Here is an 84,123-nt window from a genome sequence, read left to right on the forward strand (position 1 = left end):
GTCGCGCCGCGATCGCCGCGTCGAAGTAGTCGAGCACTGGTCGCGCCTCGGGGTGGCGGCGCACGTGCTGACGGACGGCTTCTCCGCTGCCGGTGCATGGCCGCGTCAGGCGCACATCGTGGTCGCCGAAGCTCGGCACGTCCAGGGCGGCGCGGCGGAACCGCACGTCCCAGGGAAGGGCCATCGCCCCTATCCCGCCGCCGAAGCTTCCGCCACTGAAGTCGAGCGCTCCGGTGACGGTGGGCACCATGTCGAGGAGGACGGTCGCCGCGCGCCAGATGTCCGCCGCGCTGAAGCGGTGCGCGTAGGTGTCGCGGTGCGCGATGCCGGCGAGCACGTGCTCGTCGGGGAGAGCGGGGAATCGGCTGCGGGTGCCCGCATGAGTACCGGGCGCGACCGGGAAGATCGCGGCGGTGTCGGCCGGCACGCGGTCGAGGTCTGGGCCGGTGCGGCCGCCATAGCCGTGCCCGACCACGAGGCCCCGACGGGCATCCGCGATCGAGTGCGGCACCATCGCGTAGGCGACAGCCTGCTCCTCGGCGGAGGAATGGAAGCGGATCTCGGCGATGCGATGCGTCTGGGTGGGGGCGATGTCCTGAGTGAACTCCCACGCGACGGGACCGACGCCGAACTCCTGGAATGTGGACTGCCAGAAATCGTCGAAGTCGTCGGGCTCGGTCGGTGGCGCCGGCGGGGTCATCAGAGCGCTCAATGAGTACTCCGTCAGCTCCTCGGGAGCGTGCTGTGTCACCGCGGTCTTCCTTTCTGAAAGGGTCTGCCCGTCGACGCTACCGGCGCAGCGCGGGGGAGCGGCGTCGGGGGCCGGTGAGGCGGATCCATTGACATGATCGCATATGAATTGCAGTATGTGGATCATGGATTCAATAGCTGGCAATGGAGCCGAAGAGAACCCCCTGCTGTGGAGCCGCCGCTCCGTGCTGCGCATGCTGGTGATCGCCGGGGTGCTTCCCCCGGTGCTCGGATCGCAATCCGGGCTCGCTCCTGCCGCGGCTACGGAGCTCACGACGACCGGTGGCGCCTATGCGGATGCGCTCCGTCGCCTGGACAAGCCCAACCTGGCCTTCACTCAGGTCGCCCAACTGGTCGGACAGAACCATCGGATGACGTTCTTCCAGGCGACCTGGGACGGCGGCGCGAGCATCGTGCGCGACCTGGAGGTCAAGCACAACGGCGGCTGGCTGCAGATCACCGACGCCGCCCACCGCTTCGACGAGCAGTGGCTCGTGCTGGAGGGGACGCTGCCGGCGGGGAGTGCGCCCGAGCTCTACGGCCCGTTGACTCCGAGCTGGCTCGGATTCACGTCCTATCAGCTGCTCGGTCCGCAGGCGATCGAGCTGACCACGAGTACGGACGATTTCGACCTCGTCGTGCGGTGGCGGCTGGAAGGGGCCAACCCGGAGGCGCACTACGTGCTCACGGCGAAGACCGCCGGCGACTACATCGTCGGCTATCAGAGCCAGGACGCCAGATCGATCGACGATCTCGACGAGGTGCTGTGCGGCTCGTATCAGCATGCGCTCTCGGTGCTCGACGGCTCGGCGCCCCTGGGTGCGTGGGAGCTCTTCGCGCCGATGGCGCTGACCCAGTACTCCGTGGGAGATGTCGCCGTGACCTCGGGGGTCTACCTGCCGGCCGAGGTGGCCGAGTTCGTGCACGAGCGACAGCTGATGTCGGACCGGCAGCCCTACGGGATGAGCTTGCGCAACGACAGCCTCGACATCGTGCCGTCGATGTACTCGCCGCAGCCGGGGTTGCGCACGGCGATGGCGGTCGGCGAGCAGCGCGGCTTCGCGTTCGGGATCGCGTCCCGCGCCGACACCCTGTACGGCACCTACACGCAGTTGTGCCGGAACGAGTACGGCCTGACCGCCTACCGCCACAACGTCTACGACCGCTCGCTGACGGATGCCGTGCACGCGATGACGGCGCTGATCGCCGTGGAGCCGAGCGGAGACGACTCGGTCGACTACATCCCGTCCTACTCGGGGTGGTGGAACCGCGCCAAGGGCTTCGTCGACGTGGAGAACGAGGATGCCGTCCGTGCCGCAGCCAGTGGTGTGGTGCTCGCGGCGCACTACCTGACCGGTACTGCCGACAGCACCCTCTACGACCGCCGTGCGCGGCCGCTCGTGGAGTATCAGCTCTCCCGCAAGGGGATCGGGCACTCCCCGATGATCGGCAGCCCGGTCTACAACGACACGACGCAGTACCGGATCGGGAGGATCCCCACCGATGCCGTGAACCTCGCATCGCTGTACCAGCTCACCCACGGCCGCAACGCCGGCATCCAGCGGCTCGCGGTGCAGGCGACCAAGGCCGGTGTCGTCGGCCAGAGCAGGGCGCCGTTCTCGAACGCGCTGGCGACCTATCGCGTCACCGGGGATCCGGCCTATCTCGCGGAGGCAACGCTGATCGCCCGGCGCTACTCGCAGGAGCAGATCCTCACCCCGTATCGCAGCAACGGGCAGCCGCCCGGCGGATTCGCCTACAGCTTCTCGAAGTACTGGGTCGACCTGTTGGAGATGTTCGAGGCGACGGGCGAGGCCGAGTTCCTCGACGGGGCCTACCGCGAGGTGCAGCGCTTCATCACGCAGACCGCGGTGCGTCCGGTCCCCGACACGAACGTCACCGTGCCTGTCGGGTCCGTGATCAAGCAGCAGTACGACTGGGAGTCGCGCTCCTCGCTTCCGTCGTACCCGACGACGAACGTCCCCGCCGAGACGGTTCCGGCGTGGTACGTCTCACCCTCCGGCTTGACGTTCGAGGCGCTGTCGTCGTTCAAGCTCGGCACCAGCACGCTCACGAATCCCGGCGGCGGGTACGTGTTCAACCCGTGCTGGGCGGGGGCCCTGCTGCGGCTGGCTCATCACACCGGAGACGAACTGCTCGCCGACATCGCGCACAACATGGTGATCGGCCGCTTCACGACCTACCCCGGCTACTACGGACGTCAGTTCCAGGTCGCGCACATGAAGCCCGACTTCGCGACGAGTGGTCCGGTGGGGATCACCGGGTACTACTTCCATCACGCGCCGGCCCAGCTCGGCCTCGCGATGGACTACCTGATCAGCGAGAGCTTCTATCGAAGCGGCGGCGCCATCGAGTTCCCGCACGTGTTCGAGGCGGACTTCGCGTACTTCAAGTTCTTCGCCTACGGGCACGCGCCAGGAACCTTCTTCGGCGAGGCCGGCGTGTGGCCGTATCTCCCGGAGGGGCTGGTCACGCTCGACAACCCGCTGATCAACTGGATCGGCGGCGTCGGCAACGGGGCCCTGTACCTGAGTCTCACCAACTCCGCCGGTACTGCGCAGCAGGTGGTCGTCGATCTCGCCACAGATCTGACCGGGCTGCCCCGCAGCTCCTCGACCGCGGTCGAGCTGGTCGCCTCGAACGGCGCACGTTCGACAACGGCTGCCCAGAGCGGCCGGGTCACTGTCACGGTGCCAGCCCGCGGACTGATGGCCCTCGTCGTGCGCAACGTCGAGGTACAGCGGCCGGGGCTGCCGCTCGACGACATCGCCGACCACGGTCGCGACAGCTTCCACGAGATCGACTCCGATCCTGCGACCGAGTACGGCGTCGCGCGGGGAATGCTCCTCGTGCGTCCAGACCGGCAGGGGTACGACGCCTATGTGCAGATCGACACGGAGCAGCAGGCCACGCTGTCGTACCGCATCGGCACACAGTCCGTGCAGCAGGCTCCGCAGAAGGCGTATCCGTTCGAGTGGACGATCCCGGTCGACGACCTCACCAAGACCTTCAGATACACGATCACCTCGGGAGGATCGACGACGCCCGAGGTCACGCTGCAGCTTCCCGGACGGATCAGCGGCGCGAACCCGGGGCTCGCGGGCGACGTCATCGCACAGGCGACCGGAACCGCGGGCGACCGCGTCCCGCTGATCATCGAGGTGCGCAACGCGACCGACGACCCGATCACCGGAACCGTGGCGGTGACCCTGCCGTCGGGCTGGCAGCTGGAGGGCACCGTCCCTTCGATCTCCGTGCCGGCACAGGGTTCGGCGCGGGTCGAGTCCGCGGTCGTGATCGCGGCAGCAGCAGCGCTCGGCGAGGTCGAGGTCAAGGCGAAGCTGTCGATCGCGGGAGAGGACCCTGTGACGCTGCGGCCCGCCGCGATCGAGGTGATCGACCGGCGCCGGCTGGTGTCGCTGACATCCGACGTCGAGATCGTCAGCGGGCCAGGAGCGGTCGCCAAGCTGACCGCTCTGGTCATCAACACCGGGGTGACCCCACTGCAGGGAACCCTCGCGCTCTACGGGCTCACCGGGTGGAGCGTCGGGCAGCAGAGCACCACCATCACGGTGCCGCCGAGGTCGGACCTGACCCACACCTGGACGGTGACCGCCGGATCGGGCGTCGCGCCAGGCACTTCGACTCGGTTCGAGGCGCGGTTGGATCAGACCCTGCGTCGCGGAGTGCTCGTGCGGATCGCTGATGAAGGTGTGATCGCGCACACCCAGTCTCCGTGGCCCGGCTACCTCGAGGCCGGCAACTGGTACCCCAGCGGGTTGTCCGGATGGAACGGCACGCGCACCCGCTACAGCGACTCCGACTCGGTGGGCAGCACGGTGACCTGGAACGCGCACCTGCCGCAGGCGGGGCTGTATCGCGTCTCGGTCTGGTATCCGACGAACGCCACCACGACGACCTCTGCTGCGTACATCGTCGGGCATCAGAGCGGCAGCACAGAGGTGATCGTGAACCAGACGGAGGGGGCCGCGGCCTGGCGCTCGCTCGGTACCTTCCGCTACGGCGCCGATGCCACCGGAACCGTGCGGCTCGAGGTGCGCAACACGAGCATCCACCGTGTCAGCGCCGCGCAGTTCGTCCGCGTCGGCGACTGACACGACCCGCGACACCGACGACGAACGGGTGGGGGGAACCGGAAGGAATCCGGTCCCACCCACCCGTTCGTGGTCGAGACGAGAGGAGGCGTCAGTGCCGGACGTACTCCTTGATCGCGTCCTCGTCGACCGTGACGCCGAGCCCGGGTCCGGTCGGGACGATGAACCCGCCGTCGGCACGCACCTCGAGCGGTGTCGTGAGCAGGCGGTTGGCGACCGGGAGAGTGAACGGCTGGTACTCGAACGCGAGGAGCGAGGCGGCGCTCGCCGCGACGTGCACGCCGGCAGCCATCGCGATGCCGAAGGCTGCCGAGTGGTGAGGGGCGACCTGCACGTGGAATGCGTCGGCGACCGCCGCGATCGCGAGGCCCTCGGTGATGCCGGTGCGGCCGATGTCGGGCTGCGTGAGTCCGACAGCGCGACGGGTGAGCCAGTCGGTGAACTCGAAGCGGCTGCGCATCGCCTCGCCCACCGCGATCGGGGTGGCGAGCGCGGTCGCGAGGTCACGGTGCCCCTCGACGTCTTCGGGAGCCAGCGGCGCCTCGAAGAACCACGCCTTCCGTTCGTCGAGCTCGCGGCCGAGAGTGCGTGCCTCGCCGAGCTGGTAGGTCCAATGCGCGTCGAGCGCGACGTCGAGGTCGGGGTGCACTCCCCGGACCGCGTCGTAGGTGGCGAGGTCGGTGCGGATGTCGACGCCGAGGTGCAGCTTGATGCGGCGCACACCGCCTTCGACGAGCTCGGCTGTCTTCTCGGCGCGCTCGACGTCATCCACGCCGCGGATCCCCGAGACGTAGGTCGGCAGCACCTCGTGGAAGCGTCCGCCGGCGAGCTCGGAGACCGAGAGGCCGGTGGCGTGACCCCAGAGGTCCCACAGGGCGATGTCGACGGCCGCCATGGCGTCGGCCTGGTGGCCGGTGAGGTGTCCGCGCTCACGCATCGACTCGGTCATGCGGTGCCAGAGCGTGCGCACCGAGCGCGGATCCTCGCCGATGATGAGCGGGGTGAGCAGGTTGTCGACGATCGCGGCGGCAACGACCGGCGCGACCGGAGCGAGGGCTTCGCCCCAGCCGACGAGGCCCTCATCGGTCTCGATCTTCACGAGCAGCGTCTCGTAGCCGGGGGAGTACAGGCTCCGCCACGGCGGTCGGATCACGTATCCGCGGTGGTCGACCGCGGTGTCGCCTGCATAGGAGTTGTTCGCCTCCTCCTTCGAGAGGTACAGCGGGAAGGTCTGGACGCGCGTGATCTTCACAGGGGTCTCCAAAGACATCGATGGTCGAGCGGCCGGCGGCGGGGTGCCGCGGTCAGGGGGTCAGAGGGTCGCGAGGCGTCGCGGCGGGGATCAGAGCGCCGCGAACGCCGATGCGGTGCGGGAGGGGCTGTACCCGAGGGCGACGGAGATCTCGTCGGCGGCCTCGATCAGCTGCAGGGCGAGTTCCTGGTGAGAGGCGTGCAGATCCAGCACCGAGAGAGGCCCGCTGGCCGAGAGGCCGGCGACGATCTCTCCCGCGCGATTGCGGATGGGGGCGGCGATGCACGCACGGCCGAATGCGAGCTCCTCGATCTCGGTCGCATAGCCGCGGCTGCGCGACTCGTCGAGGGCGATCTGCATCGCGGCGCGGTCGACGATCGTGTGCGGGGTGAAGCGCTGGGGCGTCTGCGCGAAGTACTCGTCCACCTGCTCGTCGGTCATACCGGAGAGCAGTGCCTTGCCGATCCCGGTCGCATGCAGCGGACCGGTGCGCCCTGCCATCGCGAACGACTTGGGCGCGAGCGCACCCTCGAAGTTGCAGAGGTAGGTGAAGGTGAAGCCGCTGAGCTCGGCGACGTTCACGCCGATCTCGATCTTGCGGGCGAGGTTCTGCGCGATCTGCCGCGAGGCGCGGAAGATGGGCGAGCCGTTGAGGGCGATCGTGCCGAGCGCCACGGCAGCGGGGCCGAGGCGGTAGAGCCCGGTGCGGGCGTCCTGCACCACGAACCTCATGCGGTCGAGCGCCGACATCATGCGCGAGACGGTGGACTGGCCGAGCCCGGTGAGGGTGCAGAGTTCGGAGACCCTGAGCTCACCCGCCTCTTCGGTGAAGCATGCGAGCAACGACATCGCTCGTTCGACGGTCTGGGTGCCGCCCACCGATTCCGATGCCATGGTCACTCCTCCTCAGTACTGCCGCCGCGGATGCGACGCTGCGGCTGGTCGCCGCTGCCAGTCATCCTATTCAGTGAAATGGCTTCGAGCAACACAAATGTGGGTGTCTTATGCATTTTGTGGATTTCGCATCCGCATTGTGGTTGAATAGCCCCACGTCGACGTCGACGACTGTGACGACGATGCGCAGGGCCCCACGCGGGGTCGTCTCTACGGGAAAGTGACTGCAATGCAACAAGCCATACTCGAGCGGCCCGCCGAGAGCGAGCAGAAGGCCGTCGAGCCACGCTCAGGGCGACGCTCCACGCTCGGCGCGAAGGATCGCACCTTCGGATTCATGATCGCACTTCCCGCGGTCCTCCTGTTCCTCGTGATCGCGATCTTCCCCCTCGTGTCGAGCATCTTCACGAGCCTCTTCGATCAGTCGCTGCTACGCCCGGAGCGCACCTTCGTCGGCCTCGACAACTATGCGGCCGTCTGGGAGGAGTTCTTCGCCCGACTCGGCACGACTCTCGTGTTCGCCTCGCTCGCGACGGTCTTCCCCCTCGTGCTCGGTGTGGCACTCGCGTTGCTGCTGAACGCCCGCATGCGTGGTCGCAACATCCTGCGCGGTGCTCTGATGCTCCCGTGGCTGCTGCCCGGCGTCGTCGTCTCCTTCCTCTGGGCGTGGATCTTCAATGACAGCTACGGCGTCGTCAACCACGTCCTCACAACGTTCGGACTGCCCGAGATCAGCATGCTCGGCACCCCCACCGGTGCCATGGCGGCCGTCGTCATCGCCAAGACCTGGCACTCGTTCCCGTGGATCATGGTCGTCGCCCTCGCCGTGCTCCAGACGCTGCCGAGCGAGCAGATCGAGGCCGCCACGATCGACGGAGCAACCCGCGCGCAGCGGTTCCGTCACATCTCGCTGCCGCACATCGCCGGCCCGGTCACCCTCGTCGCGGTGCTGGAGTTCATCTACAACTTCGGCAACTTCGACACGATCTTCGTGATGACCGGCGGCGGGCCGGGCAACTCGACGACGACGCTCGCGGTCAGCCTCTACGATCTCGCGTTCGGCAGCTACGAACTCGGCAAGGCTTCCGCGATGGGTGCCCTCTGGCTCGTCCTGCTCGCGATCATCACGAGCGGATACCTGTTCCTCAACCGTCGGCTGGAGAAGTGATGCGCCGTAGTCGTGATGTCGGGGAGTCGATCATCCGCCCCCACCTGTCCATCCCGGGACGCGTCCTGCTCCTGCTGCTGGCCCTGTTCGGCCTGCTGCCGGTCTACTGGCTCACGGCGACCGCGTTCACGAGGAAGGAAGACGTCTTCTCCGCGGATCGTCCGTTCTTCCCGGTCAATCCGACGATCGAGAACTTCGTCGGCTTCTTCCAGAACGACCTGCTGCTGAAGAACCTCCTGAACAGCATCATCGTCTCCACCGGCACCGCCCTGCTCGCGGTCCTGGTCGGCGGTCTGATGGCGTACTCGCTCTCGAAGTTCCGCTACCGCGGACGCAACGCCATCATGTTCATGTTCCTCATCGGACAGCTGATCCCCGGTGCCCTGCTGCTCATCTCGCTGTACCTGATGCTGAGCTCCGCCGGACTGCTCTACACCTACACGGCGCTGATCATCTCGTTCACGACTTTCACGCTGCCGCTCGCAGTGTTCCTGCTGAAGGGCATCATCGACGCCCTGCCCGATGACATCCTCGAGGCTGCGAAGGTGGACGGACTCTCGCGCACCGGGACGATCTTCCGCATCGTGTTCCCGCTCGTGGTCCCCGGTCTCATCACCGCGGGCATGTTCGCCTTCATGCGCGGCTGGAGCGATCTCCTCTTCGCGCTCACGCTCGCCGGCCCCGACAAGCAGACGCTTCCGGCGGGACTGACCCAGGCGTTCATCCGAGAAGGCACGGCCGACTGGCCGGCGCTGATGGCGGCATCGCTCATCACCTCCCTCCCGCTCGTCATCATCTTCGTCCTCCTGCAGCGCTACTTCGTCTCCGGCCTCGCGGCCGGAGCGGTCAAGGGGTAGTCATGCGTCCCGAACAGCTCGTCCCCCTCATCCCGAAGGAGCACTCCTCATGAACATCTCGAACTCGCAGCTGAGCCGCCGAGCCTTCCTCGGAGGCGGTACTGTCCTCGCCGCGTTCGGAGCGCTCGCGCTCGCCGGCTGTGCGACGCCCGCTGCCCCCGGCACCGGCGCCGGTGCCACGGCAGCAGCCGCGACCAAGGCCAAGACCATCAACTTCTACGGCAACTCGCTCGGCGAGGAGGCCCTGAAGTCGGCGTGGCAGGGGATCCTCGACGGCTTCTCGAAGCAGGAGGGCGTCAAGGTCGCCCCGGTCATCTACCCGTACGACCAGGCAGCCACGCAGCTGGCCCTGACCGGACGCTCCGGCAACCTCATGGGTGTCGGTCAGTCCGGCGGGTGGCAGGTGCTCACCCCGATGAACGTGCTCGCAGACCTCACCGACCTCGCCAAGGGGCTGGGCATCCCGCAGGGTGTGCTCGACTCCTACACGATGGACGGCAAGCTGCTCGTGCTGCCGCTGACGGCTGCCGGCATCGGCATCATCACCAACGGCGAGATCGCGAAGAGCGTCGGCATCAAGTCGGGCATGACCGTGGAGCAGTTCGCCACCGCGCTCGAGAAGATCAAGAAGCAGGACTCCTCGCTGATCCCGTACGCGGCGGTCACCAAGAACCCGGACCTCAAGGACGCCGTGCCGTGGATGTGGGGCTTCGGCAGCGAGGTCGTCACCGACGACCTGAAGTGCACACTGGGAGACGCCGAGAGCGTCAAGGCCGTCACCTGGTACAAGTCGCTGCAGGATGCCGGCCTCACGCAGACGAACGTGGCGCGCAGCGATGCCCGCATCCTGTTCGCGAGTGGCAGGGCAGCCCTGTACGACGACGCACCGCTCGCGTCGACCTTCGTCAAGACGAACGGCGCGGCGCAGGACATCATCGACAACATCGGTGCCATCTCGCGCCCGACCGCCGGTGGCAAGGAATCGTTCAACCGGGCCTGGGGCAGCGGTGTCTTCGCGACGGCTGGCGAGGGCGAGCTCACGAGCCGTGACTTCATCCTCTACGCGGCGACCAACGTCGAGGCGGCGACCGCGCTGTACGAGAACTCGGCGGTCGCTCCTGCCGCCAAGACCGTGGCCGACAAGATCCCCGCTCTCGCGGCCGACAAGTTCCAGGGCGCGTTCCGCACCGAGGTCTCCGAGCACGCTCGCGGGGCCGCATGGGACCGCGTCGCCGTCACGGCCCAGATCGACGCCGCCATCGGCGCTGGTGTCGCGACGATCCTCGCCGGTCAGGTCGAGGCGCAGGCCGGCCTCAACGCCCTGAAGAAGGAAGTGCAGGGGCTGCTCGACGCCAACTCCTGACCTGTCGCCTGCTTCGAATCGCGTGAATGGCCGTGTTCCCTCCGGGGATGCGGCCATTCACGCGCTTCGTACGTCTGCGGTGAGGTACAAGAACCACGACGAAGGCCGCGTCCCGACAAGGGGACGCGGCCTTCATCGTGCGAACCGGCGGTTCAGAGCCAGCGGTCGCGCAGTACGGGCTTCAGCCAGGCGGCGGGGGATGAGATCGACAGGCCGCCGTCGACGGGGATCGACGCTCCGGTGATGAAGGACGCGGCGTCGGAGGCGAGGAACGCGACGACTGAGGCCACTTCCTCCGGCCGGCCGATGCGTCCGAGGGGGTAGCCCTCGCTCTCGCCGGTGTCGATCGCTGAGATGCTTCCCGGCTGCACGGCGTTGACGCGGATGCCCTGGGGGCCGTAGTCGAGGGCCAGCTGTCGTACGAGGCCGTCGACGCCCGCCTTGGCGGCCGCGTAGGCCGGCAGGGCGGGGGCTGCGAGCGACGAGTTGACCGACGTCACGGCGACGATCGACGAGCCCCGCGTGAGGCGCGAGAGTGCCGCCCTCGCCACGAAGAACGCCGAGTCGAGAGTGGCGCCCAGCGCGCCGCGCCAGTCCTCGTCGCTCGTGGCTTCCGCGCGCGCGATCGGCATGCGGCCGGCCGCGAGCACGACGACGTCGAGTCGACCCAGCGCCTGCTCCGCATCGGCGACGGCGCGGTCGGCCGCCTCGGGCCTGCTGCAGTCCGCGACGAGGTACCGCTCGAAGACCGGATCCGACGACTCCTCGAGCCCCACTCCGACGACGGCATCGCCGCCATCGGTGAAGGCGCGGGCGATCGCGAGACCGATGTCGGAGTTGCCGCCGATCAGCAGCACGCCGCGGCGGGTCACACGCGCACCGTGGCGGGGATCGGCGGAAGGGCGAGCTCGTCGATCACGAGCTTGACCGATGCGCGGCTTCCGGCGTCCAGCCGCGAGGCCGGATAGCGCACGGTCGCGTGGTCGATGATGCCGCGCGCGACGAGAATCTCCTTGTGCACCGCCCACGCGATGCCGCCTTGCAGACCGATGAGCACGAGAGGGAGCATACGACGGAACTCGGCGCGCGCCTCGTCGACGCGCCCCTCCACGAACTGCGCGAGCACCGGACCGAGCAGGTCGGGGAACTCGCAGGCCGGCATCGTGCCGACGGCGCCCCTGGCGTACTCCTCCAGGCAGAACTGCGCGTTCTGTCCGCCGAGCACCGCGAAGTCCGGGTCGTCGATCGCCGAGACGACGGCGCCGACCTTGGGGGCGGTCGGCGGCGCTTCGACCTTGACGGAGTCGACGCCCTCCAGGCGGGCGATCTCGGCGATCAGCGACGGCGCCATCGCGACACCGGTGACGCCGGGGGCATCCTGCACCATGACCGAGAGGGAGGTGGCGTCGGCGACGTCGCCGTAGAAGTCCACGAGCGTCCCTGCCGGCGGCTTCACCATGAACGGCGGCAGCACCATGAGCGCGTTCGCGCCGCCCTCTTCCGCGAGGAGTGCCTGCTCGATCGAGGTCGCCGTGGAGGTGCCGTTGACGCCGGCGATCACGGGGATCCGGCCGTCGACCACGCGGACGACGTCGTCCAGGATCGTGCGCCGCTCCTCGGTGGTGAGGGCGAAGCCCTCGCTCGCCATGCCGAAGACGGCGACGCCGTCGACCCCGGATGCGAGCTGGAACTCGACCAGTCGACGCAGGCTTTCGCGGTCGAGGGCGCCCGACTCGTCGAAAGGAGTTGCCAGGATGGGCATCAAGCCGTGGAGTGTCGGAGCCATCAGCTGTTTCCCCGCTTCATCATCGTGTATCCACATTTCTCGCAAGTGTTATGCATATTGTGAGATAGTCTGCCACATAACGGTTACGAGCTACCAGCGAAGGATGACCCGGATGTCGCACACCCAGACCGCCCGAACCGTCGAGATCCTCTCCGACGCCCGATATGTCCAGGCCGAGTCGCCGCGTTGGGACGGTCGCGACGGGAGCCTCGCCTGGATCGACATGGCCACCGGGTCTCTGCACCGCGGTCGGTTCGAGCAGGGGAAGCTCGTTCCCGTGGACGCAGTGGTCGTCGGTGCGCAGATCGGCGCTCCGGTCCCGCTCGCGCAGCCGGGGGCGGGCTGGCTCGTCGGCGTCGATCGCCGCGTGGTGCACGTGAGTGACGACGGGGTCGTCACCCCGGTCACGGATGACATCGCGGGGCCGGGCGACTACATGAACGACGGCGGCGGTGACCCGTCCGGGCGCTTCTGGGTGGGCAGTCAGTCGATGCCCCGTGACCCGCACTGCACGCTGTGGAGCATCGGCCCAGACGCGGAGCCGATCGCGCGCCTCGACGGGGTGACCGTCTCCAACGGCCTCTCCTTCGATCGCACCGGCTCGACGCTGTATTACATCGACACGCTTCCGCACCGCAGCATCGAGGCGTTCGACGTGGCACCCGACGGTGAGCTCTCGAACCGCCGCACCGTGTGCCGGGTCGAGGGCGGCAACCCCGACGGCATGGCGATCGACCTCGACGGCATGCTCTGGGTCGCGGTGTGGGATGCCTCCGAGGTGCGTCGCTACTCGCCCGCGGGCGAGCTCGTCGAGACGATCGTCCTGCCGGCGAAGCGGCCCACCGCCGTGGCACTCGTCGACCGACTGCTCGTGATCACGACGGCCAGCATCGGGCTGACGGATCCCACCGACGCCGACGGCGCACTGCTCGGCGTGCAGGTCGATGTCGGCGGTGCGCCCGCTTTCCCGTGGGGCGGCAGGGCGCCGATCGTCGACGGCGAAGAGGCGGCAGCGCTGTGAGCACCGTCGACAACGCGCAGCTGCAGGAGCGGCTGCGCAGCACGCGGCTCGTCGCGATCCTCCGCGGGACCGACGTCGACGCCACGATCGCTGCAGCACGGACGCTTCTGGAGACGGGGGTGCTCACCCTCGAGATCGCACTCACCCTGCAGGACGCGGAGGAGGCGATCGCCCAGGTGGTGCAGGATGCTCCGCCCGGGGCGCTGATCGGCGCCGGCACGGTGCTCGACGAGGCAGACGTCGATCGGGCGGTCGCCGCCGGAGCGCAGTTCATGGTGACGCCCGCCCTCAGCGCCTCCGTCCCCTATGCGGTCAGCCAGGGCATCGGCGTGCTTCCGGGCGTCTACACGCCCACCGAGATCCAGCGGGGCCACGACCTCGGCAGCGCGGCCGTGAAGCTGTTCCCGGCATCGGCGCTCGGCTCCGGCTTCATCCGCGCCGTACGAGATCCCTTCCCACAGGCGCGGATCATCCCCGTGGGAGGAGTGAGCGTCGACACCGTGGGCGAGTTCCTCTCCGCAGGCGCCTTCGGCATCGGAGTGGGAGGGCCCCTCGTCGGCGATGCCGCGACCCCCGGCGGCGACCTCGAGGCTCTCGCCATCCGCGCCAGGGCGTTCGTGCAGGCCGTGCAGACGGGTTGACCGGCCAACTCCATAGGTCTCTCATCACCGGTCCCTCGATCTCGCATATGCGCGATTCCTAACGTCGATCTCGCCCCGCGATGGCCGCGGCGGAAGGAGAGAGATGTACGGAACATATCTGCGGCGCGAACTCGCCGGCCGCAAGAAGCAGACGGTGATCGTCGCGATCGGGCTGGCGATCGCGATCGCCCTCGTGATCGTCGTCAACGCCCTCACCGCAGGAGTGCGCGATGCGCAGGCGCAGGCCCTCGCCTCCGTCTACGGGGTCGGCACCGATCTCACCGTGACGGGCGCGGCCGCCGAGCCCGGCCAGGGTGAGGGGCCGCGCTTCGACTTCGACGCGGATGCGGGCGAGAGCGACGGCGAGACCACCACGCTCGCACAGTCCACGCTGCGGACCGACTTCCTGCGCGGCACTCTCGACTCGTCGGTACTCGACACCGTCGCCGCCACGGACGGCGTAGCGGCAGCATCCGGGGCATTGAGTCTCACGAATTCCACATTCTCCGGCGAGGTGCCCAGCGGCGGATTCGCGCAGCAGGACGGCGAGCAGCCGGCCGCTCCCGAGGAAGGACAGTCGCCACCGGAGGGCGGACAGGGCGGCGGCGGAGGCTCCTTCGGAGTCGACTCCTTCTCGGTGCTCGGGATCGATCCCGCAGCAACCTCGGTCGGTCCGCTCGCGTCGGCCGAGGTGACGGACGGCCGCGGATTCGATGCTGATGACGCCGAAGCACTCGTCGCCCTCGTCGACAGCACCTACGCCGGTACGAACGAGATCGCGGTGGGAGACACGATCGATGTCGCCGGCTCCGATGTCGAGGTCGTCGGCATCCTCGGCTCGACCTCGGACAGTGCGGACACAGCCGCGAACGTCTATCTGCCGCTGAGTACCGCGCAGACGCTCGCCGGAGTGGACGACGTCATCTCCACCGTCTACGTGCAGGCTGATTCGGCCGAATCCATCGACGCGGTGCAGTCCGCGCTGGCCGACGAGCTCCCCGACGCGACGGTGACCTCGCAGTCCGAGCTCGCCTCGACCGTCTCGGGTTCCCTCTCCAGCGCGACCACGCTGATCACGAACCTCGGCACGTGGCTCTCGATCATCGTGCTCGCCGTCGCTGTGCTGCTCTCGGTGCTGCTCACGCTGTCCGGCGTCGGGCGTCGCACGAGGGAGTTCGGAACGCTCAAGGCGATCGGCTGGTCGAATGGCCGGGTCGTGCGTCAGGTCGCGGGCGAGTCGATGGTGCAGGGACTCATCGGGGGAGCGGTCGGCCTCGTCCTCGGCATCGCCGGCATCGTGCTGATCAATGTCCTGAGGCCCACTGTCGCCGCGAGCGGCGCAGGTCAGGGCGTAGGCCCCGGCGGTATGGGCGGCGGCCCCACCGGCGGTGGCGCGATGTTCCAGAGCCAGCAGGCCGCAGACATCGTCCTGCAGGCGCCGTTCACACCCTGGGTTCTGGTGGCGGCCGTCGGCCTCGCGGTGCTCGGTGGTCTGGTCGCCGGTGCGTTCGGCGGCTGGCGTGCTGCGCGCCTGAGCCCGGCGGAAGCACTGCGCTCGGTCGCATGAGCGCTGCCCGCACGAGCAGAACCGACTGAACCCGACATTCCACGAGAAGGAGAAGCACATGACCATGGCAGACCTCGACCAGACGGCGCCGCGGACCGAGAACGAGCAGCCGCTCTATCGTGTCGCGGGCGTCACCAGGACCTACGCCCAGAAGGGGCGCATCGTGAAGGCGCTGATGGGCGTGGACCTCGACATCATGCCCGGCGAGTTCGTCACGATCCAGGGCCCGACCGGAGGAGGGAAGTCGACCCTGCTGCAGTTGCTCGGTGCACTCGACACCCCGTCGACCGGGTCGCTCCTGCTGGACGGCAGAGAGCTCGCATCGGCGTCGGCGAAGGAGCTCGGCCGCATCAGGGCGGAGGAGATCGGGTTCGTGTTCCAGGGGTTCAACCTGATCCCCACGCTCACCGCGACGCAGAACGTCGACATGGCGCTCGAGCCGCTCGGAGTCGACAAGGCGCAGCGCCGCACCAGGGTCGCCGAAGCTCTCGCCCACGTCGGCCTCGATGACAGAGGCGACCATCTGCCCACCGAACTCTCCGGAGGCCAGCAGCAGCGCGTCGCGATCGCACGAGCCATCGTCAAGAAGCCTCGCGTGCTCCTCGCCGATGAGCCGACCGGAAATCTCGACGAGAGCATGCGCGACGAGATCCTGACGCTGCTCGAATCGCTGTGCGCCGAGGGGATCACCATCATCGTGGTGACGCATGACTCCGCGGTGGCGCAACGTGCGACACGTCGACTGCGCCTCACCAAGGGCGTGGTGCAGGACATCACGAAGTAGGGGAGCACGACCATCGTCGTGTGACGCACGAAGGGCCGGGCACCTCGCGGTACCCGGCCCTTCGACGGCAAGTCGTCAGTGCGTGTCTTCGGCCTCGATCTCGGTGCGGTCGCCCGACCACAGCGTGTGGAAGGTGCCCGGCTTGTCGATGCGCTTGTAGGTGTGCGCACCGAAGAAGTCGCGCTGTCCCTGCACGAGGGCGGCGGGGAGACGGTCGGCGCGGATGCCGTCGTAGTACGACAGCGACGAAGAGAACGCCGGAGCCGGGATACCCGCCTGTGCGGCGGTCACGACGACGCGGCGCCACGAGGCCTGGCCACGGGTGAGCGCCTCGGCGAAGTACGGGGCGGTCATCAGCACGGGCAGGTCGGGGGTCGCGGCGTAGGCGTCGGCGATGCGGTTGAGGAACTGGGCGCGGATGATGCAGCCGCCGCGCCAGATCTTCGAGATCGCACCGAGGTCGATGTTCCAGCCGTACTCGGCCGCACCCGCGCGGATCTCGTCGAAGCCCTGCGAGTAGGCGACGATCTTCGACGCGTAGAGAGCCAGGCGCACGTCCTCGATGAACTGATCGGTGTCGGAGGCCGAGACCGTGAACTCCTCGTCGGGCCCGGGAAGGGCGCCGGCGACGGCACGCTGCTCGGGGTGCGAGGAGAGCGAGCGGGCGAAGGTCGCCTCGGCGATGCCGGAGACGGGGACGCCGAGCGACAGTGCGGTCTGCACGGTCCAGGCCCCGGTGCCCTTGGCGCCCGCCTGGTCGAGGATCACGTCGACGAGCGGCTTGCCGGTCTCGGCATCCACCTGGCGGAGCACCTCGGCGGTGATCTCGATCAGGTACGACTCGAGTTCGCCCTTGTTCCACTCGGCGAAGATCTCGGCGATCTCCGCGGGCGACTTGCCGGTGCCGCGGCGGATGAGGTCGTAGGCCTCGGCGATGAGCTGCATGTCGGCGTACTCGATGCCGTTGTGCACCATCTTGACGAAGTGGCCCGCGCCGTCGTGGCCGACGTGCGTGACGCACGGCTCGCCCTCGGCGATCGCGGCGATCGAACGCAGGATCGGTCCGAGCGTGATCCACGACTCGTCCGAACCGCCGGGCATGATCGACGGGCCGAGCAGTGCGCCCTCTTCGCCGCCCGAGATGCCGGCGCCGACGAAGTTGATGCCGGTCTCGCGGACCGCCTTCTCCCGGCGGATGGTGTCGGGGAAGTACGCGTTGCCGCCGTCGACGATGATGTCGCCCGGCTCGAACACCTCGACCAGCGAGTTGATCACGGCGTCGGTCGGGCCGCCGGCCTTGACCATGATGATCGCGGTCCGCGGCTTCTGCAGCGAGTCCGCGAACTCCTGGTAGGTGTGGGCGGGGACGAATCCGGCCTCGGGGTGCTCGTCGAGGAGAGTCTGGGTCTTCTCGTAGCTGCGGTTGAAGATCGCCACCGTGTTTCCCTCGCGGCTGGCGAGGTTGCGGGCGAGATTCGATCCCATGACGGCGAGTCCGACGACTCCGATGTTCGCTGATGCTTCGGGCACAGAAGGCTCCTCGATCGTGAAGAAGGGGTGGTTTCAGCGTATCGCTGTACGGGAGGTCAGTGGCCACCTGTGTCACGAGAGGCGATGAAGCGTCGCGACACGGCGATGTCGCGGTCGCCGAGCCCGGCGGCGACCAGCTCGTCGAAGGCCGCCCGCAGAGTGGGCAGCAGTACGGGGGACGTTCCGGTGGCGTCGGCGATGTCGGCCGCGAAGCCGAGGTCCTTCACCATGTACTGCGCGATGCCGCTGGGGGAGTCGTCGCCGGTGACGAGCTTCTCGCGGCGACTGTCGAGCAGCCGCGATCCGGCGTATCCACCCGACAGGAGCGACCACAGCGCGTCGAGGTCGAGGCCGGATCGCTCGGCGAGCACGGTGGCCTCGCCGAGCGCCATGATCGTCGCGGAGACCACGAGCTGGTTGCAGGCCTTGGCGACTTCTCCTGCCCCGAGCGGGCCGAGAAGGACGGGGGTGCCGCACGGAGCGAGTACTCCCGCCGCGACGGCAGCATCATCCGGATCGCCGCCGAGCATGATCGAGAGGGTTCCGGCGATCGCTCCGTCTTCGCCACCCGAGACCGGGCAGTCCACGAACCTGACGCGTCCGCCCGTCTGTGCCCCCACCCGCTCCGCGAGAGTGCGGACGGCAGGTGCAGACGATGTCGAGCCGATGAGGACGAGCAGGTCGCCGGCGTCGGAGAGCAGGCCGTCGGGGCCGTCGAGCATGGCTTCGAACGGAGGGAGGTCCGGCAGCATCATGAGCAGGACGTCTACTCTGGAGGCGAGCTCGCGTGGTGTCTCCGCCCAGGAGGCCCCGGCGGCCAGCAGCTCCGGCTGGGGGCGGCGTGCGTGGATGACGAGACGGCCGTGTGCGGCGAGCAGGTGGTCGGCCATGGGGCGGCCCATCGCGCCCAGACCCACTGCGCCGACGGTGACGGATGAGTTGTCCATGCGCACACGGTAGCAATAATCCAACAGATAGAACAGTGTCCAGCGGAATGGATCTGGGCTAAGGTGAGGCATCCAAGACTTCCCGAGGAAGGGATCAGTATGACGGGGACCGAGAAGAAGCTGCGCGCCGTCGTGGCGGTACCACTGCCGGAAGATCTGTGTCGACTGATCGAGGAGCTCGAGCCTCGGGTCGAGGTGCTCCGCGATCACTCGCTCATGCCCCCGATGCGCGGCCCCGCAGACTGGTCCGGCGACCCGGAGTACGCCCGCACCCCGAGCCAGCAGCAGGCGTTCGACGATCTGGTCGACTCCGCCGACGTGCTGTTCGGGATCCCCGATGTGGATGCCGCGGCACTGGCTCGCACCGTGTCAGCGAACCCGCGTCTGCGTTGGGTCATGACGACTGCTGCGGGCGGCGGATCCTCGGTGAAGGCGGCCGGTCTCGATCGCGAAGACCTCGATCGCATCGTGTTCACCACGAGTGCTGGTGTGCACGGCGGTCCGCTCGCGGAGTTCGCGGTGTTCGGGGTCATGGCGGGCGCGAAGAACTTCCCACGCCTCATCGCCGATCAGAGCACTCGCACCTGGCCCGACCGCTGGGAGATGCGTCAGCTCGATGAGATGACCGTGCTGGTCGTCGGCCTCGGCGGCATCGGCGGGGAATGCGCTCGGCGCTTCCATGCGCTCGGCGCCAGGGTCTGGGGCACGACCCGCTCGGGAGAGCCGGTGGCGGGCGTCGACCGCCTGGTGCCGCTGGATGAGCTGACCGAGGCGGTGGCCCACGTCGATGCGATCGTGGTCACGCTTCCCGGCACGGCGCAGACCCACCATCTGATCGGCGCCGACGTGTTCGACGCTGTGAAGCCGGGCGCGATCATCACCAACGTGGGTCGCGGCACCGTGATCGACGAGAGCGCCCTTCTCGGTGCGCTCGACGACGGCCGCGTGGCCTTCGCCGCCCTCGACGTGTTCGAGCAGGAGCCGCTCGACGACGCCTCGCCTCTGTGGACGCACCCGAACGTGCTCGTCAGCCCGCACACCGCGGCGCTGAGCTCGAAGGAGGAGGAGCGGATCGCCCGCCGCTTCGCCGAGAACGCGGCGCGCCTGCTCGATGGCCAGCCGCTGACCGCCGTGGTCGATACGGTCGAGTTCTACTGATCGTCGCGCAGGCGGTTACTGCCTGCGCGACTCCCCGATGGCGGAAGGCTCGGCCATGGATGACGACACCCGCGAAGGGCGCGACCCTGCGCCGGCCGTGACCCGGAGCATCCGCCTGCTCGGCATCCTCGCCGAGGCGGGCGGTCCGCGCACCCTCACCGAGCTCGCGGGAGATCTGGGGCTGGCGAAGTCGTCGACCGCGAACCTGTGCCTCGCGCTCGAAGCGGGCGGCATGGTCGATCGCACCGCGCAGGGCTATCGCCTCGGAGTGCGCACGGCGGAACTGGGCGGCGCGTTCGCTGCACAGTTCAACCAGGTGCGCGAGTTCTACAGCGTCTGCGAGGCCTCGCCGCAGCTGGCGTCCGAGCTCGTCCAGGTCGCGATGCTCGACGGCTCGGATGCGCTGTACCTCGCCAGGCACGAGGGTTCGCGCTCGCTGCGCCTGGGCACCCCGTTGGGCTCGCGGCTTCCCGCGCCGCTGTCGGCGACGGGGCGCGCGCTCCTCGCCGCGATGAGCGATGCGGAGGTCGTGGAGCTCCTCGGCGAGGATGCTGTCTTCCCGCAGTTGACCGAGCGCAGCGCGACGACGATGTCCGGGCTCCTCGAGGTTCTGGCCACGGCTCGTCGCCGCGGCTGGGCGCTCGATGCGGAGGAGTCCTTCCGCGGCATCGTCGGCGTAGCGGTACCCCTGGAAGGCTGGGCCCCGACCGATCCGCCGCTCGCCCTCGGCGTCGCCATCCGTGCTGCCGAGGCCGACTACGAGCGCATCGAGCGCGTCGGCGAGGCGCTGCGCGAAGCCGCCGCCGCGCTGACGAATCCCTTCAGCTCCGCCGTTCGGCGCTGACTCCTCTCGTCCGTCCGCCCGCCGCCCCTCGAGGGGAGGGGGCGGTTTCCTGTGCGCACCTGAGACGCGTTGAAAAGTGTCCAAAGGGTTGAACGCAATCCAGCGGGCTGGTAATGTCGGGGTCGCGCCGCAGGCGAAGCCGATCGAAGGAGATGGCAGTGACCGACCCCCGCACCTCAGCCCGTGCAGTGTCCGATGACCCGGAATACGCGGCGAATCTGCGCCGCGCGACACTCGCGTCGAGCATCGGCAGCGCACTGGAGTACTTCGACTTCGCGCTCTACGGCCTCTCGACGGCGCTGATCTTCAACGTCCTCTTCTTCCCGCAGGACGACCCGGCCATGGCCACGGTCGCCGCATTCGCGACCTTCGGCGTCGGCTTCCTCGCGCGCCCGTTCGGCGGTCTCTTCTTCGGAGTGCTCGGCGACAAGCTCGGTCGCAAGTGGGTCCTGGTCGCGACCATCGTGCTGATGGGCGGTGCCTCGACAGCGATCGGCCTCCTGCCCACCTACGCCGCGATCGGCGTCTGGGCACCGATCCTGCTGGTGCTGATGCGTCTCCTGCAGGGCTTCGGCGCAGGTGCCGAGCAGGCGGGGGCGACGGTACTGATGGCCGAGTATGCACCGGTCAAGCGCCGCGGCTTCTTCTCCGCTCTGCCGTTCGTCGGCATCCAGGCGGGCACGCTGCTCGCGGCCGTCGTCTTCGGCCTGATCACGCTGCTCCCCGAGGATCAGCTACTGAGCTGGGGCTGGCGCGTGCCGTTCCTCGCTTCGTTCGCACTCATCCTCCTCGCCCTGTTCATCCGGATGCGGCTGCGTGAGACGCCGACGTTCGTCGAGCTCGAGAAGCACGAGCAGGTGGCCGACCGCCCGATCAAGGAGATCTTCACGCACGGGCTGCCCGGCGTGATCGTCGGTGTGGGGCTGCGGATGGCCGAGAACGGCGGGTCGTACATGTTCCAGACGCTGGGACTGGCGTTCTTCGTCACGGTCGTCGGCGAGAGCGCCGACAAGAGCCTGCTCACGTGGGGCGTCACCCTCGGGTCGCTGATCGGCGTCTTCTCGGTGCCGTTCACCGGACACCTCTCCGACCGCTTCGGACGCCGCACGGTGTACCGCTTCGGGGCGGTCTTCATGCTCGTCTACACATTCCCCGCCTGGTGGCTTCTCTCGCTCGGCAACTACGCCATCGCCATCGGCGTCATCGCGATCGGAATCGGGGTCGCCGTGAACAGCATGCTCGGCCCGCAGTGCGCCATGCTCCCCGAGCTCTTCGGCAACCGTCACCGCTATCTCGGGGTGGCGATGGCTCGCGAGATCTCCGCTGTGCTCGCCGGCGGTCTCGCCGGTGTCCTCGGCGCATATCTGATCGCGGTGAGCGGCGGCAACTGGGTGCTCCTGGCCATCTACATGGCCGTGCTCGCCCTCATCACGGTCGCCTCGACGTTCCTGGCCCCCGAGACCCTTCGCCGTGACCTCACCCGCGTCGACGACGCGATCAAGGTCTCTCGCGCCGAGGGCGGCGACGATGTGTTCGCCACCACCGTGTCGATCAAGGCCGTCGGTCGATGACCGCGCTGCCGGCGGGGCTGGCCGCCTTCGACCTGACGGGGCGCACGGCGCTCGTGACCGGATCGGGCCAGGGCATCGGCAGGACGCTCGCGGAAGGCCTCGCCGGCGCCGGCGCGACCGTGATCGTGCACGGGCGGGATGCGGCGAAGGCGCACGCAGCGGCGACCGAGATCGCTCAGACCACCGGCGCCACCGTCCGCAGCGTCGTCTTCGACGTCACCGACTCCGCGGCGGTCGACACCGGGATGGGTGAGGTCGAGGCTCTGGTCGGCACACCGGACATCCTCGTGAACAACGCGGGAGTCCAGCGCCGGGCGCCGATCGCGGAGTTCACCGACGAAGACTGGGATGTGCTCGTACAGACGAACCTCGCCAGCGTCTTCCGGCTGTCCCGCCGGATCGCCGCGGGCATGATCGCCCGGGGCTCGGGCAAGATCATCCAGATCGGCAGCGTGCAGTCGCAGCTCGCCCGCCCCTCGATCGCTGCCTACTCGGCCACCAAGGGCGCGATCGTGATGTTCACGAAGGGGCTGTGCGCCGACCTCGCCCCGCACGGCATCCAGGCGAACGCGATCGCTCCCGGCTACTTCGCGACCGAGCTCACGCAGGCCCTCGTCGCCGACGAGGAGTTCTCGGCGTGGGTCCGCGGGCGCACCCCGGCCGGCCGATGGGGAGACACTCGGGATCTGGTCGGTGCGCTGCTGTTCCTCGCCAGCGGCGCGAGCGATTTCGTGAACGGGCAGACCCTGTTCGTCGACGGCGGCATGACGGCGGTCGTCTGATGCGGCTCGGGCGCATCGCCTCGGACGACGGTCCTCGCTGGGTCCGTCAGGCAGCTGGCGGGCCGGTCCCGATCTCCGACCCCTTCGTCGCCTTCGCTCAAGGGCAGGCCCCGCACGATGTGGGGGAGGTCATCGAGGGCGCGGCCATCGCGCCGGTCGACCCCGTCGTCATCGTCGGCATCGCCCAGAACGGGCCGGGGCACGCCTCGCCTGTGCAGGCCTGGCTCAAGAGCCCTCGGACCGTGATCGGCAGCGGCGCGGAGGTCCTCCTGCGTCGCGACGCCGGCGGACAGGTCGCCGAGGGGGAGATCGCGGTCGTGATCGGACGCCCCACCCACGGGCTGACGGCATCGAACGCGCACGAGTACGTGCTCGGCGTCACTGCCGTGAACGATCTCTCGAGCCCGGAGCGCGCCGAATTCGATCCGCGCAACTTCGAGTCGAAATCGGGGGAGGGCTACACTCCGCTCGGCCCCTGGATCGACACCGCGGCAGGAATCGACGACGTGAGCCTCGAGGTGGAGGTCGATGGGCATCTCGTCGCCGAGACCGGAAGCCGCGAGTTGCCGATGCCGATCAGGGAGTGCCTGGCGTACGTCGCCGGGTGGTCCCCGCTCGGTCCGGGAGACGTCGTCATGACCGGTGCCCCGCACTCGCAGGCACCGGTGCGGCCGGGGCAGCGCGTGACGATCAGGGTGGCCGGAATCGAGCTGGTCACCGCTTTCGTGTGACCGAGGAAGGAGCGCGGTGAACAACCTCGCCGTGGTGGCGCATGCCGCCGAGGATCTGCGGATCGAAGACATCGGCGCCCCGGTGCCCCGAACCGACGAGGCCGTCGTGGCCATCGCCTACGGCGGCATCTGCGGGTCCGACCTGCACTACTGGCGGCACGGGGCCGCGGGCGCCTCGGTGCTGCGCGAGCCGATGATCCTCGGTCATGAGGTCTCGGGTGTCGTCGCCGTCGCGGCCGCAGACGGGTCCGGCCCTGACGTAGGCACCCCCGTGGCCGTGCATCCCCTCACGGCGCACGGCGATGGTCGCACGCCGTGGCCCGAGGGGCATCCGAACCTCGCTCCCGCCTCCACCTACCTCGGTTCCGCGATGCATCTGCCCCACACCCAGGGAGCTTTCGCGCGTCGAGTCGCGCTGCCATCGCGTCTGCTGCATCCGCTTCCCGCCGGACTCGACTTGAAGACCGCGGCGCTCGCCGAGCCGGCAGCCGTCGCGTGGCATGCTCTGCAGCGTGCCGGCGAAGTGAAGGGACGAAGCGTCGTCGTCATCGGCGCAGGTCCCATCGGCCAGCTCGTCGCTGCCGTCGCGCAACGCGGCGGCGCGACTTCCGTGACCGTCACCGATCTGCAGCAGCGGCCGCGCGACATCGCCGCAGCACGCGGTATCCGAGCGATCGATGCACGGGCTGAGTTGGAGATCTCCGACCTGCACGCCGATGTCGTCATCGAATCGAGTGGGACAGCGCCCGGCCTCGTGGCCGCGGTCTCGGCGGCGGTGCGAGGCGGCACGGTCGTACTGCTCGGTCTCCAGCGCGGGGGAGAGGTGCCCGCTCCCATGGCCACCGCCATCACCCGCGAGCTCACGCTGCGGGGGTCGTTCCGCTTCGGCGCGGAGTTCGACGACGTGATCGCCGCCCTCGCCGATGGCAGCCTCGACGTCAGAGGTATCATCAGCCAGGTGCTGCCGGTGGATGATGCGCTCGACGCCTTCGCCCTGGCCGCCGACCCTGCGAGTTCCTGCAAGGTGCTCATCGACTTCGGCCTGGAGGAGTGAGTGTGCGCATCGTCGTGATGGGCCCGAGCGGCTCAGGGAAGTCGACGGTGGGCGCGTTCCTCGCCGACACCCTCGGCGCCCGATTCGTCGACGGCGATGATCTGCATCCTGCCGCGAACGTGCGCAAGATGGCGGCCGGAATCCCCCTGGACGACACGGATCGGCAGCCCTGGCTCCGTCTCGTCGGGAAGTCGTTGCAGGAGGAGGAGCGAATCGTCATCGCATGCTCGGCGCTCCGGCGCAGCTATCGCGACCTCATCAGGACCGAGGCACCCGAGACGTTCTTCGCAGAGCTCGCGATCGGGCGGGCGGTGCTCGAGGAACGGATGCGGGTGCGCGCCGATCACTTCATGCCCGCAGCGCTCTTGGACTCCCAGCTGCAGACACTCGAGTCGCTCGAAGCCGACGAATACGGGATCCGCGTCGACGAGTCGGCGGATGTGCAGACGGCCTCAGCCGTCATCGTCACGGCGGCGCGATTACCGCGCTGAGCCGTGGAAAGCGGACGTCAGTCCTTGCGGTAGCCCGAGCGGCCCATGGAGAAGAGAGCGCCGAGGCTGCCGACGACGGCGCACACCGACATGGCACCGATCAGCCAGAGGAGTGCGTGCGAGAGGAAGGCGCCGTCGAGCATGGGGGTTCTCCGTGTTCTGCAGAAAAGGACCGGTGTCCTCAGCCTACCGGGTCATCCGGTACCATTGAGGCTGTACCTCGGCGAGGGATGCTTCTGCGCGTGCGCGAACATCCGTAATCGACGCGGCGAAGCAAGCCCGGTGGCTTTCCTCACGCGTCAGCGAGTTCGAAAATTCCAAGACCACCGCGCGGCCCATTCGCTGCGTGCCCCGAAGGAGAACCCCATGTCTGAAGACACCAAGGTCCAGGCCGAGCTCCGCGAGAGCTTCGGCAAGGGCTTCGCCCGCCGCCTCCGCGCTGCCGGCAAGATCCCCGCCGTCATCTACGGCCACGGCACCGAGCCGGTGCACGTCGCACTGCCGGGTCACCAGGTCTCGCTCATCATCCGTCGCGCCAACGCGCTGCTGGAGCTCGACATCGAGGGCAAGGGCCAGCTCGCCCTCGTCAAGGACGTCCAGCGTGACCCGGTGCACCAGATCATCGAGCACATCGACCTGCTCGTGGTGAAGAAGGGTGAGAAGGTCGCCATCGACGTCCCGATCATCGTCACCGGCGAGTCCGCCTCCGGCACCATCGTGAACCTCGACGCGACCACGCTGTCGATCGAGGCCGAGGCCACGCACATCCCGCAGAACATCGAGGTCTCCGTCGAGGGACTCGAAGAGGGCGCGCACATCACCGCCGCCGACGTCGTGCTCCCCAAGGGCTCCACGCTGCTCTCCGACCCCGAGGTGCTCGTCGTCGCGGTGTCCGTCCCGGCAGCACCCACCGAGGATGACGCTGAGGCCGCGACCGAGGCAGTCGAAGAGGCCGCCGCGGAGTGATCTCCGACTGATTCATCACAGAGGGGACGCGATCCGATCGCGTCCCCTCTGTCGTATCCTGACCGAGTCCCTGCGCCCGGGCAGTGAGAGGACGACGACATGGCATCGACTTGGCTCGTGGTGGGGCTCGGAAACCCCGGCCCGCGGTACGAGGCCACGCGGCACAACATCGGCCAGATGGTGGTCGACGAGATCGCGGGGCGGCGGGGCGAGGCGTTCCGCGAGCACAAGGGTGGTGCGCGCGTGGTCGAGACCTGGCTGCGTCCCGGTGCGGACAAGCTGGTGCTGGCCAAGCCGAACACGTTCATGAACGTGTCGGGCACGCCGGTAGCAGCGCTCGCACGGTTCTATTCGGTGCCCGCCGAGCAGGTCGTCGTCGTGCACGACGAGCTCGACATCCCGTTCGACACGGTCAAGCTCAAGACGGGCGGCGGACACGGCGGACACAATGGTGTCCGCGATGTCGCTCGCGCCCTGGGCACGGCCGACTTCCCGCGTGTGCGGGTGGGCATCGGGCGTCCCGTCGGGCGTCAGGATCCCGCGGACTGGGTGCTCGCGCCGTTCGGCAAGGATGAGCGGCCGAATCTGCCGATCCTCATCGCCGATGCCGCCGACGCGGTCGAGCTTCTCGTCGGTGAAGGTCTGCTCGCAGCTCAGCAGAAGCACCACGCGCCGCGTTGATGCGGGCGTTGACGCTCTGACTGATCGCCTCGATCAGGCTGTGTAGCCTGCGAAACCGGCGGCGCTCCCGGCGCCCAGGGCGATGACGAGGACCACGAAGAAGATCACGACGGCGAGCACGGCCACCACGAGGGCGGCGATACCGGCGCCGCGACCCTGCTTCTTGCGGATCGCGATGATGCCGATCACGATCGCCGCGATGCCGAGGATCGTCCCCGTCCAGAAGGAGAGCTCCGCCCACAGCACCTGATCGCGTGCGGGGGAGAGGATGCTGAGATCGCTGGTGCTGGTCGTGATCCCCTGCGGGAGGAGACGCCCGATCGCGAAGGCGCTGATCCCCGCGATGATCGGGGTCACGACTGCGGCGATGAGCGCGAGGATCAACGCGAGTGTTCCCAGGAAGCCGGATCGCCGTGTCGTGGTGTCGGGAACCGCATAGGCGCCGGTAGGGGCGGCGTAGCCGCCGACGGGAACCTGGTAGGCCCCGGGAGGCGCTGCCTGATACCCGGAGGCGGGAGCCGCTGCCGGATACCCCGGTGCTGTCGGATATGCCGGTGCCACCGGATACGTAGGCGCTGCAGGGTGCATGGGCGCTGCAGGAAGCGTCTGACCTGTCGGGGGGACCGGTGCGACCGACGGTGCCGGGAAGGTCGGTGGAGCCGGGAAAGACTGCGGCGCAGGGAATGCCGGGGGAGGCGGAACAGCGCCGGACGGCGTCGCGGGCGCTGACGGCGCCGATGTCGCGGGTGGCACCGGTGCTTCGGGTGTCACGTCGCCGGACGGGGGAGGCAGCTGCGGATCAGTCACGACCCCCATCCTAAGGCGAGGCTCAGACGCGGCGGAGCAGGCCCACGCGGTCGTACACGTTCGACAGGGTCGCGTCGGCGACGGCATCGGCGCGACCGGCGTTCTCGGCCAGGATGCGGTCGAGTTCGGCGGGATCGTCGAGCAGCTCGAGCGCACGCGTCCGCACCGGCTCGAACTCGTCCACGACGACCTCGGCGAGACCCTTCTTGAAGTCGCCGTATCCTCGACCCGCGTACTCGTCCTCGATCGAGGCGACCTGACGCCCGGTGAGGGCCGCGTAGATCGTGAGCAGGTTCGAGACGCCGGGCTTGTTCTCCCGGTCGAAGCGCACCGAGCCCTCGTTGTCTGTGACTGCTCGCATGACCTTCTTCGCGGACTTCGCCGGATCGTCGAGCATCCACAGCACGCCGGCGTCGCTCTCTGACGACTTCGACATCTTGGCGGTCGGGTTCTGCAGGTCGTAGATGCGAGCGGTCGCCTTCTGGATGACCGGCATCGGCACGGTGAAGGTCTCTCCGAACCGCGAGTTGAAGCGCTCGGCGAGGTCTCGTGTGAGCTCGACGTGCTGCTTCTGGTCGTCGCCCACCGGCACGACGTCGGTCTGGTAGAGCAGGATGTCGGCGGCCATGAGCACCGGGTAGGTGAACAGTCCGACGCTCGTCGCATCGGCCCCGTAACGGGTCGACTTGTCCTTGAACTGCGTCATCCGGCTGGCCTCGCCGAAGCCGGTGATGGTGCTGAGGATCCAGGCGAGCTCGGCATGTGCGCGCACGTGCGACTGCACGTACAGCGTGGACAGCGAGGGCTCGATGCCGGCGGCGATGTACTGCGCTGCCGTGCGGCGCGTCTTCTCGCGAAGCTCTGCCGGGTCCTGGGAAACCGTGATGGCGTGCAGGTCGACGACCGAGAAGTAGGCATCGTAGGAGCTCTGCAGGTCCCGCCACTGGAGCAGCGCGCCGATGTAGTTGCCGATCTGGAGGGAGTCGGCGGATGGCTGCATTCCGGAGTAAAGGCGAGGTTTCGTCACGGGATCAATCCTATGGGGTGAGTGCGGTGCCCCTACGATGGGCGCATGCCCTCCCCTTCCCCTCGCCCACGGACGCGAGGGGATCGGGCCCTCTACGTCGAGATCCTTATCAGGGCGCCCCTCGACGAGGTGTGGCGGCTCACCCAGGACCCGGCTTCGCACGCGCGCTGGGATGCGCGCTTCAGCGACATCGTGCCGCAGCGCACCAGAGCAGACGGCGCGCAGGATTTCCGCTACGAGCTCGATCTGGTCGTGCACACTATCCGCGGAACCGGTGTCTCGCTCGCCACGAAGGAGAGCAGCACGGGGGAGCGCACCTCTGCGCTGCTCTTCGACACGGACGACGCGCTCTCGCCGCTGGGCACGGGGCGCGGCTATTGGCGCTACGTGCCGACGCCCGACGGCGTACGGTTCCTCACTGGTTACGACTACACCCCAGGATGGGGATGGCTCGGGCGGGTGGTCGATCCGCTGATCACCCGACGCTTCATCTGGTGGCTCACGGCGCGAAGCTTCGACCGTCTGCGGTTGTGGGCCGAGGAGGGGATCGTGCCGGAGGACACCAGCGGGTGGCGGTCGTTGCGCCGAGGGTACCGGCCCCGCGCCAGGAACTGCCTCTCCCGACCGCCCGATCATGGAGAGCGCACCGAAATCGCTCGAAGGGATCGCATGACGACGGGGAGCGGCATCTTCGAGCGTGCGCTCGGAGACGACTTCGCACGGCTCCATCCGCAGCTGCAGCGCCGCTTCGGGGTCGGCGTGGACGCCGGGTACGGATGCATCGGTCGCGGGGTGATGACGCAGGTGCGCCGGGGGCCGTGGTGGACCCTGCCGTTCCTGCTGATCGGGACGTTTCGCAACATCCTGTTCCCCGAGCGCGGGCAGGATGTGCCGTTCCGGATCGACAACCACGCCTATGTCGACGACTTCGGTCGCGAGACCGTGACGTTCGTGCGGACGATGGACGTGCGCCCCGGTCGCCGCCGACGTTTCGACGCGACGATGATCTACAGCGATGCACGCCGGCGGGTTGTCGATTACCTGGGCACCCACCAGCACCTCGCCGTCGACCTCGACCTCGCCGTCACCGACGACGGGGGACTCCTGCTCACCTCGGGCGCTCAGCGCTTCTACGAGGGGCGGATCGCCTTCCGTTTCCCGATGGTGTTCAGCGGACGCGCGCGGCTCATCGAGCGCTACGACGACGAGCAGGAGCGGTATCTGATCGACCTCGAGATCCACAACGACATCTTCGGGTTCCTGTTCGGCTATCGGGGCGCGTTCACCTGCGAGTTCGTCGACGGGCCGGCACCGGCGACCGTGAAGCCGTATCGCGAGGAGCTCCGGGAGTGACCGTGCGCGGAGCGGCGTTCCTCGAGGCGCTGGGGGAGGAAGCGGTGAGGCTTCACCCGGAGATCCTCGCCCAGATGCGCGTCGAGGCGGAGCGCGACAGCGCAGACGGCGTGTTCGCGGTCGCGGGCAGCAGGTTCGGGCGCCTCGCAGGACTGGCGTCGCCGGTGGTCGGCCCAGGGCTGCTTGTGACGAGGTTCGCACGGGACGTGCCGTTCCGGATCGACACCGTGTCCGGCAGATCGCGGTCGGGACGGGCGACGCTCGTCACGCTTCGCGAGTTCCGTTTCCCGGGCGGAACCCAGCACGTCACCGATCGACTTTTCGCGACCGGGCGTCCCGGCGTCGTCCAGAACTCACTGGGTGCCCGTGGTCGGGTGCAGATGCTCGAGGAGTGCACGGTGACCGACGAGGGTGCGATGCGGATGCGCACCCTCGCCGTCGCGCTGCGTGTGGGCCGGCGGCGGATCGTACTTCGCGGCATCCTTCGCCTCGACGTCGAGCTCGTCGACGGCTGGGATGAGGCCCGTCATCGACGCACCGTCGAGATGCGCGCGACGAGCCCCGTTCTCGGGACGGTCCTGGAGTATCGCGGGTGGTACCGCTATCCGGACGGCCCCGACTCAGGCGTAACTGCTGCTGACGCGGGTGACGCCAGCTCTGATCAGTACCGGTAGTCGACGACCACGGGGGCGTGGTCGCTCCAGCGCTGGTCGTAGGCCGCTGCACGGGCGACATGATAGGTCTCGACGCGCTCGGCGAGTGCGGGGGTCGCGAGGTGGTAGTCGATGCGCCATCCGGAGTCGTTGTCGAACGCCTGCCCCCGCATGGACCACCAGGTGTACGGGCCATCGATCTCGCCGTGGAACTTCCGGCCCACGTCGACCCAGCCGAGGCCGGTGCCCACGGTGCCGTCGACACCGGAGACCTCTGCCCCCTCTTCGCCGAGGAACCGATCGAAGTAGGCCCGCTCGCGGGGGAGGAAGCCGGCCTTCTTGCGGTTGCCTCGCCAGTTCTTGATGTCGAGCTCGCGGTGTCCGACGTTGAGGTCGCCGGTCACGAGCGCGAGTGCGCCATCGGCACGGAGTTCTCGCAATCTCGTCCCGAAGGCGTCGAGGAACTTCCACTTCTCGTCCTGCTTCGGGGTGTCGGCCTCGCCCGAGTGCACGTACGCACTCACGACGGTGAGCGGGCGGTCGCCGATCAGGTAGTCGGCCTCGATCCAGCGACCCTTGGAATCGAAGTCCTCTGGGCCGAAGTCGGTGCGTGAAGCCAGCGCCGGCGTGCGGCTCGCGATGGCGACTCCGGCACGGCCTTTCGCTGTGGCCTCGTCGTGCACGAACGACCAGCCGGGGAGTGCGGCCTCGAGGTGCTCGTCCTGCCCCCGGACCTCCTGGAGGGTGAGGATGTCGACGCCGGCGTCATCCAGCCAGGAGCTCATCCCGTTGCGAGCCGCCGCTCGGATTCCGTTGACATTGACCGTGGCGATACGCAGATGGGGCATGCCCACAAGCCTAACGAGCGCCGCCGACATCCCGTCCCGGTCGGTGCAGTTCCGTGAGCAGACGCTGAGCGAGCGGAGTGCTCGGATCGGCAGGTGGGGGAGGCGATGACTCGAGGTCGGCGAGCTCCTCCTCCGCGTCTCGCACGGCCCGTCCTGCAGCCCAGGCGCGGTACCAGGGCGCGCTCTCGCGCGCAGCATGGGCCTCGCGCACACGGATGCGTGCCGCGGTCAGCAGGGTCTGATACTCGGCGATCCGCCGTTCGGCCTCGGTCTGCTGCAGCAGGGGCAGATCGCGGTCCTTCGCCGCGACGGCGATCCACGACGAGGCCACCAGCATCACGACGCCGTTGAGGCGGAACCAGAGCAGCAGACCGATGAAGATCGCGAAGGTGGCGAGCAGCGGGTTGGAGGGGGTGTAGCTCAGCAGGAATCCTGCGCCGAACTGCAGGATGGTCATCGCGCCACCACCGAGGAGGGCGCCGGGCCAGATGGTGCGCCACCGCAGCGACGTTCCCGTGAGGAACCGGACCATGGCGGCGAGGGCCGCCGACATGATCGCGAACGAGACCAGGACGGTGCCGATGTGGATGCTGATGTTCACTCCGCTGGAATCGGACTCCCAGCCGAGCAGACTGAGGGCCCAGCTCAGCACCCCGGCGCTCGCGGAGCTGAGGATCGAACCCACGATGAGGGAGACGCCGAAGATCAAGGCGGCGAGCAGATCGCGGGCCTTCAGGATCACGTAGCTGCGTCGGTCGGGCGGCAGCCCGAAGATGTCCCTGACCGCACGGCGCGAGAACGTGACCCAGCCGATCGCGGTCCAGATCACGGTGCCGAGGGCGATCAGGCCGGTGACGCTCAGAACCCCGGTGGTGCTCGCGGCGATGTCCTGTACCTGCTCAGGCGTGACGACTCCGCCGCTCTCCTGGATCAGATTGGGGATGTAGCTGTTGATGACGGCGATCAGCCCGTTGACGGCCTCTTCGCTGCCGCCGAGCCAGAGGCCCGCGATGGCGAAGGCGAGGTAGATCGCCGCGAAGATGGCGAAGAGCGCCTGATAGCTCACCCCTGCAGCGAGGAGGAAGCCGTTGTGCTGCAGGAAGTGACGCCAGACGCGGACGGGGAACAGCCCGAGCGTGCGCTGCGTCAGCGCCGTCGCGCGTTCGACGGCCGCATCGAGGCGACCGGACTCGGTCGCGGAGCCATCGGGATCAGCCACGTCCCTACCCTATCCAAGCGATGGAGCGGGCGAGAGCAGGCGCACACACGAGAACAGGCGGTCCCCGGAAGGGAACCGCCTGTTCTCATACGAATGCCTGAGCCGGGCGTCAGGGACGGCCGCGCAGGATCGCCTGCTTGACCTCGGCGATCGCCTTGGTCACCTCGATGCCGCGAGGGCAGGCCTCGGAGCAGTTGAAGGTGGTGCGGCAGCGCCACACGCCTTCCTTGTCGTTGAGGATGTCGAGACGGACCGCCGCGTTGTCGTCGCGCGAGTCGAAGATGAAGCGGTGCGCGTTGACGATCGCCGCCGGGCCGAAGTACTGGCCGTCGGTCCAGAACACGGGGCACGACGAGGTGCACGCGGCGCAGAGGATGCACTTGGTGGTGTCGTCGAAGATCTCGCGGTCGGCGATGGTCTGGACGCGCTCCTTGCCCTTCTCCGGCACGGAGCTGGCGACGAGGAACGGCTGCACCTCGCGGAAGGAGGCGAAGAACGGCTCCATGTCGACGACGAGGTCCTTCTCGAGCGGCAGACCCTTGATCGCCTCGACGTAGATCGGCTTCGAGATGTCGAGGTCCTTGATCAGCGTCTTGCAGGCGAGGCGGTTGCGGCCGTTGATGCGCATGGCGTCGGAGCCGCAGATGCCGTGCGCACAGGAGCGGCGGAAGGTCAGCGAGCCGTCGACCTCCCACTTGATCTTGTGCAGGGCGTCGAGCACACGGTCGGTGGAGTAGAGCTCCACGTCGTAGTCGACCCAGTGCGGCTCGGAGTCGACCTCCGGGTTGAACCGGCGGATGTTGAAGGTGACGATGAAGGACTGGATCGCAGTCTCTTCGGTCGTGTCGGCAGGTGACTCTGCGATGGCGGTGGACATGCTCAGTACTTCCTCTCCATCGGCGGGTAGTTCAACTCGCCCTGCTCGTTCTTCGTGAACACCACCGGCTTCCAACCGAGCTTGATGTGGTCGCCCGGGTCGGAGGAGTGGGCGTCACCGGTCAGGTAGGCCATGGTGTGCTGCATGTAGTTCTCGTCGTCGCGCTTGGGGAAGTCGTCGCGCATGTGGCCACCGCGGCTCTCCTCACGGTTCTGCGCGGCGTAGACGACGACCTCGGCGATGTCGAGCAGGAAGCCCAGCTCCACGGCCTCGAGCAGGTCGGTGTTGAAGCGCTGACCCTTGTCGTCGACGTGGATGTTCTTGTAGCGCTCGCGCAGTTCGGCGATGACACCGAGAACGTGCTGGAGGGAGTCGTGCGTGCGGAAGACCTGCGCGCCCTTGTCCATCTCGTCCTGCAGCGTCTTGCGCAGCACGGCGATGCGCTCGGTGCCCTGGTTGTTGCGCAGGCCCTCGAGCATGTCGGACACGAACGCGGCGGGGTTCTCGGGAAGCGGGACGAACTCGGCCGTCTTGACGTACTCCACGGCGTTGCGGCCGCTGCGCTTTCCGAACACGTTGATGTCGAGCAGCGAGTTGGTGCCGAGGCGGTTGGCGCCGTGCACCGAGACGCACGCGCACTCGCCGGCGGCGTAGAGGCCGGGGACGATCGTGTCGTTGTCTGCGAGCACCTCGCCGTTGTTGTTGGTCGGGATGCCGCCCATCGCGTAGTGGGCGGTCGGCATCACCGGAACGGGCTCGACGACCGGGTCGACGCCCAGATACGTGCGTGCGAACTCGGTGATGTCGGGGAGCTTGGTCTCGAGGACCTCTGCGCCCAGGTGCGTGCAGTCCAGCAGCACGTAGTCCTTGTGCGGGCCCGCACCACGGCCCTCGGCGACCTCTTGCACCATGCAGCGCGCGACGATGTCACGGGGGGCGAGGTCCTTGATGGTGGGGGCGTAGCGCTCCATGAAGCGCTCACCGGAGGCGTTGCGCAGGATCGCGCCCTCGCCTCGTGCTCCTTCGGTGAGGAGGATGCCGAGGCCGGCGAGCCCGGTCGGGTGGAACTGGAAGAACTCCAGGTCTTCGAGGGGGAGGCCCTTGCGCCAGACGATGCCGACGCCGTCACCCGTGAGGGTGTGCGCGTTCGAGGTGGTCTTGAAGATCTTGCCGAAGCCGCCGGTCGCGAAGATCACGGCCTTGGCCTGGAACACGTGCAGTTCGCCGGTCGACAGGTCGTAGGCGACGACGCCGGACACCTGAGTCTTGCCGTCGGCATCCTTCACCGTCAGCAGGTCGAGCACGTAGAACTCGTTGAAGAAGTTGATGCCGAGCTTGACGCAGTTCTGGAACAGCGTCTGCAGGATCATGTGGCCGGTGCGGTCGGCGGCGTAGCAGGCGCGACGGACCGGGGTCTTGCCGTGCTCTGCCGTGTGCCCGCCGAAGCGACGCTGGTCGATCTTCCCCTCGGGCGTGCGGTTGAACGGGAGCCCCATGTTCTCGAGGTCGATGACCGCTTCGATGGCCTCCTTCGCGAGGATCTCGGCCGCGTCCTGGTCGACGAGGTAGTCGCCGCCCTTGACGGTGTCGAAGGTGTGCCACTCCCAGCTGTCTTCCTCGACGTTCGCAAGCGCCGCCGCCATGCCGCCCTGGGCAGCACCCGTGTGGGAGCGCGTGGGGTACAGCTTGGAGATCACGGCGGTCTTCGCGCCGGGGCCGGCTTCGATCGCGGCGCGCATGCCGGCACCGCCGGCACCCACGATCACGATGTCGAACTGGTGGTAGTGCACGCCGTCACGGACGACGGAATCCTGCGTCTCGGTAGTCACTTCTCGTATGCCTTCTTCTAGTTCCCGACGATCGCGGCGCATTCGGACCACAGGACGCTGTCCGGGGTCACACCCAGGCACGGGTCGAACGTGAAGACGACGAGCGTGCCGAGGATGATGAGCAGGCCGGCGGCCAGCCCGAGCGCCCAGACCAGCGCCTTGCGCGCCGTCCTGTTCGTCACGTAGTCGTTCACGATGGTGCGCATGCCGTTCGCGCCGTGGATGAGTGCGAGCCACAGCATCAGCACGTCCCACCACTGCCAGAACGGCGTGGCGAACTTGCCGGCGATGAATGCGAAGTCGAGGGCGTGGATGCCTTCGCCGACCATCAGATTCACGAAGAGGTGGCCGAAGATCAGCACGACGAGCACGACGCCCGAGACGCGCATGAAGATCCAGCCCCACTTCTCGAGGTTGACTCCGCGGCGGCGGCGTACGGGGGCGGCGGCGATGGTCTGCGCGGACATCAGTGTCCCCCTCCGAATCCGGCGAACGCGAGCATCAGGTGGCGGGGCACGAAGCCGGCCATGATGATGCCCCACACCAGCAGGACGCCCCAGAACAGCTGACGCTGGTACTTGGCACCCTTCGACCAGAAGTCGACGGCGATGATGCGCAGGCCGTTCATCGCGTGGAACACGATGCCGGCCACGAGCACGACCTCACCGAGGGCCATGATCGGATTCTTGTACGTGCCGATGACGGCGTTGTACGCCTCCGGCGACACCCTGATCAGTGCCGTGTCGAGCACGTGCACCAACAGGAAGAAGAAGATGGCGACTCCGGTGATGCGGTGAAGCACCCACGACCACATGCCTTCGCGACCCCGATAGAGGGTGCCGCGGGGGGTCTTGGACGTGGTTTCCGAAATCGACGGTGTCAAGCGGGCGCTTGTGGACACGGTCGTCCTCCCTGGATCGATGTGACTCGGTCGCGTGCGCTGCGCTTGTCAGGCACGCCCGATCGCTGTCCATCCTATTCCTGTCAGATCACTGGGAGCGACGAAGGGGAGCCTAACTATCTCGATGTCGAGACGTTCCGTGCGGCTACCCTGGCAGGGTGAGCGCACCCATCAAAGATTTCTACGCAGTGATTCCCGCAGGCGGCATCGGCAGCAGGTTGTGGCCGCTCTCGCGTGCCGATGCACCGAAGTTCCTGCACGATCTGACCGGATCGGGGCATTCGCTGCTGCGTGACACCTGGGACCGCCTCGTACCGCTTGCGGGCCCTGATCGAATCGCAGTGGTCACCGGGCGCGCCCATCGTGCCGCGGTCGAGGGGGAGCTTCCCGGTATCGCCGATCTGAACGTGTTCCTCGAGTCGGAGCCGCGCGAGTCCGCGGCCGCGATCGGACTCGCCGCCGCGATCCTGCACCGGCGCGACCCTGATGTGATCATCGGTTCGTTCAGCGCCGACCACGTGATCCGCAGCACGCGGGTCTTCGAGTTCGCGGTGCGCGACGCAGTGGAGGTGGCGCGCGAGGGATACATCTGCACGATCGGCATCACACCGACAGAACCTGCGATCGGCTTCGGCTATATAAAGATGGGTCCCGAGCTCGTGGTCGACGGCGCGCGCGAGGCCGCCCTCGTCGAGACCTTCGTCGAGAAGCCCGACCTGGAGACGGCGACGGAGTACATCGCCGATCGCGGGTACCTCTGGAACGCGGGCATGTTCATCGCAAAGGCGAGCGTGCTGCTGGAGGAGTTGGCAGCGAACGAGCCCGACCTGCACGCCGGGCTGCTCGAGCTGGCCGAGGCCTGGGATGATCGCGAGCGGCGTGGGCCGGCAGTCGACCGGATCTGGCCGCGCCTGAAGAAGATCGCGATCGACTACGCGGTCGCAGAGCCCGCCGCCCGTCGGGGACGCCTCGCCGTGGTGCCCGGTCATTTCGACTGGGACGATGTGGGCGACTTCGCGTCGCTGACCAAGCTCATCAACAACGGCCGCAAGAACGACCTGGCCGTGCTCGGTCCGAACGCGCGGGTCCTCACGGACGGCGCGAGCGGGATCCTCGTCAGTCAGACCTCCCGCGTCATCAGCCTGGTGGGGGTGAAGGACATCGTCGTGGTCGACACTCCCGACGCCCTGCTGGTCACCACGGTGGAGCACGCGCAGAGGGTGAAGGGCGTCGTGGAGTCGCTCAAGCTGTCCGGTCGCGGGGACGTGCTCTGAGGCGTGCGCCGATGAGCACGGTCTCACGCTCATCGGCTGACTTGATTTCAGCTTGGTAACCATTGGCCAGCACGTACGGCACGGGCGTGCACAAAAGCCGAAACAGTAGGTAACTTTGATCGATCCGCGATGGCCGCGGTTTCGTTGAGGGAGGCATCAGTTGACCATCTCCACCACCAAGAAGCTGCTCGGCGTCACCGTCGCCGCTGGCGTCATCTTCGCACTCGCCGGCTGCGGCCAGGCGCCGACAGACAAGCCCGCCGGCTCCGGCGAGCCGGTCGCCTCCGACTTCCTCCCGTGCCTCGTCTCCGACGCCGGCGGTTGGAACGACAAGTCGTTCAACCAGTCCGCCAAGGAGGGCATGGACAGCGCCGCCAAGGAGCTGGACATCAAGCCGCTCGAGTTCGAGTCGGCGAATGACAACGACTACGCGCCCAACCTCGAGACCGCGGTCTCCGAGGGCTGCTCGCTCATCGTCTCGGTCGGCTTCAAGCTGTCCGCCGCCACGGTCGAGTCGGCTCTCGCGAACCCCGACATCGACTACGCGATCATCGATGACTGGGCTGACAACGACTTCGACGGCAACGTCGATGCTCCGAACATCAAGCCGCTGGTCTTCGACACGGCTCAGGCCGCCTACCTCGGTGGCTACGCTGCTGCGTCATGGTCCGCTCAGAGCGGTGTCAACAAGGTCGGCACGTTCGGCGGAATGCAGATCCCGTCGGTCGCCGTGTTCATGGACGGCTACCAGCTCGGCGTCGAGAAGTACAACGAGGACAAGTCCGCAGCGGTCGAGGTCTTCGGCTGGGACGAGGCCACGCAGAAGGGCTCCTTCACGGGCGGCTTCGACGCGAACGACACCGCCAAGCAGACCGCGCAGGGCGTGCTCGACCAGGGCGTCGACGTGATCCTCCCGGTCGGCGGACCCGTCTACCAGAGTGCGGCTGCGGCGATCGCCGACAGCGGCAAGGACACCCTGATGCTCGGCGTCGACAGCGACCTCGCCGTCGCAGACCCGAGTGTGGCGGGCATCACCCTCGTCTCGATCATGAAGGCGATCGACGTTGCAGTGAAGGACGCGACCGTCGCCGCCGCCAAGGGCGAGTTCGACCCGGCTCCGTACGTGGGCACGCTCGAGAACGAGGGCGTCAAGCTCTCCGGCTTCGGTGACTTCGAGTCCCAGCTCCCCGACGGTCTGCTCGACGAGCTCAAGGCCCTCCAGGAGAAGATCATCTCCGGCGACATCAAGGTGGAGTCCCCGAACTCCCCGTAACACGTCGCAGGTCCAGCACGGGGCGAGTGGTGAGCAGGCTGCCACTCGCCCCGTGCCGTGGCCGGACGATGATTTTCCCGGATGACTCTTCTGGATAACTCTTCTGGATAAGGTGCAGATATGAAGCTCGAACTTCGCGGCATCACCAAACGCTTCGGTACCCTCGTTGCCAACGACCACATCGATCTGGTGGTCCAACCGGGTGAGATCCACGCGCTGCTCGGTGAGAACGGCGCAGGCAAGTCCACCCTCATGAATGTCCTGTACGGCCTGTATCAGGCCGACGAGGGCGAGATCCTCCTCGATGACGAGGTGCAGCGCTTCCGCGGTCCCGGTGACGCGATGGCTGCGGGGATCGGCATGGTCCACCAGCACTTCATGCTCGTCCCGGTGTTCACCGTGGCGGAGAACGTGATGCTCGGGCACGAGCAGACCAAGGCCCTCGGCAGGCTCGACATCGCGAAGGCGCGAGAGCACGTGCGGTCGGTCGCGGCCCGCTTCGGTTTCGACATCGACCCCGACGCGCTCGTCGGCGATCTTCCCGTCGGCGTGCAGCAGCGCGTCGAGATCATCAAGGCGCTGTCACGCGACGCGAAGGTGCTCGTGTTCGATGAGCCCACCGCTGTGCTCACCCCGCAGGAGACCGACGAGCTGATGAGCATCATGCGTCAGCTGCGCGACGAGGGCACGGCGATCGTGTTCATCACGCACAAGCTGCGTGAGGTCCGCGAGGTCGCCGACAAGATCACCATCGTCCGCCTCGGCCGCGTTGTCGGCGAGGCATCGCCGACCGCGACCAACGCCGAACTCGCCTCGCTCATGGTCGGCCGGGCTGTCGAGTTGACGGTGCACAAGGACGCCCCCCGCCTCGGCGAAGGCGGTTTCGAGGTCAAGGGACTGCGCGTGCTGACCCCCACCGGCGCGATCGTCGTCGATGACGTCGACTTCGCCGTCCGACCGGGAGAGGTGCTCGCGATCGCGGGCGTCCAGGGCAACGGTCAGACCGAGCTGGTGGAGGCCATCGTCGGTCTCGCCGCTCGTGTGGAGGGAAGCATCACACTCGACGGCAAGGAGCTCGTCGGCAAGAGCGTGCGCGCCATCCTCGACGCCGGCGTCGGCTTCGTCCCGGAGGACCGCACGGAAGACGGCTTGGTCGCCGGCTTCTCCGTCGCGGAGAACCTGATCCTCGATCGTTCGGACGATCCCGCGTTCAGCCGCGCCGGTACGCTCCGGCGTGGGGCGCTCGACGAGTTCGCCCGTGCTCGCATCACCGAGTACGACATCCGTACCCAGGGTCCGGAGACCGCTGCGGGCACGCTGTCCGGCGGAAACCAGCAGAAGGTCGTCATCGCCAGGGAGATGAGCCGCGATCTGCGCCTTCTCGTCGCGGCACAGCCGACCCGTGGTGTGGACGTCGGATCGATCGAGTTCATCCACAAGCGGATCATCGAGACACGCGACTCGGGCGTCCCCGTGATCGTCGTCTCCACTGAGCTCGACGAGGTCGCAGCTCTCGCCGATCGGATCGCGGTCATGTACCGCGGCACGATCGTCGGCATCGTCCCCGGCGACACGCCTCGGGAGACGCTCGGACTCATGATGGCCGGAGCGGCCGAAGGGGAGGTGGCCGCGTGAGCGGAGCGACACCCGGCGCAGGAGATGTGACCAAGGGGATCCCACCGCAGGAGCTCGCGACGAGCACCGGCACGGTCCCGCGCGACCCGTCGGACGTGCCGCCGCCCCCGCGCGGCAACGTCATCCTCAAGGAGATCCTCCGCGGCAATGCGGTCACCACGATCCTCGCGATCGTTCTGGCGCTCATCGTCGGCGGCATCCTGATCGCCTTCACGAACGAAGACGTGCAGGCGGCATCCGTCTACTTCTTCGCGCAGCCCGGTGACACGTTCGTCGCCGCCTGGAACGCCGTCTACAACGGCTATGAGGCGCTGTTCCGCGGAGCGATCTTCAACGCCCGCGGAGCGGACTTCGCGGCCCAGATCCGTCCGCTGACGAACACCCTCGGCTTCGCGGCTCCTCTGATCGCCGCCGGCCTCGGCGTCGCCCTGGCCTTCCGCGTCGGCCTGTTCAACATCGGTGCCCGCGGCCAGATGCTCATCGGCGTCGCGGTCGCGGCGCTGCTGACCTTCTCGCTCGACCTGCCGATCTGGCTGCACATCCCGGTCACGCTCATCGCGGGTATCGCGGGCGGTGCGCTCTGGGGCGCGATCGCCGGACTCATCAAGGCGCGCACGGGTGCGCACGAGGTGATCCTCACGATCATGCTCAACTACATCGCGTACTACCTGCTGCTGTGGATGATCCGCACGCCTGGCCTGCTGCAGAAGCCGGGCACCAACCAGGCGCTCGGATCGGCCACGCCGCAGAGCGCGCAGTTCCCGACGCTGCTCGGCCCGCAGTTCCCGCTGCTCGACCTCGGCTTCGTGATCGTCATCGTGGCGACCCTGTTCGTGTGGTGGCTCATCGAGCGGTCCTCGCTCGGCATGCGCATGCGCGCCGTGGGTGAGAACCCGCACGCCGCACGCGCCGCCGGCATCAGCGTGCAGCGCATCTACGTCTACGCGATGCTGTTCGCCGGTGGTCTTGCGGGCCTCGCCGGCATGAACCAGATCCAGGGCGCGGTCACCACCGGTGTCACCGAGACCATCGACGCCGGCATCGGCTTCGACGCGATCACCGTCGCCCTCCTCGGGCGCAGCCGCGCCTGGGGGACGTTCGCCGCCGGCATCCTGTTCGGCGCGCTCAAGGCAGGATCGTTCTCGATGCAGGCGCAGGACATCCCGGTCGACATCGTTCTCGTCGTGCAGTCGCTCGTGGTGCTGTTCATCGCCGCGCCGCCGCTGCTGCGCACGGTGTTCTTCCTCCCGAAGACCGATATCGAGAAGGCTGCCAGGCTGAGAGCCAAGGCCTCGAAGAAGGCGGTGGCGGCATGATGTCCCTCGTGCAGACCCAGGCCGCTGACGGCACGGTGCAGCTTGCGACCGTGAAGGAGCGGCACCTCAAGGCGCCGATCGTCCTGGCGGGCGCCACCGTGCTCCTCGCGCTGTTGTTCCTGTTCGTGCCGCGTGACGGCATCAGCACCTTCCGGCTCTCCGACCAGTCGTCTGCGCTCGCGCTGCCCGATGTCGCACTGCCCACGGCCTCGACGTTCTGGGTCGTCCTCGGAATCCTCGTGGTCCTGACGGTCGGAGCGTTCCTCCGCGCGTGGACCTACCGCACGCCTTCGCTGTGGCTGGTCATCGCCTACAGCGTGCTGGCTGTCTTCGCGTTCCTCGTCTGGGCCTCGGCCGGCGGACTCGTGCCGGTCACGAGCCTGCTGTTCGGCGCGGTCTCGCTCTCGGTGCCGCTGGTGTTCGGCGCCCTGGGCGGCGTCATCGGCGAGCGTGCCGGTGTCGTGAACGTCGCCATCGAGGGGCAGCTGCTTCTCGGGGCATTCTCCGCTGCTCTTCTCTCGAGCATCACCGGCAACCCGTTCGTGGGTCTGGTCGGCGCGATGATCGGCGGCGTCCTGGTAGCCAGCGTCCTCGCCGCGTTCGCGATCAAGTACCTCGTCGAGCAGGTGATCGTCGGTGTCGTGCTCAACGTCCTGGTCACCGGTCTCACCGGGTTCCTCTACGGTGCGCTGCTCGCGCCGAACGAGGCGACGCTGAACACACCGGTGCGGTTCCCGCGCGTCGAGATCCCGGTGCTGAGCGACATCCCCATCATCGGGCCGGTGCTCTTCAACCAGACGTTCATCGGGTACCTGATGTTCATCACCGTCGCCGTCGTGGCCTGGGGGCTGTATCGCACCCGGTGGGGTCTGCGGCTGCGTGCCGTCGGCGAGCACCCGCAGGCCGCCGACACCGTGGGCATCAAGGTCAACCCGACCAGGTTCTGGAACGTGCTGCTCGCCGGCGCGATCGCCGGTATGGGAGGGGCGTACTTCACGCTCGTCTCGGTACCGCAGTTCGGCAAGGACATGACGGCCGGGCTCGGCTTCATCGCCCTCGCCGCTGTGATCTTCGGTCGCTGGGATCCGATCCGCGCGACGCTCGCGGCGCTGTTGTTCGGTTTCGCCACCAACCTGCAGAACCTGCTGTCGATCCTGAAGACACCCATTCCGGGCGAGTTCATGCTGATGCTGCCCTACGTCGTGACGTTGCTCGCGGTCGCCGGGTTCGCAGGTCAGATCAAGGCGCCTGCCGCCGACGGCAAGCCCTACATCAAGTCGTAGCCCTGCCGGAAAGAGAGAATCATCGCAATGACGGACATCGACTGGGATGAACTGCGCCAGGTCGCAACGGACGCCATGACGAAGGCCTACGCGCCGTACTCGCGCTATCGCGTGGGTGCGGCGGCCCTCGTCGGCGACGGTCGTATCGTGGCCGGCTGCAACGTGGAGAACGCGTCGTACGGCGTGACGCTCTGTGCGGAGTGCGCGCTGGTCGGTGACCTGCACATGTCTGGCGGCGGGCAGCTCGTCGCCTTCGTGTGCGTCAACAACGAGGGGCAGACGATCATGCCGTGCGGTCGCTGTCGCCAGCTGCTGTTCGAGCATGCGATGCCCGGGATGCTGCTCGAGACGGTCTCCGGCATCCGCACGATCGACGAGGTGCTGCCCGATGCATTCGGGCCGCGCGACCTGGAGGAAGCACGATGACCGCTGGACAGGCTCAGGGAGCCATCGAACCGTTCGACGCGATCGATGTGATCCGTGCCAAGCGCGACGGCGGTGCAGTGCCCGAGGCGGCGCTGCGCTGGATGATCGATGCCTACACTCGCGGCTACGTCTCGGATGCGCAGATGGCGTCGTTCGCTATGGCGATCTTCCAGCGCGGCATGGAGCGCGACGAGATCCGGGTGCTCACCGACGCGATGATCGCGTCGGGGGAGCGGATGAGCTTCGCATCCCTCGGGAAGCGCACCGTCGACAAGCACTCCACCGGCGGCGTCGGCGACAAGATCACGCTGCCGCTCGCGCCTCTGGTCGCCTCGTTCGGCGTGGCCGTCCCGCAGCTGAGCGGTCGCGGTCTCGGTCACACGGGTGGCACGCTCGACAAGCTCGAGTCGATCCCCGGCTGGCGTGCGGCCCTCAGCAACGAGGAGATGTTCGCTCAGATGCAGGGCGACGTGGGTGCGGTCATCTGCGCTGCCGGCTCCGGCCTCGCCCCCGCAGACAAGAAGCTGTATGCACTCCGCGACGTCACCGGCACGGTCGAGGCGATCCCGCTGATCGCCTCGAGCATCATGTCGAAGAAGATCGCCGAGGGCACGGACGCTCTCGTTCTCGACGTGAAGTTCGGATCCGGTGCATTCATGCAGGACATCGATCGCGCCCGTGAGCTGGCTCGCACGATGGTCGCGCTCGGCACCGACTCCGGCGTCGCGACGACCGCGCTGCTGACCGACATGAACGTTCCGCTCGGGCTCGCCATCGGCAACGCGAACGAGGTCCGCGAGTCGGTGGAGATCCTCGCCGGTGGCGGACCGTCCGATGTGCGTGAGCTGACGCTCGCGCTGGCGCGTGAGATGCTCGCCCTCGCCGGGCACCCGGATGCCGACGTGGAGGCCGCCCTCGATGACGGCCGCGCGATGGACACCTGGAAGGCGATGATCAGGGCGCAGGACGGCGACCCGGATGCCGCGCTGCCGACGGCTCGCGAGACCCACCAGGTGCTGGCGCCGGCGGATGGTGTCATCACGCGCATGGATGCCCTTCCCTTCGGGGTCGCCGCCTGGCGTCTCGGTGCGGGGCGCGCCAGGGCGCAGGATCCTGTGGTCTTCGAGGCGGGCATCGATCTGCACGCCAAGCCGGGTGACCGAGTCGTTGCCGGGCAGCCGCTTTTCACGCTCTCCGCCGCCGACGATGCACGGTTCGGCCGAGCGCTCGACGCGCTCGAGGGCTCGTGGGAGATCGGCGACGAGGCTCCGGCCACCGGTCCGATCGTGCGTGAGCGCATCACGGCGTGACCGCGGACCAGTAGCCTGAACTGAGCACATCCGCGACCGAGAGGATCACCATGTCGATCGATGCGAACGGCGACGTCACGCTTCAGGGCGTCTCCCTGCGGAGCCTGCCCAAGGTGTCGCTGCACGACCACCTCGACGGCGCGCTGCGGCCCGCCACGATCATCGAGCTCGCGGACGCGATCGGCCTGGAGATCCCGGAGTCGAAGCCGGCAGCGCTCGGTTCCTGGTTCGCGAAGCAGAGCGACTCCGGTTCGCTTGTCGAGTACCTCAAGACCTTCGATCTCACGACTGCCGTGATGCAGACCGAGGAGGGGCTGACCCGCGTCGCGCGCGAGTTCGTCCAGGACCTGGCGGCCGACGGCGTGATCTACGGCGAGGTGCGCTGGGCTCCCGAGCAGCACCTGGCTCGCGGCCTCACGCTCGAGCAGACCGTCGAGGCCGTGCAGAAGGGCATCGAGGAGGGCGAGGACGCCGCTGACCGTGGCGGTCGCAGCATCCGCGTCGGCCAGTTGATCACGGCCATGCGCCACACCGATCGCGCCCTCGAGATCGCGGAACTCGCGATCGACTTCCGTGGGCGCGGTGCTGTCGGGTTCGACATCGCCGGCCCTGAAGACGGCTTCCCGCCCTCGAACCACCGCAAGGCGTTCGACTACCTGGCCGAGAACTTCTTCCCCGTCACGGTGCACGCGGGAGAGGCGGCGGGCCCTGCCTCCATCCGCTCGGCCCTGATCGACGGACGCGCGCTGCGACTCGGTCACGGCGTGCGCATCGCCGAAGACCTCGAAGTCATCACTCAGGAGGGCGACGAGGTGCAGGTGCAGTTCGGCGATCTCGCGCGCTGGGTGCGCGACCGTGAGATCCCGCTCGAGCTCTCGCCGTCGTCGAACCTGCAGACCGGTGCGATCGCCGCGTGGGGCAACACGATGGTGGATCACCCCTTCGACCTGCTCTACCAGCTCGGATTCGCGGTCACCGTGAACGTCGACAACCGCACCATGAGCGCCACCTCTCTCACGCGTGAACTCGCTCTCCTGGTCGAGGCGTTCGAGTACGACCTCGACGACCTCGAGACCTTCCAGTTCAATGCCGCGGCCGCCGCGTTCCTCCCGGTCGAGGAGCGCGAGGAGCTCGTGGAGATGATCGCCGAAGGCTTCGACGCCTGATCATGGCTTCCGGGGGGAAGAAGCGGCGCGGACGCACCGCGGTCATCGTCAGCGCCATCGCGGCGGTCGTCGTGCTCGCGGGTGGCACCGCGGCCTTCGCCTGGCTGAATCGCACGCCGGAGAACACCGTTCCGAAGGCGCAGTCCGCGCCCATCGAGCATCCGCTGACGCCGGCGGAGCAGGTCGTGGCGGACGCGAACGATCCGCGCGCCTGCGCAGTCACCTTCACGGGCGAAGGCGCCCCTGCAGACCCGATGCTGCAGTTCCAGGACGCCCTTTACCAGGGGCTCCCGATCCCGCAGCTCGACGGTCGGGTGTTCGCCGGGTGGTATGCGAGTGCAGCGGATGCGGGAGCCTTCACGGTCACCGCTCGCGTGAACGGTGCCGACCCCGTCGTGTGTGCAGACCAGCAGGTCGAGCTCTTCGCCGCGTGGAAGACCCCGGAGGAGAACGCAGCTGAGGACGTGCGGGTGCCCATCCTCATGTACCACCAGTTCACGGCCAACCCCGAGGGGGAGAAGGGCTGGCTGCGCGGCAATTACGCGTACATCGGCGACTTCGACGCGCAGATGAACCACATCGCGACGACGGGCTTCTACCTGCCCACCTGGGACGAGCTCAGCGCTTTCATCGACGGTCGGCTCTCGCTTCCCGCCAAGAGTGTGATCATCACCGATGACGACGCCGACCAGTCGTGGTTCGACCTCGCGGTGCCGGTCGTCGACAAGTACAAGCTGCTCAGCACGTCGTTCATGATCACGGCCTATCGGCAGGACCCGGCGCCGTCGATCTACGTGCAGCGCCGCTCGCACACGCACGACATGCACCAGGCGGGCGACAACGGCAAGGGGCGGATGGTCAACTGGACCGCCGACCAGATCGCGGCCGACCTCAAGACGTCGGCCGACATCCTCGGTGTCGGTCAGGTCGTCGCCTACCCGTACGGGCACTACAACGACACCACCAAGCAAGGCGTCGCCCAGGCCGGGTACGAGATGGGACGCACCATCGAGCCCGGATACGTGAAGATCGGCACCGACAAGCTCGCTCTTCCCGTCGTGCGCATCGACTACGGCATGGGGTTGGACGCGCTGGTCTCGCGCATCAGCTGAGCGCGAGCGCACGGCAGGATGGTGCCATGCCCTCCGTCTCCGCATCCGCCTCTGTCTTCATCGTCGGGCCGGCATCCTGGAACAGGATCGTCGTGCTCGATCGGCTGCCCGAGCCCGTGCCGCACATGCAGTTCGCCGAAGAGACCTGGGAGACGGTCGGAGGCACGAGTGCGGGCAAAGCGCTCAGCCTGACCGCGCTGGGTCGATCCACACAGCTCCATGCCATCGCCGGGACGGATGCGGAGGGCGCGCGCGTGCGCGAAGCCCTGAGTGCCGCCGGCGTGCAGGCGCACTGGCACGACGGTGTCACCGAGCGGCATCTGAACCTGATGACGCGGCAGGGTCGCCGCGTCTCGCTCTACCTGTCCCTCCCCCAGGCGTCGGAAGGGGAGCAGGATGCCTGGATGCGCGACCGGATGACGGCGGCCGACGCGGTCGTGCTCGATCTCGCGGCGGAACCCTTGCGTGTGCTGCCTCTCGCCCGGGAGACCGGCACACCGATCTGGGTGGATGTGCACGACTACGACGGCACTGCGCAATACCATCGGCCGTTTCTCGAGGCCGCACACGCGGTGTTCTGCAACGCCGACCGGCTCGATGACCCGGTCGCGTTCCTGCGATCACGCATCGCGGCGGGGGCGGGACTGGCTGTATGCACGCTGGGGGCCGACGGTGCGGTGGCAGTCGACGAAGACGGCGCGGTGCACAGGGTTCCTGCGGTGCCCGTCGAGATCGTCGACACGAACGGCGCGGGCGATGCCTTCCTGGCCGGCGTGCTCGATGCGCGCCTCGACGGGGCCGGCATCACCGCCGCGCTCGAAGCGGGGGCGCGATCAGCGGCGTCGGTGCTGCGCACGCGGCACCTGCATCCGCTGCTCGATGTGGTCCTCGGGGTCGCGGGGGAGTGAGGCTCAGGGCGTGAGCGGGGCGAGGAAGGCTTCGGTCAGGCGCGTGACCTCGGCGTGCATGTCGTCGCTCGAGATCGTAGGGGTGCCGTCGCCGTCCTGCGGGCCGTAGTCGCCGAAGGAGGCGTGCGAAGCTCCCTCGATCTCCTCCATGTCGGCATCGGCAGGGAGCTGGTCCCGTGCATCGGCGATCTTCTGCGGGGTGGACAGCCCGTCTTCGCTGCCGGACAGGCTGAGCACCGGGAGTCCGGACTCGGACAGGTCGTTGGCACAGTACGAGGCGAACAGCACGAGCGCATCGGCGTCAGACGCGAGCTGGCACGCGCGCACCCCGCCCAGGGAGTGTCCGCCGACGCTCCAGACATCGACGTCGGGCGCTGCGGAGGTGAAGGCGTCGAGGCCTCGCGGATCGAAGAACGCCAGGTTCAGCCACGGGCGTGTGATCACGACCGTGACGCCGTCTTCTGCCAGCCCCTGCAGGATCGCGGCGTACGCCCAGGGATCGACCTTGGCACCGGGGATGAAGACGAGGCCGAGGTCCGACTCTCCCTCGGCGGGAGCGAGCACGATGCCCTGGTCGGCATCGGTCACGGTGATCGCCGGGTTCTCCCGCACGGTCGCGAGCGGCTCCGGCTCCGCGGGCATGACCCCGAGCTGGGTCCACGCGAGCACTCCGCCCACGGCGAGCACCAGCACGATCGTGATGCTCCACAGCACGCGCTTCAGGATCCGGCGAGACTTCTTCTGCACGAGACAACGCTACTCCGCGCTGCGGCGCGACATTCCGCTCGTCACCGGGTGGAGGTCACGCCGGCGTCTCCAGGACTGTCTTCTCGCGTCGCACGGCACCTCGATAGGCGTCTTTGTTGACGTAGTACGCCATCCGGTCCAGGCCCAGGTAGTGATAGCCGCCGGTGACATCGGGCCAGGGCGTTCCGGTCACCCGGTCGCGGAACCGGGCCGCGCGCGCGGGGTCCTCTTCGACGGCTCCGAGATAGGCGGCGAGCAGATCGGCCTGCTCGTAGCGGCCCTGCCAGCCGATACCCGATGCTTCGATCATGCCCATCACGTAGAGGCCGTTGAACGATGCGGGGAAGACGTTGAGGAACAGGCGGGGCGAGGCGCCGCGCCAGTGCAGGTGCTTCCGGTCGACGAACGGGTAGTCGAGCGTGTAGCCGGTGGCGAGCAGCACGAGGTCGTAGTCGTCGGAGGTGCCGTCGCGGAAGTGCACGGTCGCCCCGTCGAAGCGGTCGATGTCGGGGCGGATGCGCAGATCGCCTTGTCCGAGGTGATTCAGGATCATGGTGTTCACGATCGGGTGCGACTCATAGATGCGATAGTCGGGCTTCGGGAAGCCGAACCGGACCGGGTCGCCCGTGAAGGCCCGCAGCACGCGACTGTCGACCGCCTGCTTGATGCGCGCCGGCAGTGGACGGCCCTGGTTGAGGGTGTCGCTGGGCTTGCCGAAGAGATAGCGGGGTACGAAGTAGTAGCCGCGGCGGACGCTCATGTCGACGGAGACCGCATGATGCACGGCATCCACCGCGATGTCGCAGCCGGAGTTGCCCGCGCCGATCAGCAGCACCCGCTTGCCCTTCAACTGGTCGGGCGACTTGTAGGCGCTTGTGTGCAGCACCTCTCCCGCGAACTCTCCGGGGAACGTCGGCACATTCGGCTTGGCGAGCGTCCCATTCGCGAGCACGACTCCCGCGTACCGACGGGTCTCCTCGCCGCCGGGGCCGGTGCTGGTGAGATCCCAGCCGTCATCGCGCTGTTCGAGGCGGGTGACCCTGGTGTCGAAGCGGAACAGCGAGGAGAGTGCGAAGTGCCGGGCGTACTCCTCGAAGTACTGCTTGAGCACTCGGTGGCCGGGGTAGTCGACCCGCGACTTCATCGGGAACTCGGCGAACTCGGTGGTGGTGCGCGAGGAGATGAGATGCGCCGACTCGTACATCGTGCTGCGGGGATTCTCGATGTCCCACAGTCCGCCGACGCCATGCGACGACTCGTAACCGTCAACGGCGATCCCGCGCTTCTGCAGCGCGCGTGCCGCAGCGAGGCCCGATGGCCCCGCGCCGATCACGGCATATCTGTTCATCTGGCTCCCCGCACATCGCCGTGCTCGAAAAACGCCCCCGCCCACCGATCGTATCGGCAGGGCGGGGGCGTCGATGAGAGGTGGGTCAGGCGACCTCGATGCCTTGCTGCCGCGCCGCGACAGCATCCCGGATCAGCGGGAACAGCGGGTGCTCGGGGTCGAGGCCCGTCGTCCGCGTGGTGAACCCGGCAGGATCCTCGGTGCGAAGAAGCTGCTGCAGTTCGACCGACTGCTCGTCGGCCGGGTCGTCGAAATCGAGTGCCGCCGACACTGCGGCGACCAGTGCGACGCTCGGCAGCCCGCGTTCGGCGGCCATGGCAGCCGGTCCGACGAAGCGCTCATGCCGCGAGATCTTGCGCAGCGGCTGGCGTCCGACCCGCTGCACCGTGTCGATGAGCGCGGGGTTGCGGAACCGGTCGAGGATCGTCGCGCGATAGGCCGCGAGATCCTCAGGGTCCAGGCCGTGCTCGGCGACCAGAACTGCCGAGGTCTCCTCGAGAGCCGCCGACACGCTCGCCGCGATGGCGGGATCGGCCAGGGCGTCCGAGATGCGTTCGATGCCGGCGCGGGCTCCGAAGTAGGCCGTCGCCGCATGGCCCGTGTTCACCGTGAAGAGCTTGCGCTCGATGTACGGGGCCAGATCGTCGACGAAGTGCGCGCCCGGGATGTTCGGCAGCTCGCCACCGAAAGGCCCGGACTCGATCGCCCACTCGAAGTAGGGCTCGACCGTGACGTCGACGCCTGATCCCTCCGGCTGTGCGGGCACGATGCGGTCCACCGCGGTGTTCGCGAAGACCGCGCGGGCGAGCAGCTTCTCGGCATCCGCCCCAGCCGCCGATGCGACCTCGCGGCGCAGCAGATCGGTGGCGCCGATCGCGTTCTCGCAGGCCATCACCTGCAGCGGTGCGGCCTCGGGGGAGCGCAGTGCCAGTCCCGCGACGATCGACGGAGCAACGAACCGCAGCACGGTCGGCCCGACCGCGGTCGTGACGACATCGGCCGAGGCGACCTCTTCCGCCACCGCTGCGGGATCCGTCCGGCTGTTCACCGCCCGGAAGCCGGTGACGACGTGATCGGTCCCTCCGGGGCCGGCTTCGTGCACGGTGTACGAGTCGACAGCGTTGATCGCATCGACCAGCGCGTCGGCGACGTCCGAGAACACGACCTCGTACCCGCCTTCGCGCAGCAGGAGACCGACGAACCCGCGCCCGATGTTGCCTGCCCCGAAGTGGACCGCCTTCATCCCTCGTTCACCTCCGAGAGGAGGGCGTAGAGCTCCTCCGCGGTCTTCGCCGCGGACAGCCGGGCCACGTCGTCCTCCTCGGAGAACAGGATCGCGATCCGGGAGAGGATCTCCAGGTGTTCGTCGCCCACTCCGGCGATGCCGATCACGAAGGTCGCAGGATCCCCTGCCCAGTCGACACCGCCGTCGTAGCGGACGACCGACAGGGCCGAGGCGAGGATCGTGTCCTTCGCGTCGTTGGTGCCGTGCGGGATCGCCAGGCCGTTGCCCATGAAGGTCGACACGGTCTCCTCGCGCTGCCGCATCGCGTCGACGTATGCCGGCGTGACGGCTTCGGCGGCGACGAGGATGTCCGTCGCCTCCTGGAGGGCTTCATCCCGCGTCGCCCCTCCGGGGTGGATACGGACCTGCTCGGGGCTGAGAACGCTCATTCGTTTTCCTTTCGCTGTTCGCGCACCATTTCGACGACCTCTTCGTACTTGGGCGAGTTCATGAAGTTGTCGACCGACACGTGGACCGAGTTCGGCGACTTCGCCTCGGCGCGCTCGGTGAGCTGCTGCTGCGTGATCACCACGTCGGCTGTTCCGTCGAGGTTCGCGATCGCCTGGTTGGTGACCGTGATGTCCTCGATGCCGGCCTTCTTCAGCTTGTTGCGGAGCACACTGGCGCCCATGGCGGACGACCCCATGCCGGCGTCGCAGGCGAACACGATGCGCTCGATCGGTGCGGTGACGAGCGCGGTCGTGCTCGGGGTCGCAGCCGACTCGGGGGCCGTGGTCGCGGTCGACGTGCGCAGCGCGTCCATGGCGGCGGACGACTTGCCCTTGTTCGCCTCGGTCTGCGCGATCGCGGCGCCGAAGGTATCGCCCTCGGCCTCGAGGTCACGCTTGCGCGACGCCCGCAGGATCACTCCGGTGATGAGGAACGTGACGGTCGCGGCGATGATCACAGACAGGTACACGACCAGCAGGTTGGGGACGCCCGGTCCGATGGCGGCCGCGCTCACGGCGATGATGCTTCCGGGGGCTGCCGGGAACGCCAGACCCCCGCCGAGGACCATGTTCGTGGTGACTCCGGCCGCGCCACCCGCGATGAGGGCGAGGATGGTGGTCGGCTTGCTCAGTGCATACGGGAAGTAGATCTCGTGGATGCCGCCGAAGAACTGGATGATCGCAGCACCCGGTGCGGAGGCCTTCGCCGCGCCGACACCGAAGAAGGTGAAGGCGAGAAGCAGTCCGAGGCCCGGGCCGGGGTTCGCCTCGATGAGGAAGAGGATCGACTTGCCGGCCTCGGCGGCCTGCTCGATGCCGAGCGGGGTGAACACGCCGTGGTTGATGGCGTTGTTCAGGAACAGCACCTTGGCCGGCTCGACGATGATCGACACGAGCGGCAGCAGATTCAGCGAGACGAGCCAGTCGACGGCCGTACCGAGCGCCGCACTGATGCCGAGCATCACGGGTCCGAACACGAAGAAGCCGACGATCGCGAGGATCATGCCGAGGATGCCGGCGGAGAAGTTGTTGACCAGCATCTCGAAGCCGGGGCGGATCTTGCCCTCCCAGATCCGGTCGACCTGCTTCATGATCCAGGCTGCGATCGGCCCCATGATCATGGCGCCGAGGAACATCGGGATGTTCGTGCCGACGATCACACCGACCGTGGCGATGGAGGCGACCACGCCGCCGCGCTCGCCGTAGACCATACGGCCGGCGGTGTTGGCGATCAGCAGCGGCAGCAGGTACGTGACCATCGGGCCCACGAGGCCGACGTAGGCGAGGATGTTGCCGTCAGCGCCCTCGGCGACCGTCGTCATGGCTCCCTGCCAGCCGAGGATCACGGAATCGCCGCCGCCGCCGAGGATCTCGGACACTCCGGCCCAGTGCCAGCCGAACGGGCTCTCTGCACCGAAGAACCCCTTGGGGATGAAGAGCATCGTGATGAAGCCCCAGGCGATGAAGGCCGCGATGTTCGGCATGATCATGCCGGACAGGAATGTGCCGAAGCGCTGCACTCCTACGCGGAGGCCGCCAGGTTTGGTGGCGGCAGGTGACGTCGTCGTCATGATGTCGTCTCTTTCTTGTGGAGGGGGAGTTCCGCGGCGAGAGTCGCCACGGCGGTTCGGGCGGAGGAGGCGTCGTCGGCAGCCAGGGCGGCCTGGGCGAGGCTCCGCGCCTCGGACGGAGTGCGCTCGGACAGCGCGTGTCGCACATCGGCCAGGGCCGACGGCGCCATCGAGAGGCTGGTGGCGCCGAGCCCGACCAGGACCACGGCGAGCAGCGGATCGGCCGCAGCCTCGCCACAGATGCCGACGGGCTTGCCGAGACGGGCACCCGCATCGCCGACCTCGCGCACGAGGCGGAGGACGGCAGGGTGCCACGGGTCCTGGAAACCGGCGACGGAGCCGAGCATGCGGTCGGCGGCCATCGTGTACTGCGTGAGGTCGTTGGTGCCGATCGAGGCGAAGTCGGCGTGCGCGAGCACGCGGTCGGCGAGCAGCGCGCTTGCCGGGATCTCCACCATGACGCCGGCCGTCTTCAGTCCGTACTCGCGGGCGAGGCCCGTGAAGTAGATGGTCTCCTCGACCGTGGCCACCATGGGAGCCATCACCCAGAGGTCGGCCTCGGTCGCAGCGTCGGCTTCTGCGAGAGCGGTGAGCTGCTCGCGCAGGATGTCCTCACTCGCCCGCAGCGCCCGCAGCCCGCGAAGACCGAGCGCCGGGTTCTCCTCGTGCGCGTCGTTGAGGAACGCGAGGGGCTTGTCGGCGCCGGCATCCAGCATCCGGACCACGACCTTCTTGCCGGGGAATGCCGCCAGCAGCTCGCGATACGACTCGCGCTGCTGGGCGATCGTCGGTGCCTGCGCGGAGGAGAGGAACAGGAACTCGGTGCGGAACAGCCCGACGCCCTCGGCCCCCCGAACGACCGCATCGGCCGCGTCTGCAGGCTTCCCCAGATTCGCGAGCAGCGCGACAGGCGTGCCGTCGGCGAGAGCGCCGGGAGTAGGTGGGGCGGAGTCCGCCGATTGGCGAGCGGCGGCGCGTTCGGTGGCGCGGGCCTTCTCGTCATCCGTCGGCTCGCGCGTGACGACGCCGCTGGCGGCGTCGACGATCACGGTCTCGCCCGTGGCGAGCAGCGCGCCGTCGGCGACTCCGACGATCGCGACGATTCCCTTCTCCCTGGCGAGGATCGCCGTGTGAGATGTCGGGCCGCCGTCGGAGGTGATCAGAGCGAGCACCTGGTCGAGGTCGAGGAGTGCGGTGTCGGCGGGGGCGAGATCGCGGGCGACGAGAACGAATGGGTGCCCCGGATTCGGGACGCCGGGAGCGTCGACGCCGCGAAGACGGGCGAGCACGCGCTGTGCGATGTCATCGAGGTCGGCTGCGCGCTCGCCGAGGTAGCCGCCGACGGCTTCGAGAGTCGCGCGGAAACCGGCGAATGCATCGTGCACGGCCCACTCCGCGGTCGCGCCGGCATCGATCCGGGTGTCGACCTCGTCTTGAAGAGTCGGGTCCTCGGCGATCATCGCCTGAGCTTCGAGAACCTCCTGCGCGGAGCCGCCTGCGGCCTCCCCTCGCGCATTCAGCTCGTTCGCGACGATCGAGACCGCCTCACGCACCCTGGCGCGTTCGGCGTCTGCGCCCACACTGCTCGGCGTGTTCTCCGGAGCGGCCATCGCCTCGGCCATGCGGACGACCGCGCCCTGGGCCACCCCGAGACCGATCCCCACACCGCGCAACTCGCTCATCCGGCAGCGTCCTGATCGTGGTCGGTGGTGAGGAGCTCGGTGAGCGTGTCGAGGACGCTCTCGGCGCCGTCGCCGTCAGCCGTGAGAGTCACGTAGTCGCCGTACTCGATGGCGAGGGCGATGACTCCGAGGATGCTGGCGGCATTCACCGGCTTGCCCGAGTCCTTGGCGATCGTCACGGGGATGCCGGACTCCTTCGCCGCCTGTGCGAAGAGCTTCGCCGGGCGGGCGTGCAATCCGTGTGACGAGCCGATCCGGACGGTGCGAGTGGCGGTCATGATGTTCCTTTCGGGGTTTCGCCGGCGGCGGCGAGGATCGATCGAGCGAGGTCGAGCGTGCGTGAGCCATCGCGATCGGCGAAGACGTCGTCGGGGAGTACCGCGACGGGCGTGCCCGCGTGGCTGCGGATGCTATCCAGTCGGTCGCTCAGATGGGGGCCGATGAGGACGAGGTCGTGGTCGGAACCGGCGACGGAACTCTCCATCCCTGCCGCAGCGTCCCAGTCGAGGCCTGCTGCGGCTGCCGCGCTGCGGAGCCGCTGTGCGACGAACGTGCTCGACGCTCCCGCGCCACACACCACGAGAATCCTCATTGATGCCCACCCTTCCTGAGAACAGTCTGGGAACCGCTCAGGGGTCCGCGCCAACACGTTCCTTTCCGCCCCCGCGGAACGCACCGTTCCGCCCGAGGGTGCCGGGCAGCTGACATCATGGAGAACACGTCGAGACAGTGCGGTCAGCACGCGGGAAGGGGAGCATCATGTCGCGCCAGCGCCAGGACCAGCTCCTCGCGGCGCTCCTGCGCCAGGAAGGATGGGCGACGGCGGCGAGCCTCGCCGACCTGATGGGGGTCACCCCTCGCAGCATCCGCTCCTACGTCGCGGCGCTGAACGCCCGAACTCCCGGGGCCGCCGTGATCGAGTCGGGCCCCGCCGGCTATCGTGCAGGATCCGGCGCCCGCGGTGCGCTGCGGATGCGTCAGACCGGTGAGTCCGCACCGCGAGACCGCCTGCACACGCTGGTGCGCCTGCTTCTGGATGAGCCCGCGGGGATCGACGTGTTCGACACCGCCGAGGATCTGCACGTCAGCGAGGCGACCCTCGAGGCTGATCTGGTGCGCGTGCGGGGCCTGCTCGACGGCACGGACCTCGTCCTCGAACGGGTCAGGGAGAACGTGCGCCTGCGAGGCAACGAGGCGGCGCAGCGACGCCTTCTCAGCAGGCTCGCCCACGACGAGATGGACGACGCCTCCTTCCATCCCGAGACCTTCCGCCGTGCACTCTCCGGGTCTGCGGTCGCTGCCAGCGCGGTCGGGCCGTTCAAGTCTTCGCTGGTGCGCGAGCTCGGCGAACTCGGCTATTACGTGAACGAGCTCGCGATCTCGGACGTACTGCTGCACATCGCGATCGCGGCGGAGCGGGTCGCCGCGGGTCACACCCTCGAGTCGACCCCCGCGGGTACTCGTGAGGAGATCCCGCGCGTCGGAACAGTCATCGCACGTCTCGCCGATGAGCACTTCTCGGTCGTGCTCGGCGAGGGGGACAGCGGCCACCTCGCGTCTCTCGTGCTCACCCGCATCGTCGCACCGGGTGAGGACGCCACCCGCGAGGTCGCTCGCAGCGGGGTGGATCCGGCGGTCGAGGAAGCGGTGCGCGACGAGATCGCCCGGGCCGCCGAAGACTTCCAGGTCGATCTGGTCGACGAGACGTTCGTCCTGCGTCTCGCGCTGCACGTGCAGAACCTGCTGCGGCGGGCAGAGGAGAGTGCGCTCACCCGCAACCCGCTCACCCGTTCGCTCAAGACGACCTATCCGATGATCTTCGAGGTCGCGGTGTCGATCGCAAGCGGTCTCCACGACCGTCTCGGCACACCGATCCACGACGACGAGATCGCCTACATCGCCATGCACGTGGGCGGACGCCTCGAACGCAGCCGCAAGGCCGAGTCGATCCTCACCGCCACCATCGTCTGCCCGGGCTACCACGAGCTGCATGAGCTGCTCCGCTCCAGCGTCGACCGCTCACTGGGCTCCGCGATCGAGGTGACGACAGTCGTCACCAACGTCGACCCCGACTGGACCTCGTTCGACACCGACCTCGTGCTCAGCACGATCGAACCGGGATCCTCCGGCGACCGCTTCGTGCGCATCCAGCCGTTCCTCACCGATGCCGACGTCGACCGTATCCAGCAGGCGGCGGCCCGCGTGCGGCGGGGGCGCAGGCTCACCCGCCTCCGTGACGAACTGGCCCGCTACTTCCTCGCCGACGCCTACGTCTTCCCGCTCCCCGACGAGGGGGAGGAGGCGATCATCCGCCGCCTCGGAGGACTCCTGGTGCGGGCAGGGCTCATCGGTGAGGACTACATCGACAACACCATCGTGCGCGAGCGGATGTCGTCGACAGCGTTCACGGATGCTCTCGCCGTCCCCCACGCCCTGCAGATGACCGCGACTCGCACCGCTATCGCGATCGGTGTGGCCGACGGGTCGGCAGCGTGGGGCGGAGGGCGCGTGCAGGTCGTCGCGCTCGCCGCGTTCAGCGAGAGCGACCGCGCGGCGTTCCAGACAGTGTTCGAGCAGCTGGTCGAAGTGTTCAGCGAGCGTGAGAGCGTGCATCGCATCGTCCGGAAGGGGACGACGTTCGAAGCCTTCCTCGATGAGCTCGTCGCCGTGATCGACGGCTGAGCGCAGCCCTCACTCCCCGGGAGCGAGCACCTCCGCCAGTTGATCGAGGACGGCTTCCGAGGTCGCGGATGCCGCCGTCTCGAGCACGACCGCGTCACCGGCGGCGATCCCGAGGTCCATCACCGCCAGCACGCTGCTCAGATCGACCGTGGTGCCGTCGGCAGTGCGCAGCGTGACCGTCTCGCTATGAGATTGCACGAGGCGGACCAGCTCGGCGACCGGACGCGCATGAATCCCGTTGTGCGCGCTGACGACGACACGTCGGATCGACATGATCAGGAGCGCTCGTCGAGCAGGTCTCGTACCCCGGCTTCGAGCTCCGCCACCGCGGCGCGAGCGCCGTCGGACGACTCCGCGCGGGCGTCGATGTAGACCTTGAGCTTCGGTTCCGTGCCGCTGGGTCGCACGATCACACGGCACCCGTCGCCGAGCCGATACCGCAGGACATCGCCCGACGGCTGGCCTGGTGCGGCATGCAGCAGATCCTCCGCCGAGGTGATCGAACGTCCGGCGATGTGGGTCGGCGGGATGGTGCGCAGTGCGAGCATCACGTTGCCGATGACAGCGAGATCCTCGACGCGCACCGACACCTGGCCGCTGGCGAAGTGGCCGTAGGTGTCGCCGAGCTCATCGAGCAGGTCGGCGAGCGTGACTCCGCGATCACGGGCTTCGGCGGCGAGGCCGAGGATGGCGACCGCGGCCGAGATTCCGTCCTTGTCACGGACGGACTCCGGGTTCACCAGGTAGCCCAGAGCCTCCTCGAATCCGAAGACGATGCCGGGGGCCCGGGAGATCCATTTGAAGCCCGTGAGGGTCTCGTGGAAGTCCAGCCCGTGGTGGGCGGCGACGGCGCCGAGGCCTGGGGAGGAGACGAGAGAGCATGCGAGCGAAGCGCCGGGGGTGCCGGCCGCCGCACGGGCGGCTCTCGCGCCGAGGAGGAGGCCGACCTCGTTGCCGGTGAGGCGACGCCAGCCGTCCGCTGCTGCGGCGTCGGGGACGGCGACGGCCAGGCGATCCGCATCGGGATCGTTGGCGAGGATGAAGTCCGCCTTCACGCGGCGGGCCCTCGCGAAGGCGAGGTCCATCGCGCCCGGTTCCTCCGGATTCGGGAACGACACGGTGCGGAACGTGGCGTCGGGGGAGAGCTGCTCGTCGACGACGAACGGCTGCGGGTATCCGGCGTCCTTCACGATGCGGGACAGCGTCTCCCAGCCGACCCCGTGCATCGCGGTGTAGACCCACCGCATCCCCGTGGTGCCGGCGGGGGCAGGGGCCACGGCCGCGGTCGCGGCGATGTAGGCCTCGACGACCTCTTCACCCGCGGTCTCGTAGTCGGTGGAGCGTGGCAGCGCCGAGACGGATCCCTCGTCGGCCGTGCGCTGGATATGTGCGGCGATCTCGGCATCGGCCGGTGCGACGATCTGTGATCCCTGATCGCCGCCGCCGAGGTACACCTTGTAGCCGTTGTCGTTGGGCGGGTTGTGGCTCGCGGTCACCATCACGCCGGCGTCGGCGCCGAAGTGACGCACGGCGAAGGCGAGGACAGGTGTCGGCAGCAGGCGGGGGAGCAGGATCGCGCGGAGACCCGCACCGGCGAACAGCTCGGCGGAATCCGTGGCGAACACGCGGGAGTTGCGGCGTCCGTCGTAGCCGATCACCACCGTCGGTGTCCCGCCGTCCGCCTTCTCGCGCAGGTAGGCGGCGAATCCGGCGGCAGCCTGGGCGACGAGCACCCGGTTCATCCGGTTGCTGCCGGCGCCGAGCTCGCCGCGCAGGCCCGCGGTGCCGAAGGCGAGGCGCGTGCGGAAACGGTCTTCCAGGTCGGCGATCGCGACCTCGTCGCCGGCGGAGGCGCGCGTGATCACACCGGCCAGCTCGTCGCGCGTCTCGTGATCCGGGTCCTGTCGCAGCCAGTCGCGGGCCTGGACGAGCAACTCCTCGTTCACAGTGCCTCGACCACCCTGGCCAGGAGCGCGGAGATCACCGGCTCGGCCTCACGTCCGGCTTCGATCACCTCGGCGTGGCTGAGCGGGCTCTGCTGGATGCCGGCGGCGAGGTTCGTGATGAGCGAGAAGCCGAGGATCTCCATGCCGGCTTCGCGGGCAGCGATCGCCTCGAGCGCGGTCGACATCCCGACGATGTGGCCCCCGATGTGCTTCGCCATCTGCACCTCGGCAGGGGTCTCGTAGTGCGGGCCGCGGAACTGCGTGTACACGCCCTCGTCGAGCATCGGGTCGATCGTGCGGGCGATGTCGCGGAGGCGCTTCGCGTAGAGATCGGTCAGATCGATGAAGGTCGCGCCTTCGAGCGGGGAGTCGGCGGTGAGGTTGATGTGATCGCTGATGAGCACGGGCTGGCCGGGCGTCCACGTCTCGCGGATGCCGCCGGCGCCGTTGGTGAGCACCATGATCTTGGCTCCGGTCGCGGCAGCGGTGCGGACGCTGTGCACGACTCGTCGCACGCCGTGGTCTTCGTAGTAGTGGGTGCGCGCGCCGATCACGAGGACGTTCTTGCCGCCGGGGGTGCGGATGCTGCGCAGAGTGCCGACGTGGCCCTCGAGCGCGGGCTTGGAGAAGCCGGTGACCTCGGTCGCGGGGATGGTCGCGACGGTCTCGCCGATGATGTCGGCGGCCTTGCCCCATCCGCTGCCGAGGGTGAGGGCGATGTCATGATTCTCGACGCCGGTCAGTCGGGCGATGTCGGCTGCGGCCTGCGCTGCGACCTCGAACGGGTTCGCGGTCGGGTCGTCGAGGGGGTTGCTGTGCGTTTCGGGCATGGATCCACTCTAGGAAGGTGCAGGCTCGGGGGCCAGGATTGCGCGAGAATGGATTCCATGTCTTCCACCACATTCGAGCGCACTCAGCGCGTCGCCGTCCTCGGCGGCGGTCCCGGCGGTTACGAGGCGGCTCTCGCGGCAGCCCAGCTCGGGGCCGAGGTCACCCTGGTCGAGCGTGTGGGCGTCGGCGGATCGGCCGTCCTCACCGACGTCGTGCCCTCGAAGAGCCTGATCGCCACCGCCGATGCGGCCGTCGCCATCTCCGAGGCGAGCGACCTCGGCGTGAACTTCTACGCCAAGGGCGATCGCTCGAGGCCCCTCAAGCCCGAGATCGCGATCAACCTCGCAGCCGTCAACAAGCGTCTCCTCTCACTCGCCGGCCAGCAGTCGGAGGACATGCGCGCGACGCTGCTCGAAGCCGGGGTGCGCATCCTGTCCGGTCACGGCCGGCTGGAGGGGCCCACCGCGATCATCGTGTCGACGGGCCAGGGAGGCACGGACTTCGACCGGGTCGAGGCCGACACGATCATCGTGGCCGTCGGCGCCTCACCGCGGGAGCTGGACTCCGCGAAGCCCGACGGAAAGCGCATCCTGACCTGGACGCAGCTGTACGACATGAAGGCGCTCCCCGAGCACCTCATCGTGGTCGGCTCGGGTGTGACGGGTGCGGAGTTCGCCTCTGCGTACATGAACCTGGGAGCGAAGGTCACACTCGTCTCCAGTCGTGAGCAGGTGCTTCCCGGCGAGGACAAGGACGCAGCGAGCGTTCTGGAGAAGGTCTTCAAGCGTGGCGGCATGCAGGTGCTCTCGAAGTCTCGCGCCGACAAGGTCGAGGTCACCGACGACGGGGTCACCGTCACGCTGTCGGATGGACGCACGGTCGACGGCAGCCACTGCCTCATGGCGGTCGGGTCGATCCCGAACACCGCGGGCATCGGCCTGGAGGAGGCCGGTGTCGAACTCGACGAGTCGGGGCACGTCCGCGTGAACCGGGTCGCGCGCACGTCGGTGCCGAACGTCTACGCCGTCGGCGACTGCACGAACTTCTTCCCGCTGGCATCCGTCGCCTCGATGCAGGGGCGCACGGCCGTCTTCCACGCGCTCGGCGACATCGTCATCCCGCTCGAGCAGATCAAGATCACCTCGAACATCTTCACCGCGCCCGAGATCGCCACGGTCGGATACGGAGAGAAGGACGTCGAGGACGGTGTGGCCGATGGCCTCGTCTACAAGCTCCCGCTCGCGGCGAATCCCCGCGCGAAGATGATGGGCATCAAGGACGGCTTCGTCAAGCTCATCGCGCGCAAGGGATCGGGCACCGTGATCGGCGGCGTGATCGTGGCGCCGAAGGCCTCGGAGCTGATCTACCCGATCGCGGTCGCCGTCGAGCGTCGTCTCACGGTCGACCAGGTATCGCGGGTCTTCGCGGCGTACCCCTCGCTGTCCAGCAGCATCACCGATGCGAGCAGAGCGATGCACCTCGTGAACATCTCCTGATCTCAGGAGACATGCGAAAGGCGCCCCACCGCGGTGGGGCGCCTTTCGCATAGGTGCGGGTGCGTCAGCTGATCGTGAGCAGCTGGTGCCCTGCGGAGACCGTGGTGCCGGCATCCGCGCTGATGTTGCCGACGACGCCGTCCTTGTGCGCCTGCAGCGGCTGCTCCATCTTCATGGCCTCGAGCACGACGACCAGATCGCCCTTCACCACCTGCTGTCCGTCGGCGACGGCGATCTTGACGACGGTCGCCTGCATGGGCGATTTGACAGCGTCACCGGATGCTCCGGCGTTGGCGGTGGTGGCGTGGCTGCGACGCGACGGCGGCACGGCTGCGGGGCGTCCCGCGGTGCCGGCGGCGACCGCGACCCGGTCGGGGAGACTCACTTCGAGTCGCTTGCCCGAGACCTCGACGACGACCGTGTGGCGCGACTCGGCAGCGGTCGGTGCCTCGAGCTCGCCGTCCCACGCCGGGATGTCGTTGACGAACTCGGTCTCGATCCAGCGCGTGAAGACGCCGAACTCGCCGTTCTCGGCCGTGAACGCGGGGTCGCGGACGACCTTGCGGTGGAACGGGATGACGGTGGGGAGGCCTGCGACCTCGAACTCGTCGAGTGCGCGGCGCGAGCGCTCGAGCGCTTCCGCCCGATCCTTGCCGGTCACGATGATCTTCGCGAGCAGCGAGTCGAATGCGCCGGAGACCGAGTCGCCCGCCGTGACACCGGAGTCGAGACGGATGCCTGGACCTCCGAATGTCTTGAACACGTGGATCGGGCCGGGCTGGGGCAGGAATCCGCGACCCGGGTCTTCGCCGTTGATGCGGAACTCGATCGAGTGCCCCTGGGGTTCGGGGTCGGCGTAGTCGATGGTGCCGCCGGCGGCGATGCGGAACTGCTCGCGCACCAGGTCGATGCCGGTGACCTCTTCGGAGACAGGGTGCTCGACCTGCAGGCGGGTGTTCACCTCGAGGAACGAGACCGTGCCGTCGGCGCCGATCAGGAACTCGCAGGTGCCAGCACCGACGTAGCCGACCTCCTTGAGGATGGCCTTGGATGCCGAGTAGAGGAGGTCGTTCTGCTCCTCCGTGAGGAACGGCGCCGGTGCCTCCTCGACGAGCTTCTGGTGGCGACGCTGCAGTGAGCAGTCGCGTGTGGAGATGACGACGACGTTGCCTTCGGCGTCGGCCAGGCACTGGGTCTCGACGTGACGCGGCTTGTCGAGGTACTTCTCGACGAAGCACTCGCCACGACCGAAGGCGGTGACCGCCTCGCGCGTGGCGGACTCGAAGAGCTCGGCGACCTCGTCGAGCTCGCGGGCGACCTTGAGGCCGCGGCCGCCGCCGCCGTACGCCGCCTTGATGGCGATCGGCAGGCCGAACTCCTTCGCGAAGGCGATGACCTCATCGGCTCCGGCGACGGGCCCGGGCGTGCCGGGAGCGAGGGGAGCGCCGACCTTCTCGGCGACGTGACGCGCGGTCACCTTGTCGCCGAGGGCCTCGATCGCATCCGGTGACGGGCCGATCCAGGTCATGCCCGCATTGATGACCGCGCGCGCGAACTCGGCGTTCTCGGCGAGGAAGCCGTATCCGGGGTGCACGGCATCGGCACCGGCACGACGGGCGATCGAGAGGATCTTCTCGATCTGGAGGTAGGTCTCGGCGCTGGTCGAGCCTCCGAGGGCATAGGCCTCGTCGGCGAGGCGGGTGTGGAGGGCATCACGGTCCTGGTCGGCGTAGACGGCGACCGAGGCGATCCCGGAGTCACGGGCGGCGCGGATGATGCGGACGGCGATCTCGCCGCGGTTGGCGATGAGCACCTTGGCGATAGCAGGCATGGTTGCCAGCCTAGCGAGTAGGACCTTGATCCTTTTGACGACTCTCCACAAGAAAGACGCGGAAACGTGGAGGGGAGTCTACGACCAGAGGTCTGTCCATCGGACGCCGAGCTCCCCGGCCAGGCGGCGGACGGTCGAGAGGGACATGCCGACCACGGTCGAGGGGTCGCCGTCCACCCGCGTGATGAAGGCGCCGCCCAGGCTGTCGACGGTGAAGGCGCCGGCCACGTGCAGCGGCTCTCCCGAGGCGACGTACGCGGCGATCTCGGCGTCGCTCACGTCTTCGGCGAAGGTCACTGCCGCTTCGGCCACGGCAGTCGCCTCGGTGGGCGGTGTTCCAGGAGAGACCCGGAACACCGAGTGCCCCGAATGCAGGATCCCGGTGGCGCCACGCATCTCCTGCCAGCGCCTGGTCGCCTCCTCCGGTGTGTACGGCTTGCCGTAGACCCGCCCGCCGAGCGCGAACATCGAGTCACCGCCGATCACGAGACCGTCGAAGGCACCCTCCTCCGACAGGCGGTGGGCGACGGCGGCGGCCTTGGCGCGGGCGAGCAGCAGCACGAGCTCCTCGGGTGCGAGGGGCTCGCCGCGGTCGGCCTCCGCGGCTGCGGCGACGGCATCCTCATCGACGTCCGGAGACAGCGTGAGCGGTTCGATGCCCGCCTGCCGCAGGAGCATGAGTCGGGCAGGGGAGGTGGAGGCGAGGCAGACGCGCATGTCCACCACCGTATCCTCGAAGAATGACTTCCTCCCCAGCCGACGTGCTCGAACTCGACATCACCGGCATCGCACACGGGGGCACCTTCATCGCCCGCCACGAGGGACGCGTCGTCTTCGTCTCCGATGCGATCCCCGGTGAACGCGTCCGCGCGCGGATCATCGCTCCTCAGGAAGGCGCGGATGCCGCGACCCGCAGCTTCTGGCGCGCGGAGACCATCGAGGTGCTGGATGCCTCGGAGCATCGGCGCCCGCATGTGTGGGCCGAGGCCGACGTATCGCGTGACCCCGCGGACCGGCCGGGCGGCGCAGACCTCGGGCACATCGACCTCGACCACCAGCGCGAGCTGAAGCGCCGCGTGCTTTCGGAAGCACTCGACCGGTTCGCAGGTTTAGGGCTCTCCGCGCCGGAGATCGAATCCGTCGAGTCGGGTGACGGTCTCGGCTGGCGCACGCGCGTCACCCTGCACGTCGACGAGACGGGAGTTGCCGGCCCGTTCGCCGCCCGCAGCCACCGCGTGATCCCGGTGACCTCGCATCCGCTCGCCCGCCCCGCCATCGCCGAGGCCGCTCTCGCGCTTCATGGAGAGGCGCCTGGCCGTATCGAACTCGTCGAGCCCGCAGACGGCGAGGTCCGCGTCATCCGGCGCGAGGAGACCGAGCGCGCTCCGCGAGTGCAGCGAGGCTTCCGCAAGCGTCCGACCCCCGAGGTGATCCACGAGATGGTCAACGACCGTCGCTTCGAGGTCGATGCCACGGGGTTCTGGCAGGTGCATCCGAGAGCTGCGTCCGTCCTCGATGCCGCTGTGTACGGCATCCTCGACGGGTACGTCGACGACCAGAAGACGCACTACGACCTGTACGGCGGAGTCGGCCTCTTCGCCGCGACACTCGCCGACCTCGGCGGGACCGACATCGTGACCGTCGAGTCCAGCGCGCGGGCCACGCAGCATGCTGCGGCGAACCTCGCCCCGCTCGAGGTGAAGGCGGTGACGGAGCGCGTCGACCGCTTCCTGACATCGCAGAAGGCATCGGGACGCACCGGAGCGGTCGTGCTCGACCCGCCGCGCGCCGGTGCGGGCCGCCAGGTCGTGGAGGCGGTGCATGCGCTCGCGCCGGAGGCCATCGCCTACGTCGCGTGCGATCCGGTCGCGCTCGCACGTGACCTCGGCACCTTCCGGACGCTCGGATGGAATGTCGACCGCCTGCGTGGCTTCGATCTGTTCCCGCACTCGCACCACTTCGAGGTCGTCGCGCTGCTCACTCGGTGAGCGATCCTCCGCGCCGCGGAGGACTCAGTAGGCTGGGTGGATGAGCACGGTCGCACTCATCGACGATCACGAGTCCGTTCGCCTCGGCCTCGAGGCCGCGTGCGCGCGTGACTCGCAGACCGTCGTGTTCTCGGGCAGCACGGTGGTCTCCTACCTCGAATGGCGGAAGGCATCCACTGCTGCCCCCGCCGACGTGGTCGTCCTCGACCTCACGCTCGGCGACGGGACGACCGTCACCGAGAACGTGAGGTCTCTCGTGAACGACGGTGCGAGTGTCGTGATCCACAGCGTCGCCGATCGGCCGGCCGCGGTGCGTGAAGCGCTCTCCGCCGGGGCAGCCGGAGTCGTCAGCAAGTCCTCCGCGCTCGACGACGTCCTCGATGCGATCCGCACCGTCGCGCAGGGGGAGGCCCTCAACAACGTCGAATGGGCGAGCGCGGTCGACGGTGACCGCGCCTTCGCCGACGCACAGCTCGCCACCCGCGAGCGCGAGGTGCTCCGACTGTACGCCACAGGGTTGCCGCTGAAGGCGGTAGCCGAACGTCTGGGCGTCGCCTACTCCACCGCCAAGGAGAACATCACCCGCATCCGTGTGAAGTACGTCGAGGTCGGACGCCCCGCGCCGACCAAGGTCGACCTCCTGCGCAGAGCGATGGAGGACGGGATCGTCACGGCGGATGAGGCGCCGAGTGCCCGCTGAGCCGCTCAGCATCCGTGACGCCTGGAGCAAGATCCCCTCTCCCGGCAGCACCGAGACCGCATTCGAGCGCTTCACAGGCAAGCGTATGGAGCGGATCCTCGCGATCGTCGTCGCCATCGGTTCGGCGGTGCTCGGTGCACAGGCGCTGATCGCCGCGATGAACGGGCTGTCGCAGGCCGACACGGCGCACATCGTGATGCTCTTCGTGGTGTTCGTGCCACTCGCCGCGATGCTGGTGGCCTGCGTGAGCGGTCGAGGCGTACGGATCTTCGCCGGCATCTTCGCGGTCGTCTACGTGCTTGCGCTCGCCGCCTGGCCGACGGTCGTCGACCCGTCGGACAAGGGGGCAGGTGATCAGCCCTGGATCTTCTTCCTCGTCAACGTCGGGGTCGTCGCGGCGATGCTCGCGTTCCCGCTGCGCGTCCAGGTCGCCTGGGCGGTGGGGATGCCGTTCGTCTACGGGTACGTGCGGCTCGTGCAGGGGGAGTTCTCGCGCGACTTCTGGGTGACGACCGCTTTCGACGTGTCGTTCACGCTCATACTCGGTGTCGTCATCGTCTCGCTCGGGTGGATGTTCCGCTCCGTCGCCGCAGGCGTGGACGAGGCCAGGGGGCAGGCGGTGTCGTCCTATTCGACAGCTGCAGCGGCGGCTGCGGCCGAAGAGGAGAGGGCGGCGATGTCGGCGCTGATGCACGACAGCGTTCTCGCCGCGTTGATTGCGGCCGAGCGCGCGGAGAGCGAGCGTGCCAAGGAACTCGCCGTGGCCATGGCCCGTGAGGCGCTCACCCGGCTGGCGAACACCGAGGCCGCCGTCGCGCAGGAGGGAAGCGACGAACCTGTCGGTACGGCGCAGATCGTCGTCGAGCTGCGCCGGGCGTTGTCGGAGTTCGGTGCCGACGCGATCGTCGAGGAGCGCGGAGGCATCGGGCTCATTCCCGGCCGCGCGGCTCGTGCTCTGGTCCTCGCCGCACGGCAAGCGGTCGGCAACTCGGTAACCCATGCCAACGGGCGCGGGCTGCACATCATCGCCGAAGGGCATGGCGATGAGGGGATCGGAGTGACGGTGTCTGACACCGGACCAGGTTTCGACGTGGAAGCGATCGGTGCAGATCGTCTCGGGATCCGCGCGTCGATCTTCGCTCGCATGGCTGGCGTCGCCGGTACCGCTGACGTCCACTCCGATGAGCACGGCACGACCGTCACTCTCGGATGGGAGCGCTCGTGAACCGCACCGTACGCAGCGTCGCGACCTCGCTCGCCGTCGGATTCGCGCTGTACTTCGTCGCGCGCGGCATCTGGTGGATCGAGCAGCCGACGGCGCCGCTGCTGATGGTCCTCGCGATCGGCATCTACCTCGTCGTGGTGAACATCGCGATCCTGGGTGACGGCTCTTCGGTGCGGATGCCGCTGTGGTCGGCAGTCGTATCGCTGTTGGCGAGCGCGGTCATCCCCGCACTGGTCACGTTCTCTCTCGAGCCCTTCGACCGCACCGCGCCGTTCGCGACCTGGTATATCGGCGGCCTGGGTCTGCTCGCGGTCGTGTGCATCGTTCGTCGCAGGTTCCTGATCGGCTGGCTGACGCTTGCCGTGCTCATCGTGGCTGCATCCGCCTATCTGGGCTTCGGAGTCGCGCTCAACCTCGGCCTGGTCGGATCGATCATGTGGGTCGCCGTCGCGAGGCTCCTCGTGATGTTCTGGGATCGCGCCGTCCGCGACACCGAGCGACTCGCCGAGATCCAGCAGGCGGTCTCGGCCTGGCACGCCACGCAACGGGTGCGTCAGCGTGAGCGGCGGCTTCGCACCCAGTTCGCGCTGGCCGTCGCAGGCCCTGTGCTGAGTCGTGTCGTGGCGGCTCGCGGCGCGTTGACCGATCCCGAGAGGCTGGATGCCCGGCTGGCCGAAGGGCGGCTGCGTGACGAGCTGCGCGGAGCGGACCTGCTCAACGACGCTGTGCGCAACGCGATCGAGACGGCCCGCCGACGCGGCGCTGTCGTCACCGTGTTCGACGAGGGTGGATTCGACGGAATCGACGAGGCGCGTCGCAGGGAGATCAGGGACGAGCTGGCGGCCGTGCTCACCCGCGCGCAGACCGCTCGACTCATCATCCGCTCGGCGCGGGATCCTCGCGTCGCGGTGACCGTGGTCGGACGAGCGGGATCGCGCTCGCCCGGCGATGATGACGCGGTGGATCTCTGGCACGAGATTCCACGCTGAGGCGCCGGCATCCGACGACGGCCTCGATCGGCGCAGAAACGTCCTCGGCTCCGGCCTGGGGAGGCGACCGGAGTCGAGGATGATGAGAGTGGGAGAGGGGCGGCGAATCCGCCAGCCCCTCTCCGTGCGGACAGTTACCCGAAAACCATCCGCTGGTGGCCGATCTACGTCTGTCTACCCTGGGACAGAGAGACCAGCCGAACGCGAAGCGTCTCCATCAGTCTGACGGTTCATCCAAACGTTGTCTGTAGGTATTTTGGGGGACACGATTTTGGCCCGCGATGGGGGATCATTGGACGATGGGAATGCGTCGGGGCACAAATCTTCCGCGGATGGGCGACTTCAACCAGTCCGTGATCCTGGAGGCCATTCGGCAGTCCGGACCGGGGCTGAGCCGGATCGAGCTCGCCACGGCGACCGGACTCTCCGCGCAGACGGTCACGAATATCACTCGGAGACTCCTCGATGACGGGTTCATCCGGGAGGCGGGGCGCACGATCAACGGTCCCGGCAAGCCTCGAGTGACGTTGCGACTCGTCGCAGACAGTCGTTTCGCGGTGGGGGTGCACCTGGATCCGGCGTTGATGACTTTCGTGCTGCTCGATCTGTCAGGCGCAGTGGTACGGCGGCTGAGTGTGCGCACCCCGGCGAAGGATCCGCGGCGGATCGTCGAAGCCATGGCCGCGACGATCGACGAGCTGATCGTGGCCTCGGGCGTGGACCGGACGCGGATCGCCGGGGTCGGGGTCGCAGCTCCCGGCCCGCTCGACGCGGAGAAGGGCACCGTCATCGATCCGCCGAAACTGCTCGGCTGGCACCGTGTTCCGCTGCGCGCAGTCCTCGCGGAGGCGACAGGCCTCCCCGTGGTGCTGGAGAAGGACACGACCTCCGCCGCGGTCGGCGAGCTCTGGACTCGGCGGGAGTCGGCGGACGATTCGTTCGTCTTCGTCTACCTCGGGACCGGTATCGGTGCGGCCCTGGCGAGAGACGGTGAGGCGGTCAGGGGGAGCACGCGCAACATCGGTGAGATCGGACACATCATCGTCGATCCGGATGGGCCGCCGTGCCTGTGCGGGGCGAGGGGCTGCGTGGAGGTCATGTGCACTCCGCAGGCGATCGTAGAGCAGGCGGAGCATGCAGGCGTCTTCCCCGACGATCGCGAGGCGAACGATGTGGCGGCCGTCGATGCGAGGCTCAGCCGGCTGTGCGAGCGAGCAGCTGACGGTGAGTCCTCGGCGATCGAGGTGCTGCGACAGGCGGCGGCGCACATCACGGTGCTGACCGCGGCGCTGACCAACATGCTCGATGTCGATCGGGTCGTGTTCGGCGGGCCGTTCTGGTCGCGGCTCGCCGACGTATATCTCCAGGAGGTCCCTGGCAGGCTCGAGCGGGCGAGCGCGACGCATGCTGTGCGTTCTCTGCCGGTCGACGGGACGGTGGTCGGCGACGACGTCGGTGCCGTGGGGGCTGCGTGTGTCGTGCTCGACTCGGTTCTCAGCCCCCGTGCTTCGGACCTGCTCCTGGACAGTTGAGCCGGGGACGCGGTGCCTCCTGCCCACAGCCGCTGCCGGATGGCGTCGGAGGGTTCGACCGTTTGCAGGCGTATCTCTAATCGATGTACTATTTGTGGTTCCCTCATCGATCGGACCACTGGTGCATCATGACTCCGCCCTCGGCGACGCGCGTGTCGAGCGCCTCGTCGAGAGGGGACGCCACCGTCTCGCCGCGCGCTCGGCACCGTCGCGCACCGAGACGACGCAGCCCAGGTTCGAGTCGGGGGCCAACTCCCGACTCTGTGAAGGGACGGGAGAGGCGGCGACGGGGATCGCCGCTGAGCGGGGCGCTGGGGGCCCTGCGACGATCGTCTGCGTGATCCGTGAAGCGGAGGGCTCACGGATCACGCAGACGGCGGCTGGGTGCCTCGAGGAGCGCACGCCACGCGACGTCTGAGCGGCCGTCAGCCGGAGAATCGTCCCCAGGGGATGTCGCGGCGCAGAGGGCGACGCAGCGGGCGCTGCGTCCGGGTCCACGCCGAAACGGACGGCTCATCGGCGACGGCGGCGGCGGCCTCCGTCGCGTAGGCCTCGCTGATCACGGCGATGAGAGCGGCGAGTTCCTCTTCGGTCGCAGCCCCGCGCGTGATCTCGAGCATCGGCGTATCCGTGGCCGATGCATCGTCCGGTGTGTTCTGCGCGGTCACAGCGGGATGTTCCCGTGCTTCTTCGGGGGCAGGTCTGCACGCTTGCCGCGCAGTGCGCGCAGCGCCTTCGCGATAGAGACGCGGGTGTTCGCCGGCTCGATGATGCCGTCGAGCTCTCCACGCTCTGCAGCGAGGAACGGCGAAGCCACATCGTAGGTGTATTCGTTGGCCAGGCGGGTGCGCACGGCGGCGACGTCTTCGCCCGCCTCTTCGGCCTTCTTGATCTCGCCGCGGTACAGGATGTTCACCGCGCCCTGTCCGCCCATGACCGCGATCTCGGCCGTCGGCCAGGCGAGGTTCACGTCAGCGCCGAGCTGCTTGGAGCCCATCACGATGTAGGCGCCGCCATAGGCCTTGCGCAGGATGACCGTGACCAGCGGAACGGTCGCTTCGGCGTATGCGTAGAGGAGCTTCGCACCGCGACGGATGACGCCCTCCCACTCCTGGTCCGTGCCCGGCAGATAGCCGGGAACGTCCACCAGCGTGACGATCGGGATCGAGAACGCATCGCAGAAGCGCACGAAGCGGCTGGCCTTCTCGCCGGCCTCGATGTTCAGCGTGCCGGCCATCTGAGAGGGCTGGTTGGCGATGATGCCGACCGAACGTCCCTCGATACGCCCGAACCCGATGACGATGTTGGGGGCGAACAGCGGCTGGACCTCGAGGAAGTCGCCTTCGTCGACGACATGCTCGATCACCGTGTGGATGTCGTACGGCTGGTTCGTCGAGTCGGGGACGATCGTGTTGAGCACGCGATCGGCGTCGGTCGTCTCGAACTCGAAGGTGCTCTCGTACGTGGGCAGCTCCGCCATGTTGTTGTCCGGCAGGAAGCTGAGGAGCGTGCGCGCGTAATCGATGGCGTCGTCCTCGTCCTCGGCGAGATAGTGCGAGACGCCCGAGCGGGTGTTGTGCGTGTACGCGCCGCCCAGCTCTTCCATGCCGACGTCCTCGCCGGTGACCGTCTTGATCACATCGGGACCGGTGACGAACATCTGGCTGGTCTTGTCGACCATGATCACGAAGTCGGTGAGGGCGGGGGAGTACACAGCTCCTCCGGCGGCCGGGCCCATGATGATGGAGATCTGCGGGATGACACCCGATGCGCGGGTGTTCAGGCGGAAGATCTCGCCGTACTTGCCGAGGGCGACGACGCCCTCCTGGATGCGCGCGCCACCCGAATCGAGGATCCCGATGCAGGGCATCCCACCGGCGAGGGCGAACTCCATGATCTTGATGATCTTCTCGCCGGCGACCTCGCCGAGCGAGCCTCCGAAGGTGGAGAAGTCCTGCGAGTACACAGCGACGGTGCGTCCGTTGATCGTTCCGACGCCGGTGACGACGGAGTCGCCGTAGGGGCGGGAACGATCCATGCCGAAGGCGGTGGTGCGGTGTCGCACATACTCGTCGAACTCGACGAAGCTCCCAGGGTCGACGAGCAGCACGATGCGCTCGCGGGCGGTCATCTTGCCCTTCGCGTGCTGCTTCTCCTTCGCCTTCGCTTCTGCGTCGACGACGGCTTCGGTATAGCGAGCGCGCAGGTCCGCGATCTTGCCGGCGGTGGTAAAGAGGTCGGGCTTGTCCGTCACGGATTCCACCCTATCGTCGGGTCGGCCCGGTCTGTTGGATGCTCGGCACAACGGGTTGCGTGATCCTTTGGCAACCTGCGTGCAAGGCGCTCAGTCCTCGACGGCGTTCTGCTCCAGCGCCGGGTCGGTCTTCGGGCGACGTCCGAGGGAGAGAGCCTTGCGTCCTGCCCACTCCACACCGCGGACTGTGGTGCCCGCAGCGCCGGCCACCGCGTTGCCGGCGTAGCGCGCTCCGCGGAGCATCCGCATCTCCAGCTTCTCGGCTCCGGGTACAGGTTCGAGCTCGATCGGCAGATCCATCGGCGCGGCGCCGAAGGCCCGATGCGACGTGGTGAGCACGCGACGACCCAGGATGTGATTGCCTGCGCCTCCGATCGCAGCACCGATGCCGAACGGAAGGGCCTTGCCGATGACGGAGGCACCGCCCTTCGCGGCGAACTGCTTCACGAACATGCTCTTGAGCTGGTCGACGAGCGGTCCGACAGCGGCTCGAGGCAGCGACTTCGTGACGAGCTCGCCCCAGTACGACGATCTGCTCCCGCCTCGCCCAGCCACCTGCCCCGCGAGCTGTCCGACGAGGTCGACGCCCTCCTTGCCGAGCATCAGCGTCATCACCAACGCGCGTGCGCGGTCGGGGTTCGCGACCGCGATGCCGTGCACCTCCGCGACGGACTGTGCGAACAGCGCGGTCGACTCGACGAAACCGACGGTCTCCACGCCCGAGAGTGCGAGGGTGACACCGGTGCCGATGCCGGGGACGACGGCGGTCGCTCCGACCGCCGCCCCGCCGGTGGTCACCGCTGCGAGGTAGCGCCGTTCGAGGATGCGGATGATCTCGGTGGGCGAGGCCTGGGGATTGCGGAGGCGGATGCTGCGGATGTGGGCCAGCACGAGCGGGCGCTGGATCGACAGCACACGGTCGAGGCCGCGCACCATCATCGGGTGCTCCGCCGACCCGGCAGGAGGTACGGCTTTGTCCCACGGAGCATCGTCCGGGAGCGAATGGATCTTGTGCACCTTGGGGGCCATGGTGCGATCCTATGGAGCCAGTCCGCGAAAACGCCGAAAGCCCGGCCCCACCGGGGGCCGGGCTTTCAGGATGAGTGATCAGACGAAGAGGTTCGCCCGCTCCAGGTCTTCTGCGAAGTCGACCTCGACCGCGTACAGGTCGGAGACGTCCATCGGCTCGAGCAGGAGGCCGTCTTCGGCGATCGCGAGCTCGAGGCCGCGCTCGAAGTAGTCCTGGTCCTCGACGCGCTGCAACTGGCGCATGAACGCCTTCTTGTGCGCAGAGGAGATGTAGTTGATGCCCACGGCCTCACCGAGTCCGCCCTTGACGGTCTTGGAGAGCTCATTGATGAAGCCCTCGGTGGTGACGGTGTACTTCACCTCTTCGTCGCTGACCTTGGAGGTGTTCACCGTCACGAAGGATTGGTCGCGCTCGATGTACTCGAGTGCGCGGCCGAGGATCATCGGGTCGAAGACGACGTCGCCGTTCATCCACAGCACACCACCGCGACCGGTGGCCCCGAGCGCACGGAGCAGGCTCTTGGACGTGTTGGTCTCGTCGTAGCGCTCGTTGTGAACGTAGTTGACCTGTGGGAAAGCGTCGATGATGGTCTCGGCGCGGTAGCCGACGACGGTGGTGATGCGCGCGTCCGACCCGAATGCGGCGCGGATGTTGTCGTGCTGCTGGCCCATGATCGTGCGGCCGTCGCTCAGTTCGGTGAGCGGCTTCGGCAGCGCTCGGCCGAGGCGCGAGCCCATGCCGGCGGCGAGGATTACGGTCTGAAGAGTCACGAGTGCTCCTAAAGGAAGTTGTGTTCACGGTCGATTAACCGACCAGACACTTCGTCGTGCCGCAATCATGGTATCGATTCAGTCTGGGAAGCTCAGGGTCAGGGTGCTCCCGTTGTCATTTCGTGATCGACTACACACCGGACGCACAGGGTTCCGGCCGCAGGTCCGACGCCGAGGAATCTGCAGGATTCGGCGGCGGATTGTTGCGCGGCGGCCTTGGCTTGAGCTCACCCATTGATACCGTAGGACGGTGACTGCCTCCCCTGACGACCGCACCGCCCAGGTGGACGAGACCGAGATCGCGCCTGTGAAGGCTCCGGCGAAGCGCGCGCCGAGGAAGAAGCCGGCTTCAGAGGCTGCTCCGTCCGCAGAGAAGACGTCGCGAACGCCTGCGGAGAAGCCTCCGGTGAAGAAGCCTCCGGTTAAGAAGCCGGCTACTGCGCGCACCCCGGCGGACCCCGGCGCGGCGAAACGCACGCCTGCGAAGCCTGCTGCTGCAAAGACCGGCGCGGCCAAAGCAGCCGCAGAGAAGGCTGCGCCGACTGCGGATGTCGTTGTGGAGCCGCTCGTGAAGGCCTTGATGGACGAGTCATCGAAGAAGTCGTCGTCGACCGCTGGTGCTGCGCGTACCAACGCCGCAGCGCGCAGTGCAGCGACGAAGAACACGGTTGCGCGGTCGGCGGCGACGAAGTCCGCAGCCTCCACGACAGCAGCCGCCGCCCGAACGGCAACGGCTCGGGCGGCCGGTGCGGAGTCGTCGGCATCGACGGCAGCGAAGTCGACGGCAGCGAAGTCTGCAGCGGCCAAGACTGCAGCGGCCAAGGCTGCAGCGGCGAAGGCTGCAGCGGCGAAGTCTGCGGCGGCCAAGTCCACGGCGCGCTCTGAGGCGGCGAAGACCACGACGGCGAAGACCACCGCGGCCAAGGCAGCAGCGGCGAAGACTGCGGCGGCGAAGAAGGCTGCGGCGAAGGCAGCAGCGGACGAGGCGGCGAAGGCAGAAGCCGAAGCGACTCCTCGTGGCGAGCAGGCTTCTACTGTCCAGCCGGTCCCCGTACTCGAGGTGGCTGCCGTCGAGCGTCCGGTCGTCGTCGAATCTGTGCCTGCGCCCGACACCTCTCATTCAGTCGACCCAGCTCCCGTGGCTGAGTCCGTGTCGGCCCCCGAGCCCGTTGCTGCGCCCGTCGACGCGGAGCCGGTGGAGGTCGTGGAAGCCGAACCGGTGGAGGCCGTCGAGGTCGTGGAGGTCGTCGAACCCGTCGTGGAGTCCGACGATGCGGCATCCGACGCCGTCGGCCCTATCGAGGGCCCCTCGGGCAGCGAAGCGATCAGCATTCGCGGTCTCGTGAAGCAGTTCGGCGACAACCGGGCGGTTGACGGCATCGATCTGACCGTCCCCGCCGGGTCCTTCTACGGCGTCGTCGGTCCCAACGGTGCAGGCAAGACGACCACCCTCTCCATCGTCGCCGGTCTTCTCCGCGCCGATGAGGGTCGCGTGGTGATCTGCGGCATCGACCAGGCGAAACAGCCCCAGGCTGCGAAGCGCCTGATGGGTGTGCTGCCCGACCGGTTGCGTACGTTCGACCGGCTCACGGGACGTCAACTGCTCTTCTACTACGGGTTGCTGCGCGGGCTCGCCGCCGATGTCATCGAGAAGCGCGCGGCAGATCTCGCCCGCGCGTTCGATCTCGGCGATGCCCTCAGCCGGGTCGTGTCCGACTACTCGGCTGGTATGACGAAGAAGATCATGCTCGCCGGAGCCATGATCCACTCTCCGCGCGTACTCGTTCTCGATGAGCCGTTCGAATCGGTGGATCCGGTGTCCTCTGCCGTCATCCTCGACATCCTCCGCGCCTACGTCTCGCACGGCGGCACGGTGATCCTCTCCAGCCACGGCATGGATCTCGTCGAGCGCGTCTGCTCGCGCGTCGCGATCATAGTCGGCGGCGAAGTGCTCGCTGAGGGCACGATCGACGAGGTGCGAGCGGGGCAGACCCTCGAGGCGCGCTTCGTCGAACTGGCCGGATCCACCGGAGAGGTGGAGGGGCTCGAGTGGCTGCACACGTTCTCCGACTGAGGCTCGCGCTTCTCCTCGGCTCCCTGCGTGGCGAACGCCGCGTTCGCACCCTTGTCGCGTTCACTGCAGTAGTCGCGGTCACCGTCGTGGTGTGCCTCGCGGTGTTCAGCCTCGCGAGTGCTCCTGTTCCCGTAGCTCGCGCGGTCACCGTGCTCGGTGGCGCAGCTCTTCTGCTCGGCTTCTTCGTCGGCCCGATCCTCGTCGGGGCAGTCGACCAGCTCGATCCTCGACGCTTCGCGGTCTTCGGCGTCGACGAGCGCCAGATGCCGTGGATGCTCGCACTGGCCACTCTCATCAGCGTGCCGACTCTGGCCCTTCTCGCCGTCTACATCAGCGTCTGCATCGTCGCCACGGCGGCGGGGACGCCCTGGCCTCTCGCGGTGTTGATGACGCTGGTCGGTGTGGTCACGACCGTTCTGACTTCGCGGATCGGAATGGCGATCAATGCGCTGCTCCTTCCGGAGCGCCGCTCCCGCGAGCTCACAGCGCTGTTCGCACTCGCACTCCTCGTGATCGCCTTCCCCGTCGCGGTGTTCTTCGGATCGCTGCGCTGGGACGGTCTCGTGCCGGCTTCCCTGGCGACCCTGTCGACGGTGTTCGGCTACAGCCCGTTCGCCGCGTCGCCCGCCTTCCTGTTCGATGCGGCAGCGGGAGAGACCGCATCCGCCTGGGCGAGTGGCGTCGTCGCAGTGCTCACCGTCGGGTTCCTGTGGATGGCGTGGACCTGGCTCGTCCGGCGCCTGCTGACGACCACGGAGCGCCCGGTCGCATCGAGGGAGCGCACAGGTCTCGGCTGGTTCGGGTTGCTGCCATCGAACGCATTCGGAGCGATCGCGGCCCGAAGCCTCGTGTACTGGTTCCGTGATCGCCGGTACATCATGAACATCATCGTGGTGCCGGTGGCCGGGGTGCTCACCGTGCTTCCGCTCATCGTCGCGGGGGTTCCCCTCGAAGTCGCAGCACTCGTCCCCGTGCCAGTGATGGCGCTGTTCTTCGGCTGGCTGCCGCACAATGACGTCGCCTACGATTCGACGGCGTTGTGGACCCACGTCGCCAGTGGAGTCAGAGGCCTTCCCGATCGTCTGGGGCGTCTCGTCCCCGTCCTGCTCGTGGCGATCCCCGTCCTCGCGGTCGCGGTTCCGCTCTCCCTCCTGTTGATCGGGAACTGGAGTCTGCTGCTGCCACTCAGCGGCCTCGCCGCGAGCCTGCTGTTCTCCGCGCTCGGCATCTCGAGCATCGTCTCGGTGGTGGCTCCCTACGCGGTCTCCCGCCCCGGGGACAGCCCGTTCCAGCAGCCGCAGCGACCCACTTCGCGCGGTGCCTACGGGCCTGCTGCCGCGTTCCTCGGAGCGATCGTGCTCAGCGTGCCGACGATCTGGCTGTTCGCGGCCACGATCGTCGACGGCTCCGCATACGCGCCGGCGACGTTCTGGGTGGGAATCCTCATCGGGCTCATGGCGCTGGCGGCAGGTGCAGTCATCGGAGGGCGCATCTTCGAGCGCAGCGGCGAGCGGTTGATGGAGTTCGTCGAGACCGCGTGACCACCGCCCGCGAGGGTCTCGACGCCGCTAGACTCTCGGGATGAGTACTCCGCTGGACAGCCCCGATCAGGGCGGCGTGGCAACGCTTGATCGCGAACTGGAAGAGCTTCTCCGCGAGGAGAATCTCGAACCGGGCGACCATGAGCGCTTCTCGCATTACGTGAAGAAGGACAAGATCCTCGAGTCCGCGATCACCGGCAAGCCGGTGCGCGCGTTGTGCGGCAAGAAATGGACCCCGGGCCGCGACCCGGAGAAGTTCCCGATCTGCCCCACCTGCAAGGAGATCTACGAGTCGATGGTCGGCTGACCTCAGTCGGCTTCGACGTACACGGTGGGAATCGCCGGGTCGGACTTGCTGAGCGCGAGAGCGCGCACCGGGAGCTCCTCGCGCACACGCAGGTGGTGTGCGCGTGCGGCCACCGTTCCCCCGACGCCCTCGTAAGCGGTGTCGATGTCGCCTCCCTCGACGAACGTCACCTGCAGGGGACGGCCGTCTCGGTGCTCGTCGGGGGTGTCGAGTTGCTCGAAGCCGTCTGAGACCACGACCGTCTCGGCGGTCGCCACACCGTCGACCAAGGTGCGGAAGGCGGCCTTGCGCCCTCCGTGCGAGCCCTTGTCGGTTGAGGCCTTGGCGACACCGATCCATGACCCCGCGGCATCCTGCCGGGCTACGAGCTTGTAGACCATGCTCGCGGTGGGGTAACCGGACCCCGTGACCACCGACGTGCCGACTCCGTAGGCGTCGACGGGCGAAGCGGCGAGAGCCGCGATCGCATACTCGTCGAGGTCGCTCGTGACGGTGATGCGCGTCGATGTCGCCCCGAGTTCGTCGAGCTGCGCCCGAACGGCGCCGGCGACGATGGGGAGGTCGCCCGAGTCGATGCGCACACCGCCGAGCTGGGTGCCGGCGACCCGGATCGCGGTCTCGACGCCGGTGGGGATGTCGTAGGTGTCGACGAGCAGGGTCGTGGCGATGCCCATGCTCTCGACCTGGGCGCGGAAGGCCTCTTCCTCTGTGTCGTGCAGGAGCGTCCAGGAGTGGGCTGCCGTTCCCATCGTGGGGATGCCCCAGCTCCGTCCGGCCTCGAGGTTGCTCGTGGCGCCGAACCCGGCGATGTACGCGGCTCGGGCCGCCGCGACCGCAGAGCGCTCGGCCGCCCGGCGGGAACCCATCTCCGCCAGTGGTCGCTCTCCCGCGGCTATGCTCATGCGCGATGCGGCGGTGGCAACAGCGGAATCGTGGTTGAGCACGCTCAGAGCGAGGGTCTCCAGGACGACAGCGTCCGCGAAGCTCCCCTCGACGGTGAGGATGGGGGAGCCGGGGAAGTAGAGCTCTCCCTCGCGGTAGCCGTGGATCGAGCCGGTGAATCGGTAGTTCTCGAGGTGCTTGATCGATGCGGCGTCCACGACCTTCTCGTCGCGGAGGAAACGCAGCTCATCCTCACCGAAGCGGAAGTCGCGCAGCAGTCCGAGCAGACGCCCGGTGCCGGCGACGACGCCGAAACGCCTCCCGCCAGACAACCGTCGGGAGAACAGTTCGAAGACGCTGGGGCGGAACGCCGTCCTGTCCCGGAGGGAGGCGGCGAGCATCGTCAGCTCATAGCGGTCGGTGAGCAGCGCCGTCGACGTGGTCATGCGCTCAGTTTAGTGAGCGGGCGGATGCGCGCGGCGGGTCGCGCGCGGGTAGGCTTGGGAGTCATGAACGACGCGCCGATCGGGATCTTCGACTCCGGTGTCGGCGGGCTCACGGTGGCGCGGGCCATCCGCGCCCAGCTGCCCCGCGAGTCGTTCGTCTACATCGGCGACACCGCGCATTCCCCGTACGGGCCCAAACCCATCGCCGACGTGCGCCGTTACTCCCTCGAGGTGCTCGACACACTCGTCGATCAGGGCGTGAAGATGCTGGTGATCGCGTGCAACACCGCATCTGCCGCCATGCTCCGCGACGCGCGCGAGCGCTATGACGTCCCGGTCGTCGAGGTGATCGGTCCCGCTGTGCGTCGCGCCGTCTCCACGACCCGCAACGGGCGTGTCGGCGTGATCGGCACAGTCGGCACCATCGGCTCGCGGGCGTACCAGGACATGCTCGAGGTGAACGAGAGGCTGCAGGTCTTCACCGCTGCATGCCCACGATTCGTCGAGTTCGTCGAGGGAGGGATCACAGGCACTCCCGAGGTGCTCGCCGTCGCCGAGGAGTATCTCGCTCCGCTGCGGGATGCTGACGTCGACACGCTCGTGCTCGGCTGTACGCACTACCCGTTCCTGCGCGGTGCCATCAGCTACGTCATGGGCGAGGGCGTCACGCTCGTGTCCAGCGACGACGAGACCGCCGGCGATGTCTACCGTCAGTTGGTCCGAGGCGACCTGCTCGCATCGCCTGATGCCGCGGCGAGTTATGTCTATGAGGCCACCGGCGCGTCGACCGATGACTTCACCGCGCTGGCGAACCGCCTGATGGGCCGTGAAGTCCGCGATGTGCAGCTCGTCCAGACCGGCGTGATAACTCTTCCCGAATCCACCTTCGAGTAACTCGTACCGAGTCGTCCCGACTCGATTCACCACCCCGACCTGAGAGAAGCACATGACCGATATCGTCCGCGTCGACGGCCGTTCCACCGATCAGCTGCGCGAGATCACCATCGAGCGCGGCTGGAGCGCGCACGCCGAAGGATCGGCCCTGATCAGCTTCGGGGGCACCAAGGTGCTGTGCACAGCCTCGTTCACCAACGGCGTCCCGCGCTGGTTGACGGGCAAGGGCAAGGGGTGGGTCACGGCCGAGTACTCCATGCTTCCTCGCGCCACCAACAGCCGCAACGACCGTGAGAGCGTCAAGGGACGCATCGGCGGGCGTACGCACGAGATCTCCCGCCTCATCGGCCGCGCATTGCGTGCGGTCGTCGACACGAAGGCACTGGGGGAGAACACGATCGTCATCGACTGCGACGTGCTGCAGGCAGACGGCGGAACTCGCACCGCGGCCATCACCGGGGCCTACGTGGCTCTCGCGGACGCGATCGAGTGGGGCAGGGAGAAGAAGTTCATCGGCAAGAACTCCACACCGCTGCTCGACTCCGTCGCCGCCGTCTCGGTCGGGATCATCGACGGAGAGCCCATGCTCGACCTGGCATATGTCGAAGACGTGCGCGCCGAGACCGACATGAACATCGTGGTGACGGGTCGTGGTCTCTTCGTCGAGGTGCAGGGCACCGCCGAGGGCGCGCCGTTCGACAAGCGCGAGCTGGATGCTCTGCTCGAGCTCGGTGTCGCCGGGTGCGCCGATCTGAAGGGCCTGCAGCTCGCCGCGCTGGCGGGGGAATGACGATGCAGGTCGTCCTCGCGACGCACAACTCGCACAAGGTCGCGGAGTTCCAGCAGATCGTCGCGCAGGCACGCCCCGACCTCGAGATCGTCGGCTACGACGGTCCTGAGCCGGTGGAAGACGGCGTGACGTTCGCCGAGAATGCGCTCATCAAGGCGCGGGCGGCCGCCGCTCACACAGGGCTCGCTGCTCTCGCCGACGACTCCGGCATCTGCGTCGATGTTCTCGGCGGCTCACCCGGCGTGTTCTCCGCGTACTGGGCGGGCCAGAAGAAGGATGCGGCGGCGAACCTCGAGCTGCTTCTCGATCAGCTCCGAGACATCGCCGACCCGCATCGCGCAGCGCACTTCACCTCGTCGATCGCGCTCGTGCTGACCGACGGCCGGGAGCACGTCGTGGAGGGACGCTGGCCCGGGCGCCTGGCCAAGGCGGCGTCCGGAGTGGGCGGCTTCGGCTACGACCCGATCTTCCTTCCCGACGGGCAGCCTTCGGGGCAGGAGCGATCGGTGGGAGAGTTCACCGCCGACGAGAAGCAGGTGCAGTCGCACCGCGCGCGGGCCTTCGCCGAGCTGGTTCCACTGCTCGCCGGGCTCTGAGCGTCTCGGCCACGAGAAACCGCTGCTGAAGCTGAGAATCGTTACCCTTCCCGACTAGCCGCAACCCGCCTCCTGGGCCCGTCTGCCGGTCTAGCCTGGGGGCATGCACGATCACGCACCCGCTTCCGGCGGCATCCGTTCGGCGAGCAGCCGACGTCTGCTCGCGATCTCTCTTTCGCTCACAGCGACGGTGATGATCGTCCAGGTCATCGGTGCTCTCCTCTCCGGTTCACTCGCTCTGCTCGCCGATGCCGCGCACATGTTCACGGATGCTTCCGGCCTCGTGATCGCGCTCATCGCGGCGACTGTCGCCGCACGCCCGGCCGACGATCGGCGAACCTTCGGGTATCAGCGCGCCGAGGTCTTCGGCGCTCTGATCAACGCCGTGATCCTGATCGCCCTCGCGACCTGGGTCGCGATCGAGGGCATCGGGCGACTCGTCAACCCGGGTGACGTGGAAGTCGCCGGCGGACTCATGCTGGTCGTCGCGGTGGTCGGACTGCTCGCGAACGCCGTGTCGATGTGGCTGCTGAGTCGTGCGCAGCGCACCAGCATCAATGTGCGTGGTGCCTACCTCGAGGTCATGGGCGACCTGATCGGATCCGCTGCAGTCATCGTCGCCGCTGTGGTCATCCTCATCACCGGATGGATGCCGGCCGATGCCATCGCCTCGCTGTTCATCGCGGCGATGATCATCCCTCGTGCGATCTCGCTCCTGCGGGAGGTGTTCTCGGTCCTCGCCGAGTCTGCGCCGAAGGGCACCGCCGTGAGTGAGATCCGCACGCACCTGCTCGGCTACGATGGTGTCGTCGGGGTGCACGACGTGCATGTGTGGCAGCTGACTCGAGGAGCGCCCGTGTTCACGGCGCACGTCAGCATCGAGCCGGAGCTGTTCACGGATGGGCGATCAGCGCAGCTGCTCACCGAGATGCAGTCATGCCTCGCGGATCATTTCGACGTGGCGCACTCCACGTTCCAGATCGAGCCTGCGGAACAATCGGACTGCGAACCGCACCACGCCTGAACGATCAGCCGTGGCATGCGCGGTGGACGAGGCTCAGCTCGTCTCGACCACGATCTCCTCTGCGGTCTTGTCCGGACGAAGCCCACGCCAGCGTGCATGGCGGAGCACTCCGTCCGGAGTCCAGTTCGCGAACTCGACCTCCCCGACGATCTCAGGGCGAACCCAGAGCGCGTCTGAGGCATCGGGACCGGGCACCCCGTCGAGCGGGGCTGAGGGCACGCGGAGCGGCCCGAGCCGCTCGAGAAGATCGTGCAGGATCCGGTCCGTGAAGCCGGTACCCACTCGGCCGACGTAGCGCAGCCCGCCACCGCCTCGTCTCGAATCTGGTACGGCGAGCAGCAGCGAACCGAGAGTGCTCTCGCGGTCGCCCTTGCCCGGACGGATGCCTACGATGACGACTTCCTGCATCCGAGTGTGCTTGAGCTTCAGCCAGGAGGACGAGCGCTGCCCCGGGCGGTACCTCGACCGCGGATCCTTGACGACGACGCCCTCGAGGCCGAACTCCCGACTCGCGGCGAGGGCCGCATCGACGTCGTCGAACACGGGAGGGACCTGCACAGGGGCATCGAGGTCGGCGATCATCTCCTCGAGCAGGGTCCGACGCTCCCGCAGCGACATGCCGGTGAGGTCGTGACCGTCGAGGCGCAGCAGGTCGAACAGCATGTACACGATGGGCGTGCGCACCACTTCACGCTCGATCTCCCGCGGACGGGTGAGGTGCATCCGGTTCTGCAGGAGGGAGAAGCTCGGGCGACCGTGAGAGTCGAAGGCCACGATCTCCCCATCGACGACGGCGTCCGCGACAGGGAGGAACGGCGCGCCGTCGGCCGTGAGTTCGGGGTATCGTGCCGTGATGTCGGTGCCGCGACGCGCGTGCAGGAGCATCCGTCCGTCCGCCCAGGTACCCATCGCACGGATGCCGTCCCATTTCACCTCCACCCAGGAGGGGTCGCTCAGAGCGCGTGCGACGCCGGGGGTGCTGTTCTCGGCGAGCATCGGTGCCAGCGATGCCGCGATCGGAG

General features: G+C 68.2%; 78 protein-coding genes (1 of these 78 cut by a window edge). 43 read left to right on the forward strand and 35 right to left on the reverse strand.

The genetic code is table 11. From position 1 onward, the window contains the following. Positions 1-751, reverse strand: partial view of an acetylxylan esterase gene (locus CQ040_RS13000; RefSeq protein ID WP_219844710.1) — the 5' portion only. The gene continues 215 nt to the left of window position 1, outside the view; only the first 751 of its 966 coding nucleotides appear in the window; the start codon lies at positions 749-751; its stop codon lies beyond the left edge, outside the window. Between the two features lie 124 nt (positions 752-875). On the opposite strand from CQ040_RS13000, the gene CQ040_RS13005 reads away from it, so the two are divergent. Next, entirely contained in the window at positions 876-4,886 is a 4,011-nt protein-coding gene (locus CQ040_RS13005) for an NEW3 domain-containing protein (RefSeq protein WP_146113885.1), read from the forward strand. Between the two features lie 91 nt (positions 4,887-4,977). Here CQ040_RS13005 and CQ040_RS13010 read toward each other — a convergent pair whose 3' ends face one another. Both CQ040_RS13010 and CQ040_RS13015 read right to left on the reverse strand, forming a co-directional pair. Next, positions 4,978-6,138 carry a mandelate racemase/muconate lactonizing enzyme family protein gene (locus CQ040_RS13010; protein WP_105526785.1) on the reverse strand — a complete coding sequence of 387 codons (1,161 nt, stop codon included), beginning with the start codon at positions 6,136-6,138 and terminating at the stop codon, positions 4,978-4,980. Between the two features lie 90 nt (positions 6,139-6,228). Beyond that, complete coding sequence (locus CQ040_RS13015; protein ID WP_105526786.1) at positions 6,229-7,032, reverse strand: IclR family transcriptional regulator; 804 nt, start codon at positions 7,030-7,032, stop codon at positions 6,229-6,231. A 229-nt stretch (positions 7,033-7,261) separates the two neighbouring features. On the opposite strand from CQ040_RS13015, the gene CQ040_RS13020 reads away from it, so the two are divergent. Genes CQ040_RS13020 through CQ040_RS13030 form a run of 3 tightly spaced genes read left to right on the forward strand, consistent with a single transcriptional unit; the run spans position 7,262 to position 10,420 of the window. Beyond that, a complete protein-coding gene (locus CQ040_RS13020; RefSeq protein ID WP_105526787.1) occupies positions 7,262-8,200 on the forward strand; it encodes a carbohydrate ABC transporter permease in 939 nt (312 codons plus the stop codon). Then, the gene (locus CQ040_RS13025) at positions 8,200-9,057 is read left to right on the forward strand and encodes a carbohydrate ABC transporter permease (protein WP_105526788.1); all 858 of its coding nucleotides are present in this window, start codon (positions 8,200-8,202) and stop codon (positions 9,055-9,057) included. Before CQ040_RS13020 ends, CQ040_RS13025 begins: the two co-directional genes overlap by 1 nt. A 49-nt stretch (positions 9,058-9,106) precedes the next feature. Continuing rightward, positions 9,107-10,420: a hypothetical protein gene (locus tag CQ040_RS13030; protein ID WP_105526789.1), complete on the forward strand. Its 1,314-nt coding sequence runs from the start codon at positions 9,107-9,109 to the stop codon at positions 10,418-10,420. A 152-nt stretch (positions 10,421-10,572) separates the two neighbouring features. Here CQ040_RS13030 and CQ040_RS13035 read toward each other — a convergent pair whose 3' ends face one another. Both CQ040_RS13035 and CQ040_RS13040 read right to left on the reverse strand, forming a co-directional pair. After that, on the reverse strand, positions 10,573-11,292 hold the full coding sequence (locus tag CQ040_RS13035; protein ID WP_105526790.1) for an SDR family NAD(P)-dependent oxidoreductase: 720 nt from the start codon (positions 11,290-11,292) through the stop codon (positions 10,573-10,575). Continuing rightward, entirely contained in the window at positions 11,289-12,206 is a 918-nt protein-coding gene (locus tag CQ040_RS13040) for a dihydrodipicolinate synthase family protein (protein ID WP_105526791.1), read from the reverse strand. The genes CQ040_RS13035 and CQ040_RS13040 overlap by 4 nt, the downstream gene beginning before the upstream one ends. Positions 12,207-12,318: 112 nt before the next feature. Between CQ040_RS13040 and CQ040_RS13045 the strand changes: the two genes are divergently transcribed. The 4 genes from CQ040_RS13045 to CQ040_RS13060 all read left to right on the forward strand — a co-directional run bounded on the left by CQ040_RS13045 (position 12,319) and on the right by CQ040_RS13060 (position 16,219). Further along, positions 12,319-13,227, forward strand: a complete 909-nt coding sequence (locus tag CQ040_RS13045) for an SMP-30/gluconolactonase/LRE family protein (protein WP_181156920.1) — start codon at positions 12,319-12,321, stop codon at positions 13,225-13,227. Then, a complete protein-coding gene (locus CQ040_RS13050; RefSeq protein ID WP_181156921.1) occupies positions 13,224-13,868 on the forward strand; it encodes a bifunctional 4-hydroxy-2-oxoglutarate aldolase/2-dehydro-3-deoxy-phosphogluconate aldolase in 645 nt (214 codons plus the stop codon). Before CQ040_RS13045 ends, CQ040_RS13050 begins: the two co-directional genes overlap by 4 nt. 103 nt (positions 13,869-13,971) lie before the next feature. Then, entirely contained in the window at positions 13,972-15,435 is a 1,464-nt protein-coding gene (locus CQ040_RS13055) for an ABC transporter permease (RefSeq protein WP_105526793.1), read from the forward strand. 58 nt (positions 15,436-15,493) lie between these two features. After that, complete coding sequence (locus tag CQ040_RS13060; protein ID WP_258131320.1) at positions 15,494-16,219, forward strand: ABC transporter ATP-binding protein; 726 nt, start codon at positions 15,494-15,496, stop codon at positions 16,217-16,219. Positions 16,220-16,294: 75 nt separating this feature from the next. Here CQ040_RS13060 and gndA read toward each other — a convergent pair whose 3' ends face one another. Continuing rightward, positions 16,295-17,749 carry an NADP-dependent phosphogluconate dehydrogenase gene (gene gndA / locus CQ040_RS13065; RefSeq protein ID WP_028503482.1) on the reverse strand — a complete coding sequence of 485 codons (1,455 nt, stop codon included), beginning with the start codon at positions 17,747-17,749 and terminating at the stop codon, positions 16,295-16,297. Between the two features lie 56 nt (positions 17,750-17,805). Beyond that, complete coding sequence (locus CQ040_RS13070) at positions 17,806-18,696, reverse strand: NAD(P)-dependent oxidoreductase (RefSeq protein ID WP_105526794.1); 891 nt, start codon at positions 18,694-18,696, stop codon at positions 17,806-17,808. Positions 18,697-18,795: 99 nt separating this feature from the next. On the opposite strand from CQ040_RS13070, the gene CQ040_RS13075 reads away from it, so the two are divergent. The 7 genes from CQ040_RS13075 (at position 18,796) to CQ040_RS13105 (ending at position 25,327) form a co-directional block, all read left to right on the forward strand. Further along, complete coding sequence (locus CQ040_RS13075) at positions 18,796-19,854, forward strand: D-2-hydroxyacid dehydrogenase (RefSeq protein ID WP_105526795.1); 1,059 nt, start codon at positions 18,796-18,798, stop codon at positions 19,852-19,854. A gap of 55 nt (positions 19,855-19,909) precedes the next feature. Further along, positions 19,910-20,698, forward strand: a complete 789-nt coding sequence (locus CQ040_RS13080) for an IclR family transcriptional regulator (RefSeq protein WP_105526796.1) — start codon at positions 19,910-19,912, stop codon at positions 20,696-20,698. Positions 20,699-20,850: 152 nt separating this feature from the next. Continuing rightward, positions 20,851-22,269 (forward strand): MFS transporter, encoded by a 1,419-nt coding sequence (locus tag CQ040_RS13085; RefSeq protein ID WP_105526797.1) that lies wholly within the window; start codon positions 20,851-20,853, stop codon positions 22,267-22,269. After that, positions 22,266-23,051 (forward strand): SDR family oxidoreductase, encoded by a 786-nt coding sequence (locus CQ040_RS13090; protein WP_105526798.1) that lies wholly within the window; start codon positions 22,266-22,268, stop codon positions 23,049-23,051. The genes CQ040_RS13085 and CQ040_RS13090 overlap by 4 nt, the downstream gene beginning before the upstream one ends. Next, the gene (locus tag CQ040_RS13095) at positions 23,051-23,782 is read left to right on the forward strand and encodes a fumarylacetoacetate hydrolase family protein (protein ID WP_105526799.1); all 732 of its coding nucleotides are present in this window, start codon (positions 23,051-23,053) and stop codon (positions 23,780-23,782) included. Before CQ040_RS13090 ends, CQ040_RS13095 begins: the two co-directional genes overlap by 1 nt. Positions 23,783-23,798: 16 nt before the next feature. After that, positions 23,799-24,836 (forward strand): alcohol dehydrogenase catalytic domain-containing protein, encoded by a 1,038-nt coding sequence (locus CQ040_RS13100; protein ID WP_105526800.1) that lies wholly within the window; start codon positions 23,799-23,801, stop codon positions 24,834-24,836. Then, entirely contained in the window at positions 24,833-25,327 is a 495-nt protein-coding gene (locus CQ040_RS13105) for a gluconokinase (protein ID WP_374954129.1), read from the forward strand. Before CQ040_RS13100 ends, CQ040_RS13105 begins: the two co-directional genes overlap by 4 nt. A gap of 17 nt (positions 25,328-25,344) precedes the next feature. Here CQ040_RS13105 and CQ040_RS21030 read toward each other — a convergent pair whose 3' ends face one another. Then, positions 25,345-25,470, reverse strand: coding sequence for a hypothetical protein (locus tag CQ040_RS21030; protein ID WP_258131316.1), 126 nt, complete (start codon positions 25,468-25,470; stop codon positions 25,345-25,347). A 223-nt stretch (positions 25,471-25,693) separates the two neighbouring features. Here CQ040_RS21030 and CQ040_RS13110 point away from each other — a divergent pair, with 223 nt between their 5' ends. Next, a complete protein-coding gene (locus CQ040_RS13110) occupies positions 25,694-26,293 on the forward strand; it encodes a 50S ribosomal protein L25/general stress protein Ctc (RefSeq protein WP_028503491.1) in 600 nt (199 codons plus the stop codon). A gap of 99 nt (positions 26,294-26,392) precedes the next feature. Next, on the forward strand, positions 26,393-26,974 hold the full coding sequence (gene pth, locus CQ040_RS13115) for an aminoacyl-tRNA hydrolase (protein WP_105526801.1): 582 nt from the start codon (positions 26,393-26,395) through the stop codon (positions 26,972-26,974). Between the two features lie 33 nt (positions 26,975-27,007). Here pth and CQ040_RS21035 read toward each other — a convergent pair whose 3' ends face one another. Together CQ040_RS21035 and trpS are read right to left on the reverse strand one after the other, a co-directional pair. Next, entirely contained in the window at positions 27,008-27,781 is a 774-nt protein-coding gene (locus CQ040_RS21035) for a hypothetical protein (protein WP_258131315.1), read from the reverse strand. A 22-nt stretch (positions 27,782-27,803) separates the two neighbouring features. Then, positions 27,804-28,808, reverse strand: a complete 1,005-nt coding sequence (trpS, locus tag CQ040_RS13125; protein WP_105526802.1) for a tryptophan--tRNA ligase — start codon at positions 28,806-28,808, stop codon at positions 27,804-27,806. A 45-nt stretch (positions 28,809-28,853) separates the two neighbouring features. On the opposite strand from trpS, the gene CQ040_RS21040 reads away from it, so the two are divergent. After that, entirely contained in the window at positions 28,854-30,161 is a 1,308-nt protein-coding gene (locus CQ040_RS21040; RefSeq protein ID WP_258131313.1) for a DUF4166 domain-containing protein, read from the forward strand. Continuing rightward, positions 30,158-30,835 (forward strand): DUF4166 domain-containing protein, encoded by a 678-nt coding sequence (locus CQ040_RS13135; protein ID WP_105526803.1) that lies wholly within the window; start codon positions 30,158-30,160, stop codon positions 30,833-30,835. Before CQ040_RS21040 ends, CQ040_RS13135 begins: the two co-directional genes overlap by 4 nt. On the opposite strand, the gene CQ040_RS13140 is transcribed toward CQ040_RS13135, so the two are convergent. The 6 genes from CQ040_RS13140 to sdhC form a co-directional block, all read right to left on the reverse strand. Then, positions 30,823-31,662, reverse strand: coding sequence for an exodeoxyribonuclease III (locus CQ040_RS13140; protein ID WP_181156923.1), 840 nt, complete (start codon positions 31,660-31,662; stop codon positions 30,823-30,825). The two genes, CQ040_RS13135 and CQ040_RS13140, sit on opposite strands and share 13 nt — an antisense overlap. Before the next feature lie 10 nt (positions 31,663-31,672). Then, positions 31,673-32,881 carry a YihY/virulence factor BrkB family protein gene (locus CQ040_RS13145; RefSeq protein WP_105526805.1) on the reverse strand — a complete coding sequence of 403 codons (1,209 nt, stop codon included), beginning with the start codon at positions 32,879-32,881 and terminating at the stop codon, positions 31,673-31,675. A 109-nt stretch (positions 32,882-32,990) separates the two neighbouring features. Then, complete coding sequence (locus CQ040_RS13150) at positions 32,991-33,758, reverse strand: succinate dehydrogenase iron-sulfur subunit (RefSeq protein WP_105526806.1); 768 nt, start codon at positions 33,756-33,758, stop codon at positions 32,991-32,993. A gap of 2 nt (positions 33,759-33,760) precedes the next feature. Next, a complete protein-coding gene (gene sdhA / locus CQ040_RS13155; RefSeq protein WP_028503499.1) occupies positions 33,761-35,587 on the reverse strand; it encodes a succinate dehydrogenase flavoprotein subunit in 1,827 nt (608 codons plus the stop codon). Positions 35,588-35,604: 17 nt separating this feature from the next. Further along, complete coding sequence (locus CQ040_RS13160; RefSeq protein WP_028503500.1) at positions 35,605-36,054, reverse strand: succinate dehydrogenase hydrophobic membrane anchor subunit; 450 nt, start codon at positions 36,052-36,054, stop codon at positions 35,605-35,607. Further along, positions 36,054-36,488 carry a succinate dehydrogenase, cytochrome b556 subunit gene (gene sdhC / locus CQ040_RS13165; protein ID WP_072591539.1) on the reverse strand — a complete coding sequence of 145 codons (435 nt, stop codon included), beginning with the start codon at positions 36,486-36,488 and terminating at the stop codon, positions 36,054-36,056. The genes CQ040_RS13160 and sdhC overlap by 1 nt, the downstream gene beginning before the upstream one ends. A 158-nt stretch (positions 36,489-36,646) precedes the next feature. Here sdhC and CQ040_RS13170 point away from each other — a divergent pair, with 158 nt between their 5' ends. From CQ040_RS13170 to CQ040_RS13215, 10 genes are all read left to right on the forward strand, one after another. Then, complete coding sequence (locus CQ040_RS13170; RefSeq protein WP_105526807.1) at positions 36,647-37,762, forward strand: mannose-1-phosphate guanylyltransferase; 1,116 nt, start codon at positions 36,647-36,649, stop codon at positions 37,760-37,762. Between the two features lie 160 nt (positions 37,763-37,922). Further along, positions 37,923-39,035: a BMP family protein gene (locus CQ040_RS13175; RefSeq protein ID WP_105526808.1), complete on the forward strand. Its 1,113-nt coding sequence runs from the start codon at positions 37,923-37,925 to the stop codon at positions 39,033-39,035. A 120-nt stretch (positions 39,036-39,155) separates the two neighbouring features. Further along, positions 39,156-40,670: an ABC transporter ATP-binding protein gene (locus tag CQ040_RS13180; protein WP_028503503.1), complete on the forward strand. Its 1,515-nt coding sequence runs from the start codon at positions 39,156-39,158 to the stop codon at positions 40,668-40,670. Continuing rightward, positions 40,667-41,986: an ABC transporter permease gene (locus CQ040_RS13185; protein ID WP_105526809.1), complete on the forward strand. Its 1,320-nt coding sequence runs from the start codon at positions 40,667-40,669 to the stop codon at positions 41,984-41,986. Before CQ040_RS13180 ends, CQ040_RS13185 begins: the two co-directional genes overlap by 4 nt. Continuing rightward, complete coding sequence (locus CQ040_RS13190; RefSeq protein WP_374954131.1) at positions 41,986-43,269, forward strand: ABC transporter permease; 1,284 nt, start codon at positions 41,986-41,988, stop codon at positions 43,267-43,269. The genes CQ040_RS13185 and CQ040_RS13190 overlap by 1 nt, the downstream gene beginning before the upstream one ends. A 27-nt stretch (positions 43,270-43,296) precedes the next feature. Continuing rightward, positions 43,297-43,695, forward strand: coding sequence for a cytidine deaminase (locus CQ040_RS13195; RefSeq protein ID WP_017828470.1), 399 nt, complete (start codon positions 43,297-43,299; stop codon positions 43,693-43,695). After that, entirely contained in the window at positions 43,692-45,005 is a 1,314-nt protein-coding gene (locus CQ040_RS13200; protein ID WP_105526811.1) for a thymidine phosphorylase, read from the forward strand. The genes CQ040_RS13195 and CQ040_RS13200 overlap by 4 nt, the downstream gene beginning before the upstream one ends. Positions 45,006-45,055: 50 nt before the next feature. Further along, positions 45,056-46,171 (forward strand): adenosine deaminase, encoded by a 1,116-nt coding sequence (locus tag CQ040_RS13205; RefSeq protein ID WP_105526812.1) that lies wholly within the window; start codon positions 45,056-45,058, stop codon positions 46,169-46,171. 2 nt (positions 46,172-46,173) lie between these two features. After that, entirely contained in the window at positions 46,174-47,283 is a 1,110-nt protein-coding gene (locus CQ040_RS13210; protein ID WP_105526813.1) for a polysaccharide deacetylase family protein, read from the forward strand. A 26-nt stretch (positions 47,284-47,309) separates the two neighbouring features. Continuing rightward, positions 47,310-48,191, forward strand: a complete 882-nt coding sequence (locus tag CQ040_RS13215) for a carbohydrate kinase family protein (RefSeq protein WP_105526814.1) — start codon at positions 47,310-47,312, stop codon at positions 48,189-48,191. 3 nt (positions 48,192-48,194) lie between these two features. On the opposite strand, the gene CQ040_RS13220 is transcribed toward CQ040_RS13215, so the two are convergent. From CQ040_RS13220 to CQ040_RS13255, 8 genes are all read right to left on the reverse strand, one after another. Then, the gene (locus CQ040_RS13220; protein ID WP_258131310.1) at positions 48,195-48,938 is read right to left on the reverse strand and encodes an alpha/beta hydrolase; all 744 of its coding nucleotides are present in this window, start codon (positions 48,936-48,938) and stop codon (positions 48,195-48,197) included. Between the two features lie 55 nt (positions 48,939-48,993). Beyond that, positions 48,994-50,286: an NAD(P)/FAD-dependent oxidoreductase gene (locus CQ040_RS13225; RefSeq protein ID WP_105526815.1), complete on the reverse strand. Its 1,293-nt coding sequence runs from the start codon at positions 50,284-50,286 to the stop codon at positions 48,994-48,996. Positions 50,287-50,371: 85 nt separating this feature from the next. After that, entirely contained in the window at positions 50,372-51,529 is a 1,158-nt protein-coding gene (locus CQ040_RS13230) for a mannitol-1-phosphate 5-dehydrogenase (protein ID WP_105526816.1), read from the reverse strand. Beyond that, the gene (locus CQ040_RS13235) at positions 51,526-51,960 is read right to left on the reverse strand and encodes a PTS sugar transporter subunit IIA (RefSeq protein ID WP_105526817.1); all 435 of its coding nucleotides are present in this window, start codon (positions 51,958-51,960) and stop codon (positions 51,526-51,528) included. The genes CQ040_RS13230 and CQ040_RS13235 overlap by 4 nt, the downstream gene beginning before the upstream one ends. Continuing rightward, positions 51,957-53,591 (reverse strand): PTS mannitol transporter subunit IICB, encoded by a 1,635-nt coding sequence (locus tag CQ040_RS13240; RefSeq protein ID WP_105526818.1) that lies wholly within the window; start codon positions 53,589-53,591, stop codon positions 51,957-51,959. The genes CQ040_RS13235 and CQ040_RS13240 overlap by 4 nt, the downstream gene beginning before the upstream one ends. After that, the gene (ptsP, locus tag CQ040_RS13245) at positions 53,588-55,273 is read right to left on the reverse strand and encodes a phosphoenolpyruvate--protein phosphotransferase (protein ID WP_105526819.1); all 1,686 of its coding nucleotides are present in this window, start codon (positions 55,271-55,273) and stop codon (positions 53,588-53,590) included. The genes CQ040_RS13240 and ptsP overlap by 4 nt, the downstream gene beginning before the upstream one ends. After that, complete coding sequence (locus CQ040_RS13250) at positions 55,270-55,551, reverse strand: HPr family phosphocarrier protein (protein WP_105526820.1); 282 nt, start codon at positions 55,549-55,551, stop codon at positions 55,270-55,272. Before CQ040_RS13250 ends, ptsP begins: the two co-directional genes overlap by 4 nt. Then, positions 55,548-55,865, reverse strand: coding sequence for a PTS sugar transporter subunit IIB (locus CQ040_RS13255; RefSeq protein ID WP_105526821.1), 318 nt, complete (start codon positions 55,863-55,865; stop codon positions 55,548-55,550). The genes CQ040_RS13250 and CQ040_RS13255 overlap by 4 nt, the downstream gene beginning before the upstream one ends. Positions 55,866-56,032: 167 nt before the next feature. Between CQ040_RS13255 and CQ040_RS13260 the strand changes: the two genes are divergently transcribed. After that, positions 56,033-57,955 carry a PRD domain-containing protein gene (locus tag CQ040_RS13260; protein ID WP_105526822.1) on the forward strand — a complete coding sequence of 641 codons (1,923 nt, stop codon included), beginning with the start codon at positions 56,033-56,035 and terminating at the stop codon, positions 57,953-57,955. 9 nt (positions 57,956-57,964) lie between these two features. Here the strand turns inward: CQ040_RS13260 and CQ040_RS13265 are convergent, their stop codons facing one another. Genes CQ040_RS13265 through CQ040_RS13275 form a run of 3 tightly spaced genes read right to left on the reverse strand, consistent with a single transcriptional unit; the run spans position 57,965 to position 60,731 of the window. Then, positions 57,965-58,228, reverse strand: a complete 264-nt coding sequence (locus CQ040_RS13265; protein WP_105526823.1) for an HPr family phosphocarrier protein — start codon at positions 58,226-58,228, stop codon at positions 57,965-57,967. Between the two features lie 2 nt (positions 58,229-58,230). Next, complete coding sequence (locus tag CQ040_RS13270; protein WP_105526824.1) at positions 58,231-59,901, reverse strand: phospho-sugar mutase; 1,671 nt, start codon at positions 59,899-59,901, stop codon at positions 58,231-58,233. Continuing rightward, positions 59,898-60,731, reverse strand: a complete 834-nt coding sequence (locus tag CQ040_RS13275; protein ID WP_105526825.1) for a purine-nucleoside phosphorylase — start codon at positions 60,729-60,731, stop codon at positions 59,898-59,900. The genes CQ040_RS13270 and CQ040_RS13275 overlap by 4 nt, the downstream gene beginning before the upstream one ends. A gap of 48 nt (positions 60,732-60,779) precedes the next feature. Between CQ040_RS13275 and CQ040_RS13280 the strand changes: the two genes are divergently transcribed. Further along, positions 60,780-62,228, forward strand: a complete 1,449-nt coding sequence (locus tag CQ040_RS13280; RefSeq protein ID WP_028503522.1) for an NAD(P)H-quinone dehydrogenase — start codon at positions 60,780-60,782, stop codon at positions 62,226-62,228. 64 nt (positions 62,229-62,292) lie between these two features. On the opposite strand, the gene CQ040_RS13285 is transcribed toward CQ040_RS13280, so the two are convergent. Together CQ040_RS13285 and CQ040_RS13290 are read right to left on the reverse strand one after the other, a co-directional pair. Next, positions 62,293-64,059: a biotin carboxylase N-terminal domain-containing protein gene (locus CQ040_RS13285; RefSeq protein WP_105526827.1), complete on the reverse strand. Its 1,767-nt coding sequence runs from the start codon at positions 64,057-64,059 to the stop codon at positions 62,293-62,295. 78 nt (positions 64,060-64,137) lie between these two features. Continuing rightward, positions 64,138-64,776: a nucleoside triphosphate pyrophosphatase gene (locus CQ040_RS13290; protein WP_105526852.1), complete on the reverse strand. Its 639-nt coding sequence runs from the start codon at positions 64,774-64,776 to the stop codon at positions 64,138-64,140. Positions 64,777-64,799: 23 nt separating this feature from the next. Between CQ040_RS13290 and CQ040_RS13295 the strand changes: the two genes are divergently transcribed. The 5 genes from CQ040_RS13295 (at position 64,800) to CQ040_RS13315 (ending at position 70,493) form a co-directional block, all read left to right on the forward strand. Continuing rightward, the gene (locus CQ040_RS13295) at positions 64,800-66,047 is read left to right on the forward strand and encodes a class I SAM-dependent RNA methyltransferase (protein WP_105526828.1); all 1,248 of its coding nucleotides are present in this window, start codon (positions 64,800-64,802) and stop codon (positions 66,045-66,047) included. Between the two features lie 40 nt (positions 66,048-66,087). After that, on the forward strand, positions 66,088-66,747 hold the full coding sequence (locus CQ040_RS13300; RefSeq protein ID WP_028503526.1) for a response regulator transcription factor: 660 nt from the start codon (positions 66,088-66,090) through the stop codon (positions 66,745-66,747). Beyond that, entirely contained in the window at positions 66,737-67,972 is a 1,236-nt protein-coding gene (locus CQ040_RS13305) for an ATP-binding protein (protein ID WP_105526829.1), read from the forward strand. The genes CQ040_RS13300 and CQ040_RS13305 overlap by 11 nt, the downstream gene beginning before the upstream one ends. Beyond that, positions 67,969-68,961, forward strand: a complete 993-nt coding sequence (locus CQ040_RS13310; RefSeq protein WP_258131305.1) for a hypothetical protein — start codon at positions 67,969-67,971, stop codon at positions 68,959-68,961. The genes CQ040_RS13305 and CQ040_RS13310 overlap by 4 nt, the downstream gene beginning before the upstream one ends. 332 nt (positions 68,962-69,293) lie before the next feature. After that, positions 69,294-70,493: an ROK family transcriptional regulator gene (locus tag CQ040_RS13315; RefSeq protein WP_105526831.1), complete on the forward strand. Its 1,200-nt coding sequence runs from the start codon at positions 69,294-69,296 to the stop codon at positions 70,491-70,493. A gap of 425 nt (positions 70,494-70,918) precedes the next feature. Here the strand turns inward: CQ040_RS13315 and CQ040_RS13325 are convergent, their stop codons facing one another. The 4 genes from CQ040_RS13325 to CQ040_RS13340 all read right to left on the reverse strand — a co-directional run bounded on the left by CQ040_RS13325 (position 70,919) and on the right by CQ040_RS13340 (position 74,547). Continuing rightward, a complete protein-coding gene (locus tag CQ040_RS13325) occupies positions 70,919-71,161 on the reverse strand; it encodes an acyl-CoA carboxylase subunit epsilon (RefSeq protein WP_028503530.1) in 243 nt (80 codons plus the stop codon). Continuing rightward, entirely contained in the window at positions 71,158-72,747 is a 1,590-nt protein-coding gene (locus CQ040_RS13330) for an acyl-CoA carboxylase subunit beta (protein WP_374954130.1), read from the reverse strand. The genes CQ040_RS13325 and CQ040_RS13330 overlap by 4 nt, the downstream gene beginning before the upstream one ends. Before the next feature lie 90 nt (positions 72,748-72,837). Next, entirely contained in the window at positions 72,838-73,776 is a 939-nt protein-coding gene (locus CQ040_RS13335) for a hypothetical protein (RefSeq protein ID WP_028503532.1), read from the reverse strand. Between the two features lie 78 nt (positions 73,777-73,854). Next, positions 73,855-74,547: an NTP transferase domain-containing protein gene (locus CQ040_RS13340; RefSeq protein WP_028503533.1), complete on the reverse strand. Its 693-nt coding sequence runs from the start codon at positions 74,545-74,547 to the stop codon at positions 73,855-73,857. Between the two features lie 250 nt (positions 74,548-74,797). Here CQ040_RS13340 and CQ040_RS21045 point away from each other — a divergent pair, with 250 nt between their 5' ends. The 3 genes from CQ040_RS21045 to CQ040_RS13355 are packed head-to-tail and all read left to right on the forward strand — an operon-like array spanning position 74,798 to position 78,469. After that, positions 74,798-76,621, forward strand: a complete 1,824-nt coding sequence (locus CQ040_RS21045; RefSeq protein WP_258131303.1) for an ABC transporter ATP-binding protein — start codon at positions 74,798-74,800, stop codon at positions 76,619-76,621. Continuing rightward, positions 76,597-78,162: a hypothetical protein gene (locus CQ040_RS13350; protein WP_105526833.1), complete on the forward strand. Its 1,566-nt coding sequence runs from the start codon at positions 76,597-76,599 to the stop codon at positions 78,160-78,162. The genes CQ040_RS21045 and CQ040_RS13350 overlap by 25 nt, the downstream gene beginning before the upstream one ends. Positions 78,163-78,202: 40 nt before the next feature. Beyond that, on the forward strand, positions 78,203-78,469 hold the full coding sequence (locus tag CQ040_RS13355; protein ID WP_028503536.1) for a DUF3039 domain-containing protein: 267 nt from the start codon (positions 78,203-78,205) through the stop codon (positions 78,467-78,469). Between the two features lie 2 nt (positions 78,470-78,471). Here CQ040_RS13355 and CQ040_RS13360 read toward each other — a convergent pair whose 3' ends face one another. Further along, positions 78,472-79,797, reverse strand: a complete 1,326-nt coding sequence (locus CQ040_RS13360) for a nicotinate phosphoribosyltransferase (RefSeq protein WP_105526834.1) — start codon at positions 79,795-79,797, stop codon at positions 78,472-78,474. Between the two features lie 63 nt (positions 79,798-79,860). Here CQ040_RS13360 and murI point away from each other — a divergent pair, with 63 nt between their 5' ends. From murI to CQ040_RS13380, 4 genes are all read left to right on the forward strand, one after another. After that, positions 79,861-80,691 carry a glutamate racemase gene (murI, locus tag CQ040_RS13365; RefSeq protein ID WP_105526835.1) on the forward strand — a complete coding sequence of 277 codons (831 nt, stop codon included), beginning with the start codon at positions 79,861-79,863 and terminating at the stop codon, positions 80,689-80,691. A 52-nt stretch (positions 80,692-80,743) separates the two neighbouring features. After that, the gene (gene rph, locus CQ040_RS13370; RefSeq protein ID WP_105526836.1) at positions 80,744-81,481 is read left to right on the forward strand and encodes a ribonuclease PH; all 738 of its coding nucleotides are present in this window, start codon (positions 80,744-80,746) and stop codon (positions 81,479-81,481) included. Continuing rightward, on the forward strand, positions 81,478-82,077 hold the full coding sequence (rdgB, locus tag CQ040_RS13375; RefSeq protein ID WP_105526837.1) for an RdgB/HAM1 family non-canonical purine NTP pyrophosphatase: 600 nt from the start codon (positions 81,478-81,480) through the stop codon (positions 82,075-82,077). The genes rph and rdgB overlap by 4 nt, the downstream gene beginning before the upstream one ends. A 103-nt stretch (positions 82,078-82,180) precedes the next feature. After that, a complete protein-coding gene (locus CQ040_RS13380; RefSeq protein ID WP_105526838.1) occupies positions 82,181-83,101 on the forward strand; it encodes a cation diffusion facilitator family transporter in 921 nt (306 codons plus the stop codon). 33 nt (positions 83,102-83,134) lie between these two features. On the opposite strand, the gene ligD is transcribed toward CQ040_RS13380, so the two are convergent. Next, the coding region (gene ligD, locus CQ040_RS13385; protein ID WP_219844765.1) for a non-homologous end-joining DNA ligase at positions 83,135-84,123 on the reverse strand (989 nt) is incomplete at its 5' end.

Source organism: Microbacterium sp. MYb54 (assembly GCF_002979515.1).
In the GTDB taxonomy this organism is placed as follows: domain Bacteria; phylum Actinomycetota; class Actinomycetes; order Actinomycetales; family Microbacteriaceae; genus Microbacterium.

Coding starts and splice junctions, on each gene's coding strand:
- CQ040_RS13005 (WP_146113885.1), top strand. CDS start 876: ATGGATTCAATAGCTGGCAATGGAGCCGAAGAGAACCCCCTGCTGTGG.
- CQ040_RS13015 (WP_105526786.1), bottom strand. CDS start 7,032: ATGGCATCGGAATCGGTGGGCGGCACCCAGACCGTCGAACGAGCGATG.
- CQ040_RS13020 (WP_105526787.1), top strand. CDS start 7,262: ATGCAACAAGCCATACTCGAGCGGCCCGCCGAGAGCGAGCAGAAGGCC.
- CQ040_RS13025 (WP_105526788.1), top strand. CDS start 8,200: ATGCGCCGTAGTCGTGATGTCGGGGAGTCGATCATCCGCCCCCACCTG.
- CQ040_RS13030 (WP_105526789.1), top strand. CDS start 9,107: ATGAACATCTCGAACTCGCAGCTGAGCCGCCGAGCCTTCCTCGGAGGC.
- CQ040_RS13040 (WP_105526791.1), bottom strand. CDS start 12,206: ATGGCTCCGACACTCCACGGCTTGATGCCCATCCTGGCAACTCCTTTC.
- CQ040_RS13045 (WP_181156920.1), top strand. CDS start 12,319: ATGTCGCACACCCAGACCGCCCGAACCGTCGAGATCCTCTCCGACGCC.
- CQ040_RS13055 (WP_105526793.1), top strand. CDS start 13,972: ATGTACGGAACATATCTGCGGCGCGAACTCGCCGGCCGCAAGAAGCAG.
- CQ040_RS13060 (WP_258131320.1), top strand. CDS start 15,494: ATGACCATGGCAGACCTCGACCAGACGGCGCCGCGGACCGAGAACGAG.
- CQ040_RS13070 (WP_105526794.1), bottom strand. CDS start 18,696: ATGGACAACTCATCCGTCACCGTCGGCGCAGTGGGTCTGGGCGCGATG.
- CQ040_RS13075 (WP_105526795.1), top strand. CDS start 18,796: ATGACGGGGACCGAGAAGAAGCTGCGCGCCGTCGTGGCGGTACCACTG.
- CQ040_RS13080 (WP_105526796.1), top strand. CDS start 19,910: ATGGATGACGACACCCGCGAAGGGCGCGACCCTGCGCCGGCCGTGACC.
- CQ040_RS13085 (WP_105526797.1), top strand. CDS start 20,851: ATGGCAGTGACCGACCCCCGCACCTCAGCCCGTGCAGTGTCCGATGAC.
- CQ040_RS13090 (WP_105526798.1), top strand. CDS start 22,266: ATGACCGCGCTGCCGGCGGGGCTGGCCGCCTTCGACCTGACGGGGCGC.
- CQ040_RS13095 (WP_105526799.1), top strand. CDS start 23,051: ATGCGGCTCGGGCGCATCGCCTCGGACGACGGTCCTCGCTGGGTCCGT.
- CQ040_RS21030 (WP_258131316.1), bottom strand. CDS start 25,470: ATGCTCGACGGCGCCTTCCTCTCGCACGCACTCCTCTGGCTGATCGGT.
- CQ040_RS13110 (WP_028503491.1), top strand. CDS start 25,694: ATGTCTGAAGACACCAAGGTCCAGGCCGAGCTCCGCGAGAGCTTCGGC.
- pth (WP_105526801.1), top strand. CDS start 26,393: ATGGCATCGACTTGGCTCGTGGTGGGGCTCGGAAACCCCGGCCCGCGG.
- CQ040_RS21040 (WP_258131313.1), top strand. CDS start 28,854: ATGCCCTCCCCTTCCCCTCGCCCACGGACGCGAGGGGATCGGGCCCTC.
- CQ040_RS13140 (WP_181156923.1), bottom strand. CDS start 31,662: ATGCCCCATCTGCGTATCGCCACGGTCAATGTCAACGGAATCCGAGCG.
- CQ040_RS13150 (WP_105526806.1), bottom strand. CDS start 33,758: ATGTCCACCGCCATCGCAGAGTCACCTGCCGACACGACCGAAGAGACT.
- CQ040_RS13160 (WP_028503500.1), bottom strand. CDS start 36,054: ATGTCCGCGCAGACCATCGCCGCCGCCCCCGTACGCCGCCGCCGCGGA.
- CQ040_RS13180 (WP_028503503.1), top strand. CDS start 39,156: ATGAAGCTCGAACTTCGCGGCATCACCAAACGCTTCGGTACCCTCGTT.
- CQ040_RS13190 (WP_374954131.1), top strand. CDS start 41,986: ATGTCCCTCGTGCAGACCCAGGCCGCTGACGGCACGGTGCAGCTTGCG.
- CQ040_RS13195 (WP_017828470.1), top strand. CDS start 43,297: ATGACGGACATCGACTGGGATGAACTGCGCCAGGTCGCAACGGACGCC.
- CQ040_RS13200 (WP_105526811.1), top strand. CDS start 43,692: ATGACCGCTGGACAGGCTCAGGGAGCCATCGAACCGTTCGACGCGATC.
- CQ040_RS13205 (WP_105526812.1), top strand. CDS start 45,056: ATGTCGATCGATGCGAACGGCGACGTCACGCTTCAGGGCGTCTCCCTG.
- CQ040_RS13210 (WP_105526813.1), top strand. CDS start 46,174: ATGGCTTCCGGGGGGAAGAAGCGGCGCGGACGCACCGCGGTCATCGTC.
- CQ040_RS13215 (WP_105526814.1), top strand. CDS start 47,310: ATGCCCTCCGTCTCCGCATCCGCCTCTGTCTTCATCGTCGGGCCGGCA.
- CQ040_RS13225 (WP_105526815.1), bottom strand. CDS start 50,286: ATGAACAGATATGCCGTGATCGGCGCGGGGCCATCGGGCCTCGCTGCG.
- CQ040_RS13230 (WP_105526816.1), bottom strand. CDS start 51,529: ATGAAGGCGGTCCACTTCGGGGCAGGCAACATCGGGCGCGGGTTCGTC.
- CQ040_RS13235 (WP_105526817.1), bottom strand. CDS start 51,960: ATGAGCGTTCTCAGCCCCGAGCAGGTCCGTATCCACCCCGGAGGGGCG.
- CQ040_RS13240 (WP_105526818.1), bottom strand. CDS start 53,591: ATGACGACGACGTCACCTGCCGCCACCAAACCTGGCGGCCTCCGCGTA.
- ptsP (WP_105526819.1), bottom strand. CDS start 55,273: ATGAGCGAGTTGCGCGGTGTGGGGATCGGTCTCGGGGTGGCCCAGGGC.
- CQ040_RS13250 (WP_105526820.1), bottom strand. CDS start 55,551: ATGACCGCCACTCGCACCGTCCGGATCGGCTCGTCACACGGATTGCAC.
- CQ040_RS13255 (WP_105526821.1), bottom strand. CDS start 55,865: ATGAGGATTCTCGTGGTGTGTGGCGCGGGAGCGTCGAGCACGTTCGTC.
- CQ040_RS13260 (WP_105526822.1), top strand. CDS start 56,033: ATGTCGCGCCAGCGCCAGGACCAGCTCCTCGCGGCGCTCCTGCGCCAG.
- CQ040_RS13265 (WP_105526823.1), bottom strand. CDS start 58,228: ATGTCGATCCGACGTGTCGTCGTCAGCGCGCACAACGGGATTCATGCG.
- CQ040_RS13275 (WP_105526825.1), bottom strand. CDS start 60,731: ATGCCCGAAACGCACAGCAACCCCCTCGACGACCCGACCGCGAACCCG.
- CQ040_RS13280 (WP_028503522.1), top strand. CDS start 60,780: ATGGATTCCATGTCTTCCACCACATTCGAGCGCACTCAGCGCGTCGCC.
- CQ040_RS13285 (WP_105526827.1), bottom strand. CDS start 64,059: ATGCCTGCTATCGCCAAGGTGCTCATCGCCAACCGCGGCGAGATCGCC.
- CQ040_RS13290 (WP_105526852.1), bottom strand. CDS start 64,776: ATGCGCGTCTGCCTCGCCTCCACCTCCCCTGCCCGACTCATGCTCCTG.
- CQ040_RS13295 (WP_105526828.1), top strand. CDS start 64,800: ATGACTTCCTCCCCAGCCGACGTGCTCGAACTCGACATCACCGGCATC.
- CQ040_RS13300 (WP_028503526.1), top strand. CDS start 66,088: ATGAGCACGGTCGCACTCATCGACGATCACGAGTCCGTTCGCCTCGGC.
- CQ040_RS13315 (WP_105526831.1), top strand. CDS start 69,294: ATGGGCGACTTCAACCAGTCCGTGATCCTGGAGGCCATTCGGCAGTCC.
- CQ040_RS13335 (WP_028503532.1), bottom strand. CDS start 73,776: ATGGCCCCCAAGGTGCACAAGATCCATTCGCTCCCGGACGATGCTCCG.
- CQ040_RS13355 (WP_028503536.1), top strand. CDS start 78,203: ATGAGTACTCCGCTGGACAGCCCCGATCAGGGCGGCGTGGCAACGCTT.
- CQ040_RS13360 (WP_105526834.1), bottom strand. CDS start 79,797: ATGACCACGTCGACGGCGCTGCTCACCGACCGCTATGAGCTGACGATG.
- murI (WP_105526835.1), top strand. CDS start 79,861: ATGAACGACGCGCCGATCGGGATCTTCGACTCCGGTGTCGGCGGGCTC.
- rph (WP_105526836.1), top strand. CDS start 80,744: ATGACCGATATCGTCCGCGTCGACGGCCGTTCCACCGATCAGCTGCGC.
- rdgB (WP_105526837.1), top strand. CDS start 81,478: ATGACGATGCAGGTCGTCCTCGCGACGCACAACTCGCACAAGGTCGCG.
- CQ040_RS13380 (WP_105526838.1), top strand. CDS start 82,181: ATGCACGATCACGCACCCGCTTCCGGCGGCATCCGTTCGGCGAGCAGC.